The 109,542-nt window shown below is 72.8% G+C and carries 114 protein-coding genes (2 of these 114 only partly in view); 60 read left to right on the top strand and 54 right to left on the bottom strand.

Annotated features, from left to right (window positions below):
- The 4 genes from thrC to groL form a co-directional block, all read left to right on the top strand.
- On the top strand, window positions 1–976 hold the 3' portion of the coding sequence (thrC, locus tag ACIQVI_RS13075) for a threonine synthase (RefSeq protein WP_403594708.1). 311 nt of this gene lie to the left of the window's left edge; 976 of the gene's 1,287 nt are visible here — the last part of the coding sequence; its start codon lies off the left edge, out of view; it ends in the stop codon at window positions 974–976.
- Window positions 977–1,018: 42 nt separating this feature from the next.
- On the top strand, window positions 1,019–1,297 hold the full coding sequence (locus ACIQVI_RS13080; protein WP_030221840.1) for a MoaD/ThiS family protein: 279 nt from the start codon (window positions 1,019–1,021) through the stop codon (window positions 1,295–1,297).
- A gap of 412 nt (window positions 1,298–1,709) precedes the next feature.
- Complete coding sequence (locus tag ACIQVI_RS13085; RefSeq protein WP_015035246.1) at window positions 1,710–1,913, top strand: cold-shock protein; 204 nt, start codon at window positions 1,710–1,712, stop codon at window positions 1,911–1,913.
- A 319-nt stretch (window positions 1,914–2,232) separates the two neighbouring features.
- Entirely contained in the window at window positions 2,233–3,861 is a 1,629-nt protein-coding gene (gene groL / locus ACIQVI_RS13090) for a chaperonin GroEL (RefSeq protein ID WP_062753193.1), read from the top strand.
- A gap of 117 nt (window positions 3,862–3,978) precedes the next feature.
- Here the strand turns inward: groL and ACIQVI_RS13095 are convergent, their stop codons facing one another.
- The 4 genes from ACIQVI_RS13095 to ACIQVI_RS13110 all read right to left on the bottom strand — a co-directional run bounded on the left by ACIQVI_RS13095 (window position 3,979) and on the right by ACIQVI_RS13110 (window position 8,388).
- Window positions 3,979–4,698: a transporter substrate-binding domain-containing protein gene (locus ACIQVI_RS13095; protein ID WP_403594713.1), complete on the bottom strand. Its 720-nt coding sequence runs from the start codon at window positions 4,696–4,698 to the stop codon at window positions 3,979–3,981.
- A 45-nt stretch (window positions 4,699–4,743) separates the two neighbouring features.
- Window positions 4,744–6,360 (bottom strand): PTS transporter subunit EIIC, encoded by a 1,617-nt coding sequence (locus ACIQVI_RS13100; RefSeq protein WP_403594716.1) that lies wholly within the window; start codon window positions 6,358–6,360, stop codon window positions 4,744–4,746.
- Window positions 6,361–6,411: 51 nt separating this feature from the next.
- On the bottom strand, window positions 6,412–7,350 hold the full coding sequence (gene murQ, locus ACIQVI_RS13105) for an N-acetylmuramic acid 6-phosphate etherase (RefSeq protein ID WP_351970943.1): 939 nt from the start codon (window positions 7,348–7,350) through the stop codon (window positions 6,412–6,414).
- Window positions 7,351–7,470: 120 nt separating this feature from the next.
- Window positions 7,471–8,388, bottom strand: a complete 918-nt coding sequence (locus tag ACIQVI_RS13110; protein WP_351970944.1) for a MurR/RpiR family transcriptional regulator — start codon at window positions 8,386–8,388, stop codon at window positions 7,471–7,473.
- A gap of 110 nt (window positions 8,389–8,498) precedes the next feature.
- Here ACIQVI_RS13110 and ACIQVI_RS13115 point away from each other — a divergent pair, with 110 nt between their 5' ends.
- A complete protein-coding gene (locus ACIQVI_RS13115) occupies window positions 8,499–8,855 on the top strand; it encodes a hypothetical protein (RefSeq protein ID WP_351970945.1) in 357 nt (118 codons plus the stop codon).
- Window positions 8,852–9,121, top strand: coding sequence for a DUF4031 domain-containing protein (locus ACIQVI_RS13120; RefSeq protein ID WP_121830461.1), 270 nt, complete (start codon window positions 8,852–8,854; stop codon window positions 9,119–9,121). The genes ACIQVI_RS13115 and ACIQVI_RS13120 overlap by 4 nt, the downstream gene beginning before the upstream one ends.
- Before the next feature lie 189 nt (window positions 9,122–9,310).
- Here the strand turns inward: ACIQVI_RS13120 and ACIQVI_RS13125 are convergent, their stop codons facing one another.
- From ACIQVI_RS13125 to ACIQVI_RS13150, 6 genes are all read right to left on the bottom strand, one after another.
- Complete coding sequence (locus ACIQVI_RS13125) at window positions 9,311–10,537, bottom strand: Cmx/CmrA family chloramphenicol efflux MFS transporter (RefSeq protein ID WP_403596819.1); 1,227 nt, start codon at window positions 10,535–10,537, stop codon at window positions 9,311–9,313.
- Between the two features lie 158 nt (window positions 10,538–10,695).
- Window positions 10,696–11,370 (bottom strand): hypothetical protein, encoded by a 675-nt coding sequence (locus ACIQVI_RS13130; RefSeq protein WP_403594721.1) that lies wholly within the window; start codon window positions 11,368–11,370, stop codon window positions 10,696–10,698.
- Window positions 11,371–11,408: 38 nt separating this feature from the next.
- A complete protein-coding gene (locus ACIQVI_RS13135; protein ID WP_403594724.1) occupies window positions 11,409–11,939 on the bottom strand; it encodes a cytochrome b in 531 nt (176 codons plus the stop codon).
- Entirely contained in the window at window positions 11,939–12,949 is a 1,011-nt protein-coding gene (locus tag ACIQVI_RS13140) for a hypothetical protein (protein WP_403594727.1), read from the bottom strand. The genes ACIQVI_RS13135 and ACIQVI_RS13140 overlap by 1 nt, the downstream gene beginning before the upstream one ends.
- A 150-nt stretch (window positions 12,950–13,099) precedes the next feature.
- The gene (locus ACIQVI_RS13145; RefSeq protein WP_403594729.1) at window positions 13,100–13,312 is read right to left on the bottom strand and encodes a hypothetical protein; all 213 of its coding nucleotides are present in this window, start codon (window positions 13,310–13,312) and stop codon (window positions 13,100–13,102) included.
- Window positions 13,313–13,332: 20 nt separating this feature from the next.
- A complete protein-coding gene (locus ACIQVI_RS13150; protein WP_403594732.1) occupies window positions 13,333–13,566 on the bottom strand; it encodes a hypothetical protein in 234 nt (77 codons plus the stop codon).
- A 109-nt stretch (window positions 13,567–13,675) separates the two neighbouring features.
- Between ACIQVI_RS13150 and ACIQVI_RS13155 the strand changes: the two genes are divergently transcribed.
- Both ACIQVI_RS13155 and ACIQVI_RS13160 read left to right on the top strand, forming a co-directional pair.
- Complete coding sequence (locus ACIQVI_RS13155) at window positions 13,676–14,497, top strand: helix-turn-helix domain-containing protein (RefSeq protein WP_403594735.1); 822 nt, start codon at window positions 13,676–13,678, stop codon at window positions 14,495–14,497.
- Window positions 14,490–14,681 carry a DUF397 domain-containing protein gene (locus tag ACIQVI_RS13160; protein WP_403594738.1) on the top strand — a complete coding sequence of 64 codons (192 nt, stop codon included), beginning with the start codon at window positions 14,490–14,492 and terminating at the stop codon, window positions 14,679–14,681. Before ACIQVI_RS13155 ends, ACIQVI_RS13160 begins: the two co-directional genes overlap by 8 nt.
- Before the next feature lie 42 nt (window positions 14,682–14,723).
- Here ACIQVI_RS13160 and ACIQVI_RS13165 read toward each other — a convergent pair whose 3' ends face one another.
- Entirely contained in the window at window positions 14,724–15,248 is a 525-nt protein-coding gene (locus tag ACIQVI_RS13165) for a DUF6328 family protein (protein ID WP_403594741.1), read from the bottom strand.
- Window positions 15,249–15,429: 181 nt separating this feature from the next.
- On the opposite strand from ACIQVI_RS13165, the gene ACIQVI_RS13170 reads away from it, so the two are divergent.
- Window positions 15,430–15,708, top strand: coding sequence for a hypothetical protein (locus tag ACIQVI_RS13170; RefSeq protein WP_403594744.1), 279 nt, complete (start codon window positions 15,430–15,432; stop codon window positions 15,706–15,708).
- A 104-nt stretch (window positions 15,709–15,812) separates the two neighbouring features.
- Window positions 15,813–16,133 carry a DUF2087 domain-containing protein gene (locus ACIQVI_RS13175; protein ID WP_403594747.1) on the top strand — a complete coding sequence of 107 codons (321 nt, stop codon included), beginning with the start codon at window positions 15,813–15,815 and terminating at the stop codon, window positions 16,131–16,133.
- Window positions 16,134–16,142: 9 nt separating this feature from the next.
- On the opposite strand, the gene ACIQVI_RS13180 is transcribed toward ACIQVI_RS13175, so the two are convergent.
- From ACIQVI_RS13180 to ACIQVI_RS13190, 3 genes are all read right to left on the bottom strand, one after another.
- The gene (locus ACIQVI_RS13180; protein ID WP_403594750.1) at window positions 16,143–16,550 is read right to left on the bottom strand and encodes a PIN domain nuclease; all 408 of its coding nucleotides are present in this window, start codon (window positions 16,548–16,550) and stop codon (window positions 16,143–16,145) included.
- Entirely contained in the window at window positions 16,547–16,765 is a 219-nt protein-coding gene (locus tag ACIQVI_RS13185; RefSeq protein ID WP_403594753.1) for a type II toxin-antitoxin system VapB family antitoxin, read from the bottom strand. The genes ACIQVI_RS13180 and ACIQVI_RS13185 overlap by 4 nt, the downstream gene beginning before the upstream one ends.
- Window positions 16,766–16,848: 83 nt before the next feature.
- Complete coding sequence (locus tag ACIQVI_RS13190; protein WP_403594756.1) at window positions 16,849–17,223, bottom strand: hypothetical protein; 375 nt, start codon at window positions 17,221–17,223, stop codon at window positions 16,849–16,851.
- 169 nt (window positions 17,224–17,392) lie between these two features.
- Between ACIQVI_RS13190 and ACIQVI_RS13195 the strand changes: the two genes are divergently transcribed.
- Window positions 17,393–17,713, top strand: coding sequence for a hypothetical protein (locus tag ACIQVI_RS13195; RefSeq protein WP_403594759.1), 321 nt, complete (start codon window positions 17,393–17,395; stop codon window positions 17,711–17,713).
- Between the two features lie 27 nt (window positions 17,714–17,740).
- Here the strand turns inward: ACIQVI_RS13195 and ACIQVI_RS13200 are convergent, their stop codons facing one another.
- The 5 genes from ACIQVI_RS13200 to ACIQVI_RS13220 all read right to left on the bottom strand — a co-directional run bounded on the left by ACIQVI_RS13200 (window position 17,741) and on the right by ACIQVI_RS13220 (window position 24,785).
- Complete coding sequence (locus tag ACIQVI_RS13200) at window positions 17,741–18,970, bottom strand: DUF418 domain-containing protein (RefSeq protein WP_403594762.1); 1,230 nt, start codon at window positions 18,968–18,970, stop codon at window positions 17,741–17,743.
- 82 nt (window positions 18,971–19,052) lie between these two features.
- A complete protein-coding gene (locus ACIQVI_RS13205; RefSeq protein ID WP_403594765.1) occupies window positions 19,053–21,074 on the bottom strand; it encodes a DUF4157 domain-containing protein in 2,022 nt (673 codons plus the stop codon).
- 118 nt (window positions 21,075–21,192) lie between these two features.
- On the bottom strand, window positions 21,193–22,164 hold the full coding sequence (locus ACIQVI_RS13210) for a helix-turn-helix domain-containing protein (RefSeq protein ID WP_403594768.1): 972 nt from the start codon (window positions 22,162–22,164) through the stop codon (window positions 21,193–21,195).
- A gap of 114 nt (window positions 22,165–22,278) precedes the next feature.
- On the bottom strand, window positions 22,279–24,543 hold the full coding sequence (locus ACIQVI_RS13215) for a heavy metal translocating P-type ATPase (RefSeq protein WP_403594771.1): 2,265 nt from the start codon (window positions 24,541–24,543) through the stop codon (window positions 22,279–22,281).
- Between the two features lie 62 nt (window positions 24,544–24,605).
- Window positions 24,606–24,785 (bottom strand): hypothetical protein, encoded by a 180-nt coding sequence (locus ACIQVI_RS13220; RefSeq protein WP_403594774.1) that lies wholly within the window; start codon window positions 24,783–24,785, stop codon window positions 24,606–24,608.
- 228 nt (window positions 24,786–25,013) lie between these two features.
- On the opposite strand from ACIQVI_RS13220, the gene ACIQVI_RS13225 reads away from it, so the two are divergent.
- The 6 genes from ACIQVI_RS13225 (at window position 25,014) to ACIQVI_RS13250 (ending at window position 31,130) form a co-directional block, all read left to right on the top strand.
- Window positions 25,014–25,964: a hypothetical protein gene (locus ACIQVI_RS13225; protein ID WP_403594777.1), complete on the top strand. Its 951-nt coding sequence runs from the start codon at window positions 25,014–25,016 to the stop codon at window positions 25,962–25,964.
- 52 nt (window positions 25,965–26,016) lie between these two features.
- Entirely contained in the window at window positions 26,017–26,727 is a 711-nt protein-coding gene (locus ACIQVI_RS13230) for a copper homeostasis protein CutC (RefSeq protein ID WP_403594780.1), read from the top strand.
- A 377-nt stretch (window positions 26,728–27,104) separates the two neighbouring features.
- Window positions 27,105–27,554, top strand: coding sequence for a hypothetical protein (locus ACIQVI_RS13235; protein ID WP_403594783.1), 450 nt, complete (start codon window positions 27,105–27,107; stop codon window positions 27,552–27,554).
- Window positions 27,554–29,635: a hypothetical protein gene (locus tag ACIQVI_RS13240; RefSeq protein WP_403594787.1), complete on the top strand. Its 2,082-nt coding sequence runs from the start codon at window positions 27,554–27,556 to the stop codon at window positions 29,633–29,635. The genes ACIQVI_RS13235 and ACIQVI_RS13240 overlap by 1 nt, the downstream gene beginning before the upstream one ends.
- The gene (locus tag ACIQVI_RS13245; RefSeq protein WP_403594790.1) at window positions 29,632–30,180 is read left to right on the top strand and encodes a hypothetical protein; all 549 of its coding nucleotides are present in this window, start codon (window positions 29,632–29,634) and stop codon (window positions 30,178–30,180) included. The genes ACIQVI_RS13240 and ACIQVI_RS13245 overlap by 4 nt, the downstream gene beginning before the upstream one ends.
- A gap of 68 nt (window positions 30,181–30,248) precedes the next feature.
- The gene (locus ACIQVI_RS13250; RefSeq protein ID WP_403594793.1) at window positions 30,249–31,130 is read left to right on the top strand and encodes an aminoglycoside phosphotransferase family protein; all 882 of its coding nucleotides are present in this window, start codon (window positions 30,249–30,251) and stop codon (window positions 31,128–31,130) included.
- A gap of 10 nt (window positions 31,131–31,140) precedes the next feature.
- Here the strand turns inward: ACIQVI_RS13250 and ACIQVI_RS13255 are convergent, their stop codons facing one another.
- On the bottom strand, window positions 31,141–33,201 hold the full coding sequence (locus ACIQVI_RS13255) for a HelD family protein (protein ID WP_403594798.1): 2,061 nt from the start codon (window positions 33,199–33,201) through the stop codon (window positions 31,141–31,143).
- Between the two features lie 269 nt (window positions 33,202–33,470).
- Here ACIQVI_RS13255 and ACIQVI_RS13260 point away from each other — a divergent pair, with 269 nt between their 5' ends.
- Both ACIQVI_RS13260 and ACIQVI_RS13265 read left to right on the top strand, forming a co-directional pair.
- The gene (locus tag ACIQVI_RS13260) at window positions 33,471–33,659 is read left to right on the top strand and encodes a hypothetical protein (RefSeq protein WP_351969576.1); all 189 of its coding nucleotides are present in this window, start codon (window positions 33,471–33,473) and stop codon (window positions 33,657–33,659) included.
- Between the two features lie 69 nt (window positions 33,660–33,728).
- Window positions 33,729–34,106 carry a hypothetical protein gene (locus ACIQVI_RS13265; RefSeq protein ID WP_403594801.1) on the top strand — a complete coding sequence of 126 codons (378 nt, stop codon included), beginning with the start codon at window positions 33,729–33,731 and terminating at the stop codon, window positions 34,104–34,106.
- Between the two features lie 8 nt (window positions 34,107–34,114).
- Here the strand turns inward: ACIQVI_RS13265 and ACIQVI_RS13270 are convergent, their stop codons facing one another.
- Complete coding sequence (locus tag ACIQVI_RS13270) at window positions 34,115–35,755, bottom strand: DNA repair helicase XPB (protein WP_351969578.1); 1,641 nt, start codon at window positions 35,753–35,755, stop codon at window positions 34,115–34,117.
- Window positions 35,756–35,846: 91 nt separating this feature from the next.
- The gene (locus ACIQVI_RS13275) at window positions 35,847–38,396 is read right to left on the bottom strand and encodes a helicase-associated domain-containing protein (protein ID WP_403594805.1); all 2,550 of its coding nucleotides are present in this window, start codon (window positions 38,394–38,396) and stop codon (window positions 35,847–35,849) included.
- Between the two features lie 72 nt (window positions 38,397–38,468).
- Between ACIQVI_RS13275 and ACIQVI_RS13280 the strand changes: the two genes are divergently transcribed.
- Both ACIQVI_RS13280 and ACIQVI_RS13285 read left to right on the top strand, forming a co-directional pair.
- Window positions 38,469–39,491 carry a hypothetical protein gene (locus ACIQVI_RS13280; protein WP_403594808.1) on the top strand — a complete coding sequence of 341 codons (1,023 nt, stop codon included), beginning with the start codon at window positions 38,469–38,471 and terminating at the stop codon, window positions 39,489–39,491.
- Window positions 39,492–39,554: 63 nt separating this feature from the next.
- On the top strand, window positions 39,555–40,175 hold the full coding sequence (locus ACIQVI_RS13285) for an HAD family hydrolase (RefSeq protein WP_403594811.1): 621 nt from the start codon (window positions 39,555–39,557) through the stop codon (window positions 40,173–40,175).
- Here the strand turns inward: ACIQVI_RS13285 and ACIQVI_RS13290 are convergent.
- The gene (locus tag ACIQVI_RS13290; RefSeq protein ID WP_403594814.1) at window positions 40,163–40,441 is read right to left on the bottom strand and encodes a hypothetical protein; all 279 of its coding nucleotides are present in this window, start codon (window positions 40,439–40,441) and stop codon (window positions 40,163–40,165) included. The genes ACIQVI_RS13285 and ACIQVI_RS13290 overlap by 13 nt on opposite strands.
- Before the next feature lie 135 nt (window positions 40,442–40,576).
- Here ACIQVI_RS13290 and ACIQVI_RS13295 point away from each other — a divergent pair, with 135 nt between their 5' ends.
- Window positions 40,577–40,960 (top strand): cold-shock protein, encoded by a 384-nt coding sequence (locus ACIQVI_RS13295; RefSeq protein WP_062753125.1) that lies wholly within the window; start codon window positions 40,577–40,579, stop codon window positions 40,958–40,960.
- A gap of 6 nt (window positions 40,961–40,966) precedes the next feature.
- On the opposite strand, the gene ACIQVI_RS13300 is transcribed toward ACIQVI_RS13295, so the two are convergent.
- From ACIQVI_RS13300 to ACIQVI_RS13315, 4 genes are all read right to left on the bottom strand, one after another.
- The gene (locus tag ACIQVI_RS13300) at window positions 40,967–41,818 is read right to left on the bottom strand and encodes a 1,4-dihydroxy-6-naphthoate synthase (protein ID WP_121828216.1); all 852 of its coding nucleotides are present in this window, start codon (window positions 41,816–41,818) and stop codon (window positions 40,967–40,969) included.
- The gene (locus tag ACIQVI_RS13305) at window positions 41,809–42,576 is read right to left on the bottom strand and encodes a futalosine hydrolase (RefSeq protein ID WP_403594819.1); all 768 of its coding nucleotides are present in this window, start codon (window positions 42,574–42,576) and stop codon (window positions 41,809–41,811) included. Before ACIQVI_RS13305 ends, ACIQVI_RS13300 begins: the two co-directional genes overlap by 10 nt.
- A 7-nt stretch (window positions 42,577–42,583) precedes the next feature.
- Window positions 42,584–43,069, bottom strand: coding sequence for a DUF2771 domain-containing protein (locus ACIQVI_RS13310; protein WP_351969584.1), 486 nt, complete (start codon window positions 43,067–43,069; stop codon window positions 42,584–42,586).
- 164 nt (window positions 43,070–43,233) lie between these two features.
- Window positions 43,234–44,613: an MFS transporter gene (locus tag ACIQVI_RS13315; RefSeq protein WP_351969585.1), complete on the bottom strand. Its 1,380-nt coding sequence runs from the start codon at window positions 44,611–44,613 to the stop codon at window positions 43,234–43,236.
- 957 nt (window positions 44,614–45,570) lie between these two features.
- Here ACIQVI_RS13315 and ACIQVI_RS13320 point away from each other — a divergent pair.
- The 3 genes from ACIQVI_RS13320 (at window position 45,571) to ACIQVI_RS13330 (ending at window position 50,410) form a co-directional block, all read left to right on the top strand.
- Window positions 45,571–46,500: a DUF3027 domain-containing protein gene (locus ACIQVI_RS13320; RefSeq protein WP_351969586.1), complete on the top strand. Its 930-nt coding sequence runs from the start codon at window positions 45,571–45,573 to the stop codon at window positions 46,498–46,500.
- Between the two features lie 99 nt (window positions 46,501–46,599).
- On the top strand, window positions 46,600–49,827 hold the full coding sequence (locus ACIQVI_RS13325) for a sacsin N-terminal ATP-binding-like domain-containing protein (RefSeq protein WP_403594823.1): 3,228 nt from the start codon (window positions 46,600–46,602) through the stop codon (window positions 49,825–49,827).
- A gap of 37 nt (window positions 49,828–49,864) precedes the next feature.
- A complete protein-coding gene (locus ACIQVI_RS13330; RefSeq protein WP_403594826.1) occupies window positions 49,865–50,410 on the top strand; it encodes a S1 RNA-binding domain-containing protein in 546 nt (181 codons plus the stop codon).
- Here ACIQVI_RS13330 and ACIQVI_RS13335 read toward each other — a convergent pair.
- From ACIQVI_RS13335 to ACIQVI_RS13355, 5 genes are all read right to left on the bottom strand, one after another.
- Complete coding sequence (locus tag ACIQVI_RS13335) at window positions 50,407–50,796, bottom strand: hypothetical protein (RefSeq protein ID WP_403594829.1); 390 nt, start codon at window positions 50,794–50,796, stop codon at window positions 50,407–50,409. The genes ACIQVI_RS13330 and ACIQVI_RS13335 overlap by 4 nt on opposite strands.
- A gap of 149 nt (window positions 50,797–50,945) precedes the next feature.
- Window positions 50,946–52,088: an ATP-grasp peptide maturase system methyltransferase gene (gene tgmC / locus ACIQVI_RS13340; RefSeq protein WP_403594833.1), complete on the bottom strand. Its 1,143-nt coding sequence runs from the start codon at window positions 52,086–52,088 to the stop codon at window positions 50,946–50,948.
- On the bottom strand, window positions 52,085–53,035 hold the full coding sequence (gene tgmB, locus ACIQVI_RS13345; RefSeq protein ID WP_403594836.1) for an ATP-grasp ribosomal peptide maturase: 951 nt from the start codon (window positions 53,033–53,035) through the stop codon (window positions 52,085–52,087). The genes tgmC and tgmB overlap by 4 nt, the downstream gene beginning before the upstream one ends.
- The gene (gene tgmA, locus ACIQVI_RS13350) at window positions 53,032–53,343 is read right to left on the bottom strand and encodes a putative ATP-grasp-modified RiPP (RefSeq protein WP_403594839.1); all 312 of its coding nucleotides are present in this window, start codon (window positions 53,341–53,343) and stop codon (window positions 53,032–53,034) included. The genes tgmB and tgmA overlap by 4 nt, the downstream gene beginning before the upstream one ends.
- Before the next feature lie 21 nt (window positions 53,344–53,364).
- Window positions 53,365–53,565 (bottom strand): hypothetical protein, encoded by a 201-nt coding sequence (locus ACIQVI_RS13355; RefSeq protein WP_403594842.1) that lies wholly within the window; start codon window positions 53,563–53,565, stop codon window positions 53,365–53,367.
- A 226-nt stretch (window positions 53,566–53,791) separates the two neighbouring features.
- Between ACIQVI_RS13355 and ACIQVI_RS13360 the strand changes: the two genes are divergently transcribed.
- The 3 genes from ACIQVI_RS13360 to ACIQVI_RS13370 are packed head-to-tail and all read left to right on the top strand — an operon-like array spanning window position 53,792 to window position 55,484.
- The gene (locus ACIQVI_RS13360) at window positions 53,792–53,965 is read left to right on the top strand and encodes a hypothetical protein (protein ID WP_403594845.1); all 174 of its coding nucleotides are present in this window, start codon (window positions 53,792–53,794) and stop codon (window positions 53,963–53,965) included.
- Entirely contained in the window at window positions 53,962–54,888 is a 927-nt protein-coding gene (locus ACIQVI_RS13365; RefSeq protein ID WP_403594848.1) for an XRE family transcriptional regulator, read from the top strand. Before ACIQVI_RS13360 ends, ACIQVI_RS13365 begins: the two co-directional genes overlap by 4 nt.
- Before the next feature lie 17 nt (window positions 54,889–54,905).
- Window positions 54,906–55,484 carry an HD family hydrolase gene (locus ACIQVI_RS13370; protein WP_403594851.1) on the top strand — a complete coding sequence of 193 codons (579 nt, stop codon included), beginning with the start codon at window positions 54,906–54,908 and terminating at the stop codon, window positions 55,482–55,484.
- 44 nt (window positions 55,485–55,528) lie between these two features.
- Here the strand turns inward: ACIQVI_RS13370 and ACIQVI_RS13375 are convergent, their stop codons facing one another.
- Window positions 55,529–55,873: a MerR family transcriptional regulator gene (locus ACIQVI_RS13375; protein ID WP_403594853.1), complete on the bottom strand. Its 345-nt coding sequence runs from the start codon at window positions 55,871–55,873 to the stop codon at window positions 55,529–55,531.
- Window positions 55,874–56,442: 569 nt separating this feature from the next.
- Here ACIQVI_RS13375 and ACIQVI_RS13380 point away from each other — a divergent pair.
- On the top strand, window positions 56,443–57,099 hold the full coding sequence (locus ACIQVI_RS13380) for a hypothetical protein (RefSeq protein WP_403594856.1): 657 nt from the start codon (window positions 56,443–56,445) through the stop codon (window positions 57,097–57,099).
- Between the two features lie 33 nt (window positions 57,100–57,132).
- Here ACIQVI_RS13380 and ACIQVI_RS13385 read toward each other — a convergent pair whose 3' ends face one another.
- From ACIQVI_RS13385 to ACIQVI_RS13395, 3 genes are all read right to left on the bottom strand, one after another.
- Entirely contained in the window at window positions 57,133–57,471 is a 339-nt protein-coding gene (locus ACIQVI_RS13385; protein ID WP_351969592.1) for a VOC family protein, read from the bottom strand.
- A gap of 25 nt (window positions 57,472–57,496) precedes the next feature.
- Window positions 57,497–59,905 (bottom strand): HAD-IC family P-type ATPase, encoded by a 2,409-nt coding sequence (locus tag ACIQVI_RS13390; protein ID WP_351969593.1) that lies wholly within the window; start codon window positions 59,903–59,905, stop codon window positions 57,497–57,499.
- 211 nt (window positions 59,906–60,116) lie between these two features.
- Complete coding sequence (locus ACIQVI_RS13395; protein WP_403594860.1) at window positions 60,117–60,407, bottom strand: DUF2530 domain-containing protein; 291 nt, start codon at window positions 60,405–60,407, stop codon at window positions 60,117–60,119.
- Window positions 60,408–60,552: 145 nt separating this feature from the next.
- On the opposite strand from ACIQVI_RS13395, the gene ACIQVI_RS13400 reads away from it, so the two are divergent.
- The gene (locus ACIQVI_RS13400) at window positions 60,553–62,004 is read left to right on the top strand and encodes an NCS2 family permease (RefSeq protein WP_351969595.1); all 1,452 of its coding nucleotides are present in this window, start codon (window positions 60,553–60,555) and stop codon (window positions 62,002–62,004) included.
- Here ACIQVI_RS13400 and ACIQVI_RS13405 read toward each other — a convergent pair.
- The gene (locus ACIQVI_RS13405) at window positions 61,974–62,228 is read right to left on the bottom strand and encodes a hypothetical protein (protein WP_403594864.1); all 255 of its coding nucleotides are present in this window, start codon (window positions 62,226–62,228) and stop codon (window positions 61,974–61,976) included. The two genes, ACIQVI_RS13400 and ACIQVI_RS13405, sit on opposite strands and share 31 nt — an antisense overlap.
- Before the next feature lie 247 nt (window positions 62,229–62,475).
- Between ACIQVI_RS13405 and ACIQVI_RS13410 the strand changes: the two genes are divergently transcribed.
- Together ACIQVI_RS13410 and ACIQVI_RS13415 are read left to right on the top strand one after the other, a co-directional pair.
- The gene (locus ACIQVI_RS13410; protein WP_062753095.1) at window positions 62,476–62,919 is read left to right on the top strand and encodes a MarR family winged helix-turn-helix transcriptional regulator; all 444 of its coding nucleotides are present in this window, start codon (window positions 62,476–62,478) and stop codon (window positions 62,917–62,919) included.
- Window positions 62,920–62,945: 26 nt separating this feature from the next.
- Window positions 62,946–64,283, top strand: coding sequence for an MFS transporter (locus ACIQVI_RS13415; protein WP_351969597.1), 1,338 nt, complete (start codon window positions 62,946–62,948; stop codon window positions 64,281–64,283).
- Window positions 64,284–64,400: 117 nt separating this feature from the next.
- On the opposite strand, the gene ACIQVI_RS13420 is transcribed toward ACIQVI_RS13415, so the two are convergent.
- Window positions 64,401–64,907: a GNAT family N-acetyltransferase gene (locus ACIQVI_RS13420; protein WP_403594869.1), complete on the bottom strand. Its 507-nt coding sequence runs from the start codon at window positions 64,905–64,907 to the stop codon at window positions 64,401–64,403.
- A 108-nt stretch (window positions 64,908–65,015) separates the two neighbouring features.
- Here ACIQVI_RS13420 and ACIQVI_RS13425 point away from each other — a divergent pair, with 108 nt between their 5' ends.
- The 3 genes from ACIQVI_RS13425 (at window position 65,016) to ACIQVI_RS13435 (ending at window position 69,019) form a co-directional block, all read left to right on the top strand.
- Window positions 65,016–67,262: a hypothetical protein gene (locus ACIQVI_RS13425; protein ID WP_403594872.1), complete on the top strand. Its 2,247-nt coding sequence runs from the start codon at window positions 65,016–65,018 to the stop codon at window positions 67,260–67,262.
- A gap of 34 nt (window positions 67,263–67,296) precedes the next feature.
- Window positions 67,297–67,881, top strand: coding sequence for an RNA 2',3'-cyclic phosphodiesterase (gene thpR / locus ACIQVI_RS13430; protein ID WP_403594875.1), 585 nt, complete (start codon window positions 67,297–67,299; stop codon window positions 67,879–67,881).
- A gap of 148 nt (window positions 67,882–68,029) precedes the next feature.
- Window positions 68,030–69,019: an aldo/keto reductase gene (locus ACIQVI_RS13435; protein ID WP_403594878.1), complete on the top strand. Its 990-nt coding sequence runs from the start codon at window positions 68,030–68,032 to the stop codon at window positions 69,017–69,019.
- Between the two features lie 15 nt (window positions 69,020–69,034).
- Here ACIQVI_RS13435 and ACIQVI_RS13440 read toward each other — a convergent pair whose 3' ends face one another.
- The 3 genes from ACIQVI_RS13440 to ACIQVI_RS13450 all read right to left on the bottom strand — a co-directional run bounded on the left by ACIQVI_RS13440 (window position 69,035) and on the right by ACIQVI_RS13450 (window position 71,413).
- Entirely contained in the window at window positions 69,035–69,718 is a 684-nt protein-coding gene (locus ACIQVI_RS13440; RefSeq protein WP_403594881.1) for a GDSL-type esterase/lipase family protein, read from the bottom strand.
- A gap of 73 nt (window positions 69,719–69,791) precedes the next feature.
- Window positions 69,792–70,466, bottom strand: coding sequence for a class I SAM-dependent methyltransferase (locus ACIQVI_RS13445; RefSeq protein ID WP_403594884.1), 675 nt, complete (start codon window positions 70,464–70,466; stop codon window positions 69,792–69,794).
- Between the two features lie 107 nt (window positions 70,467–70,573).
- Complete coding sequence (locus tag ACIQVI_RS13450) at window positions 70,574–71,413, bottom strand: alpha/beta fold hydrolase (protein WP_403594887.1); 840 nt, start codon at window positions 71,411–71,413, stop codon at window positions 70,574–70,576.
- A gap of 70 nt (window positions 71,414–71,483) precedes the next feature.
- Between ACIQVI_RS13450 and ACIQVI_RS13455 the strand changes: the two genes are divergently transcribed.
- Complete coding sequence (locus ACIQVI_RS13455) at window positions 71,484–72,479, top strand: WD40 repeat domain-containing protein (RefSeq protein WP_403594890.1); 996 nt, start codon at window positions 71,484–71,486, stop codon at window positions 72,477–72,479.
- Here the strand turns inward: ACIQVI_RS13455 and ACIQVI_RS13460 are convergent.
- Window positions 72,466–73,212: a TetR/AcrR family transcriptional regulator gene (locus tag ACIQVI_RS13460; RefSeq protein ID WP_403594893.1), complete on the bottom strand. Its 747-nt coding sequence runs from the start codon at window positions 73,210–73,212 to the stop codon at window positions 72,466–72,468. The genes ACIQVI_RS13455 and ACIQVI_RS13460 overlap by 14 nt on opposite strands.
- A 233-nt stretch (window positions 73,213–73,445) precedes the next feature.
- Between ACIQVI_RS13460 and ACIQVI_RS13465 the strand changes: the two genes are divergently transcribed.
- Window positions 73,446–74,540, top strand: a complete 1,095-nt coding sequence (locus ACIQVI_RS13465) for an ATP-binding cassette domain-containing protein (RefSeq protein ID WP_403596826.1) — start codon at window positions 73,446–73,448, stop codon at window positions 74,538–74,540.
- Window positions 74,537–75,346 carry an ABC transporter permease gene (locus tag ACIQVI_RS13470; RefSeq protein ID WP_403594896.1) on the top strand — a complete coding sequence of 270 codons (810 nt, stop codon included), beginning with the start codon at window positions 74,537–74,539 and terminating at the stop codon, window positions 75,344–75,346. The genes ACIQVI_RS13465 and ACIQVI_RS13470 overlap by 4 nt, the downstream gene beginning before the upstream one ends.
- A 70-nt stretch (window positions 75,347–75,416) precedes the next feature.
- Here the strand turns inward: ACIQVI_RS13470 and serC are convergent, their stop codons facing one another.
- Window positions 75,417–76,535 carry a phosphoserine transaminase gene (serC, locus tag ACIQVI_RS13475; RefSeq protein WP_403594899.1) on the bottom strand — a complete coding sequence of 373 codons (1,119 nt, stop codon included), beginning with the start codon at window positions 76,533–76,535 and terminating at the stop codon, window positions 75,417–75,419.
- Window positions 76,536–76,586: 51 nt separating this feature from the next.
- Between serC and ACIQVI_RS13480 the strand changes: the two genes are divergently transcribed.
- A complete protein-coding gene (locus ACIQVI_RS13480; protein WP_403594902.1) occupies window positions 76,587–79,496 on the top strand; it encodes an FAD-binding and (Fe-S)-binding domain-containing protein in 2,910 nt (969 codons plus the stop codon).
- 135 nt (window positions 79,497–79,631) lie between these two features.
- Here ACIQVI_RS13480 and ACIQVI_RS13485 read toward each other — a convergent pair whose 3' ends face one another.
- Complete coding sequence (locus tag ACIQVI_RS13485) at window positions 79,632–80,501, bottom strand: LysR family transcriptional regulator (protein ID WP_403594905.1); 870 nt, start codon at window positions 80,499–80,501, stop codon at window positions 79,632–79,634.
- Window positions 80,502–80,625: 124 nt separating this feature from the next.
- On the opposite strand from ACIQVI_RS13485, the gene ACIQVI_RS13490 reads away from it, so the two are divergent.
- The 4 genes from ACIQVI_RS13490 to ACIQVI_RS13505 all read left to right on the top strand — a co-directional run bounded on the left by ACIQVI_RS13490 (window position 80,626) and on the right by ACIQVI_RS13505 (window position 82,863).
- A complete protein-coding gene (locus ACIQVI_RS13490; protein WP_403594908.1) occupies window positions 80,626–81,546 on the top strand; it encodes an EamA family transporter in 921 nt (306 codons plus the stop codon).
- A gap of 22 nt (window positions 81,547–81,568) precedes the next feature.
- A complete protein-coding gene (locus tag ACIQVI_RS13495) occupies window positions 81,569–81,757 on the top strand; it encodes a hypothetical protein (RefSeq protein ID WP_403594911.1) in 189 nt (62 codons plus the stop codon).
- Between the two features lie 181 nt (window positions 81,758–81,938).
- A complete protein-coding gene (locus ACIQVI_RS13500) occupies window positions 81,939–82,277 on the top strand; it encodes an SCO0607 family lipoprotein (protein WP_403594914.1) in 339 nt (112 codons plus the stop codon).
- Between the two features lie 208 nt (window positions 82,278–82,485).
- Window positions 82,486–82,863 carry a VOC family protein gene (locus ACIQVI_RS13505; protein ID WP_351969082.1) on the top strand — a complete coding sequence of 126 codons (378 nt, stop codon included), beginning with the start codon at window positions 82,486–82,488 and terminating at the stop codon, window positions 82,861–82,863.
- A 258-nt stretch (window positions 82,864–83,121) separates the two neighbouring features.
- Here the strand turns inward: ACIQVI_RS13505 and ACIQVI_RS13510 are convergent, their stop codons facing one another.
- Complete coding sequence (locus tag ACIQVI_RS13510) at window positions 83,122–83,502, bottom strand: hypothetical protein (protein ID WP_403594917.1); 381 nt, start codon at window positions 83,500–83,502, stop codon at window positions 83,122–83,124.
- Window positions 83,503–83,673: 171 nt separating this feature from the next.
- Between ACIQVI_RS13510 and ACIQVI_RS13515 the strand changes: the two genes are divergently transcribed.
- Complete coding sequence (locus tag ACIQVI_RS13515; RefSeq protein ID WP_403594920.1) at window positions 83,674–83,925, top strand: GntR family transcriptional regulator; 252 nt, start codon at window positions 83,674–83,676, stop codon at window positions 83,923–83,925.
- A 120-nt stretch (window positions 83,926–84,045) separates the two neighbouring features.
- Here ACIQVI_RS13515 and ACIQVI_RS13520 read toward each other — a convergent pair whose 3' ends face one another.
- Window positions 84,046–84,240 (bottom strand): hypothetical protein, encoded by a 195-nt coding sequence (locus ACIQVI_RS13520; protein ID WP_403594923.1) that lies wholly within the window; start codon window positions 84,238–84,240, stop codon window positions 84,046–84,048.
- Between the two features lie 183 nt (window positions 84,241–84,423).
- Here ACIQVI_RS13520 and ACIQVI_RS13525 point away from each other — a divergent pair, with 183 nt between their 5' ends.
- The 6 genes from ACIQVI_RS13525 to ACIQVI_RS13550 all read left to right on the top strand — a co-directional run bounded on the left by ACIQVI_RS13525 (window position 84,424) and on the right by ACIQVI_RS13550 (window position 90,772).
- A complete protein-coding gene (locus ACIQVI_RS13525; RefSeq protein WP_403594926.1) occupies window positions 84,424–84,678 on the top strand; it encodes a hypothetical protein in 255 nt (84 codons plus the stop codon).
- Entirely contained in the window at window positions 84,650–85,165 is a 516-nt protein-coding gene (locus ACIQVI_RS13530) for a DUF6879 family protein (RefSeq protein ID WP_403594929.1), read from the top strand. The genes ACIQVI_RS13525 and ACIQVI_RS13530 overlap by 29 nt, the downstream gene beginning before the upstream one ends.
- A gap of 14 nt (window positions 85,166–85,179) precedes the next feature.
- The gene (locus ACIQVI_RS13535) at window positions 85,180–86,067 is read left to right on the top strand and encodes a helix-turn-helix domain-containing protein (protein WP_403594932.1); all 888 of its coding nucleotides are present in this window, start codon (window positions 85,180–85,182) and stop codon (window positions 86,065–86,067) included.
- A 269-nt stretch (window positions 86,068–86,336) separates the two neighbouring features.
- Window positions 86,337–87,536 carry a methyltransferase domain-containing protein gene (locus ACIQVI_RS13540; RefSeq protein ID WP_403594935.1) on the top strand — a complete coding sequence of 400 codons (1,200 nt, stop codon included), beginning with the start codon at window positions 86,337–86,339 and terminating at the stop codon, window positions 87,534–87,536.
- 426 nt (window positions 87,537–87,962) lie between these two features.
- A complete protein-coding gene (locus tag ACIQVI_RS13545) occupies window positions 87,963–88,154 on the top strand; it encodes a DUF1272 domain-containing protein (RefSeq protein ID WP_403594938.1) in 192 nt (63 codons plus the stop codon).
- 305 nt (window positions 88,155–88,459) lie between these two features.
- On the top strand, window positions 88,460–90,772 hold the full coding sequence (locus ACIQVI_RS13550; protein WP_403594941.1) for an excinuclease ABC subunit UvrA: 2,313 nt from the start codon (window positions 88,460–88,462) through the stop codon (window positions 90,770–90,772).
- A gap of 572 nt (window positions 90,773–91,344) precedes the next feature.
- Here ACIQVI_RS13550 and ACIQVI_RS13555 read toward each other — a convergent pair.
- Both ACIQVI_RS13555 and ACIQVI_RS13560 read right to left on the bottom strand, forming a co-directional pair.
- A complete protein-coding gene (locus ACIQVI_RS13555) occupies window positions 91,345–92,124 on the bottom strand; it encodes an Eco29kI family restriction endonuclease (protein ID WP_403594944.1) in 780 nt (259 codons plus the stop codon).
- A 46-nt stretch (window positions 92,125–92,170) separates the two neighbouring features.
- Entirely contained in the window at window positions 92,171–92,953 is a 783-nt protein-coding gene (locus tag ACIQVI_RS13560; protein ID WP_403594947.1) for a GIY-YIG nuclease family protein, read from the bottom strand.
- Between the two features lie 122 nt (window positions 92,954–93,075).
- Between ACIQVI_RS13560 and ACIQVI_RS13565 the strand changes: the two genes are divergently transcribed.
- The 9 genes from ACIQVI_RS13565 (at window position 93,076) to ACIQVI_RS13605 (ending at window position 104,125) form a co-directional block, all read left to right on the top strand.
- Window positions 93,076–94,380, top strand: a complete 1,305-nt coding sequence (locus ACIQVI_RS13565; RefSeq protein ID WP_403594950.1) for a DNA cytosine methyltransferase — start codon at window positions 93,076–93,078, stop codon at window positions 94,378–94,380.
- Window positions 94,377–95,159, top strand: coding sequence for a very short patch repair endonuclease (locus ACIQVI_RS13570; protein ID WP_403594953.1), 783 nt, complete (start codon window positions 94,377–94,379; stop codon window positions 95,157–95,159). The genes ACIQVI_RS13565 and ACIQVI_RS13570 overlap by 4 nt, the downstream gene beginning before the upstream one ends.
- A gap of 320 nt (window positions 95,160–95,479) precedes the next feature.
- Window positions 95,480–96,013, top strand: a complete 534-nt coding sequence (locus ACIQVI_RS13575) for an NUDIX hydrolase (protein WP_403594956.1) — start codon at window positions 95,480–95,482, stop codon at window positions 96,011–96,013.
- A 352-nt stretch (window positions 96,014–96,365) separates the two neighbouring features.
- Window positions 96,366–96,788 carry a hypothetical protein gene (locus tag ACIQVI_RS13580; RefSeq protein WP_403594959.1) on the top strand — a complete coding sequence of 141 codons (423 nt, stop codon included), beginning with the start codon at window positions 96,366–96,368 and terminating at the stop codon, window positions 96,786–96,788.
- A gap of 127 nt (window positions 96,789–96,915) precedes the next feature.
- Window positions 96,916–97,752, top strand: coding sequence for a TIGR03084 family metal-binding protein (locus ACIQVI_RS13585; protein ID WP_403594962.1), 837 nt, complete (start codon window positions 96,916–96,918; stop codon window positions 97,750–97,752).
- On the top strand, window positions 97,752–99,449 hold the full coding sequence (locus ACIQVI_RS13590) for an acyclic terpene utilization AtuA family protein (RefSeq protein ID WP_403594965.1): 1,698 nt from the start codon (window positions 97,752–97,754) through the stop codon (window positions 99,447–99,449). Before ACIQVI_RS13585 ends, ACIQVI_RS13590 begins: the two co-directional genes overlap by 1 nt.
- Window positions 99,450–99,492: 43 nt before the next feature.
- Window positions 99,493–101,091: an acyl-CoA carboxylase subunit beta gene (locus ACIQVI_RS13595; protein WP_403594968.1), complete on the top strand. Its 1,599-nt coding sequence runs from the start codon at window positions 99,493–99,495 to the stop codon at window positions 101,089–101,091.
- 8 nt (window positions 101,092–101,099) lie between these two features.
- Window positions 101,100–102,995: an acetyl/propionyl/methylcrotonyl-CoA carboxylase subunit alpha gene (locus ACIQVI_RS13600; RefSeq protein ID WP_403594971.1), complete on the top strand. Its 1,896-nt coding sequence runs from the start codon at window positions 101,100–101,102 to the stop codon at window positions 102,993–102,995.
- Window positions 102,992–104,125, top strand: a complete 1,134-nt coding sequence (locus ACIQVI_RS13605) for an acyl-CoA dehydrogenase family protein (RefSeq protein WP_403594974.1) — start codon at window positions 102,992–102,994, stop codon at window positions 104,123–104,125. Before ACIQVI_RS13600 ends, ACIQVI_RS13605 begins: the two co-directional genes overlap by 4 nt.
- On the opposite strand, the gene ACIQVI_RS13610 is transcribed toward ACIQVI_RS13605, so the two are convergent.
- Entirely contained in the window at window positions 104,079–104,651 is a 573-nt protein-coding gene (locus ACIQVI_RS13610; protein WP_403594977.1) for a hypothetical protein, read from the bottom strand. The genes ACIQVI_RS13605 and ACIQVI_RS13610 overlap by 47 nt on opposite strands.
- A 209-nt stretch (window positions 104,652–104,860) precedes the next feature.
- Here ACIQVI_RS13610 and ACIQVI_RS13615 point away from each other — a divergent pair, with 209 nt between their 5' ends.
- The gene (locus ACIQVI_RS13615; RefSeq protein WP_403594980.1) at window positions 104,861–105,658 is read left to right on the top strand and encodes an excalibur calcium-binding domain-containing protein; all 798 of its coding nucleotides are present in this window, start codon (window positions 104,861–104,863) and stop codon (window positions 105,656–105,658) included.
- Window positions 105,659–105,674: 16 nt separating this feature from the next.
- Here the strand turns inward: ACIQVI_RS13615 and ACIQVI_RS13620 are convergent, their stop codons facing one another.
- From ACIQVI_RS13620 to ACIQVI_RS13640, 5 genes are all read right to left on the bottom strand, one after another.
- Window positions 105,675–106,544 carry an alpha/beta hydrolase family protein gene (locus ACIQVI_RS13620; RefSeq protein WP_403594983.1) on the bottom strand — a complete coding sequence of 290 codons (870 nt, stop codon included), beginning with the start codon at window positions 106,542–106,544 and terminating at the stop codon, window positions 105,675–105,677.
- An 83-nt stretch (window positions 106,545–106,627) separates the two neighbouring features.
- Entirely contained in the window at window positions 106,628–107,554 is a 927-nt protein-coding gene (hemC, locus tag ACIQVI_RS13625; protein ID WP_403594986.1) for a hydroxymethylbilane synthase, read from the bottom strand.
- A 15-nt stretch (window positions 107,555–107,569) separates the two neighbouring features.
- Entirely contained in the window at window positions 107,570–108,175 is a 606-nt protein-coding gene (locus ACIQVI_RS13630; protein WP_403594989.1) for an O-methyltransferase, read from the bottom strand.
- Window positions 108,159–109,184, bottom strand: a complete 1,026-nt coding sequence (locus ACIQVI_RS13635) for a hypothetical protein (RefSeq protein WP_403594992.1) — start codon at window positions 109,182–109,184, stop codon at window positions 108,159–108,161. Before ACIQVI_RS13635 ends, ACIQVI_RS13630 begins: the two co-directional genes overlap by 17 nt.
- On the bottom strand, window positions 109,127–109,542 hold the 3' portion of the coding sequence (locus ACIQVI_RS13640; protein ID WP_403594995.1) for an ATP-binding protein. The gene runs 25 nt beyond the window's last position; only the last 416 of its 441 coding nucleotides appear in the window; the start codon falls outside the window, past its right edge; its stop codon occupies window positions 109,127–109,129. Before ACIQVI_RS13640 ends, ACIQVI_RS13635 begins: the two co-directional genes overlap by 58 nt.

A 109,542-nucleotide genomic window follows, 5' to 3' on the forward strand; every position in this document is an offset into this window, starting at 1 on the left:
GCTCGGCGTCGCCCCCGGCAAGCTCTTCGTCAAGGACGACTCCGGGAACCCGACCCACTCCTTCAAGGACCGGGTCGTCGCCCAGGCCATCGAGGCCGCCCGCGCCTTCGGCTTCACCACCCTCTCCTGCTCCTCCACCGGCAACCTGGCCGGCGCCGTCGGCGCCGCCGCCGCCCGCGCCGGCTTCCGCTCCTGCGTGTTCATCCCGCACGACCTGGAAGAGGGCAAGGTCGTCATGGCCGGCGTCTACGGCGGCGACCTCGTCGCCATCGAGGGCAACTACGACGACGTCAACCGCTTCTGCTCGGAGCTCATCGGCGACCCGATCGGCGAGGGCTGGGGCTTCGTGAACGTCAACCTCCGCCCGTACTACGGCGAGGGCTCCAAGACGCTCGCGTACGAGATCTGCGAGCAGCTCGGCTGGGTCGTCCCCGACCAGATCGTCATCCCGATCGCCTCCGGCTCCCAGCTCACCAAGATCGACAAGGGCATCCAGGAGCTCATCAAGCTGGGCCTCGTCGAGGACAAGCCGTACAAGATCTTCGGCGCCCAGGCCGAGGGCTGCTCCCCGGTGTCGGTCGCCTTCAAGGAGGGCCACGACGTCGTACGGCCCCAGAAGCCGAACACGATCGCCAAGTCGCTCGCCATCGGCAACCCGGCCGACGGCCCGTACGTCCTCGACATCGCCCGCCGCACCGGCGGCGCCGTGGAGGACGTGAACGACGAGCAGGTCGTCGACGCGATCAAGCTGCTCGCCCGGACCGAGGGCATCTTCGCCGAGACCGCGGGCGGCGTGACCGTCGGCGTCGCGCGCAAGCTCGTGGAGAGCGGCCTCATCGACCCGGAGCTCACCACCGTCGTCATCAACACCGGCGACGGGCTCAAGACCCTGGACGCGGTGGCCGACACCTCTCGGGAGACCGTCACCATCCGCCCGAGCCTGGACGCCTTCCGCGACGCCGGCCTGGCGCACTGAAGCCCTCCCGGTACCCCGGCTCTCCGAAAGGTTAAGCACGTCATGGCCGTGAACGTCCGCATCCCCACCATCCTCCGCACCTACACCGGCGGGCAGTCCGAGGTCCAGGCCGAGGGCGCGACCCTCGCCGAGGTCATCGCGGACCTGGAGAAGAACCACGCGGGCATCGCCGCCCGCGTCCTGGACGACCAGGGCAAGCTGCGCCGCTTCGTCAACGTCTACGTGAACGACGACGACGTGCGCTTCGAGCAGGGCCTGGAGACGGCCACCCCGGCCGGCTCCGGCGTCTCGATCATCCCGGCGGTCGCCGGCGGCTGCTGAGCCGTCTCCGCCGAGCGGTTCTCGTTGTCCCGACTTTCTTGAATTGCCCCTTCCGCGTCCATAAGCGGAAGGGGCAATTCTGCATGGTTGAGCGCGGTAGAGTTGGGGAAGTCCCCTCCGCTGCTCTTGCCGGGCGCATATGAAAACGCGCCTCGACCTGACAAGAAGCAGTCAAACTGTGTGCGCGTTGTGCACCTTCTGCGCGCTTTGCCGGGCCCGACTTGCCCCGCGATTCAGGGGAATCTCCCCAATCCTCCTTTCCGTGCTGCCCAGAATTCTCGCCCGAATGGCCTGTTGCAGAGGGCAGTTGGACAGATACATTCAGCGGCGGTCGACGCGTTCCGGCGCAGGGTCTGACCCGGGGTTCGTGAAGTGCGGCCCCGCGCAAGGGCCAGTAATAGGGGAGTTAGGCATGGCTCAGGGCACCGTCAAGTGGTTCAACGCGGAGAAGGGCTACGGCTTCATCGCGGTCGACGGTGGTGCGGATGTTTTCGTCCACTACAGCGCGATCCAGATGGATGGCTACCGCAGCCTCGAAGAGGGACAGCGAGTCGAGTTCGAGATCTCGCAGGGCCAGAAGGGTCCGCAGGCGGACATGGTCAAGCTCGCCGTCTGAGCGCGGCGCGATCGGCCACCGACGCAACGCCGTCGAGGGGCCCGCATCCCCCAGGGGACGCGGGCCCCTCGCGCGTTCCCGCCCCGCCCCGCCCCCTCCCGCCCCCTTCCCGAAACCCGAGAGTCGCTTGCACTCTCCTAGGGCGAGTGCTAATCATTGGCGTTAGCACTCGGAAGGTGAGAGTGCTACGAGGATCGGGCAGACGAGGCCGCCGTCCGGGTGGGGCAAGGAACCACGCGGAGCCGCGGAGGCCGTCCGTCGCGGGCGTCGGCGCGGTCCTGGAGCGTTATCCACCCCATGTCCGGGAGGACCACTTCACATGGCCAAGATCATCGCGTTCGACGAGGAGGCCCGGCGCGGTCTCGAGCGCGGCATGAACCAGCTCGCTGACGCCGTCAAGGTCACCCTCGGCCCCAAGGGCCGCAACGTCGTCCTCGAGAAGAAGTGGGGCGCCCCCACGATCACCAACGATGGTGTCTCCATCGCCAAGGAGATCGAGCTCGAGGACCCGTACGAGAAGATCGGCGCCGAGCTGGTCAAGGAAGTCGCCAAGAAGACGGACGACGTCGCCGGCGACGGTACGACCACCGCCACCGTCCTCGCCCAGGCGCTCGTCCGCGAGGGCCTCCGCAACGTCGCCGCCGGTGCCAACCCCATGGCCCTCAAGCGCGGCATCGAGAAGGCCGTCGAGGCCGTCTCCGGCGCCCTCCTCGAGCAGGCGAAGGATGTCGAGACCAAGGAGCAGATCGCTTCCACGGCCTCCATCTCCGCCGCCGACACCCAGATCGGCGAGCTCATTGCCGAGGCGATGGACAAGGTCGGCAAGGAAGGCGTCATCACCGTCGAGGAGTCCCAGACCTTCGGTCTGGAGCTGGAGCTCACCGAGGGTATGCGCTTCGACAAGGGCTACATCTCGGCGTACTTCGCCACCGACATGGAGCGCATGGAGGCGTCGCTCGACGACCCCTACCTCCTGATCGTCAACTCCAAGATCTCCTCCGTGAAGGACCTGCTCCCGCTCCTGGAGAAGGTCATGCAGTCGGGCAAGCCGCTGCTGATCATCGCCGAGGACGTCGAGGGCGAGGCCCTGTCGACCCTGGTCGTCAACAAGATCCGCGGCACCTTCAAGTCCGTCGCGGTCAAGGCCCCGGGCTTCGGCGACCGCCGCAAGGCCATGCTGAACGACATCGCCATCCTCACCGGCGGCACGGTCATCTCCGAGGAGGTCGGCCTCAAGCTGGAGAACGCGGGCCTCGACCTGCTGGGCCGCGCCCGCAAGGTCGTCATCACCAAGGACGAGACCACCATCGTCGACGGTGCCGGTGACAGCGAGCAGGTCGCCGGTCGCGTGAACCAGATCCGCGCCGAGATCGAGAACAGCGACTCGGACTACGACCGCGAGAAGCTCCAGGAGCGCCTCGCGAAGCTGGCCGGCGGCGTGGCCGTCATCAAGGCCGGTGCCGCGACCGAGGTCGAGCTCAAGGAGCGCAAGCACCGCATCGAGGACGCCGTCCGCAACGCGAAGGCGGCCGTCGAGGAGGGCATCGTCGCCGGCGGTGGCGTGGCCCTGCTCCAGGCGTCGACCGTCTTCGAGAAGCTCGAGGCCGACCTCTCCGGCGACGAGGCCACCGGTGCCGCGATCGTGAAGCTGGCCCTGGAGGCCCCGCTGAAGCAGATCGCCGTCAACGCCGGCCTCGAGGGCGGCGTCGTGGCGGAGAAGGTCCGCAACCTGCCCGTCGGCCACGGCCTGAACGCCGCGACCAACGAGTACGTCGACCTCATCGCCGAGGGCATCATCGACCCGGCGAAGGTGACGCGCTCCGCGCTGCAGAACGCCGCGTCGATCGCCGCGCTGTTCCTCACCACCGAGGCCGTCATCGCCGACAAGCCGGAGAAGGCCGCCGCGCCGGCCGGCGGCGGTATGCCGGGCGGTGACATGGACTTCTGATCCTCGGGGATCTCCGGATCCCGGGATCGGCGGTTCATCGCTGAACGCGAACGAGGGCGGCACCCCCAGGGGGTGCCGCCCTCGGGCGTTGTCCGGGGCGGCGCGGGGCCGCTTCCGTCAGGCCGGCGGGGCCAGCAGGCCCGTGTCCTGGCCCGCGCGGCGCAGGGCGTCCGTGACGAAGCCGTTCGTCTTCAGTTCCTCGATCGTGGCGCGGAGGAAGGCGAGGGTTTCCGGGGTGCGGGAGAGGGTGGTGCCGACCGCCTGGCGGATCTCCATGAAGCGGCCCTCGATCAGCCGGACGTCGGGGTTCTCCCGTACGTACGCGGTCAGGGGCTGCCGGATGCCCGCGCCCGCCTCCAGGGCCTCGGCCCGGAAGACGTCGACGCCCTCCTCGCCGCGTACGACGGTCGCGTGGGTGAGGGTCCGGGACAGGAACAGGTCGTAGGCGGAGCCCTTCTTGACCCCGATCCGGACGCCGGGGGCGTCGACCTCCCCGACCGTGGTGAGGGCGGAGTCGCGCGGCACGGCGTACACCCCCTCGATGACGACGTACGGCGCGGTGAACGCGACCTCCGCCTCGCGCGCCGGGTCCACGGCGAGGAAGCAGAGGTCGGCCCGTCCGTCCGCCATCGCCTCGAAGGACTTCCGCGCCGCGTCGAAGCAGAGCAGCTCGACCCCGACCCCGAGCCGCGCCCCGATCTCCCGGGCCAGGTCGACGGTGATCCCGGAGGGGTTCTCGGGGGTGCCCTGGGCGAGCACCGGGTTCCCGAGGTTGACGGAGGCGCGGAGGACTCCGGTGGGGGCGAGGTCGGCGGCGATGCGCTGGGTGGTCGTCATGGGGGTGGAGTCTAGGGAGCGGCGGGGGTTCTCCCGTACGGGATCTCAGGCCTTGGCCGGTTCCGGGGTCGGCTCCGATTCCGGTTCGGGCCCGGGGTGCTGTCCGGGGTTCCGTCCACCGTCCTGTCCGGGGCCCGTCGTGCTCTTCGAGGCGGCCACCGGCGTCTCCGGGCCCGCTTCCGTGTCCACGTTGAACTCCTCCAGGAGCCGGGCGCCGAAGCCCCAGAAGTACGTGGCCACGAAGCCCGCCAGGTAGCCGGTGAGCAGGCCGCCCGCGTAGATCGCGATCGTCTCGCCCAGGCCCTTGTCGCCGTCGAGGAGCGGGAAGAGCGCCCAGCCCGACGGGCCGATCGCGGTCGAGCCGACCTTGGTGCCCCACATGCTGAAGAGGCCGACGAAGCCGCCGCCGAAGGCGCCGCCCACGCAGGCGGTGACGAAGGGGCGGCCCAGCGGGAGCGAGACGCCGTAGATCAGCGGCTCGCCGACGCCCAGGAAACCGGCCGGCAGGGCGGACTTGATGGTGCGGCGGAGGGAGCCGTTGCGGGGGAGCCGCAGGTAGACGGCCATGGCCGCGCCGACCTGGCCCGCGCCCGCCATCGCCAGGATGGGCAGCAGGACGGTGTAGCCCTGCTGTTCGATGAGCGTGGTGTGGATCGGGATGAGCGCCTGGTGCAGGCCCAGCATCACCAGCGGCAGGAACAGGCCGCCCAGGAGGAGGCCCGCGCCCGCGCCGGCGTGCGCGAGGAGCCAGTCGGCGAACGTGCCGATCGCGGTCGAGACCTCGCCCGCGACGAACATCAGGCCGAAGATCGTGACCAGGCCGGAGACCAGGACCGTGAGCGTCGGGGTGACCAGGACGTCCAGGGACTCCGGCACCCACCGGCGGCACCACTTCTCCACGTACACCGCGAGGACCGCCGCGCCCAGCGCGCCGAGCACACCGCCCTGGCCGGGGGAGAGGGTCTGGCCGAACGCGTCGACCTTGGCGACGCCCGGGAAGACGATGATCGCCGCGACCGCGCCGCCCAGGATCGGCGTGCCGCCGAACTCCTTCGCCGTGTTGAAGCCGACGAAGACCGCGATGAGGGCCATGAAGCCGCTCGCGATCGCGGCGAGGGCGGGGGTGACGCCGGGCAGCCAACCGAGGTTGATCAGGAGGCCGTTGAGGCCGGCGATGATGCCGCAGCCGATGAGGGCGGGGATCAGCGGGACGAAGACGTTCGCGATCCGGCGGAGGAACAGCTTGAACGGGGTCCGGTTCCTCGCCTTGCGGGCCGCCCTGAGCGCCGCGCCCTGCGCCGCGAGGCCGTCGGCGGAGGGCGCCGGGGCACTGCCCGCCGGGGTGCTGTCCACAAGGGCCCCGGACACCGGAGCCCCGTCCGCCGGAGCCCCGGACACCGGCGCCTCGGCCACCAGGGCCTCGAACTCCGGGGTCACGCGGGCGACCGTGCCTGGCCCGAGGACGATCTGGTACGTGTCGTCCTCGACCACGCCCATCACGGCCGGCAGGGCCTTGAGGTCCTCGTCCCGGACGAGCGAGCGGTCCCGCAGGCCGAGGCGGAGGCGGGTCATGCAGTGGGCGACGGAGGTGATGTTCCCGGCGCCGCCGACGAGGGGGAGGATCGCGGCGGCGACGGCGCGGTTCTTGTCGTCTGTGCTCATGGTGCGGTGGTGCCTTGCTGTGCGTGGGGGAGGGGAGCGGTGCGGCGGGGTCTACCGGGCGTGCAGCGCGGCGCGCAGGTGGCCCCGGGAGTCGGTGAGGAGCTTGGCGGCGGTGGGGGCGTCGACGTCCGCGAGGATCATGAGGATGGCGTTCTTCACCTCGCCGTCGGCGGCGGCGAGGGCGGTCTCGATCCGCTCGTCGGGCGCGCCGGTGGCCAGCGCGACGATCCGCCGCGAGCGGGCCTGGAGCTTCTCGTTGGAGGCGCGGACGTCGACCATCAGGTTCCCGTAGGTCTTGCCGAGCCGGATCATCGTGATCGTCGAGATCATGTTGAGGACGAGCTTCTGGGCGGTGCCGGCCTTGAGCCGGGTGGAGCCGGTGAGCAGCTCGGGGCCGGGGACGACCTCGATGCCGTGCTCGGCGGCGGCGGCGAGCGCGCTGTCGGCGTTGCAGGACAGGCCGACGGTGAGCGCGCCGAGGGCGCGGGCGTGCTCGACGGCGCCGATCGCGTACGGGGTGCGGCCGGAGGCGGAGATGCCGACGACGGTGTCGTCGGGGGTGAGCCCGAGCGCGGTGAGGTCCGCGACGGCGAGTTCCTTGGAGTCCTCGGCGCCCTCGACGGCCTTGACCATGGCGGAGGGGCCGCCCGCGATGAGCCCGACGACCTCGGCGGGATCGGTGTTGAAGGTGGGCGGGCACTCGCTGGCGTCGAGGACGCCGAGGCGCCCGGCGGTGCCCGCGCCCAGGTAGATCAGGCGGCCGCCGCGGGCCATGCGCTCGGCGGTGGCGTCGATGGCGGCGGCGATGGCGGGCAGCTGCCGGGCGACGGCGGCGGGGACGGTCTGGTCCTCGCCGTTCATGGCGCGGGCGATCTCCAGGGTCGGGAGCTGGTCGATCTCCGCGAGCTCGGGACGGAAGGCCTCGGTGGTGAGGGTGGCGAGCTGGGCGCGGAGTTCGGAGTACGTGGAAGCGGAGGCGGAAGCGGACACGTGCGGCTCTTTCGGTACGGCGGCGTCGTCGGCGCCGGGGGCTTTACGGGTACGGGTGCGGGTGCTTCGGCGGATGCGGGTGCTTCAGCGGGTGCGGGTGCTTCGGCGGGTACGGGTGGCTCAGCGCGTACGGGGCGAGTGCCGGTGGGCCAGGGCCTCGTACGAGGCGGCGAGGGCCGGGGCGGCCGTCTCGTACGTCCGCTGGGTGACACAGGTGAACAGACAGTCCACGACCAGGAGTTGACTGGTGCGGGACGACATGGCCGCCGGGCGGAGTTCGCTCTCGCGGGCGGTGGAGGTGGTGAGGACGTGGTCGGCGTACTGGGTGACGGGGCCGTCCGGGCGGCCGGTGATCGCGACGGTCGTCGCGCCGTGGTCGAAGGCCACCCGGAGCGGTTCTATGACGTCGCCGGTCGAGCCGGAGTGGGTGATGGCGATGGCGACGTCGCCGGAGCGGAGCTGCACGGCGTTGGTGACGGCGAGGTGCGGGTCGCTGTGGGCGTGCGCGACCAGGCCGATGCGGAGCAGCTTCTGGCCGAGGTCCTGGGCGACGAGCCCGGAGGCGCCGACGCCGTAGATGTCGACGCGGCGGGCGGTGGCGAGGGCGGCGACGGCGGCGCCGAGCTGGACGGTGTCGAGTCCGGCGGCGGTGTCGGCGAGGGTCTGCTGCTCGTCGTAGGCCAGCTTGGCGACGACGTCGGCGATGGGGTCGTCGACGGCGATGTCGGCGGTGACGGCGGGCGCGCGGCCGGACTGCTGCTGGGCGGCGAGTCCGGCGAGGGCGAGGCGCAGGTCGCGGTAGCCGGGGTAGCCGAGGAGGCGGGCGGTGCGGACGACGGTCGCCTCGCTGGTGCCGGTGAGCTCGGCGAGGCCGGTGACCGTGAGGGCGGCGCAGCCGGCCGGGTCTCCGGCGACGGCCTCGGCGACCCGCTGCATGGAGCGGGTCATGGAGGGCGCGAGGGTCCGCACCTTGGCGGCGAGGGCGGCGGGGGCCGGGGGCGCGTCGCTGCTGAAACTTTCCTTCACGTCATTGGTCACGCCTGAAAGATACTTTCGGAAGGGTGGGGCGACAAGCCCCTTCCGGTGTCCGGATCCGGAAGGAACCTTCGCCCTTCCCGCCTCCTCCCGGGCCGGGTGACAATGAGGGCATGGACGACATCGACGCGGTGGAACAGGCGCTGCACACCGCCCGCGCGCTGGTACTGGCCGATCTGGCGGCCCGGAAGGTCGCCGCGGCGGAGGTCGTGTCGATGGTGGAGGAGTCGGTGACCCACCGGCGCTGGTGGGTCGAGCAGTGGCCGGAGGGGGTGTCGTACGTCGCGGGGCTCGTCGCCCAGGACGTGCAGGACTCCCTGCTCGAACGGTACGGACGCTGGCCGATCTGCCCCGTCTGCGCCTCGGGCGACCCGCACGCCCTCGACGTGGAGCCGGAGCTGGGCCCGGACCCGCACTGGGTCTGCGGCAAGCAGGGCGTGGTGGTGGCGCCGGTGGGCGGGCTGACGTGACGCTGTACATCGACCCGCCGACCTGGCCGGGGCACGGCCGCATGTGGTCGCACCTGGTCAGCGACGTCTCCTTCGAGGAGCTGCACGCCTTCGCGGCCGCGATCGGCGCCCCGCGCCGCGCCTTCGAGCGGGACCACTACGACATCCCGGCCGACCACTACGCGGCCGCGGTGACCGGCGGCGCGGTCGAGGTCGGCTCGAAGGAACTCCTCCACCGCCTCACGGCGGCGGGCCTGCGGAGGCCCAAGGGGCGGCCGGCGGGCTGAGGGGGGCGGGAGCGGGGACGTACGCGAAGAGGTCCTGGCCCCGCCCGAATACGGGCCTGCTCCGACCCGGCCTCTTGTCGTACGGGCCCGCCCCGGTCCCGGCCTCTCGTCTTACGGGCCCGCCCCGGCCCGGGCCTCTTGCCTTACGGGCCCGCCCCGGTTTCGCGTGCCCGCCCCACCCCTCCCGTCTCAGCCCGGCAGGGCGCACTCCCGGTCGTCCCGCTCGGGGGCGGTGGCCGGGCTTCCGGCCACGACGTGGCCGTCGCCCGGTGTCCGGCGGGACAGCCTCAGGGCCACCGCCGCCACCACCAGCCCCACCGCCGTCATCGCCGCGCCCGCCCACGCCGTGGAGGCGAAGCCGAGGCCCGCGTCGATGACGGTGCCGCCGAGCCAGGGGCCGCCGGTGTTGCCGAGGTTGAAGGCGGCGGTGGTGGTGGCGGCCGCGAGGGTGGGGGCGGCGCCGGCCACGTTGAACATGCGGGCGTTGAGGGCCGGGGCGGTGTAGAAGGCGGAGACGCCGAGGAGGAAGGCCAGCAGGACCGTGGCGACCGGGCTGGAGGCGAAGAGCGCCAGGGCGACCAGGAAGACGGTCGAGGCGGCGATGCCGCTGAGCATCACCCCGAAGAGGTGCGCGTCCGCGATCCGGCCGCCGATCGTCGTGCCGACCAGGGCGCCGATGCCGAAGAGCCCGAGGACGATCGAGACCCAGTTCTCGCCGAGGCCGGAGACGTCGGTGAGGAGCGGGGCGAGGTACGAGAAGGCGCAGAAGACGCCGCCCGCCGCGAGCGCGGTGACGGTGACCGAGAGCAGGACCTGCGGGTCGCGGTAGATCGTCAGCTCCCGCTTGAGCCGGGGCCGGGTCTCGGGGAGCGGGATGCGCGGGATGCGGGTGAGGACGCCGACGAGGGCGATCGCGGAGGCGAGGCCGACGGCCCAGAAGGCGGCGCGCCAGCCGAGGCGCTCGCCGAGGAAGGCGCCGGCGGGGACGCCGAGGACGTTGGCGATGGAGAGCCCGCCGATCATGACGGCCATGGCCCGGGCCCGCGCCCCCACCGGCACCATCGCGATGGCGACGGCCGCGCCGACCGCCCAGAACCCGGCGCAGGCGAGCGCGCTCACGACCCGGGAGGCGAAGAGCACCGCGTAGTTCGGCGCGAGGGCGCCCGCGACCTGCCCGAGGCCGAAGACGGTGATCAGGGCGACCAGGGTCGTCTTGCGGGGGAGCCGGAGCGTCGCCACGGCGAGGAGCGGGGCGCCCACCACCATGCCGATCGCGAAGGCCGAGATGAGCAGCCCGGCGCTCGGGATGGAGACGTCCATGTCCTCCGCGACGAGTTCGAGCAGCCCGGAGAGCATGAATTCGCTCGTCCCGAGCGCGAAGACGGAGAGGCCGAGGATGTAGACGGCCGTCGGCATACGGGGGGACGCGGGGGCGGGGGCCGCCGGCCCGTCGGAGGAGGAGGGCATGACATGGGTCAACCCGTGATTGATTGCTGTCATTCCTCGGCGCCGGGTCGTCTTGTCATACGAGACGGTCACTTGTGCGCCGGGCGCGCGCCGGGTGGGTGTCGGGCTCACCCCGTACTCGGCACGCCCCTCAGTTCCTTCAGCTCCCGCTCCACGTTCTCCCGGGCCTTCTCCTCCCACACCGCCGCGCCGTACGGGGTGCGGAAGAGGCGGGGGAGGTCGAGGAGGTGGCGGAGGACGGCGGCGCGGCCCTCGCGGAAGGTGTCCTCGGGGACGAAGGCGTACTCCTCGCGGACCGCCGCCGCGTACCGCGCGTACGTGTCGGGGGCGCTCGCCAGGATCGCGAGGTCCGCGTCGCAGAGGGTCTCGCCGTTGAGGTCGCCGTCGGCCGGGTCGTGGGTGACGGTCAGGCGGACCAGGCGGGCGACCTCGGCCACCTCGTGCGGGGTCAGGCCCGCCTCGGCGAGGGCCTTCTCGGCCAGGAGCGCCGACCGCTCCTCGTTCTCGGAGCGGTCGGGCCGGTAGACGGCGTCGTGGAACCAGGCGGCGAGCCGTACGAGCTCCAGTTCGCCGCCCTCGCCGCCCTGGTCGGTCAGCTCGTCGACGCGGTCGAGGACCGCCCGCAGGTGGTCGACCGTGTGGTACCGGCGCTGCGGCTCGGCCCAGCGGGCGAGCAGGTTCCGCCCGTACGGGGCGGGGTCGGGGCCCTCGCGGCCGGCGCGGGCGGCGAGCAGGGTGGCGTTCCAGCGCTGGAGCAGCTCGTGCTCTTCCTCGGCGGTCATGGGTGCATTGTGCCCGCCGGGCGCGGACGGTGCGTGTTTCAGAACATGCGGAGGAGCAGCCGGTCGCGGTCGACGCACTGGTGCTTGAGGACCAGCCCGACGTGGCAGGCGAGCGCGGCGAGGAAGCACACCTGCGCGGTCACGTGCACCCACAGCAGACCGTCGTCGCCCGAGGCGAGGAGCAGCGCTCCGGTGACGGGGACGACGAAGGTCAGCGCGTAGAGCGCGGCCTCCGTACGGTGGGCGAGGCGGCGCTCGAACAACGTGAGCGTCGGCGCCCAGGGCGGCAGCCCGATGTGCCGCCGCCACAGCAGCCGCGCCACCCCCAGGGCCACGATGAGGGCCCCGACGAGCACGTGGGCGGTCAGCAGCGCGTCCTCGCCGAAGGACTCGTAGCCGCCTCCGCGTCCGCGCCCCCGCCCGGACTCGCCGCCCCGCCCCCGGCCCCGGCCGCGCCCGGACTCCGAGGTGTCCAGCGCGTACCCGAGGACGAACTGGACGGCGAACGCGACCACGACGCTCCAGTGGAGGACCTTCGTGAGGGGCCGGTAGCCGGGGCTGTTGTTCATCACCCCATCACAGCCCGTCCCGGCACCTCTCGCACCGTGGGCGGGGGTGCGCACCCCCGCCGTGTCCCGGGCCCGCCCCCGGCCGCGCACTCCCGGCAGTACGCCTCGTCCGCGACGGGCCGGAACAGCATCGGCTGGGTGTGCTCCCCGGCGCACTCCCGTGTCCCGGCGAGCCGCGGGGAGAGCCGGGGGCCGTCGGGCGGCGATGACGCGAGCTGGGGCAGGGTGCGGGGCGGTACTTCCCGCAGTAGGTACCGGATCAGCCCGCCGGGTCGGTGTACGGGTGTTCCGGTGCCGGGCAGGCCGCGTAGGACGTGTTCGTGGACGTCGGTGGGGGTGTGTCCGGCCTCCAGCCAGCGGGTGGCGAGGTGGGTGAGTTCGTCGTGCATGGCGGGTGGGATGTGCCGGAGGGCGGGGGAGAGGAGGGGGAGGGTGCCGATGAGGGCGCGGGCTTCTTCCTGCCGGGGGCTGGCGGGCGTCTCGTCGGGTTCGCTGACCGGTTCGCTGACCGGCTCGTCGGTGGGCGACGGAAGGTTGGAGGTGTTCTCTACGGGTTCTTTCTCTGGATGGCCGCCGGTCGACGGGGTCTTCGGAGCACCGGCGGTCGGGGCACCGGCGGCTCGATTCCGGGGACTCGGTGCGACCTGCGGGGACGCCGTTTCCTGGCAGGTGGGGAGGGGGTTGCGGGCGAGGATCTTGGTGGCTTCGTCGGCGGTCAGGGGGGTGCTGGAGACGAGCTGTTGGGTGATCCAGAGTCCGCCGGCGCCCTGGACCCGTCGCTCGTGGACGAATCCTTCGTCTTTGAGCTGTCGTTTGGCGCGTGTGAAGGCGCAGGCTCCGATCCGGGCGCGCTGGGCGGTGCGGGAGAGTGATTCGCGGGCTTCCCGGGGGAGGGAGAGCTGCCAGGTGAGAAGGCGTACGGCGTCGGAGTCGAGGCGGGGGTGGCGGATGATGTCGTGCGAGTACTGGCCGAAGGCGTGCGTGGGCGCGATAACGTTGCGGTAGATCACGGGTGGGGCCTTGTCCACTAGTGGTTCAGGCCCTCGCCGATGGGTCTCAGGTCATCGGTGAGGGCCGTTTTGCGCGAACGTACCGCGCTGGCATATGCCCGGACAGACACTCAGAGTGAAGACCGCCCATTCGAGTGACGCGCGGTCACATCATCGTTCAGGTTCGGGAGATGGCTCTCTGGGCGAGGTGCTGATGACGCGCAGGGCGTCGCGCGGGGTGAGGCTCGCGCGCTCCTCCGGGCTTGCCGTCCAGCACTGTTCGGCCGCCGCCTCCCACAGGTAGCCGCTGGGGCGGGCCAGGACCAGCATGTTCCCGTTCACGGACCGGACCTGCCCGGTGAGCGCCCGTTGCGCGTCGGTCACGACGTCGCCGATCCGGTAGCTCACTTCTCAACCGCCCGCGCGGTCCGCAGGAGCACGGTCAGCCGCTTGGCGCCGCCGACGCCGACGGTCCCGAGCCCGTACCGGTGCGTGTCCCCGCCGGGGCCGTGCGTGACGTCCCGGTAGAGCCCGCTCGTGGGGAGGCCGGCGGTGTCCATGGCGTCCTTGAGCTCCCGGTAGACACGGGTGGCTTCGGCCTCGGTGACGGGGCGGGTGGGGGGAGGGGGTGTGCTCATGGAGGGTTCCCTTTCCGGTGGATCTTTTCCGGGACGCCTTCACGATCGCGCGTGCCGCCCTACGCTTTCCAGGAGTTGAGTTCCATTGCGCAGGTGAGGAACGGGGCATATGCCAGGACCCCAGGATTTGGACCCCGGCGACAGCATCGAGCAGTACCTCGGGAACATGGTTCGCGAGGCCCGGCTGGAGCTCGGGCGTGAGTGGACGCAGACGTATCTGGCGGGGAAGGTCTTCAGCAGTACGACCCGGATCTCCGAGATCGAGCGGGGCGAGGATCCCCCGGACCGGGACCTGGCGAAGAAACTGGAGGTGGTGCTCCAGCTCCCGCCCGACTCCCTGGTGAACCTCGTGAAGATCGTGAGCCAGCAGAGCGTTCGCGACTACGCGAAGACCTATCTGCGCCGCCAGCTCGAAGCCACCGCCATCCACGAGTTCTCCATCGTCGTGCCGGGGCTGCTCCAGACCGCCGACTATGCGCGCGGAGCGATGGAAGCGGGTCTCGCGGGGGACGCGACCCAGATCGACGACTTCGTGCGAAGGCGATTGGAGCGCCAGGCGGTGCTTGAGCAGCCCGACCCGCCCTGGATGATGATCGTGCTGGATGAGGCCTGCTTACGCCGTGAGACCGGCGGCAAGCGGGCGATGCGTGAGCAGATAGAGCACCTGATGGCCATGTGCGAACGCCCCAACGTGAACATCCAGGTGCTTCCCATGAGGTGCGTGCCGCTTGCTGGTTCCTTCACGCTCCTCACCCTTCCCAAGGGCGGGCGAGGGGCCTATCGAGAGGGCTTCAGCACGGGTAACTACACCGAGGAACCGGCAGAAGTGATGAGGTTTCAGCGGGTCTATGATCTCCTGCAACAGGATGCTCTGGGCGTTCGAGTGTCCCTCGAACTAATGCGCTCTATCGCGAAGGAACATCATGGCTGAGACCTCGCCGAACTGGCGCAAGAGCACGTACAGCGGCAACGACAACGACGCCTGCGTCGAGGTCGCCGACAACCTCCCCCTCGTCCGCGTCCGGGACACCAAGGACCACGCCGCGGGCGAGCTGACCGCCACCCCGGCTGCCTGGTCCGCGTTCACCGCGTTCGCGCGGGCGTACGCGGTCTGACCGCTCCCGGCACCCCGGGTCTCGGCACGCAGCGCGTCCGGGTTACTCGCGGCTGGTGTAGTGGCGTCTCACCCAGAGGGGGAGCGCGAACCAGAGGGTGAACAGCCAGACGCCGACGGCGCCCGCCAGCCAGGCGGCGAGCGTGTCGTCGAGGGCCACCCGAAGGAGCATGAGCAGGGTCAGGACGGTGGTCACCGCGAGCAGCAGCAGTCCGGTCCTGGCCATCCGGGCGGCGATCACCACGGTCTGCGGCTTGATGCGGCGGCCCGCGACCATCCGGTGCAGGGACACCGGGCCGATGAGGGACCCCGCGCTGGCCGCGCCCAGGACGACCGCCGTGACGTAGAGGGCGCGGTCGGTGTCGCCGAGGTCGGTGAAGGCGGGCTGGAAGACGGCGATGAAGAGGACGCCGAAGAGGATCTGCACGCCGGTCTGGGCCACCCGCAGCTCCTGCAGCAGGTCGGCCCACATCCGGTCCGCGCGCTCCTCGGGCGACTCGTCGCGTCCCCGGCGCCGGGTGGGAGGGCCGGGCGCGGCGTCCCCGTGGCCTTCCGGTTCCGGTGCCATCGCACACGCTCCTCGCCTCGGTCGCCCGCGGCCCCTACGGGAAAGTCTCCCACCGCCCGGGGGCGGGAGCGAGGTCGCACCCGGCCGGGCCCTTCGCTCGTTCGGCCCGGCCCCCGTGCGGGGCCCCGAGGCGGCTGCTGTGCTGGGCGGGACCCTTCCCCGCGCGTACAGGAGCGACACCATGGCCGTCATCGTCACCGTCGAGATTCCCGGTGGGACCGAGGAGCAGTACGAGGAGATCATGCGGCGGTTCGGGGACGTCGACTGGTTCCCGGCGGACGGGCTCATCGCGCACGCGGCCGGGCCCGACGGGGAAGGGGGCTGGAAGGTCGTCGACTTCTGGGACTCCGAGGACCAGTTCCTCGCCTTCGTGGAGCGGGCGCGGCCGATCATGGAGCGGGCCGGCATCTCGTCGATGCTGCCGACGGTGCAGCAGGCGGTGAACGTCATCGTGCGCTGACGGCGCGCGGGGCGACCCGACCGAAACCCTTCCGCACCGCCGGCGCGCGGGGCCGTCGAAAACCCTTTGCGGCGGGCGGGGCCCGGGGGCCAGGCTCCTCGTCCATGACCAGTCGTCCTCCGTACCCGCCCGTCGCGTCCGTCGCGGACCTGTTCGCCGCCGACGGACGCCTCAAGGCGGTCCCGCGCCGCGCCGCCCGCCGCGAGGCGCTGCTCGCGCACCTCGCCGCGACCCTCTTCGAGACCGGCCGTACCTACCGGGAGTCCGAGGTCAACGAGGCCCTGAAGGGCGTGCACGAGGACTTCCCGGCCCTGCGCCGGTACCTCGTGACCGGCGGCTTCCTCTCCCGTACGAAGGACGGCGCCGCATACCGCCGACAGCAGCGGACCGGCACTCCCGGGGGCGCGATCTCCGCCGTCGCGTGACGGGCGCGGTCAGGCTTCGGGCAGCAGCCGGACCATGTCGATGCCCGGTCGCACCTTGGCGATGGCGGCGAAGTCGTCGTCGACGTGCAGCAGGGTCAGCCGGTGCCGCTCGGCCGTGAGCGCGATCAGGACGTCCATCGGCGACGGCCCGCGGTGGTGCCCGATCGCGAGCAGGTCCCGTTGCACGGCGATGACCTCGGGCCAGGGATCCTCCGGTGCCGGGACCCAGGTGAAGGACTGGGCGAGCATGGTGGTGAACGGCTCGTGGTCACGGTCGGAGCGCAGCGCCCGCATGAGTTCCGCCTCGACCGGCGGACAGAGGGAGACCTGGCCGCGCGCCACGCGGCTCGGCCAGGGTTCCCCGACCTGCCGGCGCAGGAGCCGCCACACCGCCGACGTGTCGGCGAGGTAGTTCATCGACCGGACCGCTCCTGTTCCTCCAGGAAGTCGAAGTCGAGGAAGTCCTCGGCGTTCTCCTGGAGCCACCGCAGCGCCCGGGCGCGGTCGTCCGCGCTGATCGACGCCGCTATCGTCAGCGCGCGGTTGATGGTGTCCCGCTTGGTCCGGGTGCCGAGCTGCCGTTGTGCGAAGGCGAGCGCGTCGTCGTCGATGTCGATCAGGGTCTTGGACATGAGCGCCTCCGACAGGTCTTATATCCGACTGCCGCGAGTATATATCGGGCCGACCCGGCGGGCCCGGGATCACCGCCGCCCGGTCAGCGCCCCCGTCGCGCCCCCGAGCACAGGGCGGCCACGCCCGCCGCCAGCCCCACGACCGCCCCCGCCGCCAGCACCCCGCCGTGCGAGCGCCAGGACAGGACCGCTCCGTTCGACCGGGCGGAGAAGACCGAGCCGACGCTCAGCCAGGAGCCGACCGAGGCCACGGACAGGGCCGAGCCGACCGATCCGGCGCTCGCCCAGGAGCCGATCGAGGCGAACGAGTGGGCGGAGCCGACCGAGCCGATGGAGAGGAAGGAGCCCACCGAGCCGATGGAGAGCATCGAGCCCACGGAACCGATGGAGAGGAACGAGTCCCTGGACCAGAGGGAGAGGGACGAGGTCCCCGGGCGTGAGCAGGGGTGAGAGGCCATGGACCGATCCTAGGGACGCGCCGGGAACCGCGCCCCCCGAACGCACCCGCCCCGCACGCCCTTTGACCGGGCGAACGCGCCGGGTTACGTTGCCGGTGCTGCCCGAAAAGCCCTGACCAGGCCGTTTCCCGGGCCGCACGTCGACATGTGTACGGGGGAGTGGAATCGGATGCGGGCGGAAGACGGAAGCGTCCCGGCGGCGGCACCGGAGGACGGTGCGGAGGGCGGCGCGGAAGGCGCGGAGAAGCCGGGCTGGTACCTGGCGAGCCTGTTCGCCGCGCTCGCGTGCGTCGTGCTGAGGTTCGGCGGGGTCTGGACCTGGTGGGCCCTCCTCTGGGTCCCCCTCCTCCTGCTCGCCGTCGCGTGCGGCGTCGACAACTGGCGCCTCATGGCCCGCCACCGTCCCCGCCTCGGAGCGTACGAGTGGTTCGTGCTCGTCACCACCCACCTCGGCGTCGCCCTCGCGGCCGTACGGATCGCCACCGCCTAGCGCGCCCGCCGGCGTCGTCCGTGCGGCTCAGGCGGACGCCCGGGGCGCCGCCCGGTCGCCCGGTGGGCGGGCCAGGGTGACCGTGCGGAGGAGCCACTCCGCCGGGCCGTGCCGGCGGGTGGACATCAGCCTGGCGCTGAGGGCGAGTTGGGCGGCGTACAGGGCGAGGGCGCCGAGGGTGACGGCGGCCGTGCCGAGGCGGTCGTAGAGGGCGAGGCCGTAGCCGGTGAAGACGAGGGCCAGGACCAGGGACTGGGCCAGGTAGTTCGTCAGGGCCATCCGGCCGGCGGGGGCGAGGAGGGCGGTCACCCGCGCGCCGCGCGCGGTGCGCAGGAGCAGCAGCATTCCGCAGACGTACGCGGCGGTGAGCGCCGGGGCCGTGACCGTGTTCACCGCGTGGCCGAGCAGCTCCCAGCGGGGGCCGAGCGGGCCGACCGCGGTCAGGGCCGCGAAGACGCCGCCGGGCAGGCCCACGGCGGCGCCGAGCAGACAGACGAGGCGCGTCCGGCGGTGGCGGATCCGCGCGGTGGCGGCGTCGGGCGCGTCCGAGAGCAGGCGCCGCTTGCCGCAGTACAGGCCCGCCAGGAAGGCCGTCACGACGAAGCCGCCCATCAGGGGGAGGGTGAGGAGCACCTCGGGCAGCAGTCCCGCGTTGGCGGCCACGACGGACGCGGGGTCGCCGCGGTAGGCGGCGACGAGCGCGGGAAAACCGTCGGTGACCCCGGCGTTCACGGCGGCCATTTCGGCGTCGGACATGAGCAGCGGGACGAGCCCCACGAGCAGCAGCAGGGCGCTCGCGCACCCGTGCACGATCAGCGCGGCGGTCCGGGCCACCCCCGGCGAACAGCCGCGCGCCGCTACCAGGACCAGGCCGAGCACGGCGTACGTCATGAGGATGTCGCCGGAGAACAGCAGCACCGCGTGCAGGGCCCCGAGGGCGAACAGGCCCAGGGAGCGGCGCAGCAGCCGGGGCACGGGCCCGGCGCCGTCGCGTGCGGCCGACTCCAGCTGGAGGGTGAGGCTGTAGCCGAAGAGGAACGAGAACAGCAGGAAGAACTTCCCGGTCACGAAGGTCTGGACGACCGCCTCCACGGCCCGGTCGAGGGAGGAGGCGTCCGGATCGGCGATGCCGTGGAGGCCGTACGGGCCCGCCGCCATCGGCGCGTTGACCAGCAGGATGCCCAGGAGCGCGAAGCCCCGGAGGGCGTCGACCTCCGCTATCCGCGGCCGAGCCCCTCGTACGTCCGTCGCCGTCACCGGCACCGTCCCCCCGTGGTCGTTCCCCGGCGACCAGCGTAAGCGGACGGCGCCCGGTGCGGGTGCCGCCGAACGGCCCCGGTCACTGCTGCGAGGCGCCCGCCCCGGCCTGGGCGTTCAGCCGTGCCGCGCGCGCCGTCGCCCGCTCGGTGGCGGCCCGGTCGGCGGCCTCCCGCAGCAGGGTGTAGAACTCGCCGGTGACGGGCGTCTCCCACAGGTGGAGGTAGATCAGCATCTGGTTGAGGACGGTGTCGTACTCGACGAGCGTCCCGGAGGCGTCCCCGGCTGCCTGGTCCCAGCCGGTCGCCCTGTCCCGGTCCTCGGTGCTCAGCTTTCCGGCCTTGTGGAAGGCGTTCGCGTACTGCGCGACCTTGCCCATCTGGCCGCCGTACGCCACCTTCTCCGCCAGCAGGGAGTACTGGATCGGGTTGAAGAGGGCCCTCTCCTTCTCCAGCGCCCCGGCCAGGGACGCCAGCGTCGCCTTGCGGGACCGTGCGATCTCCCCCACGACCTCGGGGGTGGAGGCGTAGGGGGCCAGCAGCATGAGGTCCGTGGCGTCGTAGGCCTGGTGCGCCGCGACGTGGGTGAGTTCGTGGGCCATGTGCCCGAGGAGGAAGGAGGTTCCTCCGCGTGCCTGGGTGTCCACGTTGAAGTTGTAGCGCCGGTCGGGGCCGGCGCCGGACTGGTGGGGCTCCTGGGCGGACATGCCGATGGACACGGTCGACGGCCGGAAGGAGACCATGTGCACCAGCGGCAGGATCTCCTCCAGCACCCGGCGCGTCACGTCCGGCAGGCCGGGGTCGTCCCGCACCTCCTCCAGCCTCCGGACGAAGCCGCGCATCAGGGCGGTGAACCCGTCGGACGTGAGAACGCGGGCGGTGGTCTGTACCCGGGCGGGGATGTTCAGGTGGTTCATGTGGTCGGCGAACGTCGCGTTAGCCCCGCTGTCCGGCTTCATGAGCCGGTCCACGTGGCCCAGCAGTTCGTGGAGGACCCGAGTGGCCTCCGCGTCGGATTCCGGCGTGCCGTCCGGGGTGTCGCGCTCCGCGTGGGGGAGCCGCGTCGGTACGGACTCCAGCAGTTCCCGCTCGGTGGCGGCCTCGGCGTGCAGTTTCTCCACCCCGGCGTACCGCTTCGAGGTCCGCCTCCCGTCCATGTACGCCCGGCACAGGCCGACGAGCCGGGTGAGCGCCTCCAACTGCCCCTCCCGGTCGCGGCCGAGGGCGGTGTACTCCTCCAGGCCCCGGTCGATCCCCGTGACGGTCGACCGGTCGCGGACCTTGCCGGGCACGGCCGTCTCCTGCTTGAACTCCTCGGGACTCATGACCCGTTGGACCGCCGGGGAGGGGCCGGAGGGTCGTTCCTGCCGGTGGTCGTGGTCCCGGGGCGCCGTCCGCTCCGGCGCCGCCCGGGACATCACCCGGGTCGCGTTCGCCTCGGCCTCGCGTTCGTACCGGTCGGAGGGGTCGCTGATCCGCAGGCCGCCGCCGTCGTCCGTGCCCGCGACGGGCCCCTGGCGCTGCTGGACGACATGGGTGAGCTCGTGGGCGAGGGTGTGCGCGTCACCGCCGCCGTCCCCGATGACGACGTGGCTGCCGGACGTGTAGGCGCGGGCGCCGATCTCGGCCGCCGACGCCCGCGCGGCGCCGTCGTCGTGGACGCGGACGTCGGAGAAGTCCGCGCCGAGCCGGGCCTCCATGTCGGTGCGCGTGGCGTCGTCCAGGGGGCGTCCGGGGCCGCGCAGCACGTCGTGGACGGCGGACCGCTGCACCGCCGCGGGCCCCTCGGCCTCCCGGTGTCCGCACCCCGCCCCGTGCCGGTGCTCCTCCCGCGCCCAGGGGTGGCCGGTCCGGCGGAGCATCAGGACGACGGCCGTGTTCCCGGCGCTCCGCTGGAGGGCGAGGAGCTCCCGGGCGCGCGCGTCCCCGGCGGCGGGGGCGTGCGTCGGGTCGGAGCCGGTCCGGCCGGAGCTCGTTCGGTCGGAGCTCCTTCGGTCGACGCCCGCCCGGTCGACGCCCGCCCGGTCGACGCCCGCCCGGTCGGCGCGCGCCGGCGCGTGGTCGGTTCCGGCGGCGGGCTCTCGGGCGTTCTCGTGGGCTCGCATGGGACCTCTTCGCGCGGGGACATGGCCGTTCCTGTGTATCTGGATACAAGGCGGCCTCGTCCCGTGACCAGGTACCCGAGGGCAGTCGGGGCTGTCCGTAGGGGCAGGCCCCGGTGGGTCAGGAGGCGGTCCCCGTGCTCCGCGCCGCGCTCCGGAACGTCCGCCGGTACGTGTCCGGCGGCACCCCGAGCGCGTTGTGGAAGTGGCGGCGCAGGGTCGTCGCCGTGCCCATCCCCGTGCGGGCGGCGACGAGTTCGACGCTGTCGTCCGTGGTCTCCAGGAGTTCCTGGGCCCGGTGGATGCGCTGGGTGTGCAGCCAGCGCAGCGGGGTGGTGCCGGTGGTGGCGGCGAAGCGGCGGGTCAGGTTCCGGGTGCTCATGTTCGCCCGGCGGGCCAGGTCGGGGACCGTCAGCGGCTCGTCGAGCCGGGCGCCCGCCCAGGCGAGGAGGTCCGCGAAGGCGTCCGCCGCGTCGGCGGACGTCGGCCCGGCGACGTACTGGGCCTGGCCGCCCGCGCGGCGGGCCGGAACCAGGAGCCGCCGGGCCAGTTCGGCGGCGACGGCGGCGCCGTGGTCGGCGGTGACCAGGTGCAGGCACAGGTCCATCCCGGCGGCCTTGCCCGCCGAGGTCAGGACGTTGCCGTCCTCGACGTAGAGGATGTCCGGGTCGACCTCCACCCGGGGGTGACGGGCCGCCAGGTCGCCAGTGTGCGCCCAGTGCGTGGTGGCGCGGCGGCCGTCCAGTACGCCCGCCGCCGCCAGGACGAACGCCCCCGTGCACAGCGACACGATCCGCGCGCCCCGCGCGTGCGCCGTGCGCACGGCCTCCAGGAGGTCGGCGGGCGGGGCGGCGTCCACGTCGGCGCAGGACGGGACGATGACGGTGTCCGCCCCGGCCAGCGCGTCGAGGCCGTGCGGGGCGTCGATCCGGAGCCAGCCGCCGACCCGGGCGGCGGCGGTGTCCCGCGCGGCGCAGACCCTGAAGTCGTACCAGCCGTCGGTGATCCCCCGGTCGACGCCGAACACCTCGCAGGCCGCCGCGGTCTCGAACAGCATCGTCCCGTCGTGGACCGCCAGCGCCACAGAAGTCATGCGGGGGAGTGTACGGAGCGGGGTGCGCCGAGGCGCCCGCGAGCCGGGCCCGTCCGAACGGACGGGCCCGGCTCTGGCTTCGGTTTCGGCCCCGGCCCCCGCGCGCCGCCCCGCTCAGCCGTCCGCCGCCTTGAATCCCCGCAGCCGCAGGCTGTTGCCGACCACGAAGACCGAGGAGAAGGCCATGGCCGCGCCCGCGATCATCGGGTTGAGCAGTCCGGCCGCGGCGAGCGGCAGCGCCGCCACGTTGTAGGCGAAGGCCCAGAAGAGGTTCGAGCGGATCGTGCCGAGGGTCCGGCGGGAGAGCCGGATCGCGTCGGCCGCCGCCCGCAGGTCCCCCCGTACGAGGGTCAGGTCGCCGGCCTCGATGGCGGCGTCCGTGCCCGTGCCCATGGCCAGGCCCAGGTCGGCCTGGGCGAGCGCGGCGGCGTCGTTCACGCCGTCGCCGACCATCGCGACCGAACGGCCCTCCGCCTGGAGGCGCTTGACGACGTCGACCTTGTCCTGCGGCATGACCTCCGCGATCACCTCGTCGATGCCGACCTCGGCGGCGACGGCCTCCGCGACCGCCCGGTTGTCGCCGGTGAGCAGGATCGGGACGAGGCCGAGCCCGCGCAGCCGCCGGACCGCCTCGGCGCTGGTGTCCTTGACGGCGTCCGCGACCTCCAGGACCGCGCGCGCCTCCCCGTCCCAGGCGACCGCGACGGCGGTCCGCCCCGCCTTCTCCGCCGTGTCCTTCGCGGACCTGAGTTCCGGCGGGAGGGACATCGCCCACTCCTCCAGGAGCTTCTCGCGGCCGACGAGGACCGCGTGTCCGTCGACCACGCCCTGTACGCCGAGGCCGGGGACGTTCGCGAAGTCCTCGGGAACGGGCAGGGTGCCGACCCGGTCGGCCGCGCCGGTGGCGACGGCCCGGGCGATCGGGTGCTCGGAGGAGTGCTCCAGGGCGCCCGCGAGCCGCAGGACGTCCTTCTCGTCCGTGCCCCCGGCGGTGTGGACGGCGAGGAGGGTCATCCGGCCGGTGGTGACGGTGCCGGTCTTGTCCAGGACGATCGTGTCGACCCTGCGGGTGGTCTCCAGGACCTCGGGGCCCTTGATGAGGATGCCGAGCTGCGCGCCGCGCCCGGTGCCGACCATGAGGGCGGTCGGGGTGGCCAGGCCGAGGGCGCAGGGGCAGGCGATGATCAGGACGGCGACGGCGGCGGTGAACGCGGCGGTGAGGCCCTGTCCGGTGCCGAGCCAGAAGCCGAGGGTGCCGAGGGCGAGCGCGATGACGACCGGCACGAAGACGGCCGAGATCCGGTCCGCGAGGCGCTGGGCGGCGGCCTTGCCGTTCTGCGCGTCCTCGACCAGCTTCGCCATGTGGGCGAGCCGGGTGTCGGAGCCGACGCGGGTGGCCTCGACGACGAGCCGTCCGCCCGCGTTCAGGGTGGCGCCGGTGACGGCGTCCCCGACGCCGACCTCGACCGGGACGGACTCGCCGGTGAGCAGGGAGGCGTCCACGGCGGACGAGCCCTCGACCACGGTGCCGTCGGTGGCGATCTTCTCGCCGGGGCGGACCAGGAAGCGGTTCCCGACGCGGAGTTCGCCGGTCGGTACGGTGACCTCGCGGCCGTCCTCCAGGACGGTGACCTCCTTGGCGCCCAGCTCCATCAGGGCCTTGAGCGCGGCGCCCGCCTTCCGCTTGGAGCGGGCCTCGAAGTACCGGCCGGCCAGGATGAAGGCGGTGACGCCCGCGGCGGCCTCCAGGTAGATGTTCCCGGCGCCGTCGCTGCGGGCGATCGTGAACTCGAAGGGGTGCGTCATGCCGGGCGTCCCGGCCGTGCCGAAGAACAGCGCCCACAGCGACCACAGGAACGCGGCGCCCGTGCCGACCGAGATCAGGGTGTCCATGGTGGCCGCGCCGTGCTTCGCGTTGGTCCAGGCGGCCTTGTGGAAGGGCCAGGCGGCGTAGACGACGACCGGCGCGGCGAGCGTGAGGCTCAGCCACTGCCAGTACGCGAACTGGAGGGCCGGGACCATGGCCATGGCGATGACGGGGACGGCGAGGACGACGGCGGTGACCAGGCGCTGCCGGAGGGGCCGCAGCTCCTCGTCGGCCCGCTCCTCGTCGGAGGGGCCCGCGCCGGCCTCGTTCCTCGGGGGTTCGGGCTCGGCGGCGGTGTAGCCGGTGGCCTCGACGGTGGCGATGAGGTCGGCGACGCCGACGCCCGCGTCCGCGTCGAAGGTGACCTTCGCCTTCTCGGTGGCGTAGTTGACGGTGGCCTCGACCCCGTCCATGCGGTTGAGCTTCTTCTCGATGCGGGCCGCGCACGAGGCACAGGTCATGCCGCCGATGGCGAGCTCGACCTGAGCCGTGCCGGATGACGTCGTAGCCATGGACTCTGCTCCTCGTGGGGTACGGGACGGGGGTACGGGTACGAGCGCGGGTGCGGGTGCGGTCAGGCGCGGCCGGCCGGCTCGTGGCCCGCGTCGGCGTCGGCGGCGGTGACGGCGGCGATCGCGGTGTCGTCGGGCTCGGTGCCGGTGGTCGCGGTCAGCGGGACGCCCACGGTCGTGGTCGTGGTCGTGCCGTCCGTGCCGGTCGAGCAGCCGTGGTCGGGGGTGCAGCAGGAGCCCATGGCTTCCTCCTCGGTCGATTCCCTTCCCTCGATACCCTAGGGGGGTATCGCTTCACGGTTCCATGTATACCCCCCTGCCGTATTCATGGCAAGCGGATCCCCGGCTTGACTTGATACCCCCTAGGGGTATCGTGAGGTGCATCGAACGGTTCAAGGCGCGGTCATCCGCACGGCCTGCACGGCCTATGCGGCCCGCACCGCCCACGTACGAGCTACGGGAGAGCAGCCATGAACACCGGTGCGAAGATCACCGCCTTCGCCGCCGCGCTCGCCGCGACCTTCGGGACGGCGTACGGGGTCGGTGCGGCCGTCGGCCCCGCCGCCCCGGAGAAGACCCCGGCGAAGACCCCCGCGGAGGCCCCGGCGGCCGACGGGCACCCGGACCACGGGGAGGAGACCCCCGCCGCGAGCGCCCCCGGCGGCCTCCAGGTCTCCGAGGGCGGCTACACCCTCGCCCTGGAGGACCCGACCCCCGCGCCCGGCCCCGGCCGGACCGTCCTGAGGTTCTCGATCCAGGACGCGGCCGGGAAGAAGGTCACCGCCTTCACCCCCGAGCACGGCAAGGAACTGCACTTCGTCGTCGCCTCGCGCGACCTGACCGTCTTCCGCCACCTGCACCCCGCGAAGGCCGCCGACGGCACCTGGACGGCCGAGACCGACCTGCCGGCCGCCGGGCCCTACAAGGCCTTCGCGGACTTCAAGCCCGCCGCGCCCGGGGCCCGGGCCCTCACGCTCGGCGCCGACGTCTCCGTACCGGGGGAGTACGCGCCGAAGCCGGTGCCCGCCGCCGCGCCGGCCGCGACCGTGGACGGCTATCAGGTTCGCCTCGGCGGCACCCTCGACCCCGGAAAGCCCGGTGAGCTGCGGCTCACCGTCTCCAGGGGCGGGAAGCCGGTCACCGACCTGGAGCCGTACCTCGGGGCGTACGGGCACCTCGTCGCCCTGCGCGAGGGCGACCTCGCCTATCTGCACGTCCACCCGAACGCGGGCGGTCCCGGCCCGGACGTCTCCTTCACGGCGACGGCGCCCAGCGCGGGCACGTACCGTCTGTTCCTGGACTTCCGGCACGAGGGCGAGGTGCGGACGGCGGCCTTCACGGTACGGGTGGGCGTTTCCGGGGCACCCGTTTCCGCAGAGGGTGAGGCCGAGCACGATGCGGGCGGCCACGAGCACGGCTAGGCTGGTCATTGGACTAGACCTATAGCCGTCATTCATGGAGGAATGGGCTTCGATGAGCAACCGTGCAGTCCTTGAGGTGATCGCCCTCGACGAGCAGGACGCGGTCGCCGCCCAGACCGGCGGCGCCGACCGGCTCGAACTCGTCACCGACATGGCGGCGGACGGGCTCACCCCGTCCGGGGCCGGCTTCGCCGCGATCCGCGCCGCCGTCGACATCCCGCTGCGCGTGATGCTCCGGCTCACCGACGGTTTCTCGGCCGGCGGCCCCGAGGGCACCGACGCCCTCGTGGCGCGCGCCGCCGACCTTCGGGAGGCCGGCGCGGACGAGTTCGTCCTCGGCTTCCTCACCCCCGACGGCGAGCCGGACCTGGTCGCCGTCGAGCGCCTGATCGCCGTCCTCGACGGCTGCCGCTGGACCTTCCACCGGGCGATCGACCGGGCCGCCGACCGCGACGGACTGCGCAAGGCCCTCGCGGACCTGCCGGGCCTGGACACCTACCTCACGGCCGGTGCCGCCACCGGCGTCGACGACGGCCTCGCCACCCTCAAGGCCGAGGCCGCCCGCGCGGGCGAGCCCGGCTACGAGGCCCGCATCCTCGTCGGCGGCGGCCTCCGCCTCGACCACCTCCCCGAACTGCGCGCGGCCGGCCTCGACGCCTTCCACATCGGCGGCGCGGCCCGCCCCGAGGGCTGGGCGGCCCCGGTCTCGGCGGACGCGGTCCGTACGTGGCGGGAAGCGGTGGACGCGCCGCCGGAGGCCTGAGGGCCCGGGCGCGGCGCCCCCGCCCGTACCCGAGGCCCGGCCGGCAGGACACCGGCAGCGCCCCCGCCCGCCCGTTCCCGCGCGGTGAACGGCCCCCGTACGCGCCGATACGGGCGGTTCCTTCGCCGCTGCGAAGCAGGGAAGGCGGGGGGCGGCCGGAGCCCGCCCGTCGCCCCTCCGGTGGGAACGGACCGGGGGCGCCCCCGGCGCGACCAGCGGCAACGCCCCGCGGAGCGGCGATCCTTCGATCCGGCGCTCACATGACGCGCCGTAAGGCCCTAGACTCCCGTGACGTTCGATTGATCATTCGGTGGCTCGGACGCGCGTCCGGGTCCCCGCGTCAACGTGACGAACGATTGCACGGGGGAAGGGTTCCGATGGCCTGGGACGAGTGGGAGCAACTCAAGACGGAGGCCGCCGACAAGCAGTCGACGGGGATGCAGCTGAACCGGGTGCCCGACGAAGGCCCCGGCGGCGCGGCGCCGGGAGGCGACCTGAAGGTCGGTCAGGACGCCCTCGCGGCCATCGGCGACTCGGCGTTCCGGCTCTTCGACAACCTGGGCAAGCACGGCCGCGACGCCTGGTCCGTCAGCCAGTCGGCCGCCAAGGACCTGAGCACCCAGGGCTTCGCGCTGGGCGGCGCCCTCGACCACGTGCAGGAGCGCTGGGAGAAGCAGCTCAAGACCCTGCTGGACGCCTGCGCGCACATCTCGAACCACATGGACTTCACCCAGAACGCGCACGCCGGCGACGAGCACTACGTCTACGGCATCGTCAGCAGCATCACGACGCTGGACGAGGGCTTCACCGAGAGGACGCAGCGCTGATGGACATCGAAACGCTGCGCCAGGGCAGCTTCGGCCAGCTGGGCCAGGCGATCACCGCCTGGAAGGGCGTGGTGGACAAGCTCAAGAAGCTGGAGACCGACGCCCGCGACGACCTGAAGGCGAAGGCCGACAAGGCCGACTGGGCCGGTGTGAACGCCACGGTCTCCCGCGAGTTCATCGGCAAGACGGCGGGCGAGTTCTCCGACGCCCACACGCAGGCGAAGAGCATCCACGACATCCTCAAGGACACCCACGACGAGCTGGTCAGCTACAAGCAGCAGCTCGACCAGGCGCTCGAACGCGGCCGCAAGAAGAACCTGACGGTGACCTCCACCGGGGGCGGCGGCTTCACCGTGACGATGATCATCCACCCGGACCGGGCCGCCAAGGGCCACGAGGTCCCGGACCACTCCCCCCAGGACGCCGAGCACCTGCGGGACGACATCCAGGTCATCCTGGACCGGGCGACGGAGAGCGACACGACGGCGGCGACCGTGCTGCGCGCCCTCGTCGACCAGGCCGAGGTCGGCTTCTCGGGCGCGAAGTACGGCGACCGCGACTCCGCGATCGACGCCCTCCGCAAGGCCGAGGAAGCCGCCAAGATCCTGAAGGAGAAGGGCGACGAGATGTCGCCCGAGGAGTTCCAGAAGCTGAACGGGCTGCTCGCCTCGTACCGGAACGACCCGCTGTTCCAGGAGAAGTTCGCCACGCAGGTGGGCCCCAAGGCGATGCTCGACTTCTGGGCCGACCTGTCGAGCCCGGACAGCACGAAGGACCTGACGCAGACCCAGCTCAACCAGCTCGGCGACTTCCAGAAGAACCTCGGGTTCGTCCTGGGCGGCGCCACCCAGTCGGACAGCCCCGCCATGCGGCAGTGGGAGAACGACATGGTGAAGCTGGGGAGCGAGCGGTTCCACACGCGCACCGGCGACGCCTACGGCTTCCAGATCATGAGCAACCTCATGCGCACCGGCGACTACGACGACCGGTTCCTCACCAAGTACGGCGACGCGCTGGTCGCCCAAGAGAAGAAGATGAAGATCCCGGACCGGTTCTACCTGATGGAACCGACGCTGAAGATGAACTTCATCGGCGACGCGGAGTTCGGCCGCGACCCGATGGCCGGCTTCATGACGGCGCTCTCCAACAGCCCCGACGCGGCCACGGACTTCTTCAACACCAAGGAGCCGCAGGACAACGCCCAGTGGGTGCTCAAGGACCGTCCGTCGTTCGACGACTCCCCCCTGGACGACGGCCCGAACGAGACGCTGGAGGCGACGGGCAAGGCGATGTTCGCGGCGGTGTCGGGCGTCACCGACCCGAAGGCCCCCGACGCGGAGTTCCCGCCGCACACGCCGGAGCACCGGGAGGCCATGAAGCGCACCCTGGGCATCATGGCGAGCACCGGCAACGACTTCCCGCCGGAGCTGCGCGACGACATGGCGCTCGCCCTGGGCAACCACGGCGACCAGGTCCACAAGGCGATGAGCAACCCGCTCGTGGAGCAGGAGCTCGACTCGGGGCAGCTGATGGAGGTCAGCAAGCAGATCTCGCGGAACAAGGACGCCTACACCGAGCTCGTCCAGCAGATGCACGGAGCGATCACGGCCGACATCTACACGGAGAAGGCGCACCCGGAGGACAGCCTGGACCGTGCCGGGCGCACGGTCGGCTTCCTGGAGGAGGCGCGCTACCAGGCGACCAACGGCGAGAAGGGCGAGAAGCTCGCCGACGCCTCGTGGGACAAGGTCGGCAGGTACCACGTCATCGGCGGTCTCGTCACCCCGTGGCACCCGGCCGGTGACGCCGCCCAGCGCGTGGTGGACGTGGTCACGTCGAAGATGCTGGAGGACGAGCAGAACAGGATCAACGCCAAGGCGACCGCCGACCACACCGAGACGTACTCCAACCGCAGGCTGGAGCTCCAGAACCTCGCGGACCTCTGGTACCAGCAGAACAAGGACTGGGCGGAGGACCCGGCGCACGAGGGCTACTCGAAGAACCACGGCGCCTACTCGCAGATCGAGGGCGCCGCGAACGACGGCAACAAGAAGGCCGAGGGAGTGTCGGGCACCCAATGACCAGAACGTTCCGCCGCACGTCCGCCGCCGTCCTCACGGCGTGCCTCGCCCTGTCCGTCGCCGCCTGTGGCGGCGGGCGGGAGTACACGGTTCCGAAGGAGGCCTGCGGGGTCGCACTCGACGGGAAGACGCTCGATCCGTTCCTCTTCGACGGGGAGAAGCTCGACGTCACGGGCGGCTCGCTGATCGAGACCGGCACGAGCGTCCAGGGGGCGTGCGACATCCGGGTGGACGGCGAGCCCGCGGTCCGCCTCAGGGTCGACAAGGTCGACAAGCTCTACGACCCGATGGCCGAGCTGGAGGCCTTCCGCTTCGCCAACCGGGAGAAGATCGAGAAGCTGCCGTTCTCCGGCCTCGGGGCGCTCGGCGACCGTAACTCCATGGTCAGCACGGCGTGCGCGGGACCGAAGGCGGACCACCTCGTCGTGCACGTCGTCGTCGGAGACCAGTCCGGCGGCGACGTCGCCGAACGCCGCCGGAACATCGAGGCGTTCACCGTCGACTTCGTGCCGAAGGTGAAGAAGGCCCTCGGCTGCACGGCCTGAACCCGGACCCGGGGCCCGCCCTTTAAAGAGGGAGCGGGCCCCGGGTCCGGTTCCGTATCCTCGCCCGCATGTCGGCCTCCCCCGTACCGGACACCACCCTCGTCGCACGCCTGATCGCCGCCCAGTTCCCCCGGTGGGCGCACCTGCCCGTACGGGCCGTGGACTCGGCGGGGACGGACAACGCCATGTTCCGGCTCGGGGACGAGCTCGCCGTGCGCCTGCCGAAGGCCGGGTGGGCCGGGGGACAGGCCGAGAAGGAGCGGTACTGGCTGCCGCGCCTCGCCCCGCACCTGACGCTGCCCGTCCCCGTGCCGGTCGGGCACGGCGAGCCGGGGGAGGGCTTCGCCGGGCCCTGGTCGGTGTACCGGTGGCTGGACGGGGACGACGCCCACCGCGCCCCGATCACCGATCTCGCCCACGCCGCCGTCGAGTTGGGCCGCTTCGGCGTCTCCCTGCGCGGGGTGGACGCGACCGGCGGCCCGGTGTCCTTCCGGGGCGGCCCGGTCACCGACTGGGAGCGGGGCGCCATGGCGCCGGCGATCGAGACCCTCGGCGCGGACGGCACGCTCGACGCCGCCGCCGTCACGGAGGCCTGGGAGGCGGTGCTCCGCCTCCCGCCGTGGCGGGGCGACCCGGTCTGGGTCCACGCCGACCTCCTCCCCGGCAACCTCCTCACCAGGAACGGCCGCCTGTCCGCCGTCATCGACTTCGGCGGCCTCGGCACGGGCGACCCGGCCTGCGACACGCTGGCCGCCTGGTCCCTCCTCACCCCCGCCACCCGCCCCCTCTTCCGCGAGGCCTCCCGCGTCGACGACGCCACCTGGGCCCGCGGCCGGGGCTGGGCCCTGTGCTGGGGCGTCGTGACCGAGGCGTACTACCGGGAGAAGAACCCGGTCCTGGCGTCCGTCGCCCGGCGCACCCGCACCGAGGCCCTGGCGGACTTCGCCTGACCGCCCCGGATCAGACCTCCCCCAACTGCTCCGGCACGGGCGCGGAGTGAACGACCGTCAGGCCCGACACCGCTCGCGTCAGCGCCACGTACAGGCGGCGCAGGCCCGTGCGCTCGTCGGGTTCGCCGTCGACGACCGCGGCCGGCTCGTCCAGGACGACGTAGTCGTACTCCAGGCCCTTCGCGAGCGACGCCGGGACCAGGGTCAGACGGGACGCGGACGTCGTCTCCTCGCCGGGCGAGAGGTGCGGCAGGCCCGCCGCCGCCAGCGCCTCCGCGAGCGGTGCGATCCGCGCGTCGGCGGCGATCAGGCCGATCGAGCCCTCGTGGCCCAGCGCCTCGACGCAGGCCGCGACGACGGCCGCGTCCAGGTCCTCAGCGCGGCTGTGCCGGACGTCCAGCGAACCGGGGTTCTCCCGGACCGACTCCACCGGCGCGAGCCCCGGCGACATGTGCGGAAGGAGCCGCGAGGCGTACGCGATGACCTCGCGCGGCACGCGGAAACCGGCCGTCAGTTCCTCGACCACCGCCTCCGGCTTCCCCAGGTGCCCGAGCGCCTGCGCCCAGCTCCCCGTCGCCCACGGCGTCGTCCCCTGCGCCAGGTCGCCCAGGACGGTCGCCGAACCGGTCGTGCAGCGCCGGCCCACCGCCCGGTACTGCATGGGGGACAGGTCCTGCGCCTCGTCCAGGACCACGTGCCCGAGCGAGTGCGTCCGCTCCACCAGGTCCATCGCCTCGTCCACGAGCACCGCGTCCGCCGCCGACCACTTCGCCGTCCTCACGCTCCGGCCCGGCTTCTCCCACAGGAGCAGCTTCCGCTCGTCCTCCGTGAGCACCCCCTCGGCGTGCTCCGCCAGGAACTCCGCGTCGCTCAGCAGCCGCAGCACCAGCTTCGCCGGGTCCACCGGCGGCCAGCACTCCTTCACGACCGCCTTCACCGCCGCGTTCCGCGCCACCGCGTTCTGCACCCGGTCGTCCGGCGCCTCGCCCGCCTGCTCCATCCGTACGAGCACGGCGTGCGCGATCCGCTGCGGAAGCGCCTCGCGGGCCGCCCCGTACCGGATGTCCCGGTCGAGCAGCTCCCGCACCATCTCCTCGATCTCGTACGCCGGGACCCGCCAGCGGCGCGAGCCGCGCACCACCATCAGGGACTCCCGCGGCAGCTTCACGTGCGAGCGGACCGCCCGCCGCAGCACCTCCGCCATGCGGGCGTCGCCCTTCACGACCGCCGTCGCCGCCGCGTCCGTCCCCCGCACCTCGACGTGCGCCACCAGGTCGTCCACCGTCGCCTGCTGCACCTCCAGCTCGCCGAGCGCGGGCAGCACCTGCTCGATGTAGTGGAGGAAGGAGCGGTTCGGCCCGATGACGAGCGTCCCGGTGCGGGCCAGCCGCTCCCGGTGCGCGTAGAGCAGGTACGCGACACGGTGCAGGCCCACCGCCGTCTTGCCGGTCCCGGGCCCTCCCTGCACGCACACCGACCCCGACAGGTCGGACCGGACGATCTCGTCCTGCTCGGGCTGGATCGTCGCCACGATGTCCCGCATGGGACCCACGCGCGGCCGCTCGATCTCCGCCTGGAGCAGCCGGCTGGTGCGCTCCAGCTCCTCCGGGTCGGACAGGTGCTCGTCCTCGTACGCGGTGAGCTCGCCGCCCGTGTACCCGAAGCGGCGCCGCAGCCCCACGTCCTGCGGGTCCTTGCGCGACGCCCGGTAGAACGGCTGCGACACCGGGGCGCGCCAGTCGATCACCATCGGATCGCCGCCGGCGTCGTGCACGTGCCGCCGCCCGATGTAGAACCGCTGCCCCTCCTGCGTGGTGCGCAGGTAGTCGAGCCGCCCGAAGAACAGCGGCGTCCCGGCCAGGTCGGCCAGCGCCTTGATCCGGTCCTCGATCTGCCGCTCCAGGACGACCGCGTTCACCCAGTTCGCGGTGACGTCCTTGATGTCGAGCGCCTGCACGTCCTCGCGCATCGCGCGCAGGGCGGCGCGGGAGTCGGCCAGATGGGCGCGTTCACGCGCGAGCGGATCGTCGTCGGACAGCGGCTGATCGGGCACGGACACGGGCACGGACACGGCGGAGCCTCCGGGGCGGATGCGCGGACACGGCGAAGTGGCCGCCGGTTTCCGACCGGACGGCGGCGCTCCACGGGGGAGGCGGGGAAGCTGGCGAGTGTAGACCCTGGGCGGGGCGCGGTGCGAATGGATTGCGCCCGCGTCCTCCCCGTACGGCGCCCGCGTCCACCCCGTAGGGGACGGGGTCCGACGTGAGACCGACCCCGGGTCCGCCCCGGATCGGCCCTCAGACCGATGTGTTCGTAATGTCCGGATTCCATGATGGAAGCATGTCCGCGACGACCTTCACCCTCGTGACCACCGCCCCCCGTCTCCACCGCGTGGGCCTCGCCCTCCGCGCGATACGCGCCTTCGGCGGCGCCGCGGCCGGGGTCGTCCTCCTCGGCGACTACGGCCCGCCGGAGGCGGGGGTGAGAGACCCCCGCCCGAGGTACGCGCCCGGGCGCACGTCCGCCTGAGTACGCGCCCCGCCCGGCTGAGTACCCCGACGCCTGACGCGGCCCCCGCCCCCTTGATGTGATCGGGGCATGACGACACCGCACCCCACCGAGCCCGCCCCCACCGAGCCCGCCCCCACCGAGCCCGCCCCCACCGAGCCCGCCCCCACCGAGTCCGCCACCGCCACCACCGCCGAGCCCACCGCCCCGAGCCCCCGCACCCTCCGCGTCTTCGCGCTCTGCGGGTTCCTCCTCCTCGCCGGGTGCCTGGTGGTCACCGCCGTCCTCGGGCTCACCGACGCCATCGAGGGCGACGGCGTGGACGACGGCTTCCTCGCCGCCGGCTTCTGGGCCCTGGTCCTCGGCGCCGTCGCGGGCGCGGCCGCCCTCGCCGTGCCCCGCCGCGCGCTCGTCGCCGCCCAGTACGCCCTGGCCTTCGCGGGCCCGTTCCTCGCCGCCCTGGACTGAGCGGCGCGCTACGGCGCCAGCAGCTCGTCCGCGTCCACGATCCGGTACGCGTACCCCTGCTCCGCCAGGAACCGCTGCCGGTGCGCCGCGAAGTCCTGGTCGATGGTGTCGCGGGCGACGACCGAGTAGAAGTGCGCCTGGTGCCCGTCGGCCTTCGGCCGCAGCACCCGGCCGAGGCGCTGCGCCTCCTCCTGCCGGGAGCCGAAGGTGCCGGAGACCTGGATGGCGACCGTCGCCTCGGGCAGGTCGATCGAGAAGTTCGCGACCTTGGAGACGACGAGCACGCCGATCTCGCCGGTGCGGAACGCGTCGAAGAGCCGCTCCCGCTCCTTGTTCGGCGTCTCGCCCTTGATGACCGGCGCGTCGAGGTGCTCGCCCAGCTCGTCCAGCTGGTCGATGTACTGCCCGATGACGAGGGTCTGCTGCCCGGCGAACCTCTTCACCAACGCCTCCGTCACCTTCCGCTTCGTCGCCGTCGTCGCGCAGAAGCGGTACTTCTCCTCCGGCTCGGCCGTCGCGTACGCGAGCCGCTCCGAGTCGGTCAGGTTCACCCGGACCTCGACGCAGTCGGCGGGCGCGATGTACCCCTGCGCCTCGATCTCCTTCCACGGCGCGTCGAACCGCTTCGGCCCGATCAGCGAGAACACGTCCGACTCGCGCCCGTCCTCGCGCACCAGGGTCGCGGTGAGACCGAGGCGGCGGCGGGCCTGGAGGTCGGCGGTGAACTTGAAGACGGGCGCGGGCAGCAGGTGCACCTCGTCGTAGACGATGAGGCCCCAGTCGCGGGAGTCGAACAGCTCCAGGTGCGGGTAGACGCCCTTCCGGCGGGTCGTGAGCACCTGGTAGGTGGCGATGGTGACCGGCCGGATCTCCTTCTTCGTCCCCGAGTACTCGCCGATCTCGTCCTCGGTGAGCGAGGTCCGCTTCACCAGCTCGTGCTTCCACTGCCGGGCGGAGACGGTGTTGGTCACCAGGATCAGGGTGGTCGCCTTGGCCTCGGCCATCGCCCCGGCGCCGACGAGCGTCTTGCCCGCGCCGCAGGGCAGCACGACGACGCCGGAGCCGCCGTGCCAGAAGCCCTCCACGGCCTGCTTCTGGTACGGCCGCAGGCTCCAGCCGTCCTCGGCGAGGTCGATCCGGTGCGCCTCCCCGTCCACGTACCCGGCGAGGTCCTCGGCCGGCCAGCCCAGCTTCAGCAGGGTCTGCTTGATCTGCCCGCGCTCGGAGGGGTGCACGGCCACGGTGTCCGGGTCGATCCGCTCCCCGACCAGCGGCTGCACCTTCTTCGACCGGAGGATCTCCTCCAGGACGGGCCGGTCGGTGGTGGTGAGCACGAGCCCGTGCACGGGGTGCTTGGAGAGCGTGAGCCGCCCGTACCGGTCCATCGTCTCGGCGACGTCCACGAGCAGCGCGTGCGGCACGGGGTAGCGCGAGTACTCCACGAGCGCGTCCACGACCTGCTCGGCGTCGTGCCCGGCGGCCCGCGCGTTCCACAGCCCGAGCGGCGTCACCCGGTACGTGTGGATGTGCTCCGGCGCCCGCTCCAGCTCCGCGAAGGGCGCGATGGCCCGCCGACAGGCCTCGGCCAGCTCGTGGTCGACCTCCAGGAGCAGCGTCTTGTCGCTCTGGACGATCAGTGGTCCGTTCACGCGCGATCAGATCCTTCCCGGGCCGCTCCGGCGACGGCCAATCCTCCAGTGTGCCGCATGGCCACGGGTACGGGCAGGGCTCCGGAGGCCCTCACACCTGGTCGTCCGCCAGCTCCGCCACCCCCGTGATCCGGTGCAGCGGGTACGTGCGCATCTCGTCGGCCGTGTGGTCGTAGCCCGTCACGAAGCCGCCCTCCACGCGGACCGGGGCGATGACGCGCTGGCTCGCCGCGCCGTCCGCGTTCACGTAGCCGATCCAGACCGCCGAGCCGGTCATCGCGGCCGCCTGGACGGTCGCCAGGGTCTCGGCGGACGAGGTGCGGGGGAGGGAGCCGGCGGGCGTCGGGGCCGAGGGTTCCCTGCGGACCGCCGTCGCCGCCCGGTCGCCGGCCCGGATCGCCTTCACCGCCGCGCCCAGGAGGGTCGCGTCGGGGGCGGGCGGGCCGTCCGGGACGGGCACGGGGGCCGTCCGCGCGGGCGTGCGGTACGCGTCGGCGCGCGTGACCAGGACGTCCCCCTCCGCCGACTCGGCCGCCGGCGCGTACCCCATCGCCCGCAGCCCGTCGAGCAGCGACGCCGGGTCCGTCTGCGCGGCGAGCACGGTCGGCGCCAGGCGCCGCAGGCCGAGCGCGGCCGAGCGCCGGTCGGCCAGGATCTCGCCGAGGACGGTGTCGTCGTCGCAGCGCACGTACGCCGACGCCGCCCCCACCCGCAGGTGCCCGTGGCGCCGGGCCACGTCGTCCACGAGGTACGCGAGCGGCTGCGGCACCGGCGTGCGGGAGTGCGCGGCCAGGAACGCGTGCACGTCGGACGCGGCGAGACCGGAGTCGAGCGCCCGCCGCACGGACCCGGGCGTGAACCGGTAGACCGTCGCCCCGCCCTTCGACTCCACGTCCGCGAGCACGGCGAGCGCGTCCGCCAGGGGCCGCCGCAGCGGGCCGGGCGCGACCGCCGTCAGGTCGGCCTGGAGCAGCACGTGGTCGACGGCCTCCGGCAGCAGCGGCGCCAGCAGCGTCGCCGCCCGCTCGGCCGCCACCGACTCCTCCACCCCGCCGCCCTCGTCGGCGGGCGACGCGGCCTCGGCGAGCGGCAGGTTGAGCAGCGCCCGCGCCGGGGCCGACAGGGCGCCCCGGCCGGTGAGCCCCAGGAGTTCGGCCTCCGCGAGCGACCAGCGCGCGAGCCGGGACCGCAGGTCGTCGGGGAGCGCGGAGTCGGTGCTCTCCGCCGAGGGGCCCGTTCCCCGCAGCGGCCGCTCCCACCGCAGCCGCGCGAACAGCGTCTCAGGGTCGGCCGCCGCGCCCGGCGGCAGCGTCGCCAGGAGGCCGAGCACCCGGTGCCGCACCTCGGGCGCGGCCGCCCGGTCCAGGTCCGGGCCGAGCACGGACAGGGCGCGCCCCTTCGCGTCCTGGCCGCCGGCCAGGCCCGGCGTCCGGGTCGAGGCCAGCCAGGGCACGACGAGCCGGGCCCAGCGCTCGGCGGGCGGCAGGTCCAGCCAGTCGTCGTAGGCGGGCGTCGGCGCGTACCGCTCGTCCGCCTCCCCGTCCGAGGCGAGCAGCCCCGCCCCGTGGCAGAGCTCCAGCCAGAAGGCGGCGACCTGCTCCGTCACGTCCAGGGCGGCGGCGGTCCGCCGCAGGTCCCGCACGGAGAGGCCGCCCGCCCGCAGCACCTGCGGGCCCCCCTTGTCCCAGGACTTCAGCAGCTCCTCGACGGTCGCCAGCGCCGTGTACGCCTGCCCGGCCGCCGCGCCGTCCACCACCTGGGGGCGGTGCTCGCGCAGCACGGCCACCTCCGGGGCCACCGGCTCCGGCGCCCGGTGCGCCCGCCCGCCCCGCAGGTGCAGCGCCACCTCGCGCGGCAGGACCATCGTCCGCGCCGACACGGGGAGCAGCAGGCCCCGGTCGCGCAGCCAGCGCACGGGCGGCGCCGGGTTCGCCGTCACCTCGCCGTACGGCGGCCCCCACACGAGCCGGTCCAGGACGGCCAGCGCCTCCGGCGGCGCCTCGTCGAGGAGCGCGCCCATCCGGGCCCGGTCGGTGAAGAGCCCGGTCAGGGCCGTCACCGCCGACACCGGGTCGTGCGTCGCGGCGAGCCCGGCCGCCGCGATGATCTCCTGCACCCGGCCCGGCGACATCCCGGACGTCGCCTCGGCGACCGTCGGCCCGAGCCCGGTCGGCGAGGGGTGCTGCGGCGACGGCGAGAGCAGTTCGCGCGCGGTCCGCACGAGCCGCAGCCGGTCGTCCTCGCCCCACACGAGCGCCTGTTCGCGCAGCAGCGCCACCGCGCCCGGCAGCGCCGCCTCGATCGTCGCGTCGCCCTCGTCGCCGGTGAGCAGGGCGAGGAGCACGGGGTACGGGGCGGGGTCCGGGGCGACGGCGAGCGCCTCGGCCGTCTGGAGCGCGAACCGGTCGAGCCGCTCCAGGGCCCGCACCACCGACCCCCGCGTCCCGGCGCGGGTCGCCAGCTGCGTCAGGTCGTTCGGTACGGGGTTCAGCAGGTCGGGGCGGGCGCGCAGCAGCGCGGCGAGTCCCTCGTCGCCCCGCGCGCGGAGCGCCTCCGCGAGCGTGCGGGGCGCCGCGGCGGCGCCAGTTCCCTCGGCCACGTGCGCCTCCCGGTCGAGCCCACCGATCCCACCGATCCCCATCCGGACCACGTTAACCGCTGCGCAGGCGCTAACGTCGGGCCGTACCGGGCGAACCGGCCGTGGAGGGGCACCGTGGACATCGAGAGCGACCAGTTGGTCTACGACTACCTGAGCCGGGTCGGCGATCTGGCCCAGCAGCGCCATCTGCCGGCGGGCGACCGCATGAGGCTCGTGTCGACCCTCCGGAACGAGATCGACCGCCGGCGCGCCACCGGGGGCGAGGAGACCCCCGCGGCGGTACGGGGCATCCTCGGCGCCCTGGGCACCCCGGACGAGGTCGTGGACCGGGCGGGGGCGCCGGGGGGCGCCGCTCAGCCGGGGGCGGGCCGGGGCCCGGTGCCGCGACCGCGCGGGGGCGCTCCGGAGCCGGGGGCCGCTTCCCGTACGGGGAGGGGTGCGGGTACGGCGAGTTCCGCACCCGCCTCCCGGTCACCCCGCGACGGCTCCGACGGCTCCGGCGGGTCCGGAATCCCCGGGCCGCGTCCCGGCGTGTCGGCCCCGGACCGGCCGTCGTCGTCCGGCGGGGCGGAGGAGCCCGACTGGTGGCGGACGGAGGACGCGGCCGACGGCTTCCCCGGCTTCGTCGGCGGGATCGAGCGCCCGGACCTCTTCCGGCCGCCCGCCCCCGAGGAGGACGAGGAGGAGGCCGAGGCCCCCGCGCCCGGAAGGCGTGAGCGGCTCGTCCGGCTCCTGCGCCCGCGCAAGGCCGCTCCCGCGCCGGCCCCCGAGGCGGTGGCGGAGGCGCCGCCCCGGCCCCGCCTCGCCAACCCCTTCGTGCTGCTCGCCGCGCTGCTCCTGCTCGGCGGCGCGGTCTTCGGCTCACTCCTCGCCCTCGCCGCGGGCTGGCTCCTCGCGTACGCCTCCCGCCGGCTGACCCCCGGCGAGGTCAAGGCCGCGGTCATGGTCATCCCGGGACTCGCCGCCGGCTCCGGGGCCCTCTGGCTCTGGGGCCGCGTCGAGGGCCGCTGGGGCGACCCGGTGGCCCGGGGCGGCGAGGCGATGGGCACGGCGATCGCCGACACCTGGCCGTGGGTCCTCCGGGGCGCGGCGATCGCGTCGGCCCTGTTCCTGCTGTGGAGGTCCCGCAAGCACTGAGCTGCCGGGCCGCCGGTCGGAACCCCGGACCGGCCCTCGAACGCCTGGAGCAAGAATGGACCCATGACCTCTCCGAGCGCGCCCCTCACCGTCGGTTTCGACCTCGATCTGACCCTCCTCGACACCCGCCCCGGCATCAAGGCCACGTGGGAGGCGTTCGCCGCCGAGACCGGGGCCGTGATCGACGCCGACCTCGTCGTGACCCGCCTCGGGCCGCCGCTCGAACACGAGATGGCGTACTGGTTCCCGCAGGAGCGGGTCCCGGAGATGGTGTCCCGCTACCGGGCGCTCTACCCGGAGTACGCGATCGGGCCCACCGTCCCGATGCCGGGCGCCGAGGACGCGCTGCGGGCCGTCCGCGAGGCGGGCGGCCGGACGCTCGTCGTCACCGCCAAGAACGGCCCGCACGCCGAACTGCACTTCGCGCGCCTCGGCATCGAGCCCGACGCGGTCGTCGGCGGCCTGTGGGCCGAGGGCAAGGCGGAGGCCCTGCGCGCCCACGGCGCCCGCGTGTACGTGGGGGACCACACCGGCGACGTCCGGGGCGCCGCCGCCGCGGGCGCCCTCTCGGTGGCCGTGGCGACCGGCCCCTGCCCCGCCGAGGAGCTGCGGGAGGCCGGCGCGGACGTGGTCCTGACGGACCTGACGGACTTCCGTGCCTGGTGGGAGGGCTACCTGGCCTGAGGGGACGCGCCCGCGCTGCCCCTGGCCTGGCGGCGCTGGGCCGCGATCGAGCGCATCACACCGGCGGCGGCGACGAGGAATCCGACCCCCATCAGCATGGAGACGGTGTACGCGACCGTGGGGAACGGGTCCGTCCCGAGGAACAGCGGAGCCACGGTGACCAGCGTCGCGACCGCGCCGATCGCGAAGACGACCACACCGGCCTTGACGAGGCCGTCACCCGGGGCACTGTCGTCCACCGGCACGGCAGGGGTTTCACTGTGCATCCGGCCAGGGTAGTTCCCAGGCCGTAGGAACACATCGGCGACGTCTTGTCACCGGCCTCCGGACCATTAGCCTTGGTGCCGGCGGGTCGGTCGACCCGCCGTTTGCCATCCCCATCGACGAGGACGAGGACGGACGTGCCTACCGGCAAGGTGAAATGGTTCAACAGCGAGAAGGGCTTCGGCTTCCTCTCCCGTGACGACGGCGGCGACGTCTTCGTCCACTCGTCGGTGCTCCCCGCCGGAGTCGAGGCACTGAAGCCGGGCCAGCGGGTGGAGTTCGGAGTCGTCGCCGGTCAGCGCGGCGACCAGGCGCTGTCCGTCACGATCCTCGACCCCACCCCGTCCGTCGCCGCAGCCCAGCGCCGCAAGCCCGACGAACTCGCGTCCATCGTGCAGGACCTGACGACGCTCCTGGAGAACATCACGCCGATGCTGGAGCGCGGCCGCTACCCGGAGAAGGCGGCGGGCAAGAAGATCGCCGGTCTGCTGCGGGCGGTCGCGGACCAGCTCGACGTCTGATCCGTCCTACGGGAACGACAGCGCGTCCGGGCCGAGGGGCGGTACGAGTCCCTCGGCCGCGGCGCGGGTGAGCAGCCCGCGCACCGCCGCGTAGCCGTGCTCGCCGAGGTCGGCGGTGAACTCGTTCACGTACAGACCGATGTGCTGGTCCGCCACCTTCGGGTCCATCTCCTGCGCGTGCTCCATGACGTACGGCCGGGAGGCCGCCGGATCGTCCCAGGCCATCCGCACGGACGCGCGGGCCGCGTCCGCGAGCCGCCGGAGGGTCTCCGCGCCGAGCGAGCGGCGGGCGACGATCGCGCCGAGCGGGATCGGCAGGCCCGTCGTGGACTCCCAGTGCTCGCCCATGTCGGCGAGCCGGTGCAGCCCGTACTCCTGGTACGTGAAGCGGGCCTCGTGGATGACGAGCCCCGCGTCGACCTTGCCGTCGCGGACGGCGGGCATGATCTCGTGGAACGGCATCACGACCACCTCCCCGACCCCGCCGGGCACGGCCTCGGCCGCCCACAGCCGGAACAGCAGGTAGGCGGTGGAGCGCTCGCTGGGGACGGCGACGGTCTTCCCGGACAGGCCGGCGCCCGTCCCGGCCTCCCGGGTCAGGACGAGCGGCCCGCAGCCCCGGCCCAGGGCGCCGCCGCAGGGCAGCAGGGCGTACTCGTCGAGGATCCAGGGCAGCACGGCGTACGACACCTTCAGGACGTCGTGCGCGTCGGTGCCGCTCTCGGCCCAGCCGTTGGTGACGTCGATGTCCGCGAAGGTCACGTCGAGCCGGGGGGCGTCCGGGACGCGCCCGTGGGCCCAGGCGTCGAAGACGAAGGTGTCGTTGGGGCAGGGCGAATAGGCGATCTTCAGGTGCACGGCGCCTCCACGAAGACGGTTCGGCCGAGGAGCAGGACGCCGCGCCGGAGCGCGTCCAGGGCGTCCCCGATGCGCCAGGCGGCGCGGTCGCGGGGGCCGACGGCGTTCGACACGGCCCGGAGTTCGACGACGGGCACCCCGTACCCGGCGGCGGCCTCGGCGACGCCGAAGCCCTCCATCGCCTCGGCGGCGGCCCCGGGATGCCGCTCCGTCAGCTCGGCGGCGCGCCGGGCGCCGCCGGTGACGGTGGAGACGGTGAGGACGGGCGCGACGGCGCACGGCACGCCCCCGGCGGCCAGGGCGGCGGCGATCCGGCCGGTCAGCTCCCCGGACACGGGGTGGACGGACCGTCCGAAGCCGAGCTCCTCGACGGCGAGGTACCCGTCGGGGGTCTCCGCCCCGAGGTCGGCGGCGACGATCGCGGACGAGACGACGAGGGACCCGAGGGGGGCGGTCGGCTGGAACCCGCCGGCGATCCCGGCGGAGACGACCAGGTCGTAAGGACGCCGCTCGGGTGCCCCGCCCGTCAGCGAGGCGTACGCCAGGGCCGTGCCCGTCGCGGCGGCGACCGACGCGGGGCCGACCCCGCCGACGAGGACGTCGACGCGCGCGCGGTCCCCGTCCGCGTGGCGGCGCAGGGCGAGCCCCCCGGGCAGCGGGACGTGCTCCGGGGCGGCGGTCGCGACGGGGGCGAGGCCGGCGGAGACGGAGTCCGCCTCCGCCGCCACGGCCGTCACGATCAGGATCCGGTGGACCACCGGCGGATCAGGATTCCTTCTTCAGCTGGAAGTGCCAGATGCCGGTCAGCTTCTTGCCGGTGTTCTCGACGATGGTCACCTGGGTCTTGTCCAGGGTCTCGCCGGTCTGGCTCTGGCCGGCGAAGAAGGCGCTGGCCGGAATGGTCCGGTAGGTCTTCTTGTACGGCTCGGCCTCGGCCTGCTGGCCGCCGAGGAAGATCGTCCAGCCGTTGTCGGCGACCTCGGGGTCCACGCCGAAGCGGATCTTGTCGTCCGGCGCGACGGTGAGGGTCTTCTCGGCCTTCTTGTTGAGGCACTCCTGGACCTGCGACTCCTTGATGGCGTCGCCGTTGTTGTAGCAGGCGGCCTCGGAGTGGACCGATTCGGTCCCGACCGTCAGGGTCGCGAGCGGAGTCGGCTTGTCGCAGGCGGAGAGGACGAGGAGCCCGGCGGAGACGGCCCCGAGGGCGACGGCGGTCCGGCGGCGCGAGCCGGAGAAGAACGCAACGGTCATGAGCCGAAGGCTATCGGGCCGCCGCTTCCGCGCCACGCGGGGGTACGGCGTGCCGCCTCCGCGTACCGGAAGGGCTGGGCCATCCGTACCGCCCGGGGGTGCCTTTCGCGCCGTCCGTCACCACCCGGGGGCCAGGAGGCCGGGGGTCCCTTTCGCGCCGTCCGTCACGCCACCCGCGTCTTCGAACGGTTCTTCGGGCCCGGGCGGCGGCGGGCGGCCGAGAGGAGGCCGCGGACGGCCAGGAGGGCGCCCAGGGCCAGGATCGCGGCGGCGACGGACATGCCGAGGGTGCCGTTCAGGGGGAGCGCGATGCCGATCGCGCCGCCCACCACCCACGCCATCTGGAGGGCGGTCTCGGAGCGGGCGAACGCCGAGGTGCGCACCACCTCCGGCACGTCCCGCTGGATCAGCGCGTCCAGGGACAGCTTCGACAGGGCCTGGGTGAGGCCCGCGACGGCGCCGAGGACGGCGACCATGACGCCGCCGAAGAAGATCGCCGTACAGATCGCCGTCCCGAGGACCACGCTGATCATCGTGGCGATGATCACCTCGGGGCCGTGGCCCCGGTCCCGGAGCAGCGAGCCGACCGCCGTCCCGCACGCGTTGCCGACGCCCGCCGCCACGCCCACGATGCCGAGGGAGACGGCGGCGCTCTGCCCCGACAGGGGGTGCTCGCGCAGCAGGAACGCCAGGAAGAAGATCAGGAAGCCGGACAGCATCCGCTGGGCCGCGTTGGCCGCCAGGCCGTGCAGGACGGCCGGGCCGACCGTCCGCAGGCTCGGCTTCTTCTCGCCGTGGGTCAGCAGGTGCGCCCGCCGCTCGCCCTTCGCGGAGTCCACCTTGGGCGGCATCCGCAGCGCCCAGAACACGCCGAGCAGGAACAGCGCGCACGCGCCGTACAGCGGCCAGCCCGGCCCGATCATCTGGAGGCCCGCGCCGACGGGCGCGGCGATCCCGGTGGCGAGCAGCCCGGCCAGGGTGACTCTGGAGTTCGCCTTCACGAGCGAGAAGTCCGGTGGGAGCAGCCGGGGCACGACCGCGCTGCGGACCACCCCGTACGCCTTGGAGGCCACGAGCACGCCGAGCGCGGCCGGGTAGAGCTCGATGCCGCCGGTCGCGACGGCCCCGGACATCATGATCGCCAGGACCGCGCGGGTCCCCATCGCGCCCGCCATCGCCGCGCGCCGGCCGTGCGGGATGCGGTCCAGGAGCGGGCCGATCACGGGCGCGAGGAGGGTGAACGGGGCCATGGTGATGGCGAGGTAGAGGGCGACGCGGCCGCGGGCCTCGTCGGTCGGCACGGAGAAGAAGACGGTGGAGGCGAGGGCGACGGTGATCATGACGTCCCCGGCGCCGTTCACGGCGTGCAGCTCGATCAGCTTGCCGAGCCCCGACTCGCCCGCGCCGTGCGCGTGGGTGGCCTTCCGGATGCCCTTCGCGGTGCCGGTGAACGGCAGGTGCAGGGCACGGCCGACCGACCGGCCCGCTCTCCGGAGCGGCCCGGCGTGATCCTCGGATCGTACGGGGGACCGTGCGGCTGCCACCCCGTCATAGTGCCCCAAGCGCGCGGTGTGAATCGTGACGTGACGCGGCGGACATCCGGCCCGCCCGGAACGACCACGCCCCGGGAGACGACCCGCACCCCCTCCACCGGACCACCCGACCCCTCCACGCTCCGGGCGTGTCGCCCGGGACGGGACCGGACCCGACCGCCGATCGGACTCCGGAACCCCGGGACCGGACCCGACCGCCGATCAGGTTCCGAAACCCCGGGACCGGACCACGACCGCCGATCGTGTTCTCCTCCCGCGAACTCCGCGGCCGGCCCATGACCGCTGGCCGGCCCCTCCCGCGAATCCCGGGACCGGACCACGACCGCCGGTCGCCCTCCCGCGAACCCCGCGAGCGGGACCGGCCCCGGGCGGCGACGCCGATTCCCGGTTCCCGCGGAGGCGGCGGGCCGCACGGCCGGGCCCGGTGGGACAGGTGCTTCCCCCGGTGGCCGGACGCGTGGCCGGGGCCAGCAGGAAAGGGCTCCCCGGATGGCCGGGCGCGCGGCCGGGCCCGGTAGGACAGGGCTCCCACGGATGGCCTGACGTGCGGTCGGGCCCGGGAGAAAGGGGCTTCCCCCGGTGGCCGGGCGCGTGGCCGGGCCCGGGCGGTGGGGCTTTCCCGGGTGGGGGCGGGCCCGGTGTTTCCCCGGTTCCCGGGGCTTCGTGGGCGGTCGTGTCGCCCGGGATGCGGCCCTCTTGGGGCGGGCAGGTGGGCGGCGGCCCGCGAACGGGGTAGCGTGCGTAGCGCGTCACCGGCGGAAGCTCTCGGCCGCGCGCCTCTTCGGCATCCCGCAGAATGGATGGCGTTAGGTGTGCCCGAGACGCGCGAGACACGTCGGGCGCGGACGTCGATGCGGCCCTCCGGTCCGCTCCGCCCGCCGCCCGTTGCTTCGCTCCCGCCTCCCGGCCGGCGCACCTGTGAGACGGCGTAGGAGAGAAGCGATACCTGTGAGTGCTGCGACGACGCGAAGCGGTACCCCGCGTGCCCCGCGAGCCACGCGTACCCCCGACCGCCTGTGCGCCGAGGCGGTGGAACTCGCCCGGGAGGCCGCCGAGGAGGCGGCCGCGCCCGGGATCGTGGGCGCCCACGTGGAGGTCGTCGCGGAGGGTGACCGCGTCGTCACCCACTTCTTCGAGTGCAAGGAGCCCGGCTACCGGGGCTGGCGCTGGGCCGTGACCGTCGCGCGCGCCTCCCGCGCCAAGAACGTCACGCTTGACGAAACCGTCCTGCTGCCCGGCTCCGACGCCCTCCTCGCCCCCGAGTGGGTGCCGTGGAGCGAGCGGCTGCGCCCCGGCGACATGGGTCCCGGCGACCTGCTGCCGACCGAGCAGGACGACCCGCGCCTGGAGCCCGGCTACACCGGCGAGGACGCGCCGCCGCCGAACTCCGCGGTTTCGGAGGAGCTGGCGGACCACCTCGACGCCGAGGACGCCGAGATCGTGACCCGTACCCCCTCGCGGGGCGCGATCGCGTCGGTCGCCGACGAGCTCGGGATGCGCCGGGCCCGGGTCCTGTCCCGCTACGGCCTGCACGTGGCAGCCGACCGCTGGGACGAGGCCTTCGGCGCCAGGACCGCGATGGCGCAGGCGGCCCCCGCCACCTGTGACTCCTGCGCCTTCCTGGTGCCGCTCGCCGGCGCCCTGAAGCAGTCCTTCGGCCTCTGCGCCAACGAGTTCTCCCCGGCGGACGGCCGGGTCGTCTCCCTGTCGTACGGCTGCGGGGGCCACTCGGAGGCCGCCGTCATGCCGAAGCCGCCGCGCCCCGCGCTCCCGGTCTTCGACTCGACGGCCGTCGACGCCTTCCCGCTCCGCCCCTCCAAGGACTCCGGCTCCACCACGGAACCGGACGAGGTCCTGGAGGACCTGGGCCACTCGTAGGGGCGGACCCTCCGGCGGGAGACGACACCGCGCGGCGCGGTACCTTCGGGCCCCCGGCACGGTGCCGCACCGGCCCCGCCCGAATCACCGCCCCGCAGAGTGGAGTCAGACGTGAGCGTCAGCGTCCGGACGACGACCGACGGAACCGACCCCTTCGGCACCGCACGGCTGCGCCGCGGCGTCCTCGATGCCTGGGGGGCCTCGCCCGCCCGGTTCCGGGAGGACGCGAACGCCGAGGAGGACCTCGCGCTCGGCGGCTACCGCGACCGGCTGGTCGTGGAGCTGGCCCAGAACGCCGCCGACGCCGCCCACCGCGCCGGCGTCACCGGCCGCCTCCGCCTCACCCTCCACCCGGCGGACCCCGAGGGCCCCGCCGTCCTCGCCGCCGCCAACACCGGCGCCCCGCTGGACGCCACCGGCGCCGAGTCGCTGTCCACCCTCCGCGCCTCCGCCAAGCGCGAGCAGGGCGGGGAAGGGGGCGCGGGGGCCGTGGGCCGCTTCGGCGTCGGCTTCGCCGCCGTCCTCGCCGTCACCGACGAGCCCGCCGTCCTCGGCCGCCACGGCGGCGTCCGCTGGTCCCTCGCGGAGGCCCGCGAGATGGCCGCCGAGACCGCCCGCTACAGCCCGGGCCTCGGCGACGAACTGCGCCGCCGCGACGGCCACGTGCCCCTGCTGCGCCTCCCGCTGCCCGCCGAGGGCACCGCGCCCGAGGGGTACGACACCGTCGTGGTCCTGCCGCTGCGCGACGCGGCCGCCCAGGACCTCACCGAGCGGCTCCTCTCGTCGGTCGACGACGCCCTGCTGCTCACTCTTCCGGGTCTGTCCGAGGTCGTCGTGGAGACACCCGAAGGTGTACGAACGCTCCGCCGCTCCGAGGCCGACGGCTACGTCCGCGTCGAGGACTCGGCGAGCGGCCCGGTGAGCGTCCCTGCGGGCGGCTCCCCGCGCGGCTCCGGACGCGGCTCCGCGCGCGACTCCGCCTCCGGCGCGCACCGCTGGCGGACCGTCACCCACGGCGGGCCGCTCGACCCCGAGCTCCTCAGGGACCGCCCGGTCGAGGAGCGCCTGCGCCCCTACTGGTCGATCACCTGGGCCGTGCCCGTGGACGACGACGGGGCCCCGCGCTACCCGCAGACCACCCCCGTCGTGCACGCCCCCACCCCTACGGACGAACCCCTGGGCATCCCCGCCCTCCTCATCGCGTCCCTGCCGCTCGACACCGCCCGCCGCCACCCCGCGCCCGGCCCGCTCACCGACTTCCTGGTGCAGAAGGCGGCCGACGCGTACGCCGAACTCCTCGCGGACTGGCGGCCGGTGACGACCGCCGCGCTCGACCTCGTGCCCGGCCCGTTCGGCAAGGGCCCGCTCGACGGGGCGCTGCGCGAGGCGATCCTCGACCGGCTGCCGCGCGTCGGGTTCCTGGCGCCCGCCGCCCCGACCGAGGAGCTGCCCGCGCTCCGCCCGATCGAGGCGGAGGTCGTGGAGGGCGCGGGCGCCGACACCGTGAACGTGCTCGCGGAGGTCTTCCCGACCCTCCTCCCGGCCGGCCTGGAGCGCCGCCCCGAGCTGCGCACGCTCGGCGTCGGCCGGGTGCCGCTGACCGAGGCGATCGACCGCCTGGCCGGGGTCGACCGGCCCGCCGCCTGGTGGTGGCGGCTCTATGACTCCCTGGCCGGCGTCGACCCGGACCGGCTCACCGGCCTGCCGGTGCCGCTGGCCGAGGAGGAGGGCGGCACCCGGTCCCGTACGGCGATCGGCCCCCGCCAGGTCCTCCTGCCGCAGACGGGCACCCCGCCCGAGCTGGCCCGGCTCGGCCTGAAGGTGGCCCACCCGGACGCGGCCCACCCGCTCCTGGAGAAGCTCGGCGCCCTGCCCGCCACCCCCCGCGCGATCCTGACGACCCACCAGGTCCGGCTCGCGGTCGCCGCCTCCCTCGACGTGGGCGAGATCTGGGACGAGGACGTCGACGCCCTGGACGCGGAGGAGCTGGCCGAGACCGTCCTCACCCTGGTCAGGGACGCGGAGCTCGCCCCCGGCGAGGAGCCGTGGCTGGGCGCGCTCGCCCTCCCCGACGAGGACGGCGAACTCGCCCCGGCCAGCGAACTCGTCCTGCCCGGCTCGCCCTTCGCCGCCGTCGTCCGCGAGGACGAGATCGCCTTCGTGGACGCGGACCTGGCCGCCCGCTGGGGCGAGCAGCCCCTCACCGCGTGCGGGGTACTCGCCACCTTCGCCCTCGTCCGTACGAGTGATCTCGTCCTCGACCCGGACGAGGTCGAGCCCCGCGAGGGCGACTACCCGGAGCCGGACGACGCCGGGCTCCTCGACGCGGTCGACGTGTGGTGCGAGGACGTCCTCGACCGGCTCCCGGAGTCGCCGGTGCCGCCGGTGGCGACGGAGATCGTCGCCGTACGGGACCTGGACCTGGTCGACGACGACGCCTGGCCGCAGGCGCTCGCCCTGCTCGCCGCCCCGCCCCTGAGGGACGCCCTGATCCAGCCCGTACGGGTCCTCCTGCCGGACGGCACGACGGAGACCGTCCGCCCCTACACGGCCTGGTGGCTCCGGGACCACCCCGTCCTGGACGGCCGCCGCCCGGCCGGACTGCGCGCCGCCGGCACCGACCCCCTCCTGATGGGCCTGTACGACTCCGCCGACGCGACCGGCTTCGAGGACGAGCAGGTCCTGCGGGCCCTCGGCGTCCGCACCTCGGTCCCGGCGCTCCTGGACGAGCCGGGCGGCGCGGCGGAGCTCCTGGCCCGCCTGGCGGACCCGGACCGCACGGTGACGGCCCCGCAGCTGCACGCCCTCTACACGGCCCTGGCGGACCTGGACCCGGAGCAGGTGACCCTCCCGGACGAGCTGCGGGCGGTCGTCGACGGGGTCGTGACCGTGGTCGACGCGGCGGACGCGGTGGTCGCGGACGCCCCCGACCTCCTGCCCCTGACGGCCGGGCTCCCCCTCCTGCCGGTCTCCCCGTCCCGGGCGGTGGACCTGGCCGACCTGTTCCAGGTGCGGCGCCTGAGCGAGACGGTCGAGGCGGAGGTCACGACGACCGGCGAGGAGCACGGCGTCCCGGACTCCGTCACCGCCCTCCTCGGCCCCGCGACCCCCGGCTTCTACGTCGAGCACGAGGAACTCCGCGCGGGCGGCACCGAACTCGACTGGCGCCGCACCCCCGACGGCACCGTCCACGCCGCCACCCTCGAAGGCGTCGCCGCCGGCCTCGCCTGGGCCGCCGGCCAGTGGCCCCGCCGCTTCGAGGTCGCCGCCCTCCTGGAGGACCCGACCCGCACGGAGGAGCTGTCGCGGGACCGCTGGTTCGACTGATCCCGCCGTGCGGCGGGCGTGTGGCAGGGTTCCGGGCATGGACTGGCGGACCGAGAGCCCGGAACTCTGGGCGTTCCTGGAGGGGTTGCGCCCCGGCGAGGTGCTGACCGGCACCGTCGCGGCGATCGAGCGGTTCGGGGTCTTCGTGGCCCTCGACGAGGGCCCGGACCATCCGCTCTTCCCCGGCGTCGGGTTCGTCACCGTCCCCGAGCTGTCCTGGCGGCACGCCGATGCCCCGGCCGACGTCGTGACGGCCGGGCAGCGGGTCGCGTGCGAGTTCCTCCAGTTCGACACGTACAACGCGGAGGCCAGGCTCTCGCTGCGGGCGCTGTGCCCGGACCCCTTCCAGGCCTTCGCCGACCGCACGACGGCGGGCCGGGAGCTGCGCGGAACGGTCGAGAAGGTCCTCCCCTTCGGGGCCCTCGTCGACCTGGGGGACGGGATCACCGGCCTGGTCCCCTTCCGCGACTCCCCCGACCGCCCGGAGGACTTCGGGACCGGCGAGGAGGTCTCCGTCGTCGTCGCACACGTCGACCGCCCGACCCGCCGGGTCCTCCTCTCCGGCCCCCGGCACGCGGACTAGGCCACCCAGACCCCGCTGTGCCGGTGCCGGGCCGGGGGTACGTCGACGGCGTCGGCGGCATCGGGGTCGAGCGCCCCGCCGGGGGTGTTCACCAGCCCCAGGACCGTACCGACCCGCCTCCGGAGCAGCTGCCGGGCCCGCCGTTCCTGCTCGGCGGCCCAGTGCGCGACGGTCTTGTCCCACCGGTGCCGGGGCAGCGAGTAGACCGCGACGGCCCGCCGGACCAGGCGCGGGCGGGGCCGCCGGGCCTCCCGGACGGCTTCGGCGAACTCCCCGGCGCCGTACCTCAGGTCGTACAGCACGACGGAGTGAAAGGGTTCCCCCGGCAGCCAGTCGACGGAACTCCTCCGGCGGGCGAGGGACGGGTGATGAGCGGTACGAGCCACGGAAACTCCCACGGACAGCCACCGCCAGGCATTTCCTGACGGGCTACCTGAAGCCCCGGGGCCCGTTCGCACGCGCGTTTCGCATGGGGGCACGCTATTCGGGTGCGTGCGCCCGCCGCAGCCGAATGAGGAGGCGGTGTCCCCGCCTCCTACCCGCGCTCGCGCGGCCGGCCCGGCCACGTGATGCTCTGCGCGTCCGGGGTGACGGTGATCCGGAAGCGGTCGAGGGCGGGTGCGCCGTCCTGCCGCCAGAGGGTCACGTGGTCCTCGATTCCGTCCCACAGGCGGCCAGGCCCGCCCTGGCGGACGATCCAGCGGCCTCCGTCGCGGCGGAGAGCGGCCCACGACCCGGCGCCGACGTCGAGGACCACGTCGTGGGGCACGCCTCCTTCGAGGGGGATCCGGAGGAGCTGGGCGCGCGGGGCGGCGATCTGGGCGACGAAACGGGCGGTCCAGTCGTCCAGGACGTCGGCGCCGACCACGGTCTCGCGTTCCTCTCCGCCGCCGAGGTCGGGCAGCAGGCCGAGCGGCGGCGGAAGGTGGGGCCGGGCGAGCATGAAGGAGACCTGACCGCCGAGGAACCTGCCGCGGGCGACGCCGTCGCGGACGGTGAGCAGGGCGAGTTCGGAGGAGTACAACCAGCCGCACACCGTGGCGAGGATCCGGCCGCCCGGTCTGGTCCGGGCGAGCCAGGCCGGCGGGATCTCCCTGACTCCGCAGGTCGCCACGATCCGGTCGTACGGTCCGCCGTCGGGATCCCCGGCCAGTCCGTCCCCGACGACCAGCCGGGGCGTGTGGCCGAGGGCACCGAGGGCGTTCCGGGCCCGTACGGCCACGTCCTCGTCGACCTCGACCGACGTCACGAGGTCGTCGCCGAGCCGGTGGCAGAGAAGGGCGGTCGAGTAGCCCGAGCCGGTGCCGATCTCCAGGACGCGCTTTCCGTCGTCCACGTGGAGTTCTTCGAGCATACGGACGACCAGGCCGGGCATGGTGCTGGAACTGGTCGGCGACCGGAAGATCCGTCCCCGGATGTCCCCGGGGGCGATGGTTCCGGCGATCTGGGTCACCAGTGAATCGTCCGCGTACGCGGCCGGAAGCCACGCCGGGTCCTCGGGCATCACGGGCTCCCAGCCGGTGGGGCCGGCGTCGTCCACCCGGCGGAAGTAACCGCCGCGCAGGAACGCGTGCCGGGGGGTGTCGAGAACGGCCCGGCGCCACCGGGGCGAACGCAGATGGCCCTCGGCGGTGAGCCGGTCGGCCAGTGCTTCACGGAGGGCTTCGTCGTCGCTCACGCGGGCTTCCGTTCCAGGAGGTCGGCCATGGCCGCGACCATGGGCAGCCCGGTCTCGGGCTCCATCCACGCCCACTGACCGGACGGATTGCATTCGAGGAACCACCATGCCCCCGACCGGTCCACCGCGAAGTCGAAAGCCCCGAAGGCCAGACCGAAGTGGTCCAGGTAGCGGTGGAGGGCATCGGTGATGCCCGGGGGAGGCTCGATCACGGTGTAGGTGAGCCGGTCGTAGTCCGTGCGCCAGTCGAGCAGACCGGAGTCGATCCGCACGCTGAAGACTCGACTGCCGGTCACCGTGACGCGGACGTCGGCGACCTTGTCGACCCGCCGCTGGAACAGATGGGCCGTTCCCGCCACCCGTTCGTCGACCTGATCCGCGGTCACCTCCGCGACCTCGACCGTGCAGGACACGCCGTCGATCCGGTAGAGCGGTGTCGACAGCGGCTTGTGGACGACCGCGCCGTGGGCCCTGATGAACGCGCGGGCCGCCTCCGGCTCCGACGTGACCAGGGTCGGCGGGACCCGGAACCCGCATCGCACGGCGGTGGCGAGGCCGGCGGGCTTGAACTCCGCGTCCCCGATGCGGTGGGGGTGGTTGACGTACAGGCAGCCGGGGAGCGAGGCGAGGACGCCGCCGAGACCGTAGCGGGCCTGGGTGACGGCGAAGCGGGCGTCCTGCTCGTCGAGGTGGGCGAAGGTGAAGCCGGACGGCCGCCGGTAGTACAGCGACCGTACGCGGGCAAGGTCGGCGGTCCGGGTGGGGGTGGACAGCGTTCCCCCGAAGCCGTGGGGCGAGAGGACGGCCGCGAACGACAAGGTGGCGGGGAAGTCCCCGGAATCGAGCCGTACGACCGGGACGTCCCGGTCGTACAGCTCGCTGATCACCAGGTCGGCCGTGGGGTCGTCGATCATGGTGACGACCAGCACCGGGCCGGAGTGGCTCACTGGTCGGAGTCGTTTCCGGTGTCGCTGTCCCCACCACCGGTACCGCCGCCGCTTGATCCGTCGGACGGATTTCCGGTGTTGGTACGGGGGTTGGTTCCGGTACTGGTCCCATGCTTGGGCATCTCCATGACCCGGCCCTTCCCGTCGAAGTAGCGGGCGGTCTGGGTGTCCGGGTCGATCTCGGCGCGCGTCCAGGTGGGAGCCGTGGTCGGGTACGGGACCATGCGCCGGACACCCCAGGGCACGGCGGTGGCGTGCCCCATGGGCAGAGGCGTTCCAGTCGGAAGGCGGTCCGTGCGAGGGAACAAGGGATCCTCCGGAAGTCGGTTTCAGACAGTTCGGTGGGTGGGGTCGCCGGGGTCCTCGAAGGCGGCCCGGACGTTGTCGGCCGAGGTCGTCCACTCGACCCCGCTCGCGGGCCGGATGTGGGCGATGCGTACCAAGCGGCCGTCGCTGCGCAGTTCGTGGGTGACGGCTGTGAGTTCGCCCTCGCTCCGGCTCGCCGTGTCACGAACCCGCTGGTGGAGCAAGGGGTGTTCCTCGTAGCCGTCGAATCCGACCGGATTCACGGCTTCGCCCGAGGCGGATCTGAGGTACTCATGTGCTTGCCCCTTTCCAACATGCCTTGTGGGAGCCGGAGTTCGTGACCTATGTGCGCGCTTTTCGTTGGTGCGACTTGAACGTACGGTCGCTGTGCGCGCGGTAGGACTGACCGGCAGTACGTGTTGTGGGGACGGAGCACTCTGGGGAGCCGACATGGTGAAGCCGCCCGTGCGGGGACGCTCGATCGCCGGGGCCGTCGCGGGGTTCGTCCTGCGCGTGGCGCGGGAGAGCATCCCGCGTACGCAGGCGGCCATGGCGGAGGCGCTGGGCGTGGACCTCGGCACGATGCAGGGGTGGGAGTCGGGCGCAGGCCGCTCGCGAACATGAAGGCCGGAGCGCTTCTGATCCTGCGGCGCCGGCTGGGGGCGCTGGGCGCGGATCCCACGGTGGTGGGACTGCTGGACGCGGCGATGGACGCCGATCAGATCATCGGTGCCGGGCTGGAACCCCCGGAAGACACGGGGGCGCACCCGCTCGCGTCCTGGGTGCATACCCGGGACACCGCTCACATGCTGGCGTGGGCCCTGACCGGAGTGGCACCCCCGGCACTGCGCGGGCGTGTCCCGGCTTCCCGGCGGGGACCCGTCGCGGACGCCCCGCTGCTGGCGGCGGCCGATCGGACGTTGTTCTTCGAACGCCTGCGCAGGACCGCCGAAGCCGCGCGCGGGCCCGGAGGCGGCACGCTGCTGCACCGCCAGGCCCTCTACCTGGCTTCGTACGACCGGGGGCCGGAAGCCGTGGCGTGGACAGCCCACGCCCTGCATGTCCGACGGGGAGTCCTTGCCCGCCGGGGGTGGTCGGAGCACTGGGCGGAGGCCCGGTCGACCGCGACGGCACTGGCCCGGCTGGGGGACCCCCAGCCGCTCCTGGACTTCATCGAACGTTCCCTGGCCGGTGACGACACCGCCGAGGCCGCGAACCTCAACTACTGGGCCTACTGGCTGGGCGGTCTGCGTCTTCCCCAGTCCGACGACCGGTTCATGCAGAACCGGGAACCGAACGGCTGGGACCCCGTCACCCTCTTACGAGGACTCACGCACGGAATGCACCGAGCCCCCGGGTACGTCGACCTGTACGCCCACACCCTGTGGGCCTTGTTGACCGCCCACCCGTGGCTTCCCCAGGCGTCGCCACCGCTGGCACAGGACTTGGCGAGGCGTACGGACCGGCTGTTGGAGGAGGGCGTCGCTTCCGTAAGAGCCCGCCAAGAACTCGGGGCCGTGCATTACGTTTTGCGTGATCGAACCTGAGGACCGGAGGTCATCACATGGCAGACGAGACGGCGAACGCCCAGGGCACGGCCGGGTTCATCTTCGAGATGGGGGTGCTCAAGAACGCCAAGCGGACCGGATGGTGGTTCACGGGCAACAACAACCCCGAGTCGATCGCCGAGCACTCGTTCCGCGTCGGCGTCATCGGTGCCGTGCTGGCCATGATGGAGGGCGTGGACCCGGCCGAGGTCGCCCTGATGTGCCTGTTCCACGACACGCAGGAGACCCGGATCGGGGACATCCCGCACATCGGGCGCCGCTACATCGACGCCGCCGCGAACCGTACGGTCACCGCGGACCAGGTGTCGGCCGCGCATCCGGCGGTCAGGGCCGGGGTGCAGCGGGTCGTCGACGAGTACGAGGCCAACGACACGCCCGAGGCGATCGTGGCCAAGGACGCGGACAAGCTGGAGTGCCTCGTGCAGGCCGTGGAGTACCGGGCCCAGGGCAACACCCTGGTCCAGGACTGGATCGACACCTCCCTGAACAGCCTCAAGACGGCCTCGGCGCGGACCCTCGCCGAGGCCGCGCTCACCATGTCGCCGCTGGAGTGGCGGAAGACCTTCCTGGGCTGACGGGCTCAGGACGTGTGGAGCCCGCCGCGCGGCCGGCGCTCGGGTCACTCCGTCGTCGGCGGGTTCGGGGTGGTCGCCGCGTGGCGGTACTGGTCGTTGAGGCGCTGGGCCTCTTCGAGTTGGTCTTCGAGGACGACGATGCGGCAGGCGGCTTCGACGGGGGTTCCCCGGTCGACGAGTTCGCGGGCGCGGGCGGCGATGCGCAGTTGGTAGCGGGAGTAGCGGCGGTGGCCGCCCCCGGAGCGCAGGGGGGTGATCAGGCGGTGTTCGCCGAGGGCGCGCAGGAAGGCGGGGGTGGTGCCGAGCATCTCGGCGGCCCGGCCCATGGTGTAGGCGGGATAGTCCTCGTCGTCGAACTTGTCGGCGGGGCGGGTGCTGCGAGGGGGCATAGGCCTCTTCTTCCGGGGACGCGTCGAGGGGCCCGGACGCCGTAGTGGCGCCCGGGCCCCGAGCTTTCAACACCATCTACCGGCCGACTGCGCCGGGTTTCTTGTTCCGCAGGGGCCGCCCGGTGGGCGGGGCTGCGGGGATCGCGGTTGCGTGACCGGGGACCACCTTCCAATCCGGGGCCTGCGGTACCCGGGCTGCCGTGCTCGCCCGGGCGATCCTGATGGCGTTCCGCTCCTTCTCTCTCTTCCGTGTACTGCACTTCGGTACCGCTCACGGCCCCTGGGGCCGCCCGGCCCGGCGGCCAGTGGAGGAACCCGTCACTTCCGGCTCCGCCGCTCCGCCGCCGTTCCGCACCTGCTGGACCTGCGTGCGCGGCAGTGCGTCCCTGCCGCGCCCTTCGACTTCTGGGTTACGAGGAAGACGTTAGACCCGCCGGGAGAAAAAATCTACTCCCGCCATCGTAGATTTACTCTTCTGGGGGACAGTGGCATTCTGTCTTGGCGGTCCACGGGGGAGGTGGCGTCACCGGCGCCCCGCCGGCTCGTGACGTCGCCGGTAGCCTCTCGCCATGCAGACGAACCTGATGATCTACGACGGCCCCGCACCGGCCGATTCCGACGCCCCGCGCACCGGGGGCGTGCCGCTGGCTCCCGCCGGGTTCGTCTGGCCGGTGTGCGGCTGCGGGGAGCCGCTGCAGTTCTTCGCCCACCTCCCCGTCGAGGACGGCGTCCTGTCGGTGTTCCTGTGCCAGGACGACCCCGGCGCGTGCGAGTTCTGGGACGCGCATTCCGGCGCGAACAGGGTCTACCTGTTTCCCCGGGAGGGCCTGCGGCCCGTGGTCGTACCCGAGTCGGGAACGGTCCTGCTGCCCGCCACCTCGGCCATCCGCGTCCACGGGGTGGCGTTCGACCCCGAGGAGGTCGACGAGGAGGACAGCGAGGAAGAGGGCGAGCCCGATGCCTACGACGTCGCCCGCCAGGGGTGGAGGCGCGAACCCGGAGAGCGGTTCGGGAAGCAGCGCGAAGTGCTCGGGTCGCTCGGAGGCAGCCCCTCCTACCTGGAGGACGACCGGCTGCCCGCGTGTCCCTCCTGCGCCGGCACCATGGAGTTCGCGGCGCACCTGGAAGAGGGGATCACCCGGGAGACCGCCATGAACCTCGGCGGTCAGCTGGGCTACGTCTTCGTCTGCCGCGCCTGCCGCGAGGGCGCCTTCCTGACGGGCTGAGACCGGCCGGTCGCGCTCGCCGCGGGGGCGGCCTCAGGACGGGCCGCCGCCCAGACCGATCTCGTTGCCGTCCGCGTCCCGGTAGGTCACCTTGGTCACGGTGTCGTAGGTCTCGCGGCGCACGGGTTCGAGGCCCTGGCGGGCGAGTTCGGCGACGCGGGCGTCCAGGTCGTCGACGAAGGTCGTCAGGAGGGCGTTCCCCGCGCGTTCGCGGTCCTCGACGATGTAGGCGTAGCGGCCCTCGGCGAGCTGCCACACCGCCTCCGTGTCGTGCGGCAGGAACGACGGACGGGCGCCGAAGAGGCGTTCGTACCAGGGCAGGGCCGCGGTGTAGTCGGTCACGGGGATGCCCGCGAAGAGTTCGGTGATCATGTCGTCCTCCAGGGAATCCGTGCGGCTACGCCGGGAACCTCCGGTCCACCCAGCGCCAGGCGACTTCCAGGAGCGCCGCGCCCGTCGCCGCGATCGCGACCGCCGCCCAGGGCATCGTCGTGCCGACCAGCTTCAGGGCGAAGAAGTCCTGGAGCCAGGGGACGACGAGGACGAGGAGGAAGGCGCCGGCCATGGTGGCGACCAGGGCGAGGCGCCACCAGGTGTAGGGGCGGGCGATGATCGCGAGGACCCAGAGGGAGACCAGGAAGAGCGTCAGGGTCGCCGCGCTGGTCTCCGCCTCCAGGGCGCCCTCGCCGCTGTAGTGATGGCGGGCCAGGAGGTACGTGGTGAAGGTGGCCGCCCCGGCGATGATCCCGCCGGGGATCGCGTACCGCATCACCCGGCGCACGAAGTGCGGCTTCGCCCGCTCCTTGTTCGGGGCCAGGGCCAGGAAGAAGGCCGGGACGCCGATCGTCAGGGTGGACAGCAGGGTCAGGTGGCGGGGCAGGAAGGGGTACTCGACCTGGGAGCACACCACCAGGACCGCCAAGAGCACCGAGTACACCGTCTTCGTCAGGAACAGGGTCGCCACGCGCGTGATGTTGCCGATGACCCGGCGGCCCTCCGCCACCACCGACGGCAGCGTCGCGAACGAGTTGTTCAGGAGGACGATCTGCGCGACCGCCCTCGTCGCCTCCGAGCCCGAGCCCATCGACACGCCGATGTCCGCGTCCTTCAGGGCCAGGACGTCGTTCACGCCGTCCCCGGTCATCGCCACCGTGTGGCCCTTCGACTGGAGCGCCGCCACCATGTCCCGCTTCTGCTGCGGGGTGACCCGGCCGAAGACCGCGTTCTCCTCCAGCACCTCCGCCATCTTCTCCCGGTCCTCCGGGAGCGTGCGGGCGTCCACCGTGTGCTCCGCCCCCGGCAGGTCCAGCTTCCCGGCCACCGCGCCGACCGAGACCGCGTTGTCGCCGGAGATCACCTTCGTGGCGACGTTCTGGTCGGCGAAGTACGCGAGGGTGTCGGACGCGTCCGGGCGCAGCCGCTGCTCCAGGACCACGAGCGCGGTCGGGCGGGCCGCCTCCGCCGCCCCCGGGGCGCCGGGCTCGCGGTCCGTACGGGCCAGCAGGAGGACCCGCAGGCCCTGCTCGTTCAGGTGGTCGGTCTCGGCGAGCGCCGGATCCCCCTCCGCCAGGAGCACGTCCGGCGCGCCGAGCAGCCACGACGACTCCGCGCCGCCGCCCTCGTCGAACGTCGCGCCGCTGTACTTGCGGGCCGAGGAGAACGGCAGCGCCTCCGCGCAGCGCCACCCGTCCGCGTCCGGGTAGGCCTCGATGATCGCCTGGAGGGAGGCGTTCGGGTGCGGGTCGGACGCGCCGAGCGCGCCGAGCACCTTCCGTACGTACGCCTCGTCGGAGCCGTTCAGCGGACGCAGGGCCGTCACGTCCATGCCGCCCTCGGTCAGCGTGCCCGTCTTGTCCAGGCAGACGACGTCCACCCGGGCCAGGCCCTCGATCGCCGGCAGTTCCTGGACCAGGCACTGCTTGCGGCCGAGGCGGACCACGCCGATCGCGAAGGCCACCGAGGTGAGGAGGACGAGGCCCTCCGGGATCATCGGGACGATGCCGCCGACCGTCCGGGCGATCGAGTCCTTGAGGTTGGTGTCCTTGACGATCAGCTGGCTGATGATCAGACCGGTCGCGGTCGGGATCATCATCCACGTCACGTACTTCAGGATCGTGGAGATGCCGCTGCGCAGCTCGGAGTGGACGAGCGTGAAGCGGGACGCCTCCTCCGCGAGCTGCGCCGCGTACGCCTCGCGGCCGACCTTCGTGGCCGTGAACGCGCCGCCGCCCGCCACCACGAACGAGCCCGACATCATCGGGTCGCCCGGCTTCTTCACCACCGGGTCCGCCTCGCCGGTGAGCAGCGACTCGTCGACCTCCAGGCTGTCGGCCTCCGCCACCACCCCGTCCACGACGACCTTGTCCCCGGGGCCCAGCTCGATCAGGTCCCCGAGGACGATCTCCGAGGTGGACAGCTCGGCGGCGGTCCCGTCGCGCCGGACCGTCGGCTTGGCCTCGCCGATGACGGCGAGCCCGTCGAGGGTCTTCTTGGCGCGCAGCTCCTGGATGATGCCGATGCCGGTGTTCGCGACGATCACGAAGCCGAAGAGGCTGTCCTGGATCGGCGCGACGAAGAGCATGATCACCCACAGGACGCCGATGATCGCGTTGAAGCGGGTGAAGACGTTCGCCCGGACGATGTCGACGGCCGAGCGGGAGCTCCGTACGGGGACGTCGTTGACCTCCCCGCGCGCGACCCGCTCCGCGACCTCGGCGGACGTGAGCCCGGCCGGGCGGTGCTCGACGGGCGGTCCGCCCCCGTCCGTTCCGCTGCTGTCGGTGTCGATCTTCGCCCGCTGCGTCATGCTCTCGACGGTACGGCCGGAATCGGGCGTTCACCTGCCGGAGAGGGGGATATGGGGGTGAGGATCGGACCCTGGGGGGACGGGGGTGGTCCCTTGGGACTACTTGGGGGGCGGGCCGGGCGGGCTGGTGTCGGGGTCGGTGGCGGGGGGCCTGTGCCGGGGTCGTCCTCGGTGCCGGTGGTGCCGGTGGTGCCGGATGGCGCCGGTGGGGTTACTGAGCCGGGTGTTCCGGGGCTTCCCCCGGTGTCGCCGCCGTCGCCGCCGCGTGCCGCTTCAGCGCCGCGTCCCGCTTCCGGACGTACCAGATGCCGATGAGGCCGAGCCCCGCTCCGGCCAGGCAGGTCCACACCCACCAGGTCAGGTCCCGGTCGTCGAACCAGCCGTAGAAGGGGACCTGCACGAGGAAGAGGACGAACCAGAGGATCGTTCCGCCGGTGATGGTGGCGACGACGGGCCCTTCCAGGGGCTCGGGTGCCTCGTGCTTCGGTGTCCACTTCGCCATGGGGCCCAGTCTAGGTGGCGCGAATTCTTGTCTACGCGCGGAGATGGACGCTCGCTCGTTCATGTGTTCATACTGAAACGGTTTGCCTGTGGCGGGTTTCCTTCGTATGAACCGCCAAAACGGACACTCTCCTACGAGGATTCCCATGAGCACCACGGCCACCGCCAAGGCCCCGTCCCCCGAGCCGTCCGGTTCCCCCGAACCGACCTCCGGACTCGACCGCTTCTTCAAGATCTCCGAGCGCGGCTCGACCGTCGCCCGCGAGGTCCGGGGCGGCTTCGCCACCTTCTTCGCGATGGCCTACATCATCGTGCTGAACCCGATCATCCTCGGCAGCGCCAAGGACATGTACGGGCACCAGCTCGACGGCGGCCAGCTCGTCACCGCCACCGTCCTCACGGCGGCGTTCACCACCCTGCTCATGGGCGTCATCGGCAACGTCCCGATCGCGCTCGCCGCCGGCCTCGGCGTCAACACGGTCGTCGCGCTCCAGCTCGCGCCCCGGATGTCCTGGCCCGACGCCATGGGCATGGTCGTCCTCGCCGGCCTCGTCGTGATGCTGCTCGTCGCGACCGGCCTGCGCGAGCGCGTCATGAGCGCCGTCCCGGCCGGGCTCCGCAAGGGCATCGCGATCGGCATCGGCCTCTTCATCATGCTGATCGGCCTCGTCGACTCGGGCTTCGTCTCCCGCATCCCCGACGCCGCCCACACCACCGTCCCGCTCCAGCTCGGCGGCGACGGGCACCTCACCGGCTGGCCGGTCCTGGTCTTCGTCCTGGGCGCGCTGCTCACCCTCGCGCTGATCGTCCGCAAGGTCCCCGGCGCCATCCTCATCTCGATCGTCGTCATGACGATCGCCGCCATGGTGATCAACGCGGTCGCGGACGTCCCCTCCTGGGGCCTGACCACCCCGGAGTGGCCCGGCAACCCGGTCGCCTCGCCCGACTTCGGCCTCTTCTGGCAGTTCAGCCTCTTCGGCGGCTTCCACAAGGTCGGCGTCCTGACCGGCGTCCTCTTCGTCTTCACCGTGCTGCTGTCCTGCTTCTTCGACGCCATGGGCACGATCCTCGGCGTCGGCGACGAGGCCAAGCTGACCGACAAGGACGGCAACTTCCCCGGCATCAACAAGGTCCTCCTCGTCGACGGCCTGGCCGTCGCCTCCGGCGGCGCGACCTCCTCCTCCGCCACCACCTGCTTCGTGGAGTCCACGGCGGGCGTCGGCGAAGGGGCCAGGACCGGCCTCGCCTCCGTCGTCACCGGCGGCCTCTTCTCCGTGGCGCTGTTCCTCACGCCGCTGGCCACCATGGTCCCGTCCCAGGCCGCCACCCCCGCGCTGCTCGCGGTCGGCTTCCTGATCATGGCCGGTTCGGTCAGGGACATCGACTGGAGCGACTTCACCATCGCGGTGCCGGCGTTCCTGGCCATGGTGATGATGCCGTTCACGTACTCGATCACGAACGGCATCGGCATCGGCTTCATCGCCTTCAGCGTGCTGCGTCTCGCGGCCGGCCGGGGCCGTGAGGTCCCGGTGGCCATGTACGTCGTGTCGGCGGTGTTCGTCTTCTACTACGCGATGCCGGCGCTCGGCCTCACGTGATCCCGGGGCGGGGCGGGGGCCTCACGCGGCTCCCCCTCCGTCCCCTCCGCGCCGTAGAACTTCTCCGTCTCGTCGACGGCGGTCTTGAACCGCTCGTCGAAATCCTCGCGAATGAGCGTCCGGGCCACGTAGTCCTGGACGCTCATTCCTCTTTTCGCGGCGTGACTCCTGAGCCGGTCGAGCAGCTCACCGTCGATGCGCAGGCTGAGCACTGTCGATCCCATGCCGTCAGGGTCGGGGCACCCGGGGCTTCTTTGCGTCACTTTCTGGATCCGACTCACTCGTTTGGGTGATACATGGATGCGGAAGCGTGATCTGGGCCGGGATGTGTTGTCGCGGGCGGGTGCGCGTGGGCGCGTGCGGGTGGGTGTGGGGGCTGTGGGTGGGTGTGTGGGGGTGCGCGGTGTGATTCGCGCGACGTCGGTGGGCCCCGGTGGTCTTTAGAGAGAGTAATGAGTTAGGCTAAAGAACATGCCTGACCTGTCCCACGGCACCGCCGACGACGTCGCGGCCGTGAACGCGCTCCGCTCCTCCGTCATGCGGCTGGGCCGACGCCTCAAGCACCAGCGCGTCGACGAATCGCTGAGCCCCACCGAGATGTCGGTGCTCGGCACCCTGTCGCTCTGCGGCTCCGCGACCCCCGGCGAGCTGGCCCGCAAGGAACACGTCCAGCCGCCCTCGATGACCCGCATCGTCGCGCTGCTCGAAGCCAAGGGACTGGTCCGGCTGGAGCCGCACCCCGACGACCGCCGGCAGAAGGTGGTCAGCCAGACCGAGCAGGCCGAGGCCATGCTCGAAGAGTCCCGCCGCAAGCGGAACGCCTGGCTGGCCGCGCTCGCCGAGGGTCTGGACGAGGACGAGTGGGCCAAGCTGCGCGCGGCCGCCCCCGTCCTGGAGAAGCTCGCACACCTGTAGACCCCGAGCCGAGGAGGCGACGCACTTTGAGTACGGGACCCGGAGCAGACTCCGCACCCGTCCATCAACCCGATACCCACACCCGCCGGGGCGGGGGAACCTTCTCCTCGCTCCGCATCCGGAACTACCGGCTGTTCTTCACCGGAGCGATCGTCTCCAACACCGGTACGTGGATGGCCCGGATCACCCAGGACTGGCTCGTCCTGAGCCTCACCGGCTCGGCCGCCGCCGTCGGCATCACGACGGCCCTCCAGTTCCTGCCGATGCTGCTCTTCGGCCTGTACGGCGGTGTCGTCGCCGACCGATACCCGAAGCGGCAGCTCCTTCTCGTCAGCCAGGCCGCTCTGGGACTGTGCGGGGTCGCGCTCGCCGTCCTCACGCTGTCCGGGCACGTGCAGGTGTGGCACGTCTATCTGATCGCTTTCCTGCTGGGCATGGTCACCGTCGTCGACAATCCGGCGCGGCAGTCCTTCGTTTCCGAGATGGTCGGGCCCGAGCAGCTTCGCAATGCCGTCTCCTTGAATTCGGCCAACTTCCAGTCCGCCCGGCTCGTCGGGCCCGCTGTCGCCGGTGTCCTCATCGCCGGGGTCGGGAGTGGGTGGGCCTTCCTGCTGAACGGTCTGTCGTTCGTCGCCCCCGTGGTCAGCCTGTTGCTCATGCGGACCGGTGAACTGCACAAGGTGGAGCGCGTTCCCCGGGGGAAGGGGCAGCTCCGGGAGGGGCTGCGGTACGTGGCCGGGCGGCCCGATCTGGTGTGGCCGATCGTTCTGGTGGGGTTCATCGGGACCTTTGGGTTCAACTTCCCTATCTGGCTCACCGCTTTCGCCGATGGGGTTTTCCATGTGGGGGCCGGTACGTACGGGTTCCTCAACACCTTGATGGCCGCCGGGTCGCTCGTGGGTGCCCTCGCGGCCGCCCGGCGGGGGTCGACGCGGCTGCGGATGCTGGTGATCGCGGCCGGTGTCTTCGGCGTCCTGGAGGTCGTGGCGGCGCTGTCGCCGGCGTTCTGGATGTTCGCGCTGCTGCTCGTGCCGATCGGCATGATCGGGCTCACGGTCAACGTCACCGCCAACTCCGCCGTGCAGATGGCCACGGATCCCGCGATGCGGGGGCGGGTCATGAGCCTCTACATGATGGTCTTCGCCGGGGGGACGCCCATCGGGGCGCCGCTGCTCGGGTGGGTCACCGATGTGTACGGCGCTCGGGTCGGGTTCGCCGTGGGCGGGTTGATCTCGCTCGCCGCCGCCGTCGTGGTCGGGCTCGTGCTCGCCCGGGTCGGGGGGCTCAAGGTCGCCGTGGGGTGGCGGCGGGGGCATCCGCGGGTGCGGTTCGTGGCGCGGGAGCGGTTGACCACTGCGGCGTAGTTCCCGCGGGGGAGGTGGTGTCCGGGCTGCGTCTCACCACGCTTCGCGGGTTCAAGACGCTTTTACGCCCGGACACCACCTCCCCGCTCCGGCCCCGCCCCCTCCCGTACGTCGTCGTCAGACGCGCCGTTCCAGGATCTGGCCCTGCCAGTCGCCCACCGCGAAGGTGTCCGTGCGGGTGAAGCCCTGCTTCTCGTAGTACGCGATCAGGCGGCCCTCGCTGCCCGCGAAGCAGTCCACCCGGAGGAGGGAGACCTTCTGGCGGCGGGTTTCTGTTACCGCGTGGGACAGGAGGGCCGCGCCTATGTGGTGGCGGTGGAAGCGGGCCTCTGTCGCCAGGAGGCGTACGTACACCTCCGGTTCGGGCGCGGGGGGCACGTGCTTGCCGGGGTGGGGGGTCAGGGTCATCGTGCCCGCCGGGACGCCGTTCGCTTCGGCTATCCACAGGTCGCCCTCGGCCATGGTCCGCTGGACCTGTTCCACCGCCGCGGGCCGTGCGGAGAACGGCTCGGTGCCCCACTGGGCGGTGATGCCCTTGCCGTTCAGCCATGCCACGGCGCTGTCGAGGATGCCGAGCACCACCGGGAGGTCCTTTGCGGTGCCTTTCCTGATGTTGATCTCCATCCGGATGAGGTTAGTCGTACAACTCTTTGAAACGGGTGGGGGTCTAGGGGGTCGGAACTGTTGGGTTGGGGGAGGAAAAACATGTTGCTTGGTGCTCGGGGGCGTCTGATGGCGTCTGTCGGTGTGGTGCTGACCGCGGTCACGGCCGCTTCGGTCGTCGTTCCGAACGCTTTCGCCGCGCCCGTTCCCGTGGTGCGGACCGCCGCGGCCCAGGTGCCGTTCCTGGCCTTGGGCGGCAAGCTGCTCGGTGCCGGGACGACCGGCTTCCTGTCGGAGGACGCCGAGGGGACGGCGCGCTGGACGCGGTACGCGGACGGGGTGTCCAAGGTCGTCGCCAAGGGGGAGAGCGACGAGGTCTTCGGCTCCGGCGCGGGCTCGGACCTCGTCGTCGTCGGGCGCGTGGTGGCGGAGGCCGGGGACGACGAGATCTACACCTCAACCGTGAAGGTGTACGACATGGCGAAGGGCGGCGCGCCCGTCACCTTCGACCTGTCCGCGAGCCCGGAGACCCACGGGTCCCTCGACGCCGTCGCGGGGTCGACCCTCCTGGTGGCGGAGCGGCGGTGGGGGAAGCTGAAGCTGGTCGACATCGCCGGGGGGAAGCCGACCGCCCGGAGGGTGGGCGACGCGTACTACTCGCCCGAGTGGATGCCCGACACCCTGTCCGGCGCGGCCGTCGCGCGGAACTACGACGAGGACCTGGTCGTCGACCTGGCCGGTGCGCGCGTCGAGGGCAGGTACGCCCTCGCCCCGGAGCCCGGCTCGCCCAAGCCGTACGTGCCGAGGGGCTCCTTCCTCTCGCCGACCCGTGTGGCCTGGACGGAGCGGACCGACGACAAGCTGGTCCTCGCCACGGCGGTGCGGGGACAGGGCGAGGTCGCGCGGACCCCGCTCGGGCCCGACGACGGGGCGGTGATCACCGGCGGTCTGCTGGGCGACTGGTTCGCGTGGGGGGCCACCGAGGGGAACGCCACCCCGTGGCACGCCTTCTCGGCCCGCTCGCTGAAGGACGGCTCGACCGTCAAGCTCCTCGACCACGCCACGCACGCCGTCCACGGCCCCGGCGGCACCCTGCTCGTCCTCGGCGTCACCGCCGCCGACGGCGCGGGCGTCTACCGGGTCTCGGTCGGCGCGGACGGGAAGCCGGTGGCCGAGCTGATCGCCCGTACCGGCGAGCCGAACGACGGGGCCGAGCCCCTGGCGTACGCCGGGGGCGCCCCGGCCGCCGTCTCCCTGAACGGTGTCCCCAGGGCCCGGCTGTCCTGGAAGTTCTCCACGGCGCGGGCGGACCTCACCGTCGAGCTGAGGAGCAGGGCGACGGGGGAGGTGTTCCGGACGGTCGTCCGGCCCGCGTCCGGCTCCGGGGCGTATCCGGACGGGTCGCTCGGGCTCGACTGGGCCGGCGAGGTGGAGGACAGCTTCAGCACGGACACGCAGGCCGCTCCCAACGGCGCGTACGAGTGGAAGGTGACGGCCAGGCCGTGGAACGGGATGCCGTCGGTCACCGCCACCGGCACCCTCACGGTGAACCGCGCCCCCAAGGCGCACGACGTCGACCACAACGGGGCGCCGGACCTGTTCGCGCGGGGGAAGGACGGTCGGCTCCACGAGATCGGCACCCGCTGGGACGACGCGTCGGGACGGCTCGTTCCGGTGTCGAACGGCTACTCCGGGCTGTCCGGCTGGAACGTCTACGACCGGATCGAGTCGGTCGGCGACGTCGCCGGCGCGAACTCCGCCGACCTGGTCGCCCGGGACAAGGACGGGGTCCTCTGGCTGCACCGCGGCCGCGCCGCCGACAAGCCGGGCCAGACCGGCTTCGACCCCCGCGTGCGGATCGGCGGCGGGTGGAACACGTACACCGAGCTCACCGGCGGCAGTGACCTGAACGGGGACGGGCGGTCCGATCTGGTCGCCGTCGACAAGGCCGGTGACCTCTATTTCTACGCGTCGACCGGTGACACCGCCGCGCCGTTCGCGCCGCGGAAGAAGGTCGGTCACGGCTGGGGGATCTACGGCCAGGTCACCGCCACCGGGGACATCGGAGGGGCCGGCGCCGGGGACCTGGTCGCCCGGGACAAGGAAGGTGTGCTCTGGCTGTACCTCGGCAGGGGCGACGGCACGTTCGCGGCGCGGACGCGGATCGGCGGCGGCTGGAACGCGTACGCCGACGTCGTCGGCATCGACGACGGCAACAAGGACGGGCGCCCCGACCTGTACGCGCGGACGGCGGACGGCGCCGCCTACTTCTACGCCGGTACGGGCGACTGGAAGGCGCCGTTCCGGGCCCGCGCGGCGACCGAGGCCGGGGTGGAGGTGGACGGTTCGCCGGAGTCGGTCGGCCAGGTCTCCTGAGCCGTCCGGGCCGCCGGGCTGCCAGACTCCTCCCATGAGGCTCTTCGCCGCCGTCCTGCCGCCCCCGGAGCGGCTGGACGAGCTCGGGCAGGTCGTGGACCGGCTGCACCGGCTCCCGGGGGCCGGCGGGGTGCGCTGGACCGCGCGGCCCGGATGGCACCTCACGCTCGCCTTCATGGGGGAGGTGGAGGACGCGGCGCTGCCCGAGCTGCGGGCGCGGCTGGAGCGGGCCGCGTCCCGCACCCCGCCGTTCTCGCTGCGGCTCCACGGGGGCGGGCACTTCGGGCGGCGGGCGCTGTGGGCCGGGGTCGCCGGGGACCTGGACGCGCTGCGGCTCCTCGCCGAGCGGTCCGACGCGGCCGCGCGCCGGGCCGGGATCGCGATGGACGAGCACCGCCGCTACCGGGCGCACCTGACCGTCGCCCGGGGGAGGGGCGACGGGATGGACCCGGGGCCGTTCCTGGAGGTGCTCGACGGGTTCGAGGGCGGCCGGTGGGAGGCGGGGGAGCTGACCCTGGTGCGGTCCCGCCTGCCGGTGGACGGGGTGCGGGGGGAGCGGCCCCGGTACGAGCGGGTCGGGGGCTGGCCCCTGGGCGGGGGCGCGGACGGGGCGGGTTAACCTCGAAGGGTGGACCCGAAGACTCGTAACCGGATCATGGCCGGTGTGCTCGTACTGATGTTCGCGATCATCGCGGTGGCGTCGGTGGCCGGCCTGTAGGCGGGCCGCCCTTGCTTCGAGCGCACTCCAGGCAGTTGGCTGGTGACCCATGGAGTACACGCAGCTCGGACGCACCGGACTCAAGGTCAGCCGACTCGTCCTCGGCACGATGAACTTCGGCCCCCAGACGGACGAAGCCACCAGCCACGCCATCATGGACACGGCGCTGGACGCGGGGCTCAACTTCTTCGACACCGCCAACGTGTACGGGTGGGGTGAGAACAAGGGGCGGACCGAGGAGATCGTCGGCTCCTGGTTCGCCAAGGGCGACGGCCGCCGCGACCGCACCGTCATCGCCACCAAGGTGTACGGGAACATGGGCGCCGACGGCGAGGCCTGGCCCAACCACGACAAGCTCTCCGCCCTCAACATCCGGCGGGCCGTCGAGGGCAGCCTCAAGCGGCTCGGGACCGACTACATCGACCTGTACCAGTTCCACCACGTCGACCGCGCCACTCCCTTCGAGGAGATCTGGCAGGCCGTCGACGTGCTTATTCAGCAGGGCAAGATCCTCTACGCGGGGTCGTCCAACTTCCCCGGGTACAAGATCGCCCAGGCCAACGAGATCGCCGCGCGGCGGGGATCCGTCGGGCTCGTCAGCGAGCAGTGCCTCTACAACCTCTTCGAGCGGCGCGCCGAGATGGAGGTGATCCCGGCCGCCCAGGAGTACGGGCTCGGGGTCATCCCCTGGTCGCCGCTGCACGGCGGTCTGCTCGGCGGGGTCCTCAAGAAGGAGGCCGAGGGCAAGCGGCGCACGGAGGGCCGCGCGGCGGCCACGCTCGCCGACCCGGAGTCCCGGGTACGGCTCCAGGCCTACGAGGACCTGCTCGACAAGCACGGCCTCGCGCCGGGCGAGGTCGGCCTCGCCTGGCTGCTCACCCGGCCCGGCGTGACGGGGCCGATCGTGGGGCCCCGGACGCCCGAGCAGCTCGCCGGTGCGCTGAGGGCCCTGGAGGTCGAGCTGGGCGAGGAGGTACTGGCGTCCCTGGACGAGATCTTCCCCGGGCCGGGGCCCTCTCCGGAGGCCTTCGCCTGGTGACGCTCCCGGCGTCCGTCAGGGCCGGGCGGTGTACGGGCCGCCCAGCCCCCACGCCTGGTGCATCGCGTCCGCGAAGGCCGACGCCAGTTTGTGTTCGCCGGTGGGGCCCGGGTGGGTGCCGTCGTAGGTGTCGGCGGGGAGGGTGTACGCGTCCGGGATCGTCGCCAGGAGGAGCGGGGACGCCGGGGTGTCCAGGTCGGCGACGGCCTTCGCGAGGAGGTCGTTGAAGCGGGCGCACTCGGCGGCGAAGGGGGTGTCGTAGGTGGCGCGGACGTTCGGGATGACCGGGAGGAGGACCCCCCGGACGTGCGGGTTCGCGGCGCGGGCGGCTCCGAGGAAGGCCCGGACGTTCTCGTCGGTCTGGTCGCTGTTGGTGTAGAAGCCCAGGTCGATCAGGCCGAGGGAGACGAGGAGGACGTCCGCCCGGGTCGTCGCGACCGTCTCCCCGATCACCGGCGCCATGTGCAGCCAGCCCTCGCCCCAGCCCGCCAGGTGACGGCGGGCGGGGGCGGGGAAGTCCGGGGCCGCGTACGCCTCGGGCGCGTGGGTGCCGTCCGGGTCGTACAGGCCCGTGCGCGGGCCCACGATCTCGTACCCGCCCGGGAGGACGGCCTCCAGGTGCTGCCACATCCGGTAGCGCCAGGTCCAGTCGCCGGCGCGTCCGATGGTCATGCTGTCGCCGACGAACAGAAAACGCATGGTCACATCATCGCGGACCGTCTCCCCGGGCTTGCTGTGATCCGGAGCACCTTCGGCGGCGCCGGTGCGCGCGTCAGCGCAGGCGGCGGGCCCGCAGGACGACGTCGTGGGTGTGGTGGGCGCCCGCGCCGCCCTCGGGCACCACGCGGGGCCGCTCCTCGTCCGCCTCGATCCGCCAGGCGTCGCCGAGGAGCGCGGCGACCATCGACGGCCAGACGTAGTCGGCGGGGTCGAAGGCGTCGTCCTGCCGCTCGGCGTGGTGCTCGTCCATGCCCGCGTGGTGGACGAGCAGGAGGACGCCGCCGGGCGCGACGGCGTCGAGCAGGGCGTGCTCGGCCGCCGAGTCCGGCGTGCGGAGCAGCGCCGGGTACTGCGCGGAGACCAGGTCGAAGGACCCGGGCGGGAACGCCGCCTCGGCCAGTCCGGCGTGCACCCAGCGGACGTCGGCGCCGGCGTCCCGCGCGTGGGCGGCGGCCCGGGCGAGGGCCACCCCGGAGACCTCCAGGGCGATGACGTCCCAGCCGGCCCGGGCGAGCCAGATGGCGTCCGCGCCCTCGCCGCAGCCGACGTCGAGCGCGCGTCCGGGAGAGAGGTCGGCGACCTCGGCGACGAGCGCCCCGTTGGGCTGCCCGCTCCAGAGCTGGTGGCGCTCGGAGTAGCGGTTGTCCCACTCGTCGCGCACGGCGGGGTCGCCGACGTAGCCGTCGACGGGGGAAGTGGGGGCTTCTGCTGCGGTGTCGTCTGCCATGGCCCCACCGTCGTGCAGCGCCTGCGCGCCGGGCCAGTCCTGTTGCGGAAACGGCAAAGGCGCGGAGGCGGGCCCCGTACGGTCCCGAGGCGGGGCCCGCGCGACCCTCAGGCGGTGAGGAAGGCGTTCACCGTCGTGGCGAAGGTCTCCGGGGCGTCGTGCCACGGGAAGTGGCCCGCGCCCGGGAAGAGGGCCGATTCCGCCTTCGGGAACAGGGCCGCGTACGCGGCGGCCGTCGGCGGCGGGGTGTTCACGTCCCCCTCGCCGGCCACGACCAGGACCGGGCGGTCGAACGCCGCGAGCGCCGCGCGCGTGGCGGGCGGGTCGTAGGCGCCCTCGTTCGTGAGGGCCCCGGCCTCGTCGTTCCGCCGCCGCCGGTTCTCGGCGTGCCGCTCCCGCGAGGCCCCGTCCCAGGTGCCGTGGAGGAACGGCGAGACCGCCTCGAACGACTCCGCCCCGCCCCGTCCCGCCGTGACCTCCTCCAGGGCCGCGTACGCCGGGCCGAACCACGGCTCCCCGCTCCGCAGCCGCGCCGCCGCGAGCCGCTCCTCCGGGGGCGTGTCGATGCCCACCGCGCCCGTGCCGGGGGTGACGAGCACCAGACGGTTCACCCGGCCGGGGTGCCGGGCGACGTACAGCGCGGCCAGGTTCGCGCCCGCCGAGTGCCCGAGCACGTCGACGGCGTCGAGGCCGAGGTGCGCCCGCAGCGCCTCCACGTCCGCCACCTGCCGGTCGCAGCGGTACGAGGCCGGGTCGTCCGGCGTCGCGGACGCGCCCGTGCCCCGGGGGTCGAGCAGGATCAGGCGGCGGTGGGCCGCGAGGCCGCCGAGGTCGCCCAGGTAGGCGGAGTCCAGCATCGGGCCGCCGGGGAGGCAGAGCAGCGGGGTCCCGGAGCCGGAGTCGTGGTATGCGAGTTCTGTGCCGTCGGGCGCGGTGAAGGTGGGCATGGACGTGACCCTGACAGCGTCCCCGATCATGGTCAACCGGGTTCCCGCCGCCCGTGGCAGGCTTGGGGACATGCGATCTGCTCTGTGCGCCCTCGGCACGGCGGCGGCCCTGGTGCTGCTCCCGGCCGCTCACGCCCGTGCCGAAGGGCAGGATCCCGACCGGGACTTCGCGCTCCGGGACGCCCGGATCACCGAGTCCAGCGGCCTCGCCGCGAGCCGCGCCCACCCCGGGATCTACTGGACGCACAACGACCAGGACGCGCCCCTGATCTACGGCGTCGACTCCCGTACGGGGGAGACGGTCGCGACCCTGACCATGCAGGGGGTCGGCACCCCCCGGGACATGGAGGCGATCTCCGTCGGCCCCGACGGGGACATCTACGTCGGCGACATCGGCGACAACCTCGACGGCTCCTGGGACCACGTCTGGATCTACCGCTTCCCCGAGCCGAAGGTCCTCAAGGACCAGAAGGTGGCGGCGGAGCAGTACGTCGTGAAGTACGCCGACGGCGCGCGCAACGCCGAGGCCCTGATGGTCCATCCGAAGACCGGCCGGGTGTACATCGCGAGCAAGAACGAGGACGGCGGCGGCCTGTACGCCGGGCCCGAGCGGCTCTCGTCGTCGGGGACGAACGTCTTCCGGCGCGTGGGCGAGGTGCCGTGGGTGACCGACGGCGCGTTCTCGCCGGACGGCGGCCGGCTCGTCCTGCGCGGCTACTTCGCCGCCCAGGAGTACGCCTGGAAGGACGGGCGGATCGAGGGGGAGGGGACGGCCGTGGGGGTTCCCTTCCAGGGGCAGGCGGAGTCGGTGACGTACACGGCGGACGGGTCGGCCCTCATGTTCGGCTCGGAGGGGAAGAACAGCCGCGTCCTGCGGGTGGAGCCGCCGTCGGGCGGCGGCCGGGAGACGAAGCCCCCGGGCGCTTCGGCCACCCCCGGCGCCTCGGCCTCCCCGTCCGCCGCCCCCGGCGGCGGCGAGCAGGGGAACGTCACCGTCGGCTTCCTCGTCCTCGCCGGTGCCACGCTCCTCGTGGTGGCCGGGAAGCGGCTGGTCAGGCGCCGCTGACCCCCTTCTTCCTCCGGTCCACCAGGGCCTCGAAGCCGTCCAGGAGCCGTTCGAGGCCGAAGGCGAAGTGGTCGGTCTCGCGGTCGAAGGTGTCGTCCGCGAGCGCCGCCATCAGCGGGTAGTCGCCCGAGAGCATCGCCCGCTCCAGATAGGGGCGTTGGGCGTCCCAGAACGCGTCGTCGCCGATGCCGGTCTCCCGCGCGGCCTCGGAGGCCTGGAGCTCCATGCGGGCGGTGCCCGCCGCGTACCCCTGCACGGTGATGATCACCGAGATGGTCTCGGGGTCGCTCAGGCCCATGCCGTGCGGCCCCTTGAGCCCCGAAAGGCACAGCTCCAGACCGCGCAGGGCGCTCGGGCCGAGGACGGAGCGGGCCTGGTTGACCCGGAGCAGCCAGGGGTGGGCCCGGTAGAGGCCGAGGGTGGTGCGGGCGAGGGCCGTGACGGTGTCCCGCCAGTGGGTGGGGGCCGGGGGTTCGGCGGGCAGGGCCTCGCCCTGGACCCGGTCGAGCATCAGGTCGAGCAACTCGGTCTTGCCGGGGACGTACCGGTAGAGCGACATCGTGCCCACGCCCAGCTCGCCCGCCACCCGCCGCATCGAGACGGCGTCGAGCCCCTCCGCGTCCGCGAGGGCGACCGCCGCCGTGACGATCCGGTCGACGGTGAGGCCGGGTTTGGGGCCGCGGGTGGGGCGGTCGCCCGTGCCCCAGAGGAGGTCGAGGCTGCTCTTGGTCATGCGGCCACTTTAAAGCGCGCCGTTTTTTAACTGGGTACGGTGTACTCGTAATGGAGTACGGTGTACTCGGTTGCGGGTCCCGCAGCCGTTGCCGTGCGCTCCGTACGTCCCGTACGTGTCCTGTGCGCGTCCCTTACGGGTCCCGTACGGGACGCATCCGGGGCCGTACATGCTCCCTACGTGTTCCGAGAGACCGCGCCGAACCGGAGGTTTCCGTGCCCCAGCACGCCGTCATGCCCGAACGCGCCGATACGACCGCCCGCGCCCCCGAACACGCCGTCCTCGCCGAAGGCCTGCGCAAGGAGTACCGGGGCAAGGACGGCACCACCCACGCCCTCGACGGCTTCGACCTCGCCGTCCGGCCCGGCACCGTCCACGGGCTCCTCGGCCCCAACGGCGCCGGCAAGACCACCGCCGTCCGCATCCTCGCCACCCTCCTGCGGGCCGACGGCGGGCGCGCCGAGGTCGCCGGGACCGACGTCGCCCGCGACCCGCGCGCCGTCCGCGCCCGCATCGGGCTCGTCGGCCAGTACGCCGCCGTCGACGAGGGCCTCACCGGCCGCCAGAACCTGGAGGTCTTCGGCCGGCTCTTCCACCTCGGCGCCCGCCGCGCCCGCGACCGGGCCGCCGAACTCCTCGACCGCTTCTCCCTCACCGAGGCCGCCGACAAGGGCGCCGGCCAGTACAGCGGGGGGATGCGCCGCCGGCTCGACCTCGCCGCCTCGATGATCCTCGCCCCCGCCGTCCTCTTCCTCGACGAGCCGACCACCGGGCTCGACCCGCGCGCCCGCGGCGAGGTCTGGGAGGCCGTCCGCACCCTCGTCGCGGGCGGCACGACCGTGCTCCTCACCACCCAGTACCTGGACGAGGCCGACCGGCTCGCCTCCCGGATCACCGTCGTGGACCGGGGCCGGGCCATCGCCGACGACAGCCCCGACGGCCTCAAGAACCTCGTCGGCGGCGACCGCGTCGAGGTCGTCGTCGCCGAGGCCGCCGACCTGCCCGCCGTCCGCGCGGTCCTCGCCCGGGTCGCGGACGCCGAACCCCGCACCGACAAGGCCGAACGGCGCGTCCACGTCCCCGTCACCGACCGGGTCGCCGCCCTGACCGAGGTCGCGCGCACCCTCCAGGAGGAGCGGATCGCCGTTGAGGACCTGGCCCTGCGCCGGCCCGCCCTCGACGACGTGTTCCTGCACCTGACGGGCCAGGAGACCGACCGCCGGGAGACCGCTCTTCAGGAGACCGGCCGTCAGGGGACCGATCGTCAGGAGACCGATCGTCAGGAGACCGATCGTCAGGAGACCGACCGTCAGGAGGTCACCGCGTGAGCACCCTCGTCACCGGCGGCCGCGCCTATTGGGCCGTCGCCGACTGCCTCACCCTCGTCCGCCGCACCCTGCTCAACTACCGCCGCAACCCCACCGCCATCCTCTGGCAGCTCGGCTTCCCCATCGTCTCCGTGCTGCTCTACGGATTCGTCTTCGGCAGCGCGATGCGCGTGCCCGGCGACGGCGACTACCGCGAGTTCCTGATGCCCGGCATGTTCACCATGACCATGGCCTTCGGGCTCATGGGCACGGCCTCGGCCGTCGCCTCCGACAGCGGCAGGGGGGTCGTGGACCGCTTCCGGTCCATGCCGATGGCCCCCTCGGCCGTCGCCACCGGCCGCGCCCTGTCCGACCTCCTGATCGCCACCGCCGAACTCGCCCTCCTCGCCCTCACGGCCCTCGCCATCGGCTGGACCTCGGACGGCGGGCCCGGCGCCACGCTCCTCGGCTTCGCGCTGCTCCTGCTACTGCGCTTCAGCCTCATCTGGGTGGGCGTGTGGTGCGGCCTCGTGGTCCCGAACACGGAGGCGGCCGGCGCCCTCTACGTCGTCCTGTTCCCGGTCACGATGCTCTCCAGCGTGTACGTGGCGCCGTCCCTGATGCCGTCCTGGCTCGCGCCCGTCGCCGCCTGGAACCCGATCTCGTCCACGGTGTCGGCCACCCGCGAGCTCTTCGGCAACCCGGGCGCGGGCGGCGGCTCCTGGGTCGAGCAGCACGCCGTCCTGATGGCGGTCGTCTGGCCGCTCGCCCTCATGGCGCTCTTCCTGCCCCTTGCGGTCCGCCGCTACCAGTCGCTGAGCCGGTGACGTCCGTACGCACGCGGGAGGGCCCGGCGCCGCGTGTGCGGTGCCGGGCCCTCCGTACGGAAAAGGGGGGTTACAGCTTCTCGATCACGTAGTCCACGCAGGCCGTCAGGGCCCGCACGTCCGCCGGGTCGATCGCCGGGAACATCGCGATCCGCAGCTGGTTGCGGCCCAGCTTGCGGTACGGCTCGGTGTCCACGACGCCGTTGGCGCGCAGCACCTTCGCGACCGCCGCCGCGTCGATCTCGTCCGCGAAGTCGATCGTGCCGATGACCTGCGAGCGCTTCGCCGCGTCCGTCACGAACGGCGAGGCGTACTTGGACTCCTCGGCCCACGTGTACAGCGCGTCGGACGACTCCTTGGTCCGGGCCACGGCCCAGTCCAGACCGCCCTGGCCGTTGATCCACTTCAGCTGCTCGTTGAGCAGGAAGAGGGTCGCGAGCGCCGGGGTGTTGTACGTCTGGTTCTTCAGGGAGTTGTCGATCGCCGTCGGCAGCGAGAAGAACTCCGGGACGTGCCGGCCGGAGTCGTGGATCCGCTGCGCGCGCTCCAGGGCGGCGGGCGAGAACGCCGCCAGCCACAGGCCGCCGTCGGCCGCGAAGGACTTCTGCGGGGCGAAGTAGTAGACGTCCGACTCGGTGATGTCGACGGGCAGGCCGCCCGCGCCGGAGGTCGCGTCGACCAGGACGAGCGCGCCCTCGTCGGCGCCCGCGACCCGCTTGATCGGGGCGGCGACACCGGTGGAGGTCTCGTTGTGGGTGTACGCGTAGACGTCGACGCCCGCCTCGGCCACCGGCTCCGGGTGGGTGCCCGGGTCGGAGGAGATCACGGTCGGTTCGGCCAGCCAGGGAGCCAGCTTGGCGGCCTTCGCGAACTTGGAGGAGAACTCGCCGAAGGTGAGGTGCTGGGACTTGTTCTCGATGAGTCCGTGGGTCGCGACGTCCCAGAAGGCGGTGGAGCCGCCGTTGCCCAGGATCACCTCGTAGCCCTCGGGCAGCGAGAAGAGGTCACGGATGCCGGTACGCACCTCGCCGACCAGGTTCTTGACCGGAGCCTGGCGGTGGGACGTGCCGAGGAGGGAGGTGCCGGTGGCGGCCAGGGCGTCCAGCGCCTCCGTACGCACCTTGGAGGGGCCCGCGCCGAAACGGCCGTCGGCGGGCTTGATGTCAGCGGGAATCTGGATATCAGCCACGAGGCGGAGAGTATCGGGTCGGGAAGGGGCCGGTCGCCGGATGTCCGCCCGATGAGACGAGGGGCGCGAGATCCTGGACTTGTGGGAACACACCAGGAACACGCGTCCGAGCTCGCCGCCGCCCTGCGTTCGGCCGTCGCCGGAGAGGTCGACTTCTCCGCCACGGCCAGGGCCCTGACCACCATGGACGCCTCCAACTACCGCCGCGTTCCGGCCGGTACGGTCGCCCCGCGCGACGCCGCCGACGTCGCGGCGGTCCTGGAGGTGTGCCGGGCGCACGGCACGCCGGTGGTCGCCCGGGGCGGCGGCACGTCCATCGGCGGGCAGGCCACGGGCACCGGCGTCGTGCTCGACTTCACACGGCACATGGGCGGGATCGTCTCCCTGGACCCGGAGGAGCGGACGGCGGTGGTCCGGCCGGGGCTCGTCCTCGACCGGCTGCGGGCGGCGGCCCGCCCGTACGGGCTGACCTTCGGGCCCGATCCGTCGACGCACAGCCGCTGCACGCTCGGCGGGATGATCGGCAACAACGCGTGCGGGGCGCACTCGGTCGCGTGGGGCACCACGGCGGACAACGTGCGCTCGCTCGATGTGGTGACCTACCGGGGCGCGGAGTTGACGCTCGGGCGGGAGGGGCGGGGCGCGCCGCCCGGACTGCGGGAGCTGGTGGGGAGGAACCTCGCCCTGCTGCGGACCGGCTACCCGGAGGGGCTGCCGCGCCGGATCTCCGGGTACGCCCTCGACGCGCTGCTCCCGGAGCGGGGCGTGGACGTGGTCCGCTCCTTCTGCGGCGGCGAGGGCACGCTCGGGGTGGTCACGGAGGCGACCGTACGGCTCGTGCCGCTGCCCGCCGAGCCCGTCCTGGTGGTGCTCGGGTACGCGGACGAGGGCGCGGCGGCGGACGCGGCGCCGGGGCTCCTGGAGCACGGGCCTCTGACGGTGGAGGGGATGGCGGCGGACCTCGTGCCGGACGCGGTGGGGCTGCCCCGGGGCGGGGCGTGGCTGTTCGTCGAGGTCGACGGGCCGGACGCGGCCCGGCGGCTGGTCCGCGCGGCGGACGCGCTCGACGCGGACGTCGTACGGGACCCGGCCGGGCAGCGGGCGCTGTGGCGGATCCGGGAGGACGCGGCGGGGACGGCGACCCGGGCGCTCGGCGGGGGCGAGGCGTGGCCGGGCTGGGAGGACTGCGCGGTGCCGCCGGCGCGCCTGGGCGCGTACCTCCGTGCGTTCCGTGCCCTCCTGGCCGATTTCGGCCTCCGGGGGATCCCGTACGGGCACTTCGGGGACGGCTGTGTCCACGTCCGGATCGACTTCGACCTGTGGACGGCGGAGGGGGTACGGCACTTCCGCCGCTTCTCGGAGGCGGTGGCCGACCTGGTGGTCGCCCACGGCGGCTCCCTCTCCGGCGAGCACGGCGACGGCCGGGCACGGGCGGAGCTGCTGCCGAGGATGTACGGGGAGGAGCTGGTCGGGCTCTTCGGCGCGGTCAAGGACGTGTGGGACCCGGACGGGGGCCTGAACCCGGGGATGCTGGTCCGGCCGGGGCGGCTGGACGAGGGGTTGCGGTTCGAGGGGTTGCGGTTTGAGGGGGTGCGGGCCGAGGGGGTGCCGTCCGGTGCGCGTCCGGGGGAGTCGGGTCCTGCGGGGCCGGGGCCTTCGGGGGCGGGGCTTTCGGCGGCGGGGCCTTCGCGGCCCGGGCTTCCGATGGTGGAGGTGGGGCGGGCGGCGGCCCGGTGCGTGGGGGTGGCCAAGTGCCGTGTGGAGGGCCCGAGTTCGGGACCCGGCGTGATGTGCCCCTCCTACCGGGCGACGGGCGAGGAGCGGCACTCGACGCGCGGACGGGCGCGGCTGCTGCACGAGATGGCGATCGGCGAGGTGATCACCGACGGCTGGCGCTCGGAGGAGGTCCGCGAGGCCCTGGACCTGTGCCTGTCCTGCAAGGGCTGCCGCAGCGACTGCCCGGTGGGCGTCGACATGGCCGCGTACAAGGCGCGGTTCCTGGACCGGCACTACGCGGGCCCGCTCGGCCTCCTGCGCCGGCCGCGCTCGCACTGGACGATGGGGTGGCTGCCGCACTGGCTGGACGTGTTCGGGCGGGGCCTGAACGCGGCGATGCGGCTGCCGTTCGCGGCGCGGCTGGCGGGGGTGACGCCGGAGCGGGCGATGCCGAGGGTGGCGGCGGCCCCGTTCACGTCCTGGTTCGCGGAGCGCGCGTCGGACCGCCCGCCGGCCCTGACCCTCTGGCCCGACACCTTCACCGACCACCTCTCCCCGGAGGTCGGCCGGGCGGCGGTCCGGGTCCTGGAGGACGCGGGCCTGGGCGTGCGGCTGCCGGAGGGCCGGGTGTGCTGCGGGCTCACGTACGTGTCGACGGGGCAGTTGGGGGCGGCGCGGCGGGTGATGCGGAGGACGCTGGACGTGCTGGACCCCTCGGACGGGGGCCTCCCCGTCGTGGTCCTCGAACCCTCCTGCGCGGCGGCCCTCCGCACCGACCTGCCCGAGCTGCTGCCGGACGACCCCCGGGCCGCCCGCCTCGCCGCCTCCGTCCGCACCTTCGCGGAGGCCCTGGAGGAGCTGGCCCCCGACTGGGTCCCGCCCCGCCTCGACCGCCCGGTCACCGGCCAGACCCACTGCCACCAGCACGCCGTCCTGGGCGACGCGGCCGACCGGCGGCTGCGCGCCCGCGCGGGCCTCACCGGCGACCTGGCGGGCGGCTGCTGCGGCCTCGCGGGCAACTTCGGCTTCGAACCGGGCCACTACGAGGTCTCGGTCGCCTGCGCCGGCGACCAACTCCTCCCGGCCCTGCGGAACGCACCCCCGGAGGCCGCCGTCCTGGCCGACGGCTTCTCCTGCCGCACGCAGATCGGGGACCTGACGGAGGGGCGGGGACGGCATCTGGCGGAGCTGCTGGCGGAGGGGCTGGAGGAGGAGTGGGAGGAGGGTTTGGAGGAGGCGCGGTGAGCGGGGTCCGGGTGGGTTCCGGGGGAGGCGGTCGCCGGGGCGGTGCACGTGTGGCGTTCGCTGCGGCGGGGGGAGGCGGGGGCGCCACTGAAGGCGGGGTGCCCGTCTCCTGAGGGGTTGGGGCCGCTCCACCCCCTACTCCTCCGCCGGCTCTTCCGAGGCGATCTCGCGGGCCAGTGCCGCCAGCGCCCCCGTCGCCGGGTGCGGGAAGGCGTCGCGCCAGGCCAGGACGACCGGGAGCGGGGGCGCGTCCGGCAGGGGGCGGTAGACGACGCCGGGGTACGGATGGAGGGCGGCCGTGGAGGCGGAGGAGACGCCGACGCCGCGGCCGGCGGCGATCGCGGTGAGCCAGTCGTCGGTGTTGGCGACGGTCAGCGTGGCCGCCGGGCGGGCGGCGGCGGGCCACAGGGTGAGGGTGGTGGTGCCGGAGACGGTGTTGAGGACGACCGTCTCGCCCGCCAGGTCGCCGAGCGCGAGCCGGGAGCGGCCGGCGAGCGGGTGGTCGGCGGGCAGCGCGGCCACCCGGGGCTCGGTGGCGAGCTCCTCGGTGACGAGGCCGGGCGCGTCCACGGGCCCCCGGAGCAGGGCGGCGTCGACCTCGCCGCGGGCGAGCCCGGCGGTGCGGTCGTCGACGCGGAGGAGTTCGAGCGGGGTGCCGGGGTGCTCCCGCTGCCAGCGCCGGAGCAGGGGAGTGGTGTACGGGCCGAACGCCGACCAGGCGTGCCCGAGGCGCAGGGGGCGGTGGCGGAGGCCGGCCGGGTCGACGGCGGCGTCGAAGGCGGCGAGGGCGGCGGCCGCCCGGTCCCGGAAGGCGAGGCCCTCGGCGGTGAGGGCGAGGTGGTGGGTGGAGCGGTCGGCGAGCCGGAGGCCGAGGTGCCGTTCCAGGGCGGCGAGCGTGCGGGAGACGGCGGGCTGGGTGAGGTGGAGCCGGGCGGCCGCCCCGGTCAGGCTGGACTCCTCGGCGATGGCGAGGAAGCAGCGGAGGTGGCGTAGCTCGATGCTCATGCGTCGGGAGCATAAACGCAGCGCAATCGGCATTTCCGCTGCCGCGCGGGGGCCCGTACGGTGAGGTGGTGCCGGACCGGCCCGGGTCCGGCGGACCTTCGTCGTACGTGGTGAGGAGCAGCCGGTGGACAGTCCGGTCAAGGACGTGGCCCCGGTCGCGGCGGCCGCCGCGGAACCTCGGGGGGTTCCCGTACGGGACGGGGGGACGGGCCGCGGGCTCGGCCCGGTCGCGCTGGTCGTCACGAGCGGGCTCTCCGTGCAGTTCGGGGCCGCCGTCGCGGTCCTCCTCATGCCGCGCGCCGGGGCCCTCGGGGTGGTCACCCTGCGGCTGGTGCTCGCGGCGGCCGTGCTGCTCGTGGTCTGCCGGCCCCGGGTGCGGGGCTACGGCCGCGCCGACTGGGGCACGATCGTCGCCTTCGGCACGGCCATGGCGGGGATGAACGTCCTCATCTACCAGTCGTCGAGCCGGATCCCGCTGGGCGCCGCCGTGACCCTGGAGGTCCTCGGCCCGCTGATCCTCTCCGTGGTCGCCTCGCGCCGCTGGACGAACCTGCTGTGGGCCGGGCTCGCGCTCGTCGGCGTGGTCCTGCTCGGCGGGGGCGGCTTCGACCGCCTGGACCCGCTGGGAGCGGCCTTCGCGCTCGGGGCGGGCGGCATGTGGGCGGCGTACATCGTCTTCGGCGCCCGCACCGGCCGCCGCTTCCCGCAGGCCGACGGGCTCGCGCTCGCGATGGCCTTCGGCGCCCTCCTCAGCCTGCCGCTCGGCATCGCGGAGGCGGGCGACCGGCTCCTCGTACCGTCGACGCTCGCGCTGGGCCTCGCGGTCGCGCTGATGTCGTCGGTCCTGCCGTACACCCTGGAACTCCTCGCCCTGCGCCGTATGCCCGCGCCCACCTTCGCGATCCTGATGAGCCTGGAACCGGCCATCGCGGCCCTGGCCGGTTTCCTCGTCCTCAGCCAGGCCCTGTCCGCCACCGACGCCCTGGCCATCGCGCTGGTGATCGGGGCGAGCATCGGGGCGGTGCGCACCCGGTCGAGACCCTAGGCTCCCGTACGGGGAGGCGAACGTGCGGGACGACGATGACGAGGAGGGCCGCGAGGTCCTCCGCCGCGCCGACCGGGCGTCCCGCCTGGGCTGGACGGCGATCGCGGGCGTGACGGGCCTGCTCGGCTGCGTCCTGGTGGCCTTCCTGGCGGCCGGGTTGCTGGTGGCGGTCGGGGCGCTGTACGTCCTGATGGCGTCGGACACCCCCTAGGGGGTGCCGGTCGCCGCCGGAGGGAAAGGGCCAGGCGCGTCCGCGCCTTTCCGGCCAACTGTGGCCGACAACGGCTCTCCTGAGTAGGGGCGCGGCGGCCCTCTTGAGTACCGGTACTCACGCTCCGGCGATCTCCGGGAACGAGAGTGGGGACAGACCTCACGACCGACAGGAGACTCCCGTGACCACCCCCCTGAGCGACAAGGCCCCTTCCCGCCGCCGCCGGATCCGCGCCTCCGCGGCCGCCGCGCTCACGGGAGCGGCCGCGGTCCTGGCCCTGACCGGCTGCTCCGGCCTCTCCTTCCAGGACGACATCTGCTCCGGGGGCGAGTACCCCGTCATGACCGTCGGCGCGACCGGCTCCGCCTGCGTCAAGGACGGCGAGAAGGTCCCGGAGGGCTACACGCGCTACCCCGAGGGCAAGGTGCCGCAGAAGGTCGATGACGAGTGGGACGTGTACTGGCGCACCCACACCGTCGACAAGGACGGCAAGATCGTCGACGCTCCTGAGGCGGGCTGACGGGGGCGGGGTCCGGGGACGGGTTCGGGGACGAGTCCGGGCCGGGCCGGGGTCCGGACCCTGAGCCGGGGCCCGGGGCCTGGTCCGAGGTCAGGCCCCGGCTCCCCGGCCCGGAACCCCGCCCGAGTCCGAGTCCGGTCAGCCCGCCTCGGGGTCTGCTCCGGGGCCGGTCCCGAGGCCTGTGCGGGCCCGCCCCTAGACTCCCCGCGTGATCGCCGACTTCCAGTGCCTCGTCCTCGACTGTCCCGCCCCCCGCGCGCTCGCGGAGTTCTACCGGGCCGTGCTCGGCGGGGAGGTCGACCGGCCGGACCGGCGCTGGTCCCTGGACGAGGACTGGTCCACCCTGCACACCCCCGGCGGGCCCGTCCTCTGCTTCCAGCGCGTCCCCGGCCACCGCCCGCCGACGTGGCCGGACCCCGAGCTGCCCCAGCAGTCCCACCTCGACTTCGGCGTCCCCGACCTCGACGCGGCCCACGACCAGCTCCTCGCGCGGGGCGCGACCCTCCTTGACGCGGGGGAGGGCACGAGGAGCTGGCGCGTGTACGCGGACCCCGCCGGGCACCCGTTCTGCCTGGTCCGGCACTGAGCCCGGCGCCCGACGACTCCGGAGCGCGGAACGCCGGGGGTTCCCTGCCCGTACGGGGTTACGCGCCCCGGTCGAGTTCTCCGGGCACGGGCCCGGGGGCCACGTCCACGGCGTGGCCCGGGCAGGCGTAGAGGATCACGTCGGGACCGCTCGCGCGGAGGTGGCATCCGACTTCCACGGGTACGTCCGTCCACCGTCCGCAGCGGCAGCACGGAGCGCCGGAGGGGGCCGGGACGGGGCTCGTCAGTCCGTCACGGGTCACGCGGGCACCGCCGTCGCGGCGGCGGCGAGAGCCTCGAACTGGTCGCCTTCGTAGCCGTAGGGCCAGTCCACGCCGAGGGTGGCGAGGACGGCGGCCCGTCGCCGCTCGCAGATCACGTCGAGTTCCCACGTGCCGCCGACGCGGCAGTAAGGGCGGGTGAGGGAGACGTCCTCACCGCGGAGCGGAGCGTAGAGGTCCCGTACGTGTGCGGGGGCCGGCGTCGGCCACGGCCTCGACCAGGGGTCGACGTGGACGGGTTCTTCGGTGCGGACGGGTTCGGCCCGGTCGGCGAGAAAGGCGGCGGAGTGGCGTCCGGGCCGACGGGGGACGAGGAGGGAGAGCGCCCGGGAGAGGGCGCGGGCGATAGCATCGCGCATGGTCGTGCAGCTCCTAGCAAGCTGTTCGGCAAGCCTCGGTGGACCGGTCCTAAGCGGTCCACCGGGGCGTTTTCGTATGCCGACGCTAGCGGGCCTATATACTCCTGTCTATAGCAAGGGGTATACAGGTAAATCTATGCGTCTATGGGGGCGGATGAGTACTGTCCGGCCGTGATTGAGTTCGACCCCACCCGCCCCAAGTGGCAGCAGATCGCGGACGTCCTGCGTCGGCGCATCGCCGACGGTGAGTACCCTCCGCGCCATCTCGTGTCGGAGGTGCGGCTGGAAGCCGAGTTCGGCGTGGCCCGCACCACGGTCCGGAAGGCCACGGCGGCACTGAGGGAAGAGGGGCTGATCGTCACGACCCCCGGCATGGGCTCCTTCGTCAGCGGCCGTGAAGGCGAGGGCGCGGGCGGCTTGTAGGCGTGCGGGTGCGAGCCCGTCGCGTGGCGTTGTCGTCCCGGGACAGTGCTTCCCGAGGGCCGCCGTCCGCGGTGATGAGGAAGCGGCTCCCGTGCCGTTGGGCGTCCCCCTGCCGGTCGATCATTCCGGGCATCCGCCCAAGTGCCGGTAGACGACCACGTCCGGCTGCGACGGCCGGCGGAGCGTCCCTCGGCGGCAGCGCTCAAGGCCCTTGATCGGCTTGAGGCAGGCGGGGCACATCTCGCCCGTCGGAGCGTAGGTCGTGTACTCCCACTTCCGCGCGTCCGTGTCGCTCGGCTCTGTTCCTGTCGCCATAGGGCCGTCTCCTTGCTGCTGCTGTCCCTTGACGCGACGCTAGGAGGACGGTTGACCACAGGCCTACGAAGTTGCATGAGCTTGCACGCCAATGCATTTGGCTCGTAAGTTCCTTGGCTGCCTGCGCGCTGCTCGTCATGGTTCGTGTAAGTCCGTGCAATCACCTGGACCGAGGAGTCGGCCATGGCCGTAGAGTTCGTGGGCATCGATCCGAACACCGACCGGGACCACTGCCCGACAGTCTGGGCGGACACGGAAACCCAGGAGATCCTGTTGCAGGGCTGGAAACCGGACGGCGAGACTCAGGCCCGGTGCGAGGCGAGTAGTCCCGCGAATGGACCGGTTCCCGATGGCGAGGCGATCGTCAGGATTCCGGCCCGCATGATTCCGATGATCCGGGAGGCGTGTGATGCCGTCGAGCGTGCCCGACTTCGCTGAACTGCTCGGCCGTTGCGAGCGGTCCGCCGTACACCTGGAGATGCGCGACTCGTACGCATCGACCGAACGCTTCGAGGCGTGGCGGCGGGGTGAACGCATCGACTGGGACGACCGCGCGTCCTGGTGGCACCCGTACGACCAGCTGATCGCGGACACCGTGGCCCGCGGGGTGACGATCCGTCGCGCCCGGATCGTCTCCGAGCCCGTGACGGAGTACATCCGGTGGGAGCACTACGTCACCCGCGCCAACGTCACGGCCGGCGAGGACGTCCGGTGGCTGCCGCGCCGCATGGCCACGGACATTCCCCTCCCCGGGAACGACTTCTGGCTCTTCGACGGTGGTCTCCTGCGCGTGCACCACTTTTCGGGTGACGGAGCGGTGGTCGAGGACGAGATCACCGACGACGCGGCGACCGTGGAGCTCTGCGCGTCGGCTTTCGGAACCGTCTGGGACCGGGCCGTCCCGCACCGCTCGTACGCGATCTGAGGACAACCGGCTCCATGCCCCCACACCCCTCGTCGAATGTTCAGCAGGCCCGTGAGGCATTGGCGGGGCGGCTGCGCGAAATCCGGCGGGACGCCGGAATCAGCGGGCGGGAACTGGCTGTCAGATGCGGATGGTCGGATGCCAAGGCTTCGCGCATCGGAAACGCGAAGACGCCGCCTTCCGACGCGGACATCCGTGCCTGGTGTCGGGCGTGCGGTGCCGACGACCAGGTGACAGACCTGATCGAGGCGAACCGGCAGTCCGCCGATGCCCACATTCAGTGGAGAAGGCTCCAGCGCGGAGGCCTCCGGCACGTACAGGAGTCCACGGAGGGCCTGTACCGGCGCACACGGCTGTTCCGGGTCTACGTCTCCGACGTGATCCCGGGCTTTCTCCAGACGCCTGGTTACGCCACCGCTCTCCTGTCGTCCATCGCGGACTTCCGGGGGACGCCCGACGACGTGATGGAGGCCGTCAAGGTCCGCATGAGAAGAAACGCGGTACTGGACAACGCGGCGCACCGGTTCTCCTTCCTCCTGGAGGAGTCGGTACTGCGCTACCGGCTGTGCACCGTCGAAGCGATGGCGGCGCAGCTCGGCCACCTCTTGGAGGTCATGGACCGTCAGAACGTGGCCGTGGGAATCATCCCGTTCTCGTCCCGGAGGGCCGCTTGGCCCATGCCGACCTTCACCATCTTCGACGATGCGAGGGTACATGCGGACACTTTGGACGCCGCCTCCACGCTGACCCAGCCGGACCAGGTCGACCTGTACGCCAGGGCCTTCGGCAGGCTCTCCCGAGGGGCGGTACGTGGAGCCGCCGCACGTTCCCTCGTCTCCTCCGCCCTGGAGTTCCTCGGGCAGGAGGACGGCTCGGGGACGGCACGCCTGTCCACGTCCTGATCGCATCGGCGAGAGGAGACCAGGAGTGATTGACGTGCAACCTCGTGCAATCTCCTACGAGTTGCCGCATCCCTCTCCCTAGCGTGGTCCTGTCACGGCCCCGCAGAGGGGTCGCGATCGAGAGGAGAGACGCCATGGGATGGGGAACGGGCAAGGGCGGAAGCGGTGGCGAAGGCAAGCACTCGGGCAAGAAGGATCCGGGTGATGTAAAACCGTCCCCCGACAGCGCGAGGCCCAGGCCGGAGCCGAAGCACAAGAAGGACAAGTAGATGGACCCCGTGGACGGCGGCTCGGTGGACGACGGTTCGGTGGCGCCGCACGCCCTGCTGCGTGGCCTTCTCGCTGAGGTGGCCGTGGAGCTGGGACCCCTGGCGCCGGAGTGGAAGCGGGCCGCTCATGCGGTGCCGCGCCACCGGTTCCTCCCCGACCGGTTGTGGACCGGGGAAGACCTGGAGCCGTGTGACCGCGAAGCCGGGCCGGACGCCTGGCTCCGGGCCGCCTACGCCAATGAGCCCGCCGTGGTCCAGGTCAACGACGGCCGCGTTCCGGAAGCGGAGGAGGAACGGTGGCCGTCGTCCTCCGCGAGCGCCCCGGACATCGTGTTCCGCATGTTGCGCCTGCTGGACGTGGAGCCGGGACACCGGATCCTGGAGATCGGCACGGGAACCGGCTGGAACGCGGGTCTCCTGGCCCACGTCGCCGGCCCGGGGAACGTGACGAGCGTCGAGATCGACCCCGGGCTGGCAGCGGAGGCCGGAGAGCGCCTGCGGGAAGCGGGACTCGTCGTGGACGTGGTGGTCGGTGACGGGGCCGGGGGCTATGCGGACAACGCTCCGTACGACCGGCTGGAAGCCACGTGCTCCGTACGGTCCGTCCCGCGTCCGTGGCTCGCGCAGGTGAGACCCGGGGGCGTCGTCCTCGCCCCGTGGGACTCGCCCTGGTTCTGCTACGGGCTGCTCCACATGACCGTCGACGGCACCGGAAGCGCGTCGGGCCGGTTCTCGCCGTACTCCGCGTTCATGGTCATGCCCGAGCACCGCACCGACCTGGGCATCTACCGGGACGTGGTGCGGGACGAGCACCGGCCGGAGGAGTCGGCCACCACCCTCTCCCCGTGGAAGGTGGCCGGGGACGACGTCGACGCGCAGTTCGCCCTCGGGCTCCAGCTCCGTGACGTGTGGCGGACGTGGCACCACGACCCCGACGTGGAAGGCGTGGAGACCCGGCTGTGGGTCGCCACGACCGACGCCGCGTCGTGGGCCGCCGTGGACTGGGACGGGAAGTCCGACGACTGGTTCACGGTCTGGCAGTACGGTCCGCGCCGGCTCTGGGACGAGGTGGAGGCGGCGTACGCCTGGTGGACGGCGCGCGGCCGTCCCGGACCGGAACGGTTCGGGCTGACCGTGACCGCCACGGGGGAGACTCCGTGGCTGGACGACCCCGGTCACCCGGCTTCCGGGGCAGGCTGACAGAAGAGTTTCCCCGTGTCGATATCGCCAATTCGCCATGCCCACTTATCCAAAAAGTCGAATTGACGGGCATCGTTTTATACACACACGGCTCATGACGGGGTGGGGTAAGGGAGTGCTTCACTAGAGGCATGAATGCGAAAGCCGAAACCCGCCCCGCGTTCGAACTCCGCGTCGGTGGACTGCACTTGACCGTCCAGCGCATCCCGGGATGGTTTGTCGCCCTGCTCACCACCGCCACCGGAGTGGTGGGGACCTGGTGGGTGCAGCAATAGGAGCGGAGGGGACGCCCGCCCGCCCCGTGTCCGTTTTTCCCGGACGGGCTTCGGCCCGATTCCGTCGAACCCTGGCCGTCGGGCTGTTGAACCGGTCGGAACGGGTGAGGAGCATGTGTGGTCACATCCGTACGAGGGAGGGGAGCCGATCATGGCCCTGGAGATGCGCGACCGGTGCGAGCGCTGCGAGACGGTGGTCCTGGCGGCCGACGGGCCCGCGCGGATCTGTTCGTACGAGTGCAGCTTCTGCGTGGGGTGCGCCGACGCCCTGGGGAGCATCTGTCCCAACTGCGGCGGCGAGCTCGTCCCGCGGCCGCGCCGTTTCGCCCCCGTGAGCGGGTGAGGCCGCCGACCCCGAAAAGGCCCCGGGAAAGTTTTCGGGAAACCCCGGGGAGGGGCGCGCATGTCCCGGGGCTTCCCGGGCACACGGAGGGAGAGCGCGTGGGACCGCTCAAGGACGCCGGGCCCGTGGTTCCCCCCGTACCGCGGGCCCGGTGAGGCAGGACGCGCGGCTCGCACACCAGGCGGAGGTGCGGGCCGCGCGCCGCTCGTACGAACGGGTTCCGTACGGCGCGTTTTCCCGCCGCCCCCGGCGCACCACGCGCGTGGCACCCGCATCCGGACCCCGGCCGAACCATGATGGCGCCCATGAACGCGAACGCCCGCAACGCCGCAGACGAAGCCGTCATCCGGGTCGTGGGAGCGGCCGCCAACAACCTCCGGAACGTCACCGTCGACCTGCCCAAGAAGGCCCTGACGGTCGTCACCGGCGTCTCCGGGTCCGGCAAGTCCTCGCTCGTGCTCGACACCGTCGCCGCCGAGGCGCAGCGCCTCGTGAACGACTCGTACCCCTCCTTCGTACGGAACCGGCTCCCGCACATGCCGGCGCCCGAGGTGCAGTCGATGAGCGGGCTCACCTTCACCGCCATCATCGACCAGCGCCGCTTCACCGGGAACGCCCGCTCCACCGTCGCCACCGCCTCCGACATCGCCCCGCTGCTCCGGCTGGTGTTCTCCCGGATCGGCGAGCCCTCGGCCGGGTACTCGCCCGCGTACTCCTTCAACGATCCGGCGGGCATGTGCCCCGACTGCGAAGGGCTCGGCACCGTCGTCGACATCGACGTCGACGAGCTGATCGACCCGGAGAAGAACATCGACGAGGGGCCCGTGCGGTTCAGCCAGTTCCGGCCCGGCGTCTACCGCTGGAAGCGCTTCGCGTACTCCGGCCTCTTCGACCGGAAGAAGCCGCTCAAGGACTACACGGACGAGGAGAGGAACCTCTTCCTCTACGCCGAGCAGCTCAAGCTGCCGGATCCGGACCCGCGCTTCCCCAAGACCGCCCGCTTCGACGGCGTCGTCACCCGGATGCGCGACGTGTACGTGAAGAACCGCCCGGCCAAGATCTCCCCGCAGGTCCACGAGGAGCTGGAGCGCCTCACCACCCACCGCGTCTGCCCCGTCTGCGGCGGCGCCCGGCTGAACGCCGCCGCCCGCGCCAGCCTCGTCGACGGGCGCTCGATCGTGGACTGGACGGCGATGTCGGTGGCCGAACTCCGCGGCGTACTGGAGGACTTCGACGATCCGCGCGTCGCACCCGCCCTCGCGGGCGTCCGCCACACCCTCGACGCGCTGCTCTCGGTCGGGCTCGGCTACCTCTCGCTCGACCGCGAGTCCTCGACGCTCTCCGGCGGCGAGGCGCAGCGCGTGAAGATCGTCCGGCACCTCGGCAGCGCCCTCACCGACATCACCTACGTGTTCGACGAGCCGTCCACCGGTCTCCACCCCGCCGACGTGCGGCGCCTCAACCAGCTCCTGCTGCGACTGCGCGACGCGGGCAACACCGTCCTCGTCGTGGAGCACCACCCCCAGGTGATCCGCGTCGCCGACCACGTGATCGACATGGGGCCGGGCGCGGGCGCCGACGGCGGTCTCGTACGGTTCGAGGGCACGCCGGAGGAGCTGCGGGGGAGCGACACGCTCACGGGGCGGCTGCTCTCGACCCCGCTGGAGCTGCGCCGCGAGGTCCGCGAGCCGCGCGGCCACGTCCGGGTCGCGCGCGCCTCCGCGCACAACCTCACCGGCTTCGACGTCGACGTCCCCCTCGGCGCCCTCACCGCCGTCACGGGCGTCGCGGGCTCCGGCAAGAGCTCCTTCGCCGTCGACGAACTGCCGCGCCAGCACCGCGAGTTCACGGTGGTCGGGCAGGACCCCCTGCGCGGCGGCGTACGGTCGATGTCGCTGAGCGTCCTCGGCGTCGCCGACGCCGTGCGCGAGGCGTTCGCCGCCGCGTCCGGGCTCGAACCGGCCTGGTTCAGCTTCAACTCCAAGGGCGCCTGCCCCGCCTGCCGGGGCAAGGGCCACATCACCACCGAACTCGCCTTCCTGGACGACGTCGCCACCCCCTGCGACGCCTGCGGCGGCGAACGCTTCAACCCCACCACCCTGAAGGCGGAGCTCGACGGCCACACGATCGCCGACGTCCTGCGGATGACGGCGGGATCCGTGGCCGAACTCTTCGCCGACCGTCCCGGCATCGCGAAGCCGATGGGCTGGCTGGAGCGCGTCGGGCTCGGCTACGCCGCCGTCGGCCAGTCCCTCGACACCCTCTCCGGCGGCGAGAAGCAGCGCCTCCTGCTCGCCCGGCACCTCGGTGCCGCCGCGTCCTCCGCCTCCGGCTTCGCCGAGGAGCGCATCGTCCTCGACGAGCCGACGACCGGCCTCCACCCCAGCGACGTGGAACGCCTCGACGCCCTCTTCGCCGACCTCGTGGACGCGGGCGCGACCCTCGTCGTGGTCGAACACAACCTCCGCGTCGTCGCCCAGGCCGATCACGTGATCGACATCGGCCCGGGCGCGGGCGCGGACGGCGGCCGCCTGCTCTTCACGGGTCCACCGGCCGAACTGGCGGAGAGGGAGGACTCGTTGACGGGGCGGGCGTTGGCGGGGGCGGCGAAGGGGTGAGGGTGCGCGATGCCGTACTCGTTGGAAGGAGCCGACGTGGTGCCGGTCGGCACACGCCCCGAACACCGCGTCCGCGAGGTTTTCAAGACCGTTCCATTAGGCCGCTTGGGTAACCCACCTGGTTCCCGCCCCACCGGGGGTGGGGGCAGGTACGGCTTACCGGCCTCTGATCTCGTGCGGAGCCCGTGGTTCACGCGGGGCCCACTCGCTTCGTTTCGGAGCGCTTCCCACTCTCCTCAGTCGGCGCGATCGTGCGCCTCCGCAGGGCCCATGCCCGACCGTGTACAGCACCGACTCCGCGTTGCCAGACGCATACGCCCCCGACGGTGGCTTGACCGTCGGGGCGCGGAGGGACGAGGGGGACTCAGGCGAACAGGAGGGTGGGCAGGCCGGGTCAGGTGCCGAGAACCTGGGTGGCGTCGTCAAGCCGCTGTTCCTGCCGATAGTTCCGCTGATAAAGCACCTGGCGGAGGCCGATGGCCTTGAGGAGTTCGGCGGTCCTTTGAAAAATCTTTGACCCCGACGACGAGGCTCCTGTCGCTATCTGTCGAGCCGGTGACAGAAGCCTCAGTTCAGTCGTTCTTCTTCCCTTCCGTTATTTTCTCTTCTGTCTGCTCTTCCTCAATGGCGATGACATCTTCCTCGGACATCTTGCCGGCGAGGAGATCCTGGATCCGTGAACGGGACACGGCAGCTGGTGTCTTGCTCGGCGTCGGCATGTAGTCCGGATGGGACCACCAGCGGCCCGGATGCAGTTCGTCCCAGGCGGGGCGGTAACTGTCCTTCCGTCGATTGGCTCCGGGGTCGTGATTTCCGAATCCGTCGACGATGCTGTTCCAGACTGGTCGATAGTGCCGGATGATCACCCGTTCGGCGATGCTCACGAACGCTTCGATCGCAACCAGGTACCGAACCCGGAAGTCCGAAACCTTCAGGTCGTGGACCTGAAGGAGTGACTGCTTATGTTCGTAGATCCGGTCCCACAGTGTGGTGGCATCGGGCTTTTCCTCAGCCGTACCCTTCCGCACACCGGTGGGCCGCGCCTGCCCCACGTACACGGGGGTGCGGCAGTCAGGCGAGCTGATCTTCGCGTACAAAGGATTCGAACCACAGTAGTACAGGGCGTAGATGCCACTTCCGTACACAGGGCTGACTTCGTCCAGCGGCTCAGGGTCCCGGCTCAAGAGCTCGGCTTCTACGCTGCGCCCCAGGTTTTCCAGATCCAGAGGGTTATACGGGGCGGAATGACGTTCTTCCGCCGCCTTGCGCCATGTCTTCGACTTCCGTGGTTTCTGCGGAGGCTTCTGTGGTGAGGGGAGACTCTCGCTCGACGGATTAGGTGAAACCGACACCTTGTTTTCGATCCTTCGGCTCGCATGAATTATTGGACTTTTGGTCTCACTGCTGCCAGACGTCCACAACTCCGGCGTTGCGGTAGTACCGCCGGGCGCTCGGGTAGTCTTCGACCTTCGGGTACATGATCAGGTAGCCCGGGAGAGCGGTGATCTGCCATTTGTCCGGAAGTCGCGCGGCGATTGCCCTGAGCGTCTCGTCCGCTGTCGCATTGGCGTTGGGGAGTTCCACGACTATGTCGTCAAACTCCTTCGAAGCCTGGTAGCGGAAAACGTACGGAAGGTGCGTCTTGACCTCTTGGAGCAAGACGGAGAGAGGCGCCTGCTCGGCCATCAAGGTGCGTTCAGCCAGCAGTTCCGTCAGCTTGTACTCGAGATCGATCGGGTGCTCGTGATCGAAGTGACCTTTGTCCACCTCGGTGGTGTCGCGCCGCTTTCCGGGGTCGTTGTTGCCGAACCCGTTGTAATTCCACGGAGCCTGCCCCTGGCCCCTGTGTTGGTTGATCAGCAGGCGCTCGGGGGCGACCGCGCCGAAGTCCTCGTCCACGTAGAGGCAGGTGAACGCCATCTGGTCGAGGGAGATGTTCGTGCGGCCGGAGATCTTCCGGTAGTGCTTCTCGATCCGCTGCGGAAGGCTGCGATCCGCCTTGCCCACGTAGACGAGGTCATCGTCCTTGTAGAGCTGGTAGACGCCGGGCAGCGGTCGAAGCGACCGGATGTTTCCCAGGGAGAGGGGCGCCGGCGTCAGCTTCTCCAGCGCGGCTGCGAGCTGATCGCCGAGCGCCTTGGTGATGCTCAGCTTGAACTCGGCGTGGTTCTCCAGTGACACAACCAGGCTTCCTGACATGCGACGAGTGATTGCCGTCACCCTATCCGGTGACATCGGGGAACACTGCGTCGGATTTCCTCAGGAGGCTCACTTGATCCACGATTCCGCGGTATGGTTTCTCCATGTCCGAGCTGCGAAAGAAGCACCCCGAGGTGGGAACCTGTGTCGAGCTGTTCGCCGGTGGTGGTGGCCTCGCCATGGGCGTCCACAACGCCGGCTTCCGACCGCTGCTGGTGAACGAGTACGCCAAACGGGCCATCGAGACCCTCCAGACGAACCCGATGCCGGGTGGCGGGAAGTGGCCGCTGAAACCCGGCGACGTCCGTGATCTGAAAGATGATTTCAAGGAGCTGAGAGGTCAGGTCGACCTCCTCGCCGGTGGGCCCCCTTGCCAGCCGTTCAGCCTCGGCGGCGTAGCCAAGGGCACGGAGGACGAGCGGAACATGTTCCCGCAGATGTTCCGCGCCATCCAGGAGATGCGGCCGAAGGCCGTCATCTGTGAGAACGTCCGAGGCCTGCTCAGGAAGTCCTTCGATCCGTACTTCCAGTACATCCTCAACGAGATGAGGCTCCCCTTCGTCGAACGCGAGGAGGACGCGACGTGGGAGGACCACAACGACGTTCTGGAGAAGCTGCTCGCCAACGATTCGGTGCCCGCCTCCGAGCGCTACATCGTGAGACACCACCCTGTGAACGCCGCCGACTTCGGCGTCCCGCAAATCCGGCAACGGGTCATGATCGTGGCCTTCCGCGCGGATCTTGGGATCGATGAGAACGTCTGGGAGGGCTTCGCGCCGAAGGCGACGCACTCGGATGAGTCGCTGATCCACTCCATGCGTGAGGGCGGAGACTACTGGGACCGTCATCGAGAGGTCTCGGAGGAAGCGAAGGCCCGCGCCATCGCGAATCTTCCGGTGCTCAACTACGACAACCCGAAGATCAAGGAGAAGCTGACTCTTCAGCCCTGGAGGACGCTCCGGGACGCGATCCACGGCGTCGACGAGTTCGAGGGGCACCCCCTGCCGTTCGTCAACGAGACAGCGGTCAACGGGAAGGAGCAGGTGGGGAAGATCTCCGACCATTTCGGATGGCCTGGCGCCCGGGTCTACACGGGGCACACCCCGAACCTCCTCGACCGTCCCGCCAAGACGGTCAAGGCCGGTGTGCACGGCGTTCCCGGTGGCGAATCCGTGATGATGATGGACAACCCCACGTTCGACGGTAGTGGCTACCGGTACATGACGGTCCGCGAGACCGCACGGGTCATGACCTTCCCCGACGAGTGGACGCTTGCCGGCCCGCGTGGCGAGAAGATGCGGCAGCTCGGGAACGCCGTACCGGTGAAGTTGGGCAAGGTCTTCGCCAATGCGGTCGCCGCCGCTCTGGACTCGGTCGGCGCTCTGGAGAAGCCTGGTGGAAAGCGGTGACGCGAGCGGCGATCGAAGCACAGCAGGGCTGGAACGATCAGCTGCCGCCTGCGAAGGCGTACAAGGCGCGTCCCGGTCTGTCTCGTGACAAGCGAAGCGCCGAGCAGGACCAAGCGGCCGGAGGTCGACACCGCCGTGCCGTACCACTCGGCGACGGTTCCTATGCGCGCGGGTCGATCCAGCTCCGGCTGTACCGGAGCACCCGTCGCATCCGTGCCTACCTACGCTGGTCGGACAACGGGGAGACGAGGGAAAGGTACGTCTGCGAGGTCTACGAAGCGACCCGTAAGGCGAACCTCGCTCTCGCGTGGACGAAGGCACGGGAAGCGAGCAAGGTGGTCGATGAGCCGCTCCCACCAAATTCGAGGGCGTCGTCGGTCTCCGTTCGCGCGGTCATGACCGCGAACAAGGGCAAGGACACCAAACCGGAACTGATGCTGCGCTCCGCCCTGCACCGCAGGGGGCTGCGCTACCGGGTAGGCGTCCGCCCACTTGCCGAACTGCGACGCACGGCGGACGTCGTCTTCCCCAGAGCCAAGGTGGCGGTCTTCGTCGACGGCTGTTTCTGGCATGGCTGCCCGGACCACTACCGGCCTGCGAAAAAGAGCGGCGAGGAGTGGAGCCAGAAGATCAAGGACAACCGGGACCGCGACGCGTCCACCACGCTCGCTCTCAGGAATCAGGGATGGACGGTGCTTCGGTTCTGGGAGCACGAGGATCTGGAACTAGCCGCTGAGGAAGTCAGGGTGGTAGTCGAAGATCGAAGGTCCAGGACCTGACGACCTTCTGGCGTTTTCCTGAAGCCCCTCTCGCCGAGATCCTGTACGTACTCCGTGCTGCCCGCACCTCCTTCTGGCTGGAGTCCGGCGTCTCCCCGGCCGAGGTCGATCGCCGCGCCAGCCACAGCACCGCCGTGCTGTTCCGCATTTGACTGATGGAAGGTTGGTCCTCGCTCGAAGTTTCGGGTGAGGACCAACCGCTACCCCTCGCTCCCTATCCACCAGCCCCATGTCCTCACTGCGACGTGAATTCGCTTGTACCTAGCTGCCCATGGCGGCAGCTCTGCGATGCTGGAGGCCGATCGAGAGGGGCCGCAGCGATGCAGTGGAAGGTCCACGGGGAACGTCCGATCTACGAGAACGCCTGGGTGAACGTGTGGCTCACCGACATCGAGACCCCGGACGGGAACCGCTGGGAGCACCACGTCGTCAAGCTCCGGCACCTGGCCGTGGCCGCCGTGGTCAACGAGCGGCGCGAGGTTCTGATGATGTGGCGGCACCGCTTCATCACCGACGCCTGGGCGTGGGAACTGCCGATGGGCCTGGTCGAGGTGGGCGAGACTCCCGCCGAGGCGGCCGCGCGTGAGGTGCTGGAGGAGACCGGCTGGCGACCCGGTCCGGTCGAGCCGCTGATCTACGCGGAGCCGGCCAACGGCATCACCGACTCCCAACACCACGTCTTCCGGGCCGACGGGGCGACGTACGAGGGTCCGCCGACCGAGAAGAACGAGTCCGACCGGGTCGAGTGGATCCCGCTGGCCGACGTGCGGGGCATGATCGACCGGCGCGAGATCGTCAGCAGCGGCTCCCTGGTCGGGCTGCTCTACGTGCTCATGGACGAGGCGATCCGCTGATCGACCGGGACTTCGTGGACGCGTACGCACTCGCTCACCGCTCCGGGACGCTGGTAGAGAAAGGGCTCGTCGCGGCGCGCGGGGCCGGGATCGCGCCGGGCCGCCGAGATCCCCTCCTGGCGCACCGCCCCCACCGAAGGCGTCACCGCCTTCGCCGCCGCCAACGTCAACCTCTGGTCCGAGATCGGCAGCGCCGATCCCGACCCGTGGACCCTGTGCCTCGCGGCTGCCGCCACCGCCTGGCACGCGCACCGCAGGGCCGGCTGAAGCGGACTCTCCGCTCGGGTGGGTCGCGCCCGTGCGCCCGGGGTCTATGCACTCGATGTATACGCAGTGCGTATAGTCGGGCGGCATGGCCTCACCCACACCCACACCCGCCCTCCCCCGCCTCCTCAAAGCCCTGATCGTCTCGTCGGTCGGTGTCGCGGCGTCCCATCTGGTTCTGTCCGACACCCTCTATCTGTCGTTCAGTGCCCAGGCGTCCGCCGCGCTCGGGGCCGGGGGTGGGTACTCCTCCGATCAGGCGTTCACCTCGGCGCTCGTGAACACGTTCCTGCTCATGCCCCTGGTGCTCTGGGTCGGGATGAGGGTCGTGGGAGAGCGGAAGGTCGGGGTGATGGCGCTGGTGGGGACCGTCGGGTGGGTCGTCGCCGTTGGGAACGGCGTGGGCGTGCTCGACGAGCGGCCCGGTGCCGTCCTCCCGCTGGGGTCCCTCGTTCTCGTCGTCGGTGTCACCGCGCTCGCCTCGTTGGTGCGGCGGACCCGGCGGGTGTAGAGGCGTCCCTCTTCCGCGAGTCCTTTTCAAAACTAAAGCAAGCACGCTTGATTGTTTCTGTCCCCGCTGCCATGCTCCTCCGCGAAGGCCCGTGACCGGGACCGCCCGTCCCCGAGGGGAGCGCACCGTGTCCGACCCCGTCGTCGTCCTCGACGACCTGCGCGACGAGAGTGAAGAACTCGACCGTCTCGTGGGGGAGTTGAGCGAGAAGCAGTGGGGCGCGCCGACCCCCGCCCCCGGCTGGACGATCGCCCACCAGATCGCCCACCTCGCCTGGACCGACCGGGCCACCCTCCTCGCCGCCACCGACGCCGAGGCCTTCGCCGCCGAGACGGAGAAGGCCCTCGTCGCCCCCGACCGCTTCGTCGACGAGGGCGCCGAGGAGGGGGCGGCGCTGCCGCCCGCCGAGCTGCTCGCCCGCTGGCGCGCGGGCCGCGCACGGCTCCAGGAGGTCCTGCGCGCCGCCCCGCCCGGCGCCCGCTTCCCCTGGTACGGGCCGCCGATGAGCGCCGCCGCCCTGGCCACCGCCCGGCTGATGGAGACCTGGGCGCACGGCCAGGACGTCGCCGACGCCCTCGGGACCGTCCGCGCGCCGGGCGCCCGCCTCCGGCACGTCGCCTGGATCGGCCACCGCGCCCGCGACTACGCCTACTTCGTCCGGGGCGAGCAGCCCCCCGCCGAACCCTTCCGGGTGGAACTCATATCGCCCGGAGGGGAGTTGTGGACGTACGGGCCCGAGGGCGCCGCCCAGAAGGTCACCGGGCCCGCCCTCGACTTCTGCCTCCTCGTCACCCAGCGCGTCCACCGCGACGACACCGCCCTCGTCGCCCACGGCCCCGACGCCGCACACTGGCTCACCCTCGCCCAGGCCTTCGCCGGTCCGGCCGGAGCGGGACGTCCGGCCGGAGCGGGACGCCCGGCGGGAGCGGGGCGCCCGGCCCGCACCACCCCCGGGGAGGCCTGATGGTCCTCCGCATCGGCAACGCCTCCGGCTTCTACGGCGACCGCTTCGACGCCGTCCGCGAGATGCTCACCGGCGGCGGCCCCGGGGGAGACCTCGACGTCCTCACCGGCGACTACCTCGCCGAGCTGACCATGCTCATCCTCGGCCGCGACCAGCTCAAGGACCCGGCCGCCGGATACGCCAAGACCTTCCTGCGCCAGATGGAGGAGGGCCTCGGCCTCGCCCACGAGCGCGGGATCCGGATCGTCACCAACGCGGGCGGCCTCAATCCCGCCGGACTCGCCGACGCCCTGCGCGCCCTCGCCGAGAAGCTCGGCCTGCCCGTAAGGGTCGCGCACGTCGAGGGCGACCGGCTGCCCGCCCGGGACGGCGCCCTCGCCGCCAACGCCTACCTCGGCGGCGCCGGCATCGCCGCCTGCCTCACCGCCGGCGCCGACGTCGTCGTCACCGGCCGCGTCACCGACGCCGCCCTCGTCACCGGGCCCGCCCAGTGGCACTTCGGCTGGGGCCCGGAGGAGTACGACCGGCTCGCGGGCGCGGTCGTCGCCGGGCACGTCCTGGAGTGCGGCACCCAGGCCACCGGCGGCAACTACGCCTTCTTCCGCGACCACGACCCGGCCCTCCTGCGCCGCCCCGGCTTCCCCGTCGCCGAACTCCACGACGACGGCTCCTGCGTCATCACCAAGCACCCCGGCACCGGCGGCCTCGTCGACGTCGGCACGGTCACGGCCCAGCTGCTCTACGAGACGGCGGGCGCCCGCTACGCCGGACCCGACGCGACCGCCCGCCTCGACACCGTACGGCTCACGCAGGAGGTCCCCGACCGGGTCAGGGTCGAGGGCGTACGGGGCGAGGCCCCGCCCCCCACCCTCAAGGCCGGGCTCAGCCGCCTCGGCGGCTTCCGCAACGAGGTCGTCTTCGTCCTCACCGGCCTCGACGTCGAGGCCAAGGCCGCGCTCGTGCGGGACCAGATCGAGGACGCCTTCGTACGGGGCGGGTCCCGGCCCGCCGAGGTGCGGTGGGACCTCGTCCGCACCGACCGGCCCGACGCCGGCACCGAGGAGACCGCGAGCGCCCTGCTGCGGCTCGTCGTCCGCGACCCCGGCCCCGACGCCGTCGGCCGCACCCTGACGGGGGCGGCCATCGAGCTGGCCCTCGCCAGTTACCCCGGCTTCCACGTCACCGCCCCGCCGGGCAAGGGTTCCCCCTACGGGGTCTTCGAGACGGTGTACGTGGACGCCGCCGAGGTCCCGCACACGGCCGTGCTCCCCGACGGGACCCGTCAGGGGATTCCCGTACCGGTACGGACCCGGGAGCTGGAACCCGTACCCGAGCCGGAGCTTCCGGAGCCGCCCGCCGACGGGCCCGTCCGCCGCGTCCCCCTCGGCCGGATCGCCGGCGCCCGCAGCGGCGACAAGGGCGGCGACGCCAACGTGGGCGTGTGGGTGCGCACGGAGGAGGAGTGGCGCTGGCTGGTCCACGCCCTCACCGTCGAGCGGTTCCGCGCGCTGCTGCCCGAGACGGCGGACCTGCCCGTCGTCCGGCACGTCCTGCCGAACCTGCGGGCGCTCAACTTCACCGTGGCCGGGATCCTCGGCGAGGGCGTCGCCTCCCAGGCCCGCTTCGACCCGCAGGCCAAGGCCCTCGGCGAGTGGCTGCGCTCGCGCGGGATCGACGTACCGGAGGGGCTGCTGTGACCGCCGCCCGACGTTCCCGACAGGCCCCCCGAGAGGAATCCCCGTGACCGTCCTCGCCTCCGCCCTCGACACCGGCGGACCCGACTACGCCGACGCCCGCGCGGCCATGCTCGACAAGCTCGCCGCGCTCGACGCCGAGCACGCCAAGGCCCTCGCGGGCGGCGGCGAGAAGTACACGGCCCGGCACCGGGGGCGCGGCAAGATGCTCGCCCGGGAGCGGATCGAGCTCCTGGTCGACCCCGACAGCCCGTTCCTCGAACTGTCGCCGCTCGCCGCCTGGGGCAGCGACTACACCGTAGGGGCCTCCCTGATCACCGGCATCGGGGTGATCGAGGGCGTCGAGTGCCTGATCACCGCCAACGACCCGACCGTGCGCGGCGGCGCCTCCAACCCCTGGACCCTGAAGAAGGCCCTGCGCGCCAACGAGATCGCGTACGCCAACCGGCTCCCCGTCGTCTCGCTCGTGGAGTCCGGCGGCGCCGACCTGCCCTCCCAGAAGGAGATCTTCATCCCGGGCGGGGCGCTCTTCCGCGACCTCACCCGGCTCTCCGCCGCCGGGATCCCGACGATCGCGGTCGTCTTCGGCAACTCGACGGCCGGCGGCGCGTACGTCCCCGGCATGTCCGACCACGCCGTGATGATCAAGGAGCGGTCGAAGGTGTTCCTCGGCGGGCCGCCGCTGGTGAAGATGGCGACGGGCGAGGAGAGCGACGACGAGTCCCTCGGCGGCGCCGAGATGCACGCCCGGACCTCCGGCCTCGCCGACCACTACGCCGTGGACGAGGCCGACGCGCTCCGCCAGGCCCGCCGGATCGTCGCCCGCCTCAACCACCGCAAGGCGCACCCCGATCCGGCGTTCGCGGAGCCGCCGAAGTACGACGGGGACGAGCTGCTCGGGATCGTCCCCGGCGACCTCAAGACCCCGTTCGACCCGCGCGAGGTGATCGCCCGGATCGTGGACGGCTCCGACTTCGACGAGTTCAAGCCGCTGTACGGGCCGAGCCTGGTCACCGGCTGGGCGTCCCTGCACGGCTACCCGGTCGGCATCCTGGCCAACGCGCAGGGCGTCCTCTTCGGCCCCGAGTCGCAGAAGGCCGCGCAGTTCATCCAGCTCGCCAACCAGCGGGACGTGCCGCTCGTCTTCCTGCACAACACCACCGGCTACATGGTCGGCAAGGAGTACGAGCAGAGCGGCATCATCAAGCACGGCGCGATGATGATCAACGCCGTCTCGAACTCGAAGGTCCCGCACCTGTCCGTGCTCATGGGCGCGAGCTACGGCGCCGGGCACTACGGCATGTGCGGCCGGGCGTACGACCCCCGCTTCCTCTTCGCCTGGCCCAGCGCCAAGTCCGCCGTCATGGGCCCGCAGCAGCTCGCGGGCGTCCTGTCGATCGTGGCCAGGGCCTCCGCCGCCGCGAAGGGGCAGCCGTACGACGACGAGGCCGACGCCGGTCTGCGGGCGCTCGTCGAGGCGCAGATCGAGTCCGAGTCGCTGCCGATGTTCCTCTCCGGACGGCTCTACGACGACGGGGTCATCGACCCCCGCGACACCCGCACGGTCCTCGGGCTGTGCCTCTCCGCGATCCACACGGCACCGGTCGAGGGCGCGCGCGGCGGCTTCGGCGTCTTCCGAATGTGAGGCGAGTCATGATCTCCAGGCTGTTGGTCGCGAACCGGGGCGAGATCGCCTGCCGGGTCTTCCGCACCTGCCGCGACCTCGGCGTCTCCACCGTCGCCGTGTACTCCGACGCGGACGCCGGGGCGCTGCACGTACGGGAGGCCGACGCGGCGGTACGGCTGCCGGGGGCCGCGCCCTCGGAGACGTACCTGCGCGGCGACCTGATCGTGGCGGCGGCCCTCGCGGCCGGCGCGGACGCCGTCCACCCCGGCTACGGCTTCCTCTCCGAGAACGCCGACTTCGCCCGTACGGTGATCGACGCCGGGCTCGTCTGGGTCGGCCCGCCCCCGGCCGCGATCGAGGCCATGGCCTCGAAGACCCGCGCCAAGGAACTCCTCGGCATCGCGCCCCTGGACCCGGCCCGGGTCACGGCGGCCGACCTGCCGGTCCTGGTGAAGGCGGCGGCGGGCGGCGGCGGCCGGGGGATGAGGATCGTACGCGAACTGACTTATCTGTCCGAGGAGTTGGAGTCGGCGTCGGCGGAGGCGGCGAGCGCCTTCGGGGACGGCGAGGTCTTCGTCGAGCCGTACGTGGAGGACGGGCGCCACGTCGAGGTACAGCTCCTCTGCGACGCCCACGGCACGGTCTGGGCGCTCGGCACCCGCGACTGCTCCCTCCAGCGCCGCCACCAGAAGGTGATCGAGGAGGCCCCGGCCCCCGGCCTGCCCGCCGCCCTGGAGGCCTCCCTCCTGGACACGGCCGTCCGCGCCGCCAAGGCCGTCGGCTACGTCGGCGCGGGCACGGTCGAGTTCCTCGTCGCGGACGGCCGCGCGCACTTCCTGGAGATGAACACCCGCCTCCAGGTCGAGCACCCCGTCACGGAGGAGGTGTACGGGGTCGACCTCGTCGCCCTGCAACTCGCCGTCGCCGAGGGCGGGAAGCTGCCGCCGGAGACCCCGGCCCCGCGCGGCCACGCGATCGAGGCCCGGCTCTACGCGGAGGACCCGGCCCGGGGCTGGGCCCCCCAGACGGGCACCCTGCGCCTCTTCGACGTACCGGAGGGGGTCCGGCTCGACACGGGGTACGCCTCCGGGGACGCGATCGGCGTCCACTACGACCCGATGATCGCCAAGCTCACCGTCCACGCCGCCACCCGCGACGGGGCCGTCCGCAAGCTCGCCCGCGCCCTGGAGCGGGCCCGGATCCACGGCCCGGTCACCAACCGGGACCTGCTGGTCGCGTCCCTGCGCCACCCCGAGTACGCGACGGCGGACCGCCTCGACACCGGCTTCTACGACCGCAACCTGCCCGCCCTCACCACCGCCCCCGGCGGCGGGGACCTCGCGGCCGTCGCCGCCGCCCTCGCCGCCGCGTCCGCCCGCCGGGGCCGCTTCGGCGGCGGCTGGCGGAACCTGCGCTCGCGGGACGAGACGCGGACGTACGGGGATCACCAGATTCTCTACCGGCCGACGCGGGACGGCGGTTACGAGGTCACCGCGCCGGAAGGGGTACGGGTCGTGGCGGCGGCCCCGGACCGGGTGAGCCTCGAAACCGCCGGCGTCGTACGGCACTTCGACGTGACCGCCTACGAGGACGGAACGGTCCACGTGGGAGGCCACCGCCTCACCGCCCGCCCCCGCTTCACCGACCCCCGCGAGCAGACCGCCCCCGGCTCCCTGCTCGCCCCCATGCCCGGCACCGTCGTCCGGGTCGCGGACGGCCTCGCCGTCGGCGACCGGGTCACCGCCGGACAGCCGCTCCTCTGGCTGGAGGCCATGAAGATGGAGCACCGCGTCACCGCTCCGGCCTCCGGCACGCTCACCGCGCTCCACGCCGCCCCCGGCCGCCAGGTCGAGGTCGGCGCCCTGCTCGCCGTCGTACAGACCGAAGAACGGCCCGATGCACAGGAGGACCCGTCCGCATGAGCACCATGATCGAGACCGAAGAACTCACCGCGCTCCGCGCCGCCGTCTCCGCGCTCGGCCACCGCCACGGCCCCGGCTTCGACCGGGCCGAGCTGTGGGCCGAGGCCGGGAAGCTCGGCTACCTGGGCGTGAACCTGCCCGAGGAGTACGGCGGCGGGGGCGGCGGCATGGCCGAGCTGTCCATCGTCCTGGAGGAGGCGGGCGCGGCCGGCGCGCCGCTCCTGATGATGGTCGTGTCGCCCGCGATCTGCGGCACGGTCATCGCCCGCTTCGGCACGGAGGAGCAGAAGCGGGCGTGGCTGCCGGGGCTCGCGGACGGCACGAAGACGATGGCGTTCGGGATCACGGAGCCCGACGCCGGGTCGAACTCGCACCGCATCACGACCACGGCGACCCGCACGGAGGACGGCTGGGTCCTCAACGGCCGGAAGGTCTTCGTCTCGGGCGTGGACATCGCGGACGCGACCCTGATCGTGGGCCGCACGTCGGACGCCCGCACGGGCAGCCTGAAGCCCTGTCTCTTCATCGTGCCGCGCGACGCGCCGGGCTTCGGCCGCCGGCACATCGAGATGGAACTCGACGCGGACGAGAAGCAGTTCGAGCTGACGCTCGACGACGTGCGGCTGCCGGAGGACGCGCTCGTGGGCGACGAGGACGCGGGCCTGCTCCAGCTCTTCGCGGGGCTCAACCCGGAGCGGATCATGACGGCGGCGTTCGCGATCGGCATGGGCCGGTACGCGCTCGCGCAGGCCGTGCGGTACGCGAAGGAGCGCCAGGTCTGGAAGGCCCCGATCGGCGCCCACCAGGCGGTCGCGCACCCCCTGGCCCAGGCGCACATCGAACTGGAGCTGGCCCGCCTGATGATGGCGAAGGCGGCGCAGCTCTACGACGCGGGCGACGACCTCGGCGCGGGCGAGGCCGCGAACATGGCCAAGTACGCGGCGGCCGAGGCCTGCGTGAAGGCCGTCGACCAGGCCGTCCACACCCTCGGCGGCAACGGCCTCACCAAGGAGTTCGGCCTCGCCCGCCTGATCACGGCGGCCCGGGTGGCCCGCATCGCCCCCGTCAGCCGCGAGATGATCCTCAATTACGTGTCCCACCAGACGCTGGGGCTGCCGAAGTCGTACTGACGGCCCCGCCGTCCGCCCGCCGGGCCTCCCCGGTGACGAGGACGATCAGGGCCGTACCGGCGAGCATCGTGCCCGGGATCGTCAGCGCGCTGCGCTGGTCGGCCTCCCGCACCGCCTCGTACTCCCGCCGGTCGACCTCGACGGTGCCGCGCCGGCCGGGTGTCGTCTCCAGGACGACGTACCGGCCGTCGCGGACCTCGGCGTTCTGCCGGCTGCCCGAGGCGGCGCCGTCCAGCACGCACAGGGCGACCCCGGCGCCGATCAGGGCGACGAGCGCGAGCCGCGTCCGGCCGGGCAGGCAGCGGAAGGCGAGCCACTGGAGTTCGCGGTCGAAACCGCCGAAGAAGAGGCCCCGGAAGAGGGCCCAGCCCAGGAGCGGGAAGACGGTGACGCCCGCGAGGACCGCCAGGAACCTCGGGGAGGGGAGCGGGAGGACCCCCGGCAGCAGGGTCGGCCCGGCCACCAGGAGCATCAGCGCACCCGCCCCGCCCGCGAGGGCGGCGTGCACCTTGAAGCTCGTTCGCATGTCCCCACCTTCCCGGCCCCGCCCGTCCGCGCGCACTGCCCGCTCCCGGCAGTCCCGGGCCCCCTTCGCGTCCGGTACGGCACCTGCGGAGTCCTCGGCCCCGACGCTGCGTCTCGATGTGCGTACGGAGGGTCCCCGTTCGTGAACATCGTGTGTACGATCTCGTCACTTCGTGCACAACCGGTGCGCGTTCACCGGGGGAGACGCACGTGTACCCGCCGCCGCATTCCCACCCGTACGCCCCCGTGCCCCCGCCCCGGCCCCTCCGGCGCTGGTGGCAGCACCCCGCCCTGATCATCACCCTGCTTGTGATCTTCCCGCCGGCCGGCATAGCCCTGGCCTGGACGAGCCTCTGGAAGAAGTCGCAGAAGATCGTGGCGACGGTCCTCTCGGGCCTGTGGTTCCTGCTGCCGTTCCTCACCTCGGACCCGCCGAAGGACGACGCGAAGGCGGATCGGCCGGCGGCCACCGCGTCCCCGAGCCCCACCCCGACGCCGACCCCGACGCCCACCCCCTCGGAGACCGAGGAGGCCCCGGTGATGCCCGCGCTCGTCGGCGGCGACTACGCGTCCGCCGAGCAGGTCGTCACCGACAACCTGGGCCGGGCCTACGCCGCCTACAAGGACGTCGAACTCCCCGCCGAGTACGGCACGTGGCTGGTCTGCTTCCAGCGCCCCGAAGCCGGAGTGCCGGTCACGTCCATGGTGCCGGTGGTCTACCTGACGCAGCCGGGCGTCCCGTGCCCGAAGTCGCCGAACACGGTCCTCCACAAGCCGACCCCGAAGCCCACCCCGCCCCCGGCCCCGAAGCCCCGGCCCACCACCCAGCCGCCGACGACGGCCCCCGAGCCGGAGCCGGAGCCCACGCGGGACACCGCCGACGAGAACGTCTATTACGCCAACTGCGCGGCTGTCCGTGCCGCCAACGCCGCCCCCATCCACCGCGGCGATCCGGGCTACAGCAGCCGCCTCGACCGCGACGGCGACGGCGTGGGCTGCGAGAACTGACGCCGGTCCGGCCCGTTCAGACGAGGTGCCGCCGGAAGAACGCGGCGGCCTCACCGCCGACCCGGAAGCGGACGTCCGGATCGGCGGGCTCCGGGGCGAAGAAGTCGTCGTGGCGGACGTCGGGACCGGCCGAACGGCCGCTCGCGGTGGGGATGTTCTCCAGGTAGGGCCGGGTGTCGGCCTCGTACGGGGCGATGGTGTCCGCCCCGCCCCAGCGGATGTCCACGGGCACCCGCACGCCCGCCAGGCTCTCCGGGGTCACGAGCCCGCCGACCCCGGGGGCCACCTGGAAGACCGCCCGCACCCGAGGGTCGGAGAGGTCCGCCCCGGCGGCTTCCAGCGCCCGCCGCGACGTCTCGTCCAGCGGGTACTTCGCGCGCAGTGCCTCCAGTGCGCCGGGGAACTCGGGGATCTCCGGCAGCGGGACCTCACCCGTCAGCACCGCCCACAGGATCCCCGGGTGGACCCGGGCCCCGGCGAGGGCCGCCGCCGTGTAGCCGCCGAGGGAGAAGCCCGCCGCGCCCACCGGACCGAGGGGCTCCTCACGGGCCAGCGCGTCGAGGACGAAGGTGACGTCCCGGGGCCGCTCCCACACGTGCAGGAAGCCCTCCGGCTCGTAGCCGTCGACATGGTTGTTGCCGTGGTGGTCGAGCGCCGCGACCCGGAACCCCGCCTCGCGCAGGGGCCGCACCAGCCACCCCATGTCGCCGCCGGAGCCCCCGGTGCCGTGCGAGACGACGACCAGCGGGCCGGGAACGTCCGGCGCGCTCTCCGGCTCCCACAGATAGAGCCGGATGGGCCGCGGCCGGCCCGGATTCCGCAGATCGGCGCGGGACTCGTCGTACAGGACGCGTATCAGGGGCCGTTCCCGCCCGGGGGTCGTCATGGCGGCATCGTAGGGAGGCCACCGCCCCGCAGCCCAGGAGCCGGAGCGCGCCCGGGACGGCGTGTCCTCCGGCGGAGTGTGGTTCAGTGCGGAATCGCCCGGATGATCTCCAGGGCCCCGTCCCTGATCAGGGTGGCGGCCACGGAGGTGCCCAGGGCCTGGGGGTGGCGGCCCCATTCGTGGGCGTCCACGACCTCCTTGCCGTCCGGCGAGAAGACCCGGGCCCGCAGGCCGATCCGGCCGTCCGGCTCGGTCCGGGCGAACGCGGCGATGGGGGAGTTGCAGTGCCCCTGGAGGCAGTGCAGCAGCGTGCGTTCCGCCTCGGTCTCCCGGTGGGTGTCCGGGTGCCCCAGCGGAGCCACCGCGTCGAGCACCTCCGTGTCGCCCTCCCGGCACTGCACCACCAGCGTCCCCGACCCGACGGCTGGCATCATCGTCTCCAGCGGGAGGACTTCGGTGATCCGTTCCGCCGCCCCGATGCGCTCCAGACCGCACACCGCGAGGAGAAGGGCGTCGTACTCGCCCGAATCCAGCTTGGCGAGCCTGGTGTTGGCGTTGCCCCGGATCGGCTTGGCCGTCAGGTGGGGGTGGGTACGGGCGAGCTGGGCGATCCGGCGCACCGACGACGTGCCGAGGACGGAGCCCGGGGGAAGCCGGTCGAGCGTGCGCCCGCCCGGCTCCACCAGGGCGTCGTGGAGGCTGTCGCGCCGCAGGTGCGCCGCGAACACCGTCCCCCGGGCGACGGGCACGTCCCCCGGCACGTCCTTCACGCAGTGCACCGCCAAGTCGACGGCCCCGCCCACCAGCGCCTCGTCCAGCTCACGGGTGAACGCCCCCTTGCCGCCGAGCTGCGACAGGGCGCCGGACCACCGGTCGCCGGACGTGGTGAAGTCGACGACCTCGGTCCGCACGTCCGGGCGGAGGGCAGCCAACTCCTTTCGGAGACGGGCTACTTGCGCCAGTGCCATCGGTGAGGACCGGGTGCCGATGCGAAGGACTTCCAGTGACATGGGGGAACCGTAGCGTCACGCGGGGTAAGGAGGGTCGTCGAGACGCGCGGCGACGACGAGCCCGGAGGCCCAGTCCATCAGGGTCCAGCGCATCCGGTCGTGCCGGTGCAGCTCGCGGACGAACCGGTCGACGCGGCTCTGATGGTCGTCGGGCCAGGTCGGCTGCGGCTTGAGGTCGTCCCCGACGTACAGCGCGCCCGGCCTCAGCAGTCGTACGAGACGGTCCAGGCCGGTGAACTTGCCGGGGCGGCAGTCCACGAAGGCGAGGTCGAACCGCGGCCCCTCGTACGTGCGCAGCCACCGTTCCGCGTCGTCGTGCACGAACCGCACCCGGGGGTCGTCACCGAGATGCCGACGCGCCACCTCCTGGAACCGGGGTTCGGCCTCCACGCTGACGAGCCGGGCGGTCGGGTCCATGCCGTCGAGCAGCCAGGCGGAGCCGGCCCCGGCCCCCGTGCCGAGTTCCACGACGACCCCGCCCCTCTTCGAGGCGGCGAGCATGGACAGGAAGGCGCCGGTGCGGAGGTCGCACGACATGTCGAAGCCCAGGCGCTCGGCCTCGGAGAGGATGCCTCCGAGCCGGGCGGGAACGTGACGGGGGCGGTCATCCAGCGTGGTCACGGGCGGCTCCCAGGTGCGTGGCGACGTCCTCCGCCGCGAAGGTCAGGACGAGATCGGCTCCGGCCCGTTTCAGGCTGCCGAGGTACTCGGTCGCGCCGCGCGGACCGAGGGCCTTGAGGGCGGCGTACTCACCGCTCGTCGAGTAGGCGATGACGCGCACGTCGGTCGCGGCCCGCAGGGAGGTCAGGACGTCCACGGCCGTCATGGCGGGTTGCAGACAGAGGCTGTCGGCGCCCTCGGCCTCCCAGCGGCGTGCTTGTGCGAGGGCCTGTCGCCGGGCCCGATGGGGTTCGAGCTGGAAGCCGCGCCGGTTCCCCCGTGCGGGATCGGTCCTCATGACGCGCTTGAACGGCCCGTACAGCTCCGTGTGAAGGGCGATGTTCGGGCTGACGCCGACGGAGTGGTGACCGGCCCCCGTCAGCGCGTCGCGGACCGCCCGTACCGACCCGTCGAGCATGGCCGTGGGGCTCACCGCGTCGGCCCCGGCGTCGGCATGGAGCACGGCCATGCGGGACATCAGCGCGTACGAGGCGGTGAGGTCGGTGTCGCCGTCCTCCGTGAGCAGGACGCACTCCCCGTGAGAGGTCCACGCGCACCCGCACACCTCGGTCGTGACGACCATGTCGGGGACGGTGGACTTGATCGAACGAACGGCCCTCACCATGAGGTTCTCGGGGTCGAGCGCTTCGTCCGCCTTCGGCGAGCGGTCCCTGCCGAAGGCGAAGAGCTTCAGGCCGCGCAGTCCGAGGGCGTGCCACCGGCTCGCGGTCGCGACCACGTCCGCCGGGGCGACCGCACCGGGCAGTCCCCCGGCCGGTGGCACGGGCAGGACGAGAAGCGGTGCCGTCAGGTCTCGTACGTCCAGCAAGGGGCGCTCGTACAGGCTGCGTACCGCGTGGCGGGCGCGCCCTGGACTGATCCCGCCGGGGCCGCCCTGGCGCGGGACGGCCGCTACCACGTGAACTCCGCCCAGACGATCTTCCCCATGGGGCGGTCGTCGATGCCCCACGCGGTGGCGAGGACCTCCACGACGTGCAGTCCGCGCCCCCGGCCGCGCCCTTCCGACTCGCGTCGCCGTACAGGGCGGCGCCGGGTGGGGTCGTGCACTTCGATCCGTACCGATCCGGGCTCCGCGACGACCGCCACGAGGAAGGAGTCGCCGGGTTCCGTGCCGTACCGGACGGCGTTGGTGGCCAGTTCGCACGTGACGACCCGGATGTCGTTCACCTGGTCGGGGGTGAGGCCGAGCGCGCTGTCGTTGACGATGTCGCGCACGTAGTCGCGCGCGGCCCTGGCGGATTCCGGGGAGCCGATGAACCTCTTCTGCGGGGGCGGGTTCTTCGGAGTGGGGTGGCGTAGTGCCCGTA

The sequence above is a fragment of the Streptomyces sp. NPDC098101 genome (assembly GCF_044760185.1).
Classification (GTDB): domain Bacteria; phylum Actinomycetota; class Actinomycetes; order Streptomycetales; family Streptomycetaceae; genus Streptomyces.

Excerpts from the sequence above, each read along its gene's own strand:
- ACIQVI_RS13080 (WP_030221840.1), top strand. The coding sequence starts at position 1,019 with ATGGCCGTGAACGTCCGCATCCCCACCATCCTCCGCACCTACACCGGC.
- ACIQVI_RS13085 (WP_015035246.1), top strand. The coding sequence starts at position 1,710 with ATGGCTCAGGGCACCGTCAAGTGGTTCAACGCGGAGAAGGGCTACGGC.
- groL (WP_062753193.1), top strand. The coding sequence starts at position 2,233 with ATGGCCAAGATCATCGCGTTCGACGAGGAGGCCCGGCGCGGTCTCGAG.
- ACIQVI_RS13095 (WP_403594713.1), bottom strand. The coding sequence starts at position 4,698 with ATGACGACCACCCAGCGCATCGCCGCCGACCTCGCCCCCACCGGAGTC.
- ACIQVI_RS13100 (WP_403594716.1), bottom strand. The coding sequence starts at position 6,360 with ATGAGCACAGACGACAAGAACCGCGCCGTCGCCGCCGCGATCCTCCCC.
- ACIQVI_RS13115 (WP_351970945.1), top strand. The coding sequence starts at position 8,499 with ATGGACGACATCGACGCGGTGGAACAGGCGCTGCACACCGCCCGCGCG.
- ACIQVI_RS13125 (WP_403596819.1), bottom strand. The coding sequence starts at position 10,537 with ATGCCGACGGCCGTCTACATCCTCGGCCTCTCCGTCTTCGCGCTCGGG.
- ACIQVI_RS13130 (WP_403594721.1), bottom strand. The coding sequence starts at position 11,370 with ATGACCGCCGAGGAAGAGCACGAGCTGCTCCAGCGCTGGAACGCCACC.
- ACIQVI_RS13135 (WP_403594724.1), bottom strand. The coding sequence starts at position 11,939 with ATGAACAACAGCCCCGGCTACCGGCCCCTCACGAAGGTCCTCCACTGG.
- ACIQVI_RS13150 (WP_403594732.1), bottom strand. The coding sequence starts at position 13,566 with ATGAGCACACCCCCTCCCCCCACCCGCCCCGTCACCGAGGCCGAAGCC.
- ACIQVI_RS13155 (WP_403594735.1), top strand. The coding sequence starts at position 13,676 with ATGCCAGGACCCCAGGATTTGGACCCCGGCGACAGCATCGAGCAGTAC.
- ACIQVI_RS13160 (WP_403594738.1), top strand. The coding sequence starts at position 14,490 with ATGGCTGAGACCTCGCCGAACTGGCGCAAGAGCACGTACAGCGGCAAC.
- ACIQVI_RS13165 (WP_403594741.1), bottom strand. The coding sequence starts at position 15,248 with ATGGCACCGGAACCGGAAGGCCACGGGGACGCCGCGCCCGGCCCTCCC.
- ACIQVI_RS13170 (WP_403594744.1), top strand. The coding sequence starts at position 15,430 with ATGGCCGTCATCGTCACCGTCGAGATTCCCGGTGGGACCGAGGAGCAG.
- ACIQVI_RS13175 (WP_403594747.1), top strand. The coding sequence starts at position 15,813 with ATGACCAGTCGTCCTCCGTACCCGCCCGTCGCGTCCGTCGCGGACCTG.
- ACIQVI_RS13180 (WP_403594750.1), bottom strand. The coding sequence starts at position 16,550 with ATGAACTACCTCGCCGACACGTCGGCGGTGTGGCGGCTCCTGCGCCGG.
- ACIQVI_RS13185 (WP_403594753.1), bottom strand. The coding sequence starts at position 16,765 with ATGTCCAAGACCCTGATCGACATCGACGACGACGCGCTCGCCTTCGCA.
- ACIQVI_RS13190 (WP_403594756.1), bottom strand. The coding sequence starts at position 17,223 with ATGGCCTCTCACCCCTGCTCACGCCCGGGGACCTCGTCCCTCTCCCTC.
- ACIQVI_RS13195 (WP_403594759.1), top strand. The coding sequence starts at position 17,393 with ATGCGGGCGGAAGACGGAAGCGTCCCGGCGGCGGCACCGGAGGACGGT.
- ACIQVI_RS13205 (WP_403594765.1), bottom strand. The coding sequence starts at position 21,074 with ATGCGAGCCCACGAGAACGCCCGAGAGCCCGCCGCCGGAACCGACCAC.
- ACIQVI_RS13210 (WP_403594768.1), bottom strand. The coding sequence starts at position 22,164 with ATGACTTCTGTGGCGCTGGCGGTCCACGACGGGACGATGCTGTTCGAG.
- ACIQVI_RS13215 (WP_403594771.1), bottom strand. The coding sequence starts at position 24,543 with ATGGCTACGACGTCATCCGGCACGGCTCAGGTCGAGCTCGCCATCGGC.
- ACIQVI_RS13220 (WP_403594774.1), bottom strand. The coding sequence starts at position 24,785 with ATGGGCTCCTGCTGCACCCCCGACCACGGCTGCTCGACCGGCACGGAC.
- ACIQVI_RS13225 (WP_403594777.1), top strand. The coding sequence starts at position 25,014 with ATGAACACCGGTGCGAAGATCACCGCCTTCGCCGCCGCGCTCGCCGCG.
- ACIQVI_RS13230 (WP_403594780.1), top strand. The coding sequence starts at position 26,017 with ATGAGCAACCGTGCAGTCCTTGAGGTGATCGCCCTCGACGAGCAGGAC.
- ACIQVI_RS13235 (WP_403594783.1), top strand. The coding sequence starts at position 27,105 with ATGGCCTGGGACGAGTGGGAGCAACTCAAGACGGAGGCCGCCGACAAG.
- ACIQVI_RS13240 (WP_403594787.1), top strand. The coding sequence starts at position 27,554 with ATGGACATCGAAACGCTGCGCCAGGGCAGCTTCGGCCAGCTGGGCCAG.
- ACIQVI_RS13245 (WP_403594790.1), top strand. The coding sequence starts at position 29,632 with ATGACCAGAACGTTCCGCCGCACGTCCGCCGCCGTCCTCACGGCGTGC.
- ACIQVI_RS13250 (WP_403594793.1), top strand. The coding sequence starts at position 30,249 with ATGTCGGCCTCCCCCGTACCGGACACCACCCTCGTCGCACGCCTGATC.
- ACIQVI_RS13260 (WP_351969576.1), top strand. The coding sequence starts at position 33,471 with ATGTCCGCGACGACCTTCACCCTCGTGACCACCGCCCCCCGTCTCCAC.
- ACIQVI_RS13265 (WP_403594801.1), top strand. The coding sequence starts at position 33,729 with ATGACGACACCGCACCCCACCGAGCCCGCCCCCACCGAGCCCGCCCCC.
- ACIQVI_RS13275 (WP_403594805.1), bottom strand. The coding sequence starts at position 38,396 with ATGGGGATCGGTGGGATCGGTGGGCTCGACCGGGAGGCGCACGTGGCC.
- ACIQVI_RS13285 (WP_403594811.1), top strand. The coding sequence starts at position 39,555 with ATGACCTCTCCGAGCGCGCCCCTCACCGTCGGTTTCGACCTCGATCTG.
- ACIQVI_RS13290 (WP_403594814.1), bottom strand. The coding sequence starts at position 40,441 with ATGCACAGTGAAACCCCTGCCGTGCCGGTGGACGACAGTGCCCCGGGT.
- ACIQVI_RS13310 (WP_351969584.1), bottom strand. The coding sequence starts at position 43,069 with ATGACCGTTGCGTTCTTCTCCGGCTCGCGCCGCCGGACCGCCGTCGCC.
- ACIQVI_RS13330 (WP_403594826.1), top strand. The coding sequence starts at position 49,865 with ATGGACTGGCGGACCGAGAGCCCGGAACTCTGGGCGTTCCTGGAGGGG.
- ACIQVI_RS13360 (WP_403594845.1), top strand. The coding sequence starts at position 53,792 with ATGGTGAAGCCGCCCGTGCGGGGACGCTCGATCGCCGGGGCCGTCGCG.
- ACIQVI_RS13365 (WP_403594848.1), top strand. The coding sequence starts at position 53,962 with ATGAAGGCCGGAGCGCTTCTGATCCTGCGGCGCCGGCTGGGGGCGCTG.
- ACIQVI_RS13370 (WP_403594851.1), top strand. The coding sequence starts at position 54,906 with ATGGCAGACGAGACGGCGAACGCCCAGGGCACGGCCGGGTTCATCTTC.
- ACIQVI_RS13375 (WP_403594853.1), bottom strand. The coding sequence starts at position 55,873 with ATGCCCCCTCGCAGCACCCGCCCCGCCGACAAGTTCGACGACGAGGAC.
- ACIQVI_RS13380 (WP_403594856.1), top strand. The coding sequence starts at position 56,443 with ATGCAGACGAACCTGATGATCTACGACGGCCCCGCACCGGCCGATTCC.
- ACIQVI_RS13385 (WP_351969592.1), bottom strand. The coding sequence starts at position 57,471 with ATGATCACCGAACTCTTCGCGGGCATCCCCGTGACCGACTACACCGCG.
- ACIQVI_RS13390 (WP_351969593.1), bottom strand. The coding sequence starts at position 59,905 with ATGACGCAGCGGGCGAAGATCGACACCGACAGCAGCGGAACGGACGGG.
- ACIQVI_RS13395 (WP_403594860.1), bottom strand. The coding sequence starts at position 60,407 with ATGGCGAAGTGGACACCGAAGCACGAGGCACCCGAGCCCCTGGAAGGG.
- ACIQVI_RS13400 (WP_351969595.1), top strand. The coding sequence starts at position 60,553 with ATGAGCACCACGGCCACCGCCAAGGCCCCGTCCCCCGAGCCGTCCGGT.
- ACIQVI_RS13405 (WP_403594864.1), bottom strand. The coding sequence starts at position 62,228 with ATGGGATCGACAGTGCTCAGCCTGCGCATCGACGGTGAGCTGCTCGAC.
- ACIQVI_RS13410 (WP_062753095.1), top strand. The coding sequence starts at position 62,476 with ATGCCTGACCTGTCCCACGGCACCGCCGACGACGTCGCGGCCGTGAAC.
- ACIQVI_RS13420 (WP_403594869.1), bottom strand. The coding sequence starts at position 64,907 with ATGGAGATCAACATCAGGAAAGGCACCGCAAAGGACCTCCCGGTGGTG.
- ACIQVI_RS13425 (WP_403594872.1), top strand. The coding sequence starts at position 65,016 with ATGGCGTCTGTCGGTGTGGTGCTGACCGCGGTCACGGCCGCTTCGGTC.
- thpR (WP_403594875.1), top strand. The coding sequence starts at position 67,297 with ATGAGGCTCTTCGCCGCCGTCCTGCCGCCCCCGGAGCGGCTGGACGAG.
- ACIQVI_RS13435 (WP_403594878.1), top strand. The coding sequence starts at position 68,030 with ATGGAGTACACGCAGCTCGGACGCACCGGACTCAAGGTCAGCCGACTC.
- ACIQVI_RS13440 (WP_403594881.1), bottom strand. The coding sequence starts at position 69,718 with ATGCGTTTTCTGTTCGTCGGCGACAGCATGACCATCGGACGCGCCGGC.
- ACIQVI_RS13445 (WP_403594884.1), bottom strand. The coding sequence starts at position 70,466 with ATGGCAGACGACACCGCAGCAGAAGCCCCCACTTCCCCCGTCGACGGC.
- ACIQVI_RS13450 (WP_403594887.1), bottom strand. The coding sequence starts at position 71,413 with ATGCCCACCTTCACCGCGCCCGACGGCACAGAACTCGCATACCACGAC.
- ACIQVI_RS13455 (WP_403594890.1), top strand. The coding sequence starts at position 71,484 with ATGCGATCTGCTCTGTGCGCCCTCGGCACGGCGGCGGCCCTGGTGCTG.
- ACIQVI_RS13460 (WP_403594893.1), bottom strand. The coding sequence starts at position 73,212 with ATGACCAAGAGCAGCCTCGACCTCCTCTGGGGCACGGGCGACCGCCCC.
- ACIQVI_RS13465 (WP_403596826.1), top strand. The coding sequence starts at position 73,446 with ATGCCCGAACGCGCCGATACGACCGCCCGCGCCCCCGAACACGCCGTC.
- ACIQVI_RS13480 (WP_403594902.1), top strand. The coding sequence starts at position 76,587 with ATGAGACGAGGGGCGCGAGATCCTGGACTTGTGGGAACACACCAGGAA.
- ACIQVI_RS13485 (WP_403594905.1), bottom strand. The coding sequence starts at position 80,501 with ATGAGCATCGAGCTACGCCACCTCCGCTGCTTCCTCGCCATCGCCGAG.
- ACIQVI_RS13510 (WP_403594917.1), bottom strand. The coding sequence starts at position 83,502 with ATGCGCGATGCTATCGCCCGCGCCCTCTCCCGGGCGCTCTCCCTCCTC.
- ACIQVI_RS13520 (WP_403594923.1), bottom strand. The coding sequence starts at position 84,240 with ATGGCGACAGGAACAGAGCCGAGCGACACGGACGCGCGGAAGTGGGAG.
- ACIQVI_RS13525 (WP_403594926.1), top strand. The coding sequence starts at position 84,424 with ATGGCCGTAGAGTTCGTGGGCATCGATCCGAACACCGACCGGGACCAC.
- ACIQVI_RS13530 (WP_403594929.1), top strand. The coding sequence starts at position 84,650 with ATGCCGTCGAGCGTGCCCGACTTCGCTGAACTGCTCGGCCGTTGCGAG.
- ACIQVI_RS13535 (WP_403594932.1), top strand. The coding sequence starts at position 85,180 with ATGCCCCCACACCCCTCGTCGAATGTTCAGCAGGCCCGTGAGGCATTG.
- ACIQVI_RS13540 (WP_403594935.1), top strand. The coding sequence starts at position 86,337 with ATGGACCCCGTGGACGGCGGCTCGGTGGACGACGGTTCGGTGGCGCCG.
- ACIQVI_RS13545 (WP_403594938.1), top strand. The coding sequence starts at position 87,963 with ATGGCCCTGGAGATGCGCGACCGGTGCGAGCGCTGCGAGACGGTGGTC.
- ACIQVI_RS13550 (WP_403594941.1), top strand. The coding sequence starts at position 88,460 with ATGAACGCGAACGCCCGCAACGCCGCAGACGAAGCCGTCATCCGGGTC.
- ACIQVI_RS13565 (WP_403594950.1), top strand. The coding sequence starts at position 93,076 with ATGTCCGAGCTGCGAAAGAAGCACCCCGAGGTGGGAACCTGTGTCGAG.
- ACIQVI_RS13575 (WP_403594956.1), top strand. The coding sequence starts at position 95,480 with ATGCAGTGGAAGGTCCACGGGGAACGTCCGATCTACGAGAACGCCTGG.
- ACIQVI_RS13580 (WP_403594959.1), top strand. The coding sequence starts at position 96,366 with ATGGCCTCACCCACACCCACACCCGCCCTCCCCCGCCTCCTCAAAGCC.
- ACIQVI_RS13590 (WP_403594965.1), top strand. The coding sequence starts at position 97,752 with ATGGTCCTCCGCATCGGCAACGCCTCCGGCTTCTACGGCGACCGCTTC.
- ACIQVI_RS13600 (WP_403594971.1), top strand. The coding sequence starts at position 101,100 with ATGATCTCCAGGCTGTTGGTCGCGAACCGGGGCGAGATCGCCTGCCGG.
- ACIQVI_RS13605 (WP_403594974.1), top strand. The coding sequence starts at position 102,992 with ATGAGCACCATGATCGAGACCGAAGAACTCACCGCGCTCCGCGCCGCC.
- ACIQVI_RS13610 (WP_403594977.1), bottom strand. The coding sequence starts at position 104,651 with ATGCGAACGAGCTTCAAGGTGCACGCCGCCCTCGCGGGCGGGGCGGGT.
- ACIQVI_RS13620 (WP_403594983.1), bottom strand. The coding sequence starts at position 106,544 with ATGACGACCCCCGGGCGGGAACGGCCCCTGATACGCGTCCTGTACGAC.
- hemC (WP_403594986.1), bottom strand. The coding sequence starts at position 107,554 with ATGTCACTGGAAGTCCTTCGCATCGGCACCCGGTCCTCACCGATGGCA.